This is a genomic window from Acinetobacter kookii, assembly GCF_900096895.1.
GTDB classification, from domain to species: Bacteria; Pseudomonadota; Gammaproteobacteria; order Pseudomonadales; family Moraxellaceae; genus Acinetobacter; species Acinetobacter kookii.
In genome coordinates, this window is record NZ_FMYO01000005.1 from 1 (window position 1) to 115,343 (window position 115,343).

Sequence of the window (115,343 nt, forward strand, 5' to 3'; positions counted from 1 at the left end):
TCAAAGTTAAGATGATGGTATGACAATTTTATATACTCCATAAACCCTTTAAATTAATTAGGTGGTTTATGTCGCACTTCAAGTTTTACTCTGCCTGGTTTATGTCGCACTTCAAGTTTTACTCTGCCATGTCATTTACGCTTTATATGCAACCTTATTTTACTTTTGATACTTTTTCATAAAATAGCCACGTACTATTTTAAATAAACAACAATATAATTTTTTCATTTTTTTTAAAAATAGAAATCCAACTTAACAATTAAAATGATCCACCAGATTTAAATATTAATGATTCACATACATACCCTCCCTCACTTCATTTAAATTCAGCATTTATTTATGCTTTTAGAATTAAACTCAGCATCTATACTTATCTTCCACCCCCAATTTTTTCTTTATTTATACCTTTAAAATTTGTAAAAGTCTCATCAATAGACTTCCTACATCCCCCTTTACTCTCCTATGAGATGAAATAAATAGGTTAGGAATAATTATGAAAGACGTTTATTCCAATTTTATACATTTTAAATACAAATTAAATTCATATACTAACAGCACATTAAAATATTTTATAGTTAATTTTTTATAATAATCTCATATATAACATTAAGTAATATTAGAATATTATATTGTTATTCACCCTATTTATAAAAAACAAATAAAGCCATTTAATTACAGTCCATTACCAGTATATTTTTTATTTATTATTTACATTAAAAAGAATAGAAACACATCATTTATTTATTAATAAATTATTTCTTTTAATTTATTAGAGTTGTTTATTACAACAGTCTTACCCAAAAATAAAGATAGGACGAAAAAAATGGCTAATCGAAGTAATGAGAATGAAACAGAACATTCAAATCGCGGATTTGCAAGTATGGATCCCGAGAGACAACGTGAAATAGCAAGTAAAGGTGGTCATGCCGCGCATGAAAGTGGGCATGCTCATGAATTCACCTCAGAGGAAGCCCGTGCAGCCGGTCAAGCTGCTCATAGAAGCGGACATGCTCATGAATTTACCTCGGAAGAAGCGCGTGAGGCAGGTGCGCGCAGCCATATGAATACACGCGGTCGCAGCCGTTATGATGACGACGATGACCGTGGTGGTCGCTCTGGTCGTAGCCGTTACGATGATGATGACCGTGGTGGCCGTGGTCGTAGCCGTTATGACGATGATGATGACCGTGGTGGCCGTGGTCGTAGCCGTTATGACGATGATGATGATCGCGGCGGTCGCTCAGGTCGTAGCCGTTATGATGATGACCGTGGTGGTCGAGGTCGTAGTCGCTATGACGATGATGATGACCGTGGTGGTCGAGGTCGTAGCCGTTATGACGATGATGATGATCGCGGCGGTCGCTCAGGTCGTAGCCGTTATGACGATGATGATGACCATGGTGGCCGAGGCCGAGGTCGTAGTCGTTATGATGACGATGATGATCGCGGCGGTCGCTCAGGCCGAAGCCGCTATGACGATGATGATCGCGGCGGTCGCTCAGGCCGAAGCCGCTATGACGATGATGATGATCGCGGCGGTCGCTCAGGCCGAGGTCGTAGCCGTTATGATGACGATGATGATCGCGGCGGTCGCTCAGGCCGAAGCCGTTATGACGATGATGATGATCGTGGCGGTCGCTCAGGCCGTGGTCGTAGCCGTTATGATGACGATGATGATCGCGGTGGCCGTTCAGGCAGTGGTCGTAGTAGAAATACTACGCAAAGACGCGATGAATATGGCCGATTTACATCTGGCTAATCGCGACCTGCTTCATTTAAGAAAACTTAACAACTCAAATAAATATAATTCTAATTCAATCACATCCTATCAAGCGTAGATTAATCTACGCTTTTTTATGCAAACAATAAAAATACAAGAAGAACCCTAAAAAATTTCTTCCCCTTAAATCACAAGAATTAAAAGACAAGAAAAATGGTATCGCTTTTGAACCATGCAAAACAAAAAACCAATCCTTTTAAAATTAAAAAGATTGGTTTAAAGCTATTGAGATGATGGAGTTAAGCTAAGGACGTAAACGGTTCCAGGCATCACGTGAGGCATGTTTAGCCTCTTCCCAGGTTAGACGGGACTGCGCTTTTGATCCTTCCCACTTGGCACGAAGATCCGGCTCTACGTCTTCAAACCGCTTGCTTGAATCATACGCAGATACATCTTCATAACCTACCCGATAGGCGTGATGATAATCCCGATCATAGTCCAAATCAGGATAAGTATTTTGGCTGGACTTATAATAAGGTTGATTAACACTGTTTTCACGCCAATACGCATCTTCAACAGTGGGATCAATCGCCTCGCCTACTGCATGGCCGGCCACACCGCCAACAATTGCACCCACTGTTCCTCCGACAATAGCTCCGATTGGACCACCTGCACTACCGATTGCGGCACCTGCGGCAGCAGCACCCGCAGCACCTACACCTGTTCCTACTGGATGTGATTCATCTGTATCTGGATCATTATCTACATCCTTTCTTACATCATTTGGATCGGCCATTTTTTTCTCCTTATAACAATAGGGTATTGAGGAAAATAAGCTGGTTATAGCCATTTTCACCTAGAGTGTTTCTATTTAAAAAAACGTCCAGGTTCGGTTCTTTAATCACGATCATCATTGGTATTGAGGTATTGATCTAGACGTTTGAGCTTATCTTATGCACAGGACTCACCCATGTACTACCTTGCTCATTCTTTAAATTTCCCATATTTTCATCTTTATTTCTTTCATATATGGAATAAAGAATGACTGCAATGATGACCACGACAATGACAGCGATTATGATTTTCACATCTTTTGAGTTCATATTATTCTTCACTTTTGATTAATGTGGATGAATAGAAATAATGAGACTATAAATCTGGAAAAACTCTTCACAAAGAACACTTCCTGAGTATTAATCAATAATCAGAACAGAAAATCCAAGTCTTTTTTCTGTGGTCTTTGCGGATTTTTAACTTACTGATTCTATTGTTTATGCTGAATCTTTTGAGTATTTTCTTGTGTAGCCATTTTATTTATCTCCTATGGTCTGAATTACTGCACACCTACAGCTTTATTCACTCTACTCTTTATATTTCATTGACCAAGCTTATATCTGTTTCAATTCTCTTCAATGTAAATCCTTTTATTTTATGTGGTTGATCTATATTAGAAGAGTGTTACGTACTTAACATTTATTCTTTAAAGTTTGACAAAAATAAATACAGCAAAATATAAAAGGCATAATAACCAGGCGATGAAATTCTATCTGATGCTTTAGAGATTTTGCTAAAATATGAGGCATATTCTACCTACAGGAAATTCATGTTTAGCTTCTGAATTTTTAAGATTAAGAAAGAACTCTTTTTAAAAAATTAAATATATACATTCAAGAAGTATTTTAAATTCCAACTTAATGAAAACCATGCAAAGAAAAATTAAACATGTGTTCTTGTTATATTGAGGAGATAAATTGGAGCTTCTTTTCTTAAGCATCGTTACAATATTGAATTAACAGATTCAAAAATTTTTGCCTTTCACATTTACTCAAGCTTTATTTTGTGAATAGAATTATAAGTATAAATGGCAAAGCAAAATGTTATGTTCCAGAAATTTAGACTCTTGTTGTGGTTCAAACTTTCTTTAATGTTTGATATTTATAACTTTCGTTTTCGAAATTTGACTACGGGTGAGATCAATCTTGCACGTCAAATTTTCGGTAATTTAATCAATTACGATGACGTTAAAATATTTAATATCAAATATCTTCCCTGGCAACCCGTAAACATGTATATAGCACCGAATGGCAATATCTTTATGAACAACGAAAATTTTTGTGAAGACTTTTCCCAGCGATCCAAAGCAATGCAAGGTCTGTTCATACATGAGATGACTCACGTTTATCAATACCAGTCCAATATCAATGTTCTCTTGCAAGGTGCTCTATTACAGTCCGGATATTTTTTGAGTTTTAAAAAATATAATCCTTATCAATATGACTTTATTGAAAGCAAACCCTTTCATACCTATAACATTGAACAACAGGGCGAAATTGCAAGAGACATATTTTTTAAAAATATTCCTAACATTATTTTAAATAATCAGCACATAGTGCATTGATTTTTTCTGCTCATTTTTTAATCTTTTTTTTATTTATATATTTGATTACTCATTTTATCCTTCTTTGCATCTCTCATCGCACCCATCATCTTGTTTGATTTTCTAAAGATGTAATTTTTTCGTCCAGCCAGCTGATTGCTTTAAAAACGAGCGAGATCATGATCTCCAAAAGTATCAGGTTATAGCGCTATTTGATCCAACTAAAAGCTATTTACAAAATTGCTGGGTATTCATAATGACTTGAGATGAATGGACTGATTTTTAGCCATCTCTCTACAAGCTTTAATATGTATAATTTTGTGTATAACTCTTAACCACACCCACCTATCTAGCCTTAAACCGCCTGGCAGTTGTCCACCCGTAGTCAAGATATAAGTTTTACTTCAATTAATTGATTTAAAACATTTAAAAAGAATTTCACTCCAAAATCATTTCATTCAATCATGCTAATTCATTAACAACATGGCCATTTTTGCAGCCATGCTGTATTTTTTTGTCTAAATTCAGATTTTTTTTTGTTTTTTTCTCTACAAACGATGCAATTCGTATATAGTATCGAATTGCTAATTATTGATTAATACTTCTATTTTATTTGTCGTCACGTACACAGCATTGAACCCATAACCATAATAAATCTAGGTCTGTGTATACATCCCTATAGGTAATAGGATTAAGTTGGAATGAAAAGTTTTAAAATTGCCCTTGCACAATTCTCTCCGCATATTGGCAATATCGAAGCAAACACTCAAAAGATGCTTGAACAGATAAATGAAGCCAAAAAACAAAAAGCTGATTTAATTCTCTTCCCGGAGCTTTCCACTGTAGGCTACCCTGCTGAAGATTTATTACTCCGTCCTAGCTTGGCAAAACGCACGCAAAAAGCATTTGAGCAGCTCAGCCAAGTCAAAGATATTGTGATGGTCTTTGGTTTTGTCAATCAAACTGAAGATGGTCAGCGTTATAACGCTGCAGCCGTAATGAAAGATGGACAAGTACTGGGCGTTTACAATAAACAGAACTTGCCAAATTACAGTGTATTTGATGAAAAGCGTTATTTCAGCGAAGGCCATCAACACCTTGTTTTTGAATATTTAGGTCATAAATTTGGCGTGCTGATTTGTGAAGATATCTGGTCACTTAATACCGTTCATCAATTATCACAACTGAATGTTGAAACTGCTTTGGTGTTAAATGCTTCACCTTATGAAGTGGGCAAACCGCAACATCGCCTGACCACCATGAGCGAACTGGCGAAACAGTTGAATATTAATCTGGTGTATACCAACCAGATCGGTGGCCAAGATGACCTGATTTTTGATGGCACCAGTTTTGTGATCAATAAAGATGGCGGCATTGCTTTACAGGCAGCAAGCTTTAAAGAAGATCTTTATTACGCCGAATATGAAGCGGAACAAAAAGCCTATAAAGTCGGAACAGTGATTCCAGCTTTAGATACGCTGGCTGAAATCTATCAGGGTCTGGTTTTAGCGACTCGCGATTATGTTCAGCGCTCTGGTTTTCCTGGCGTAATTCTGGGCTTATCGGGTGGCATTGACTCGGCATTAACACTGGCAATCGCAGTTGATGCCATTGGTGCAGATAAAGTCCAGGCAGTGATGATGCCTTATACCTACACCGCGCAAATCAGTGTAGAAGATGCAGCCGCACAGGCCAAAACCATGGGTGTAACTTTCGGTATTGCTGAAATCAATCCAATCGTGAACAGCTTCATGCAAACCTTGTATCCATTCTTCGGCAACAGTCCTGCAGATGCAACTGAAGAAAACCTGCAAGCCCGTGCTCGCGGTACCTTACTGATGGGCTTGTCGAACAAGTTTGGTAATCTGGTTTTATCTACCGGCAACAAATCTGAACTTTCTGTAGGTTACTGCACCCTGTATGGCGATATGGTTGGCGGTTATGCCGTGCTGAAAGACGTGTATAAAACCATTGTGTTTGAACTGGCGAAATACCGTAACAGCATTTCAGAGACCCCGGTCATTCCAGAGCGTGTCATTACCCGCCCACCTTCTGCAGAACTGCGTCCAGACCAGAAAGACCAGGACTCTTTACCTGCCTATGAAGTGCTGGATGCGATTCTGTATGCTTATATTGAAGAAGATATGAGCCAAGATGACATTATCGCCAAAGGTTTTGAAAAAGAAGTGGTGGAAAAAGTCATTCGCCTGGTAGATCGCAATGAATATAAACGCCGTCAAGGCGCGATTGGCCCGCGTATCAGCTCACGTGCATTTACCCGTGAACGCCGTTATCCAATCATGAATGGATGGGCACCAGGTGTCTAAGCAGGACTTGGCCCAACAGTTTGCTCAAGCGCTTATGCTTGAGCAAACCCGCTTTATTAAAAAACAATTATTAGCAGAACAACATAATCCCTATATTGAAAAATTTGTTCATCATATTTATACCTCTTCAGATCAGATTCTTTTAAAACAGATTATTCAACTTGAAGCGCTACAAGATGTCGTTCAAAAATATGCCTTTGAACTAAATTTAGGCGCCGAAATTTTAGAATTCATCGGGGTGGTTTCACAAAAAATTCATCATTTTGCTATTAACAGCCACACTCAAATTAATGAGCTACTGTCTGATGAATCATTTGAATTATGGATGTATAAAATCCTCGAACTGGATCAATTACGTCATTACATCCATGACAACTTGCAGCACAATCCGCAAGTCAAACATGTCAGTTTACAGCTAGCAAACCAGATTCTTGAAAGCAATACCCCATGGCTGGATCATCTGCGCAAGTTGAATACCCATCAACATGGTTTGGGTTCTAAAATTCTGGGTTTTATTCAAGACCAGCAGCAGCATATTGAACTGAAACTGGAACAGCAACTCGCTCAGGCACTGGTCAAACAACTTGGTCATATCATCTTGCTTCCTAATGAAGAGCTTGCCGATATTGCGCTGCATTTGTGGGAAGATGTAAAGCAAAGATCGCTTAAAGAAACCTACTCACAGTTCCAAGCAATCGACTTTGAAGACTTTTTTATTCTAGTTTACGAAACCTGGCGTCAGTTAAGGCAGTCTGAATACTTGCAACAGGTGGTTTTGGACGTGGTTGCCGGTTTCTATAATTATTTTGCCAACTACAACTTACAGGAACTGTTGCAATCTGTAGGACTGAATGAAGCAGATTTACATCAAGAAGCACGACGCTTCCTGCCCTACACCCTTCAGGTCTTGGAACAGCAAGGTTTATTGGATGGCATTATTCAGGAATTGATTTCACCCTTCTATTCAAGTGAAACTACCCATCAATTTATCGAGCAATACCTTCAAGAGAATTTGTAATTATTATGAAGGGTCGGTGTAGTCTATAAACGGATGATCAACAGACCTTTTTTTCTTTTGAGAATCAATCTGACTTTTTTGATTCACAAAAAAAGAGACCATGCTGAGAGCATGGTCTATAAAAATGGTGGCTATGACGGGACTTGAACCTGTGACCCCCGCATTATGAGTGCGGTGCTCTAACCAACTGAGCTACATAGCCGTAAACTGTGTGCGCATTATCTAAATTTCGACAACTAGCGTCAAGCCCTTTATTTTACGAGTGTTCAGAGTTTGAGCGTTTTATTTTTTTTCAGTTAATATTTAAACAAAACGGCTATTTATTCAGGCTCTTTTCTATTTTAAGCTTAAAATTAAGGTACTGAAATATTGAGATAAAATGCATCCATTCAAATTCCTCGTTATGGGCTTAATGACACTCCTGAGTAGCTCATGCCAGCTGATTTCACCCATATTCGTTGACTATAATGGGGTTCGCATGGATGTGGCACGATGGATCAACAATCAACAGCTTTTGAGCATGCAGCAAAAGCGTAGCCTTGCCCAGCTCAGCAAAGCACAACAAAAACTTTATCGAATTGAACAGATTCCGCAAGACCAGAAATTAGCCATTGCCACGCAAAACCAGATTGCCCTATATTGTGCCCGGTTACATCTTACTGAAAATAAAATCAGTCAGTTGCAAAACATTATTTTTGGGGAAAATGAAAAAGTCGCTATTTTGCAAAAATATGCTGAAGAATTTCCTAAAGTAAAACTCGATGCTAGTGCAATTCAATGTGAATAATCTATTTTAAAGACAAATTTTACCCATAAAAAAAAGACCACGCTTTTATAAACGTGGTCTATGAAAATGGTGGCTATGACGGGACTTGAACCTGTGACCCCCGCATTATGAGTGCGGTGCTCTAACCAACTGAGCTACATAGCCAAAACTGTGCGCGTATTATCTATTTCAGGCAGCTTGATGTCAAGAAATATCACGCAATAATTGTAAAAAATTTAATGAAGTGAGCCGATAAGCCGGGTTCTGTCGTGAACGATCATTCCTCTAGGCGTACAATCACTCGTACGCTCAAGCGACCTACCCGAATCCAGCACGGGCCGTGCCTGAAGGATTCCTATTTGGTCTTGCTTCTGGTGGGGTTTACCTTGCCGTGAACTGTTACCAGACACGCGGTGCGCTCTTACCGCACCCTTTCACCCTTACCATCTCTCTTGGTCTCCCCGAAAGGAGATTGCAAAGATGGCGGTCTACTCTCTGCTGCACTTGCCGTCGGCTTTCACCGCCCAGGCGTTACCTGGCACCCTGCCCTACGAAGCCCGGACTTTCCTCCCCTGCTTCAATCACGGAGATCTCCACAGCAGCGATCGTCTGGCTCACTTCGGGGCGTATGCTAACAAATTTCAGCACTAATTACTGGTGCTTTTTTGTGCAATCAGCTTTTTATATTTTTCCATCAGTTCATCTTCCGATTCCACATGCTTGGGATCATGCGGAATACAGTCGACTGGACAGAACAATTGACACTGCGGTTCATCAAAGTGCCCCACACATTCGGTACATAAGTCCGGGTGAATTTCATAAATGACTTCACCCATGTATATCGCCTCATTCGGGCACACCGGCTCACACACATCACAATTGATGCATTCATCGGTAATATATAAAGACACGCTACCAACCTTGCTGTTGTTTCCGCTTAAAGGCCTCCACCACAGCTTGAGGGACAAACTGTGCCACATCACCATTTAAGCGGGCAATTTCACGTACCAAAGTAGATGAAATAAAAGAATATTGCTCTGAAGGGGTTAAAAATACCGCTTCAAAACCTGAATCCAGGCGGCGGTTCATGTTGGCCAGTTGAAATTCGTACTCAAAATCCGATACGGCACGTAATCCACGCAGCACAGCTGTTGCTTTCTGTTCACGGAAAAAATTGACTAACAGACCATCAAAACCCACAAATTCTACATTAGGCAAATGACTGAGCGATTTCTTCGCCAACTCCACTCGCTCTTCCAAACTAAAGACTGGATTTTTATGATGACCGATGGCAATCGCCACTACAACTTCATCAAACATTTTCGCTGCACGTGACACCAAATCGATATGTCCATTGGTAATTGGATCGAAAGTGCCTGGATAAATGACGCGAGATTTAGTCATCCATTTTTACTCTAGTTTTTAGTAGAGCCCTATTTTAACAAAAACTTCTTTTTTTAGTGAACAATCTCCTTAATTTTGAAAAAACTTCACCTGAGCGCGAGTTTGAGGCAAAATAGAGTCAATATTGGAATATGCGTATTATGTCGAAATCAATCGTAGTTAAAAAAAATACTGGTGGCACCATTGCGCAGAACAAGCGTGCTCGCCATGATTATTTTATTGAAGAGAAATTCGAAGCCGGTCTGTCCTTACAAGGTTGGGAAGTCAAGTCCTTGCGTGCGGGGCGGATGACCATTACCGAAAGTTATATTCTTTTTAAAAACAATGAAGCGTTTTTGTTTGGTGCGCAAATCCAACCCCTGTTATCGGCTTCGACACACGTGGTGCCTGAAGCCACCCGCACACGTAAATTGTTGCTTTCGCGTCGTGAAATTGAAAAGCTGCTAGGTGCGGTGAATCAGAAAGGTTATGCCTGCGTACCCTTGGCCTGTTACTGGAAAGGTCCATTGGCCAAACTGGAAATTGCTTTGGTGAAAGGTAAACAGTTGCACGACAAACGCGCCACAGAAAAAGACCGTGACTGGCAACGCGACAAGGCCCGGATTTTCCACAAGTAATTTTGCACAAAAAAAACCTCCAGCCGGAGGTTTTTTATTAAACAAATACTTCAAGGCATTATTTGAATTTATTTAACAACAGTGCAATATATTCCCCAAACCAGATAGCTGTGTCCAAGTCACCTTGTGGTGGTGTGACCTCTACCGGGGCATTATCCGACTGGGTCATAAGACCTAAAAAGCCCGACATCCGGTTCAGGTCCTGCGAACCACGTCCAGTCGGCATCAGCGGCAAACCTGCCCATAGCATGCCATGCTGCATGGCAAACAGGTTAATCTGCTGCAATACCGCCAATTTGTCACCACTCAATCCGCCACCATTGGTAAATCCTGCTGCAATCTTGCCTTGCCAGGTCCGTGCCAGCCAGCGTTTGGAAGACTGCTCCATAAATAACTTCAAGGCAGAGGTAATGCTGCCCATATATGTCGGACAACCCAACATGATGGCATCAGCCCGATCCAGAACCTCCCAATCCACCTGCTCGATGTTCATGCAATGTACCTGAATACCGGTTTGCTTGGCCCCTTGAGCAATAAAAGAAGCAACCTTTGCGGTATGGCCATAGGGGCTGTGATAAACGATGGCAAGAGATTTAGAAGATAAAGACATATCAATAAAAACAATAGATTTTAATCAAGTTTAACAGTTTCAGGCCATAAACACGAATGTCGCCATACGCCCGGTTTTGGCTGCACGGCGATATGAAAAATATTCATCTGTCTGTGTATAGGAGCATTGATCGCCGCCTAGCACAACTTCAACCCCATGTTGCTTTAAGATAAATCGTGCAATGGCATATAAGTCAGCAAAAAACTTGCCTGCTTTTTCACCCGCCTTAAAAGCGCTGTCCAGTTCAGGATATTTGGAACAGAAAGCTGTTTTAACTTCTTCGCCAATTTCAAAACAAGGCTGGCTAATGGCTGCGCCCAACCATGCCCAGGTCGGCTGGGTCTGCATGGCTGCAATGGTATTTTCCACAATACCATGCGCCAGACCGCGCCAGCCGGCATGCAAATTCGCTATCTCCGTTCCATCGGCATTACCCAGTACCACCGGCAAACAATCCGCAGTCATCATCATTAAGGCATGTGCTTTACGCTGAGTCACCACTCCATCCCCTTCCAGGGCCTGAAAAGGAATTTCTTCATTGATGGTATGGCAGATGGTGCTATGCGTTTGCGTCATCCAGGTGACTTTATCTACCCCGAATTCGGCAAACTGTTGCAGCAAGGCCATACGGTGCTGCTGTACACGTTTTGCATCATCACCCACATGCAAGGCCAGATTAAATCCTGCCAATTCAGCTTGTGCAGAAGGCTGAGTTTTTTCATGATGCACTCGCGTCTGCCCAACCCACACACCTGATGGAAGCCCTTTAACAAATCGCATGTCAATTTCCTTGTGCTTTTCCTTATGATTCATACCCAGCCATAAAACCGCTTAGTAGGCTTTATTTTCACTGCGCAATACCTCAATCAACTGCGCAAAATCCTCTGCCCATGGTGCTTCAAACATCATTTCTTCACCGCTACGTGGGTGAATCAGCCCAAGTTTTGCTGCATGCAAGGCCTGACGTTTAAAGCCGCGTAAAGTGTCGGCCAGTAATTCTGAAGCACCTGCCGGTACACGGACACGATTCATATAAACCTGATCACCAACCAGACCAAAGCCCAGATAACTAAAATGTACACGAATCTGATGGGTACGGCCGGTTTCCAGACGTGCCTGCACACGGGTGAAATGCTGAAAGCGTTCTTTCACGTTGTAATGGGTCACTGCATCGCGACCGCCTGGCAATACAGCCATTTTCACGCGATCGACCGGATGGCGCTTGATTGGCTCATCAATCGTGCCACCGGCAATAATGTTGCCGTACACCACCAGATCATAAAGACGGTATACCGATTTCTTTGCCAATTGCTTGCTTAAAGAAAACTGGGCTTCCAGATTTTTCGCCACCACCAGCAAACCGCTGGTGTCTTTATCAATACGATGTACCAGACCGGCACGGGCCAGTTCGGCAGATTTTGGATAATGATACAGCAAGGCATTCACCAGTGTACCGGTCGTATTTCCCGCACCTGGATGGACCACCATACCCACCGGCTTGTTAATGACAATAATATCGTCATCTTCATACACCACATTGAGGGGAATATTTTCCGGCAAACTTTTGGTTTGTACTTCCAGCTCGACATCCAGTGTGAGCAGCTCATTGCCTTCACATTTATACTTGGGTTTGACAGTGTTACCATTTACCAACAAATGGCCATCTTTCAGCCACTGCTTCAATTTTTCACGGGAAAATTCATTCCAGATGAGTGCCGCTACCTGATCGATACGTTGCCCCAAATAACTTTCATCCAATTGAAATTTCAACGATAAACGTGTTGCAGTAGAGTCTGAAGTATGGTTATCTGCATCCTCAGAATCTTCAAGTAAATTGAAATCAGTTTCAGGGAAATTAGAATTAGAAGATTGTGCTTGACTCATTTGCTCATTCAGACAAAAGTGGTTTAATAGCGCAATTGTAGCTCATTGCCAGTATTAACAGAGGAATTTTTATGTCGTTACCACGTTATAAAATGACAATGCTTGCTTTATCTTTAGGCGTTGCGTCGGCAATAGTGGGCTGTAGCAGTAATCCAAAGAAAGAAGTTGTGGACACAGGACCGCAGTCTAGCGAGCAAGTGTATATCCAAAAAGCAGAAAAAGCGCTTGAGCGCGGACAATATACCGATGCGGCCAAACATCTTGAAGCTATAGATACCTACTATCCAACAGGTGACTATGCACAGCAGGCACAACTGGAATTGTTATACGTTAAGTTTCAACAAAAAGATTATGAAGGCGCTGTTGCCCTGGCTGAGCGTTTTATCCGCTTAAATCCGCAACATCCCAATGTGGATTATGCCTACTATGTTCGTGGTGTAGCGAACATGGAACAAAACTATGACGGTCTGCTCCGCTATACCTCGTTAAAACAGTCGCACCGTGATGTCAGTTATTTAAAAGTGGCTTATCAGAACTTTGTCGATTTCATCCGCCGCTTCCCATCGAGCACTTATGCTGTCGATGCGGCACAGCGCATGAAATTCATCGGCACGGAACTGGCTGAAAGCGAAATGAACGCGGCACGTTTTAACATTAAGCGTAAAGCATGGCTGGCTGCCATCGAGCGCTCACAATGGGTGGTGGAACACTATCCACAAACCCCGCAGATTCCTGAAGCTTTAGCCACCATGGCTTATGGCTATGACAAATTGGGAGATCAGCAAACTTCACAGCAGTACATTGAAGTGTTAAAGCTGAATTATCCGCATCTGGTCAAAGCAGACGGTAGCGTGAATATGCGTGCCGCGCATAATGAAGGTAGCTGGGTTAACCGCGCTACTTTAGGTATTTTTGGCCGTGAAGCAAAAACCTCTACCGAGGCAGAGCAACAGCAAATTTCAGAACAGTCTGAAAAGCGCAGTCTCACCAACCGTTTAAGTTTTGGTTTGCTGGATCGCCCTAAAACTGAAAGCAGCATTCCTGCTGCACCAGAGCAACAGCCTCAAGCAGAAACGCCGACACCAGCACCCGGCGCAGAATAAGCCCGGCTTATTGTTCGCATTTTCATGAAGGGCAAGTTATGATACTTGCCCTTTTGCGATTTCAATGCATCATATTGATCATTTTGCGCAAAAGGTATACAAATTACTTTTAACCGAATCACGCAATTTTTACTTGCGTATATTCTGACGGCTTATTGGTCACTCATTTAAATAGATTACAACCCGATTGCATACCTATGGCTATTCCTCAACACACGATTGATCAAATCCTGGATCGTACCGATATTGTCGATCTGATTGGTCAGCGCGTGAAACTCAAGAAAACCGGTCGCACCTATTCAGGTTGCTGCCCTTTTCATCAGGAAAAATCGCCATCTTTCCATGTCTATCGCGACAAGCAATATTTTCACTGTTTTGGCTGTCAGGCCAACGGCAACGCCATCCGCTTTTTAATGGACATTGACGGTCGCAACTTTATCGACGTGATGAAAGACCTATCGAGCCGTACCGGGATTGAACTGCCGAAAGACAATAACGACAGCAATAGAATTAAATATAAACGTGAAGCAGTAAAACCTGCGCCCACAGCACAGCTGAAAGAACAACCGAAAAGCACCACCGATCAAGCACAGAATGCAGCACTTGACGCACATTTTGATCCTTTTGCAGAATTTCAGGCCCAGGAAAACGACTACTATGGCGACCCTTTTGCATCCTTTGAACAGATGCCAATGGAAGAAACCCCACAAGACGGCAACCTGTTTGATCTGCTGGAAAATATTGCCCAGTATTACCAACGCCAGTTACCGCAAAGTGCCAGTGCACAGCAATATTTTAAACAACGTGGCTTAAGTGCAGAGACCATTGACTATTGGCGCTTAGGCTATGCACCTGAAGATTGGCAACACCTGGAAAAAGCTTTTCCACAGGATATTGAAGGTTTAAAACTGCTGGGTCTAATCCGCACCAGTGACAATGGCCGTGATTTTGACCTGCTGCGTGACCGGGTCATTTTCCCGATCCGTGATGCCAAAGGCCGTGTGGTCGGTTTTGGTGGCCGAGCCTTAAATGACGAAATCAAACCGAAATACATCAACTCGCCTGACTCTGAAGTGTTTCATAAAAACCAGTTGCTCTATGGTTTATATGAAGGCCGCAAACAGAAAGCCCAAGACTGGCTGATGGTTGAAGGCTATATGGATGTGATAGCCTTGCAGCAATATGGTATCTCCGGTGCTGTAGCAACTCTGGGAACGGCGAGTAACACCGAACACCTGAATATTTTATTCAAACAAAACAACCGTATTACCATTGCTTTCGATGGTGATGCTGCCGGACAAAAAGCTGCCCGCCGTACACTCGAGATTGCCCTGCCGCTGCTGAATGATGGCCGCGAACTCAAGTTTTTTGTGCTGCCCAATGATCACGACCCGGATTCTCTGATTCGCCGTGAAGGCATTGAAAACTTCCATCGCCTGTTACAGCAAGCGCCATTACTCTCCGATTTTGTTTTTGCTCATCTCACCCAGAATCATGATGTGACCAAGCCTGAAGGCAAAAGTCAGGTCATGGGCGAATTACGCCAACTGACCGAACTGTTGCCAAAACAGGGGTCCTACCGTTATTTATTACAGCAATTTTTCCGGGAAAAATTGGGCTTTAGCCGCAAATGGCAACCGCAAGTCAATAATGACGCATCCTTAAGCTTCAGTACCAAGATTGATGCCGAAGAATATGTCATTGCGATTTTGATGAACCACCCCTATCTGTATATTCATTTTGAACCGCTACGGGCCTTAATTGCGCAGGATCAACTGCTGTTTAAAATTTTAAATATTTTCAATATCATTTTTGATGATTTACCTGATGATACCGAGCTGTCGCAGTATTATGTGTTAGGGGCTTGTGCAGCTTATCACCATGATCTGCAAAATATTTTGCTACATGCCAATGTCAGTGATTACACTTCTTCACCTGAACAAGCCGATAAACTGGCGGAAGATTTTTCCATTAAACTGCAATACCAGTGCCTGCAACAAAAACTTAAATCGAAGAAATTTGCTAGCATTGCCGAAATGCGCAATCTGAAACAGAAAATTTATGAGATTGATAAAAAACGCTCGCTCACCCTGCTGGAAGACTAAGCGAGCGGCAGTCATTTACAGCTTAAAATTCGTGTTTGGTATTACGCCGTTTGGCAAATACTTCTTCTAACTGTTCACGCATCGATTCAAAACATCCCGGATCTTCCGCCTTGGCTGCCTGTCGCAACAAGATAGAAGTCGGATGCAGTAATTTTTGTGTCAGCCGGTGCGAAAATTCCTGCAAAACCTGCTCCGGATTGTCACCCTTGGCTATACGGGACATTGCCAAAGTCAGTTCTTCTTGCCTGAGTACTTCACCCTGTGCACGATAAGCCTGAATGGTACTGCCAGCATTTTTAATTTTTTGCTGCGTGAGCAAATCCGTAGCCAACTGGTTGACCATCACCTCGGCTTCAACCGCCGCTTGGCGGCGTTGGGCAAGATTGTCATCAATCACGCTCTGTAAATCATCGACGCCATAAAGATACACGCCATCCAGGGATTCTACTTTGGGATCAATATCGCGCGGAACGGCCAAATCCACCAACAGCATTTGCTGATAACGACGCTTTTTCAACGCTGTTTTAACATCTTGATAGGAAATAACCTGATGCAAACTTCCGGTACAGCTTGAAATGACATCTGCCCGGTGCAAATTTACCGCCAGTTCGGAAAACTCGATAATTTCCACATCAACACGATGGGCAATTTCCTGTGCCAGATTTTCTGCACGCGCACGGGTCCGGTTACAAATCAGGATTTTTCCCACACCCATTTCCGCTAAATGCTTCGCTACCAGACTGTTCATTTCCCCTGCAGCGACCACCATCACGGTCAGTTTTTCAGGTTTGCTAAAAACCTGCAGGGCCAGCTGGGCAACGGCATAGCCCATCGAAACCGCATGACTCCCCACTGCGGTTTCCGAGCGCACACGTTTGGCTGCATAAAAGGCATATTCAAAAATCCGGTTTAAATCCGGCGAAACGGTATGTGCATCTTTAGCCAGAGACAATGCAGATTTTACCTGTCCCAAAATTTGCGGTTCACCCAGCATCAGTGAATCCAGACCGCTGGCCACCCGCATTAAATGGGTCACTGCCTGCGCATTTTCATAACGATATACATGATTAAACAATTGTTTAACATCTAGGCCATTTGCTTCGGCGAGCCAATTCATTACCATGTCTGCATTTTCAGACATGGCATAAACTTCGGTGCGGTTACATGTAGAGACCACTACCATATCATTCAGGTCATGGTTTTGGCTTTGCTGGGCAAGCAAGTGCATTAATTTTTCAGGATTAAATGCAATCTGCTCACGCAGTTCTACAGAGGCGGTTTGATGGTTGACACCCAATGCAAAGAAAGACATATCAGATCATCATTTCGCTAAATTTATGCTATTGTGCGGTATTGGTGTCATAAAAAGCATTACTTGGATCAAGAAAAATTGCGTCAAACAAATAGCCGGATAAACGGCACGACAATTAAGCAATATTCTACCACATTCTTACTTGTGGGTAGCATGGCTTCCAGTGCTCATATTAGAGCATCTGGAGAAATTTATCATGCCAATTCAAACTATAATGCCATAAAACAAAGCATGATTGCTGAATTTGCACTGACCTATCATGACATTCCCACAGCATTACACAACTACACCGTGCTTGCAATTAAAAGCAATTCCACCACGGTTAAACAACGCGCCTTAAATGTTGCAATTGAACAGGATGACCTGAAAGCGGCCCTGGATATTGCCACCCATTGGGTGGTACAGGAACCAAGCGACGTACCGGCTTTATTTTATCTTTCACATATTGCCTTAAAAGCCCATGAATATGAACTGGCCGCAGAAACGCTGGACAAGATTTTAAAGATTGACCCTAATGCAGACCTGGAAAAAATTCTGGTCGGCATTGCGCCGGAAGATCCTGAAGATCGCGATTATTTAATTGATGCCTTGCGTAAAAGCAAAGAGCGGGACAATCCTTCGGTACTGGTGCTCATTGCAGGTTTAGAAGCACAAAACGGACAGCTGGAACAAGCGCTGACCACCATCAGTCGTGCATTAAAAAAGCGTGCCAATGTGACCGGCTTTATTTTAATGAAGGCCAATTTGCTCAGTGCCCTGGGAAATGATGAAGAAACCCTAAAATGGTATAACAAAGCCAGCCGCAAACATAAAAACAATATAGAGGTTCGCTTAGCTGAAATTAAATATTTGATTAAGCTAGATAAATCAGAAGAGGCACTCAATAAACTCGAAAATTTGCTAAAAAAATGGCCCCATGAAGAAGAAGCACTGTTTATTGCCGGTTTGACCAGTATTGACTTGCAACAATACGAAAAAGCTGAAAAGTATTTAGTCGAGTTACGTTATTCTACTCAATATCAAAATGAAGCCTATTACTATCTGGCAGTCAATGCTGAAAGAAAGCAACATTTTGAAACGGCAAAAGCCTACTATCGTCTGGTAGATGGCAGCCTGTACACAGTTTCACGCCGCAGCATGATTAATATTTTTTCTGCCCAGAACCAGCCTACCGATGCACTGCGCTTCCTGACCCAAGAACGGGTTAATTACCCGCAATATGCCAGTTTTCTCTATCAGGCTCAGGCCGATATTTTAAAACGCATGGACAATAAAAAAGCAGCGATACGCCTGCTCGATGAAGCCATTAAAAACATTCCGGATGATCCGGAACTGATTTACTCTGAAGTGTTATTGCTCGATGCTTTTCAAGACCGGGAAAAACTTGATAAATTATTGAAAAAATTACTCGAAATAGAGCCCAATAGCCCGACTTACCTGAATGCCTATGCCTATACGCTGGCACTGCAAAACCGGCGTTTAGATGAAGCCCGCCAGTATGTCGAACACGCCCTGGAATTTGCTCCCGAACAAGCCTCTATTTTAGATACTTTAGGCTATATCACCTTTTTACAAAACGACTTTAAAACCTCGGCTCAAGTGTTAGAGCAAGCCTATAAATTAAGTCAAAACGTGAAAATTGGAGTGCGTTATGCAAAATCTTTATACATGCAAGGTGAGCTGACAAAATTTAGTAAAGTGTTACAACAATTACAAAAAAATCATCCGAATGATCCGCAATTAGAGCAATTGAAATCGTTACTGTTACCGCAACCCATGAAAAAGAGTTAACTATCTGTATGCACATTTTTTCTAAATTCAGTTTAAGCCTGATTGCAGCAAGCACGCTAATCCTGAGCGGTTGCCAACAATACACCCAACCTCAAACACCGAATGTTGCCCAGATTCCTGAAGCGGCAAAAAACTTCAATCTGCAAGGTAAAATTGGGGTAAGAACACCGGGACAGTCTGGCAGTGCATTTTTCACCTGGGTACAACAGCAGGATGAATTTGACATCGAGTTAAGCGGAATTTTGGGCGTGGGTAAAACCCAGATTTCAGGCCAACCCGGTAATGTTACCCTCAACAGTGCTAAAACAGGTTTGATTCAAGCCGACACACCTGAAGAATTATTGCAGCGTGCCACTGGCTGGCAAGCCCCTATTACCCACCTAGTCGATTGGGTACAGGCCAAACCAGCAACCACACAGGCAAAAATCAGTAAAGATGAGCAAAACCGTCCCATTCAGTTTCTGGAAGATGGCTGGACCGTTGATCTGAGTTATAACGAGCAGGCGCAGCTGCCAAACAAGCTGATTCTCAAACAACTCCTTGAGTCCGGTCAGGAAAACCGTATTACAATGCTCATTCAAAACCGTTAAGCCTATTCAAAAGTTCAAAATTCTATGATTCGTGTTCCTTCTCCTGCCAAGCTTAATCTTTTTTTGCATATCACTGGTCGTCGCGAGGACGGCTATCATGAATTGCAAAGTATTTTTCAGCTGATTGACCTGTATGACTGGCTGGAATTTAGCCAAACAGCAAGTCCTGAAATTAGCATTGATGGATTAAGCAGCGTCGATTTAGAGCACAACCTGATTTTCAAGGCCACACAGATTTTAAAGCCGTATGCAAAAGCATTTTCGGGCTTAAACATCCGCATTGAAAAAAACATTCCCATGGGTGCAGGACTTGGCGGTGGCTCCTCAAATGCGGCCACCACCCTGATTGTGGTCAATCAGTTATGGCAATGTGGCTTAAACATTGAGCAGCTGGCCGAACTGGGGCTAAAACTCGGTGCCGATGTGCCCATTTTTGTTCATGGCCGGAATGCCTGGGCAGAAGGCATTGGTGAACACTTAACATTCATAGACTTAGATCAAAAACAATACATTGTGTTAAAACCTGATTGTTTTATCAGCACTCAACTGCTTTTTTCACAAAAAACGTTGACAAGAGACACGAAGCCTACTAAATTTTGCGCCTATCAGTTAAAGCCATTTAACTTTGGAAATAACTTTGAGCCTTTGGCAAGAAGCCTATATCCTGAAGTTGATGAAGCGATGCAGTATTTAGACCAGTTCGGTATTGCAAAACTTACAGGTACAGGTGCTTGTGTTTTCACTGAAGTAACTGCCGATATGAATATTGATGAGATTTTAGCTCATTCACCATGTAAAGCTTACTTGGTCAATAGTTTAAATGAATCACCATTACGTCATTTCAAGGTTATATGATAGGGGCGTCGCCAAGTGGTAAGGCACCGGGTTTTGATCTCGGCATCCGTTGGTTCGAATCCAGCCGCCCCTGCCATCATATTCATCTGTAGATTACTGTATTAGGGGCGTCGCCAAGTGGTAAGGCACCGGGTTTTGATCTCGGCATCCGTTGGTTCGAATCCAGCCGCCCCTACCATTTAAACTTATGGTTTAAATCACAATATAGCAATCAAATTTAGGGGCGTCGCCAAGTGGTAAGGCACCGGGTTTTGATCTCGGCATCCGTTGGTTCGAATCCAGCCGCCCCTGCCATTTTTCTCAAAAAAGACAGTACAGTATTTGCATGTTCATTTGTTAATTCACCTTGACACAGAACAGCAAAAATATTAAAGTTCTGCCGCATTAGGGGCGTCGCCAAGTGGTAAGGCACCGGGTTTTGATCTCGGCATCCGTTGGTTCGAATCCAGCCGCCCCTGCCATCTATTTTCAAACATTCCAACCGCCAAGGGTGCTTCATGCCCAATCTTGTCGTTTTTAGTGGAACTGCACATCCACAATTCGCCCAAAAAGTCGTAAGCCATCTGCACATCCCTTTAGGTGCAGCATCTGTAGGTCAATTTTCTGACGGTGAAATCGCTGTCGAAATTACTGAAAATGTCCGTGGTAAAGACGTATTCCTGGTACAACCTACTTGCGCCCCAACGAATGACAACCTGATGGAAGTCCTCGTTATGGCTGACGCTTTGCGCCGTGCAAGTGCAGGTCGTATCACTGCTGTCATCCCTTACTTCGGATATGCTCGTCAAGACCGTCGTCCTCGTTCAAGCCGCGTACCAATCACTGCAAAAGTTGTCGCAGACATGCTGACAACTGTGGGTATTGACCGCGTAGTAATGATCGACCTTCATGCTGACCAGATTCAAGGTTTCTTCGATATCCCTGTAGACAACATCTACGGTACTCCTGCATTACTTGCTGACCTTCGTCAACAGCAACACCATAACCTCATGGTTGTTTCTCCAGACGTTGGCGGTGTAGTTCGTGCCCGTGCTGTAGCAAAACAAATGGGTGATATCGATCTTGCAATCATCGATAAACGTCGTCAAAAAGCCAATGAATCACAAGTGATGCATTTGATTGGCGATGTTAAAGATCGTGACTGCGTTATCGTGGATGACATGGTGGATACAGCAGGTACCTTATGTAAAGCTGCTGATGCACTTAAACAGTTTGGTGCGCGCCGTGTAGTTGCTTATGCAACTCACCCGGTACTTTCTGGTAAAGCAATTGAGAACCTGAAGAATTCTGTAATCGACGAACTCGTTGTCACAGATACCATTCCTCTGTCTCAAGAAGCCCAAGAACTTGGTAAGATTCGCCAGGTTTCAGTCGCCAGCATGGTTGCTGAAACAATTCGTCGTATTAACAACGAAGAATCTATTAGCGCAATGTTTGATTCTTATCTATAATATAGCGCTAAATTTTCAAAACCCTGCTTCAAGCAGGGTTTTCTATCGCTGAGCTGGTCGAAAACTCAGCTTAATTAAACTTAAATAGGAATGTCTATCATGGCAAACTTCGTATTAAACGCAGCAGCACGTGAAGAAGCAGTACAAGGGAAAGGTTCGAGCCGCCGCCTTCGTCTTCAAAACAAAGTACCAGCAATCATCTACGGTGGTGCTGCTGAACCTGTAGCAGTTACTTTAGAGCTTCGTGAACTTGTTAAAGCGCTTGAAAGCAACGCTTTCTTTGAAGAAGTTGTTGAAATTAAAGTTGGCGACAAAGTTGAAAGCGTTAAAATCCAAGCTTTACAACGTCACCCAGCTAAAAACACTCCAATGCACGCTGACTTCAAACGCGCATAAGTGTTAACGGTGTAAATTAGTGTCAAAACTTTCGCTAATTGTTGGTTTGGGCAATCCTGGTAAGGAATACGCCCAAACCCGCCATAATGCAGGCTTCTGGTTCGTTGAACGCCTTGCAGAACAATATGGCATCTCTCTCAAAGCCGATCCTAAATTCTACGGAATCAGTGGTCGAGGTAATATCGAAGGTCAGGACGTTCGTCTGCTGTTACCCACAACCTTTATGAATGCCTCTGGCAAAAGTGTTGTACCCTTCGCCAAATTCTATCAAGTTGCTCCTGAATCAATGCTGATTGCACATGATGAACTGGATATGGACCCTGGTATCATTCGCCTGAAAACAGGTGGTGGTCACGGTGGACATAACGGTTTGCGTGATATCGTTCCGCATATAGGCCCTAATTTCCATCGCTTGCGTATCGGTATTGGGCACCCGGGTTCCAAAGAACGCGTATCGGGTCATGTCCTGAGCAAAGCTCCGAGCAGCGAACAAGGTTTAATGGATGACGCTATTGCACATGCTTTATCCCGCATTAAATTGCTGGTGAACGGTGACATACAGCCAGCCATGAATCAAATTAATGCCTACAAACCGAACTGATCATTCTACAAATAATTGAATTTTCCTTCTTGCCATGTTGCTTTTTTCGGAGCAAAATGCGCTTTCTGCGGATTACTGATCCAGTAAGAAGTGATTTGATTTAACTAAGATAAAATCTTAGGTCAACTAAGGAGACGCTAGCCATGCTTTCTCGTTTATTAAAAGCTAAAATTCACCGTTGTGTCGTGACACAAGCAGAATTACATTATGAAGGTTCTTGTGCAATTGACGGCGTGTTAATGGATTTAGCCGGTATCCGTGAATATGAAGAAATTCATATGTGGAACGTGACTAATGGTAAGCGTTTTACCACTTATGCCATCCGTGGTGAAGAAAATTCAGGCATCATTTCAGTCAATGGCGGCGCTGCCCTGCAAGCGGATGTGGGCGATTTAATGATTATCGCCACATTTGGTGATTTCACCGAAGCTGAAGCCAATGCCCATAAACCTCGCCTGGTTTATGCAAATCCGGACAATACAGTGAACCACACAGCCAACTGTATTCCTGTTCAAGTGGCTTAAGATTGAAAGACATGAAAAGCTCGCAATATGCGGGCTTTTTTATTGTCTGTTAATTTCATTTTATTATTCACATAATTACTATCCATATGACTGATTGATCTATAGAAATTTGCGCCCTGCCTGCAAAACAGGTCTATACTTATGGCACATCGCTTCAGGGCGGGGTGCAATTCCCCACCGGTGGTAATTTAAAACTATATTTCTATAGGATTTAATCAGCCCACGAGCCTGTAAGCCGAACAGGGTTTACTCGCAGATTTGGTGAAAAACCAAAGCCGACGGTATAGTCCGGATGAAAGAAGACGACGTAACCGATATTTATACATAATATATCGCTGCGACCCCATTTCTGCATCAGTCCTGAAATGTTCAACCGTATGTTTATTTTACGAGAGCGTTTCAATGTCTAGTTTGATTCAACCCGAAATTTTCTTCTCAGCCCTTCCCCCAGCTGAACAACGTATTCAAAAAGCATTAGAAGATATCCGCCAAGGCAAACCGGTTTTGGTGATGGATGACTTTGAGCGTGAAAATGAAGCCGACCTGATTGTGGCGGCAGAAACCTTAACTGTGGAAACGATGGCTCGCATGATTCGTGATGGCTCCGGCATTGTCTGTCTTTGCCTGACCAATGAACTGGCCAATCATTTAGAACTCCCACCCATGGTGACTGACAACTCCAGCCAGTTTAAAACCGCCTTTACCGTGACCATTGAAGCCGCACAAGGGGTGACTACAGGAGTTTCGGCAAAAGATCGTACTACCACCATTAAAACCGCAATTCAGGATGGTGCCGTGGCCAGTGACCTCAACCGTCCGGGGCATGTGTTTCCCTTGCGTGCGCGCGAAGGCGGTGTTTTGACTCGACGCGGTCATACCGAAGGCACCATTGATCTGGCACGTTTGGCTGGCCTAAAACCCGCTGGTGTTTTGTGCGAACTGACTAATCCTGACGGTACGATGGCATCTGGCATTCAGGTTCTGTCTTATGCACAGACTCATCATTTAACCGTGATTACCATTGAAGAACTTGTACAATACCGTTTGCAGCACAATCTCTAAACCACGCCACATAGCTTGCTACAAAAAATAAAAGTCATCAGGCTGGATCATTTAGCCTGATGACTTTTTAAATCCAGACTATTTCAATGCACCCAAAAATGAAGAAATCTTCTTTATAAATTTTAAGAGGTAAAAATGAGCCTAGTCCTCTTCTTGCATACTTTGCAGCAAATGCATACTGATGCCATCCGCCCGTAAAAAGGCCAAATCATAACTGGCCGTGGCAAGGGCCAAGACACGTCGCTCAAATTCATCCCACAAAGGACGCACTTCTTTATAGTGAATACCCAAACCACTCTCATCAGTAAAATGACGATTTTTCTCACACAACTTTAACGCATGGTACAGCTTGCGTCCCTTGCTCGCGTCCGGACGCAAACGTACACGCTTGGACAAAACAAAACCTTCAACATGGGCGATATCCGCCATGGGCAACATCGGAATCAAAATCTGATCCAGTTGCGAATCCAATCGATGCCAAATGGCCGTATGCTGCTCTGCTGTATAGGTATTCCACTTAATCACTTCATGATTAAAACGACGGCACCCCCGACAGACCGAATCACCAAACACCGTAGAGCAACGCCCTGCACATGGAGTCAAAGAGGCCATTTGACGATCAGTATTCAAAATAAACTCCGAAATTCAACAACATTCAGGTCTGGCAAATTCAGACCATTTTTCTGATTTAAGATGCAATGAGCACAGGCATCATACATCCCCAAACAGCAAATTAAAAACCATATTTCATACTAGGTTTTATCGCTAATTGTGCCAATTCACGTTAGAATATGCGCCTGAAATTTTGTCTTACCTGAATACATTTGGAGTTTTCCATGAACGCTACTGTAGAACAGCTTGCACCTGTAGAACAGCAAGCGACCACTGACTGGGTTGTTGCGGCACTATATCAATTTAAAGAAGTTCAAGATCCGGCCGATCTGCAGCAACGTCTTCTTGATTTGGTAAAAACCATCAATCTTTGTGGAACTCTCATTGTTGCAGGAGAAGGCATTAACGGTACTGTAGCGGGTGACCGTGCAGCAATCGATACCATTCATCAATTCCTTTGGAATGAAGGTTTTAACGCAATGGAATATAAAGAGTCTCACAGTTCTGACAAGCCATTCCGTAAAATGAAAATCAAACTGAAACAAGAAATTGTAACTTTAGGCGTTGAAGTCAAACCGCGCGATTTAGTCGGGCACTATCTTGATCCGAAAGAATGGAATGAACTGATTGCACGTGACGATGTAATTTTGATTGATACGCGTAACGACTACGAATATAAAGCCGGAACCTTTAAAGGTGCGATTGACCCTAAAACTGAAACCTTCCGTGAATTCCCGGAATATGTCAAAAAAGAACTGGAGCAGCATAAAGACAAGAAAATTGCCATGTTCTGTACCGGCGGTATTCGCTGCGAAAAATCCACTTCATTGTTGCTTCAAGAAGGTTTTAATGAGGTCTATCACTTGAAAGGCGGTATTTTAAAATATCTGGAAGAAACGCCTGCCGAAGAAAGCATGTGGGAAGGTGAATGTTTCGTCTTTGATGGCCGTACTGCTGTGACTCATGGTGTAGAAGAAGGTCAGAACATTAAGTGTCATGCTTGTGGCTGGCCTTTACTTCCCGAAGAAGTGCAACTTCCAAGCTATGAACATGGCGTGTCTTGCAAATACTGCATCGACAAAACCAGCGAAAAACAAAAAGCCGGCTTCCGTATGCGTCAGTCACAAATTGCAGCAGCGAAACGCAAACGCCTATAATTGAATGTCCTAAATCAAAGCCCTCATAAGAGGGCTTTGATTATTTACCTAAAAACAACAATAAATAAAAAAAGATCACTAAGTTTTACCATTAATGTGTGTCAAGTCACAAATAATCTGTTAATCTGAAATAAAAATTACAACAAACTTATAAACCATTAATTTTCAACGTGAAATATTTAACATATAACCTAAAAAGTAACGTGAAAAAGGAGTTAAATTATGTCAAGAACAATCAGTCGCTCAGCCCATTATACTCGACGCTTTTACCTGGTACGCGAAAGAAATCTGCAAAAAGTAGAACACATTAAACAAACTTTAGAGCAAGAATCCCATCTTTTTATTGTAATGATGGGAGCAGTGATTGGCAGTATTTTCTCCCTGTTTATTGCCTATCATCTCACACCTAATTTGCTGGAATATGCCTTGCTCGGTGTGATTCCATTTGCACTCGCCTATAGTTTAAGAAAAGTTTATATCCACACCCTGATTCATAGCCAAGAATAATCCAAAGGGATTGCTTGGCTATGCTTTACCCTGCAACAAATTAAATTTAGGATGGTGTAAATATCACTAATATTTTTATCACTTTATGAATCTGACAGAGTGGATTATTTCCATTATGGAACAATTGGGCTATCTCGGTATTGCCCTGCTCATGTTTCTTGACAATGTATTTCCTCCCATTCCTTCTGAAATCATCATGCCTTCCGCTGGCTATTCTGCATCGCAAGGCCAGCTAACTTTGTTTGGCGTCATTATTGCCGGCTGTTTCGGTTCATTGCTTGCGGCTGCTTTACTGTATTGGATTGGCTATAAGTTTAACCATGACAGCATCTTTCGTTTTGTAGACCGCTATTGCAGATATCTATTTATCAAATCGAGCGATGTTAAAAAGTCACTGGACTGGTTTGAACACTATGGACATCGCATCGTATTCTTTGGCCGCATGATTCCTGCCGTACGTTCGCTCATTAGCATTCCTGCAGGCATGAGTCGAATGCCTTTTTGGAAATTTATGTTTTACAGTGGCTTAGGTACTATTATCTGGACCACTTTCCTTGCCTGTGTCGGTTTTTATTTTGGAGAAAACCAGCATTTAATGCAGCAAATTTTCAGTAAAGTCAGTTATGTGATTATGTCCATTGTAGTCATCATTATTGGCTGGGTTGTATACCGTAGACAGCAGCGTAAAAATCGTCCCTCCTGAATCAAAGTTATCCTCGGGAGGCTAAGGCAATGTCGCATTATCTTAAATATTTTGCAGTTGTTTATAGTATGGTCTTAATTCTTTTGGTCAGCCTCTTGATTTTTGGCTTAAAGCTGAATGCCATTACCCTGCTGCCTGGGCTGATCGCTTCAGCATTTCTAAGTGCCAGACATTTTGTCAAAAAAGAACAACGTTTACCCAATGCCAAGGAGAAAAATACAATGGTTTGGGGATCAACAGTGATCGCCATGACCATTGGTTTTATCGTGATGTTTATCTCAATTTTTATACATCCGCAAACTGAGGAAATTCTAATCACGATGAATTATGCCGGTAGAGCCCGAAATTCATGGTTGGTCGCAGCTGCGATTGCCTTACATGGGCTGATCTTTCATATTGCTTACAATGGCTATGCCCGCTATACATTGAATAAATTCAAATAGTTTTTAATCATGATGCATACCCCATCTCCTATAAAAGAACACGCCTAAAAAAAGCACCTTATGGTGCTTTTTTTATTTAAGGAATTAATTTGATATGAATACATGAACTGTGATTATTACAGTGCAAGGCGTACCATTACACTGGCGTGTGATACACGAGCCGCGATTGTAGCGGCACATGAAGTAACATCACGCTGGCGTGTGGTACATTAAATACAATTCATTCAAATTATCTGGAATTTCTTCAGCAATTTCATCCATGAGCTGGCCATTGCGACGGAAAGATTCCATTTGTGGATCTTCTTCATCCACACCACTGAACACCATCATTGGCAAAGTTAAGTCGACCAATTGCTCTTCATGTTCAGGCGTGAACCAAGCATCTTCATTTAAGAACATCGCATCGACAAAGCCAACGCTCCAGTCACCTAAACTTGAATCCACATCTGCTTCTTCAATTTCAAAAGGAAACTCGATTCCTTCTTCATTGGCCAAGCTTTGACGAATTGATTCTAACCATGCTTTTACTTGTGCAATAATTTCTGCAGGTACCTTCTTTTGATTGTTGTCAAAAAGTTCGTCCAGCCATTTATCGAATTTCGGACCAACCGCAATTGCACATAAAAAGCCATGAGTAGCCGGGAAATCTAGACCATATTCATTTTGGTCGCCATCTAGATATTCGCTCAAAAGGTCTAAATCTAAAGCACTCATTTAAAATCCAGTTTGTAAAATAACTACGGCATAGCATAGCATTTTAGCCCGCTATACAGAATCCAATTTTAGTCTTCTTCGTCATCAAAATCGTCGTCATCATCCAGATCATAATCAAAATCTTTCAGCTCGCGCTCTAAACGACGTTGTGCGAGAAGGTCATCAATGAGGCGACGTTTTTCTAACGACTCTTTAGCACTAATTTTGCTTGATACTTCATCAAAACTAACATCATCATCACTGTAGCTATCATCTAGTTCAAAATCTGTAGAAGACACTAAAACTACCTCATGGTGAAAAAAGTGAATGGGTCTAGGCGCTATTTATCCTGCTTATATCCTCTTGTCAAGTATTTTTATTTTTTTCTCTCACAAACCTGGTTTAATCTTGTTTTTCCCCCTAAAAATTGTGTATTTATTAGTACCTAGAATTTTCAGCCTGGCCAGTTCAAAACTCAGTATATTTTGAGTGTTCCACCCTATGGACTTGAAAAAAAAAATTCCAGCCCAATATTGAAAACAATTGTTAAATCAAATTCATATTTTTAAATGAGACTTGAGCAATCAATATTCAAAACAATTTTAAGCAAATTGTGCTATCATGCACGGTTTTTCACTGCCACAGATTCAACGAAGAGTAAGCAAAGATGAGCGATATGACTTCCCCTACTTCGCAAGTAGCGGCTCTGATTAGCCGAGGCAAAGAGCAAGGTTACTTAACTTACGCTGAGGTTAACGATCATCTCCCGGACTCGATCACGGAAAGCGAACAGATTGAAGACATCATTCAGATGCTTCAGGACGTGGGTATTCCAGTTCATGAACGTGCGCCTGAATCTGATGATGCCATGTTCGATGGCTCAAATGCTGAAGCTGCCGATGAAGTTGCCGAAGAAGAAGCGGCAGCCGTACTTGCTTCTGTTGAAAACGAACCTGGTCGTACCACAGATCCCGTACGCATGTACATGCGTGAAATGGGCACGGTCGAACTATTAACGCGTGAAGGCGAAATTAGCATTGCTAAACGCATTGAAGAAGGTATTCGTGACGTTCTGCACTCGATTGCCTACTGGCCGAATGCCGTTGAAGTTGTATTAAAAGAATATAACGATGTCATTGAAGGTGAACGTCGTCTTGCTGATATTTTATCGGGCTATTTAGATCCGGAATCTGATGAAGAAATTCCAGAAGTTTTAGAAGATGAAACGGACATTGATGACGAGGAAGAATCAACCTCTAAATCGACCAAAGATGTAAAACTGGACGATGATGACGAAGAAGAATCTGAAAGTGAGGATGATTCTGAAGGTGAGTCAGGTCCTGATCCGGAAATTGCACGCGTACGTTTTGCTGAACTGGAAGAAGCCTGGAAAGCAACCAAAGCTGCAATTGAAAAGCACGGTCGCAACAGTAAACAGGCAGATGAAGCACTTCAGGCACTTGCTACCGTGTTTATGATGTTCAAGTTCACTCCACGTCTATTTGACATCATTTCTGAAATGATTCGTGGCACCCATGAACAGATTCGTACATCTGAGCGTGAAGTGATGCGTTATGCGGTACGCCGTGGCCGTATGGACCGTACTCAGTTCCGTACCTCTTTCCCGGGTCAGGAATCTAATCCAGCCTGGTTAGATGAACAAATTGCCAAAGCACCTGCAGAGCAGAAAGCTTACCTGGAAAAAGTACGTCCAGATGTACTGGCATTCCAGCAAAAGATTGCCGACATCGAAAAAGAATTAGGCTTGAATGTTAAGGAAATTAAAGACATTTCTAAACGTATGGCAGTGGGTGAAGCCAAAGCCCGTCGTGCGAAGAAAGAAATGGTGGAAGCTAACTTGCGTCTGGTTATTTCGATTGCGAAAAAATATACCAACCGTGGTTTGCAATTCCTTGACCTGATTCAGGAAGGTAACATCGGCTTGATGAAAGCCGTAGACAAGTTTGAATACCGTCGCGGTTATAAATTCTCGACCTATGCCACCTGGTGGATTCGTCAGGCAATTACCCGTTCAATTGCCGATCAGGCACGTACCATTCGTATTCCGGTACACATGATTGAAACCATCAACAAGATCAACCGTGTATCACGTCAATTGCTTCAAGAAATGGGCCGTGAACCAACGCCTGAAGAATTGGGCGAACGCCTGGAAATGGACGAAGTTAAAGTCCGCAAAGTGCTTAAAATTGCCAAAGAGCCGATTTCTATGGAAACGCCAATTGGTGATGATGAAGATTCACATCTTGGCGACTTCATTGAAGATGGCAACATCACCTCTCCGGTAGATGCAGCAACTTCAGAAGGCCTGAAAGAGGCGACTCGAGAAGTGCTGGAAAACTTGACTGAACGTGAAGCGAAAGTCTTGAAAATGCGTTTTGGTATTGATATGCCAACCGACCATACACTGGAAGAAGTCGGTAAACAGTTTGACGTTACCCGTGAACGTATCCGTCAGATTGAAGCTAAGGCATTACGCAAATTACGTCATCCTTCCCGTTCTGAACACTTGCGTTCATTCCTGGAAAATGACTAAGCCATAGTAATACCGATGGGGGTTGAAAAGTTGTCCATTAGCCCCATCTAGTATTCAGCAACACATAACGCCTGCACTACGCAGGCGTTTGATATATAAGTGGGACTACTATGACCATGTTAGACCGTACACCATCTCGCGAACTTCAAGAACATCTTTGGGTCTTTCCTATGGATTATCCAATCAAACTGATTGGTGAAGCCTGCGAAGAGTTACATATTGCTGTTGTAGACATTTTGGTAAAACATTTCCCAGACTTTGACGGTAATAGCATCAAGGTACAACCTTCACGTACCGGGAAATATCATTCTTTGACTGCTCGAATTGTTTTTGTCGAACTGGAACAGGTACATGCTTTATATGCTGACCTGGCAGCCTGCCCATTGATTAAAACTGCGCTTTAAGAATATAAAAAAGCACGCTTTATGCGTGTTTTTTTATTTATAGGACAATAAAAATATTATTAATACCACAAAAAAGTTTAAATCGTGCAGCGATCATCCCCATTTTGGCATGATTTCATTATAATTCTTTCATCCTCTTAAAAACTTTTAAGGACGCACTTCACGTGACTGATGCTGTTCTAAAACCCAAACTGATTATTCGCCAATTTAACCAGCTCACTCCCTATCTCGACCGCTTTCAGGATATGAAAAACCTGACTGAAAACCGTGATGAGAATACCCCAGATGAACTGTGGATTTTGCAGCATCATGATGTGCTGACCCAAGGCCAAGCCGGCAAGCCTGAACACATTCTTATGTCCAGCAATATACCGGTGGTACAAACGGATCGCGGTGGACAAGTGACCTGGCATGGTCCGGGTCAGCTGGTTGCCTATTTCATGTTTGATTTAAACCGTTTGGGTTGGAATGTACGCACGCTGGTGTCTTATGCTGAAAATTTAATGATCGCACTGCTGAAAAAATATGGCATTGAAGCCTATGCCAAACCGGATGCACCGGGCGTTTATGTCAATGAACGCAAAATTGGTTCGCTGGGTTTTAAAATCCGCAAAGGACGCAGCTATCATGGATTGGCCCTGAATATTGACTGTGACCTGTCTGGTTTCCATACCATTAACCCATGTGGTTATGCAGGTTTAGAGATGGTCCGTATTCAGGACCTGGTTCCAGATTACCCAAAATTCGAGAACTTATGCGTCGATATCATTGAAACTTTAAACAGCAGCGGTTACTTTAGTGAAGTTCAAATCATGCAACAATAACTTTGCTTTTGACATAAAAATAAATTAGAGTATTTACTCTAAACTAATAAAATATTTTTTAGATAAGGGATACGCGAGTGATTTCAACCAAATCCGTTAAGCCCGCTTTACAACTGACCTATGTCAAACTCATGATGGATGTGATTGGCAGAGGTTTAGTCATGGCGAGTCAAGTCGATGCCGAAGTCAAACAGGAAGTTGCAAAATTTCCTGTCGGTTTTGTGCTATCGATGAAAGTATTTCCGAATGGCCCAGCTTTTATTGCAAAAGTCACGGAAGACCATCAATTACAATTACTGCAATCTGTAGACAGCAAACCTGACCTCACCATTACTTTTAAGCATTTAAGCCACGCTTTTTTAGTGTTTTCTTTTCAGGAAAGTACTGCACAGGCTTTTGCCCACGACCGTATGATAGCCGATGGAGATATTTCATTTGCCATTCGTCTGGTACGCTGCTTAAACAAAATGGAAGTGCTCATTTTACCTAAACTCCTCGCCGAGCTTGCTGTAAAACAATACCCAACCGAATTGAGCCTAAAAGAAAAACTGACTGGAGCTGCAAATATTTATTTGAAAGTAGCTCAATCCTATTTTAAACGGAGTGCATAACATGGCTAAGCCTTATTACGAATTTTTCTGTCCAGTCAAAGTCATCGCAGGTCATGCCGCCTTAGAACATATTCCGTTTGAACTTGCTACTTTAGGTGCAAAACGCCCGCTCATCATTACCGATAAAGGCGTACGCAGCAACAATCTGCTCGCCCCTATTGAGGCTGCCTTTGAATCTACCGATGCGGTGATTGGCCATATTTTTGATGATGTTCCACCAGATTCAAGCGTACAAACCGTTCGAAATGCAGCAAAAGCTTATCGTGATCATAATTGTGATGCGATTATCGCCGTGGGTGGCGGTTCGGTCATTGATACCTCCAAGGCAACCAATATCCTGGTGACCGAAGGCGGCGATGACCTGCTTAAATATTCAGGTGCACATAACCTGCCCAAACCGTTAAAACCATTTTTCGTGATTCCAACCACATCGGGTACCGGTTCAGAAGTAACCATGGTGGCTGTGGTTTCCGATCTGGAAAAAAATGTCAAAATGCCATTTGCCTCTTATTACCTGATGCCGCATGCTGCCATTCTTGACCCGCGTATGACCCAGACCTTGCCACCGCATTTAACTGCCATGACGGCTATGGACGCGCTGACCCATGCGGTTGAAGCCTATACCTGTATGGCAGCCAATCCGATCAGCGATGCTTATGCAACGGCTGCGATCAAAAAAGTCAGCAACAGCCTGTTCAATGTTCTGGACAACCCGACAGATGAGTTTGGTCGCCTGGAACTGGCTCAAGCTTCAACCATGGCCGGGATTGCTTTCTCTAATTCTATGGTAGGCCTAGTTCACTCACTTGGACATGCCCTAGGTGCGGTTGCCCACCTGCCCCATGGCCTATGCATGAACCTGTTCCTGCCTTATGTGCTGGAGTACAACAAGGAAGTCAATGGTGACAAAATTGCCGAATTGCTACTCCCTTTAGCTGGACCAGACATTTATGCGCAAACCCCTGCACATTTACGTGCCGATAAAGCGATTGCTACGATTCTGACCATGCGTGATCGCTTGTATGCACTGACTAAATTGCCACGTACTTTACGTGAAACCGGCAAGGTTTCAGAAGCGCAATTGAATGAAGTCGCAGACAAAGCATTAAATGACGGTTCTATTATTTACAATCCGAAAGAAGCCACCCTGAGTGATTTAAAAGCGATTTTAGAAAAAGCTTGGTAAATATTGAAAAATAAGTGAATATAGCCAAAAATAAGCCTGATGTTTTTTTGAGCATCAGGCTTTTACTTTATGGAAAATTAAAGCGAATCTTTTATAGCAAATGGCATATTTACTGCATTAAAAACTCATAAAGATATTGGCAAAAGGTACCAAACTGGAGTAGATTGGCGCACTTTTGTTTTATTCATTTAGGGGGGATCGTTCGTCTCAAACGATCCTTGTAAACATGACTGATCCTTGATCAACGATAAGAGGATAACGCCGTTGACAAATATCTCTGGGACTCAATCGGCAGCTAAACTGCAAAAAACGCTTGGACTGTGGCACATCATTATTATTGGTTTAGCTTATATTCAGCCAATGACATTATTTGATACCTTCGGTCTGGTTTCCGAAGAAAGCCATTATCACGTGCCAACTTCGTACATTATTGCCCTCATTGCAATTCTGTTTACATCTATTAGTTATGGACACATGATCCGTCGTTATCCCTCATCAGGGTCGGCATATACCTATGCTCAAAAATCGATTCACCCTAATGTCGGTTTTATGGTGGGCTGGTCATCATGGCTCGATTATCTACTGTCACCGATGGTCAACATCATTTTGGCCGTCATTTATCTGGAAGCGCTTTTCCCTGGGGTGAACCATTGGGTTTGGGTTGTTGTACTGACCGCATTTATGACCGGGGTAAACTTGCGGGGTGCCAGATTCGTTGCCAACTTCAACGGCCTGATTGTATTGGTTCAGCTGGCAGTCATCGGGTACTTCACCTGGATGGTTTATTCTCTACTTGCAGGTGGGGTCAATGCCGATGGGACATTGGCGAATGCCAAATACCAGTTGTGGAGCCTGGATCCGTTCTGGAATGAAATGACAGCTTTAGGCCCTTTAATTACCGGTGCAACATTGCTTTGTTTCTCTTTTACCGGTTTTGACTCACTCAGCTCGCTGGCAGAAGAAACTAAAGATACTGAAAAGACCTTACCTAAAGCGATTTTCCTGACTGCACTTATTGCAGGTGTCATCTTTATTATTAGCACCTACTTCATGCAAATCTACTTCCCGAACGATCCGAAGACATATTTTGAAGATGTTGCTGCAACCCAGCCGGACATTCTTCAAGCCGTTGGTGGAGTAGCATTCAAAACTGTGGTGCTTTACTTCGCAATCGTTACGGTGATGGCATCCGGTATTTCTGCACATGCGGGCGTTTCACGCTTAATGTATGTGATGGGCCGTGATGGCGTGATCAACAAAAAGATTTTTGGTCATATCAGTCCGAAAAGCTACACACCGGTTTACAACATTCTGATTGTCGGTGGCGTGGCTTTAACTGCTGGTTTCATGGATCTGGACATCGTGATTTCAATGATCAGTTTCGGTGCCCTCACTGCCTTTACCTTTGTGAATCTGTCTGTAATTTCACGTTATGCATTACGTGATGGCCGTACTAAAAATATCAAAGACATTATTAGCTTTGTAGTCATTCCTTTACTCGGCTTCTTAAGTATTTTTGCCATGTGGCTAGAGATTGAAGATACCGCATTAAAATTTGGTTTATGGTGGGCAATGTTCGGTATTTTGTACCTGGGTTATAAAACCAAAGGTTTCAAACACCCTGCTCCACAGCACAACGAGTTTGATGATACGCATTAATGCTTTGATCTCATGCATAAAAAAAGACGCTCAATGCGTCTTTTTTTATACTCTGAAATTAGACGAGTTCTTTAAAACCTTGCTGACGCCATGCTTCATACAGAATAACCGCTGTAGCATTAGACAGGTTCAAACTGCGAGAGTTTGCTACCATGGGTAAACGAATCCAGTGTTTTTCCGGGAACATCATGCGCACATTTTCAGGCAGACCACGTGTTTCAGGGCCCATCAGCAAAGCCACCGGACGGTTTAAGTCTGAAGTATGTGGAGTTTCAGAACCTTTGGTGGTTAAAGGATAAATGGCATTGTTATCAATTCCCTGTTCTTTTAAATATGCCAGGCATTCTGCAAAGTTTTCCCACACTTTCATGTGTGCCCATTCATGATAGTCCAGGCCTGCACGTCGCAGCTTTTTATCGTCGAGCTCAAAACCCAGCGGTTTAACCAAATGAAGTTGCGCACCGGTATTGGCACATAAACGGATGATATTCCCGGTGTTAGCAGGAATTTCTGGCTCGTACAAAACAACGTGGATCACTTTTTACTCACTCTAATTTTATTTAGGCAATGTTTGGACTTTACTGATCAAGCCAGGAACTCGATAGAGGATTTCTTAGCCAAGCACCGCGTTCCGTTTGCAATTGAACAACAGCAATAAAATCACTGCTTATCCTCTTTACTCAGGCACAGCCTTCATCTTGCGCTCGGGCAACACGAAGTGTTGCTTATCCTCGCTCATGCCCACTGCAATTGTTCACGCAATTTTACCACTTCACCAATAATGGTGAGCGTTGGCGCTTGAATGTGATGCTCCGTCACTTTCGATGCGATATCGGCTAAGGTTCCCACCACCACTTTCTGGTCAGGTGTAGTCCCCTTGGAAATCAGGGCAACCGGCATGTCTGGACGCTGGCCATGGGCAATCAGCTGGGCACAGATTTTTTCCAGCCCCACCAAGCCCATATACAATACCAGGGTCTGGTTTTCATACACCAGCTCATTCCATGGCAACTCTGGCGAGCCTTCCTTTAAATGCCCGGTCAGGAAGCGCACACTTTGTGCATAGTCACGATGGGTTAAAGGAATACCGGCATACGCAGAACAGCCCGAAGCTGCGGTAATTCCGGGTACCACCTGAAAAGCAACACCTGCAGCAAACAGTTCCTGAATCTCTTCGCCACCACGGCCAAAAATAAACGGATCACCGCCTTTTAAACGGCAAACACGCTTACCTTGAGCAGCATATTCCACCAAAAGTGCATTAATTCCTTCTTGCGGCACACTATGATTGGAACGGGCTTTACCCACATAGACCTTTTCCGCATCACGGCGGCACAAGTCCATAATCGCAGGCGACACTAGACGGTCGTAAATAACAACATCTGCCTGTTGCATCAAACGCAATGCTTTTAAGGTCAACAGTTCAGGATCGCCTGGCCCCGCACCCACCAGATAGACTTCACCTTTCGGCGCTTTCCATTCCATTAAGGCTTGCTCAATCAAACGGTCGGCTTCAGCAAGATTGTCATTAAACACCTGTTCTTTGAGTGGACTGGCATATAAGTCTTCCCAAAAAATACGGCGTTCATCCGGATTTTCAATTTTGGCTTTGACCGCAGCTCGCCATTTACCTGAAAAATCGGCAAGTTTTCCCATGCCATGCGGAATGCTCGCTTCCAGCTGGGTACGGATTTGACGGGATAAAACTGGTGATTTGCCATTGGTGGCAATTGAAACCACTAAAGGAGAACGGTCGATAATGGCAGGCACCATAAAACGGCAATGCGGTAGATCATCGACACTATTCACCAGAATTTTTTCAGCTTCGCAAGCTTCAAAAACCTGAACATTGGTGGCTTTATCATTGGTTGCCGCAATCACCAGACGGTAATCACGCAACGGAATATCTGGACTAAAAGGCGCTTGGACATATTGCCCCTGGCTGGCACGAACAATCTCAACTAAATCATTTTCGATTTCAGGCGCAATCACATCAATGACTGCTCCTGCTTTTGCCAAAAGTACGGCCTTACGGTAAGCAATGCGCCCACCACCGACAATCAGACAAGGTTGCTGCTGCAACTTTAAAGAGATTGGAAAGATATCCACGAATGACCTCAATATTTTAAATCTGACTGTCTTAAGCAATTTTCATGCACAAAATTGTGCTATTCATAAATTTATTGATCAATCCGAAGATCAATCAATAAATTCCGCACCGCCCATATAAGGACGAAGCACTTCAGGAACCTCAATCGAACCGTCTGCACGTTGATAGTTTTCCATCACCGCAAGCAAGGTACGGCCAACAGCCAAACCTGAACCGTTCAGGGTATGCACAAATTCGGTTTTCTTCTGGTCAACACGGTAACGTGCTTTCATACGGCGGGCCTGGAAATCGCCCATGTTTGAACATGAAGAAATTTCACGATAGGTATTTTGGCTCGGTACCCAGACTTCAAGGTCATAGGTCTTGGTTGAACCAAAGCCCATATCACCACCACACAGGATGATTTTACGGTATGGCAGACCAAGTGCCTGTAAAATGCCTTCAGCATGCCCGGTCAGTTCTTCCAAGGCCTGCATCGAATCTTCAGGTTTTACAATTTGCACCATCTCGACTTTGTCGAACTGGTGTTGACGAATCAGGCCACGGGTATCACGGCCATAGGAACCTGCTTCGCTGCGGAAACATGGCGTATGTGCAGCATATTTCAATGGCAAACGTTCAGGATCAATAATTTCGTCACGCACGAAATTGGTCACTGGCACTTCAGCGGTCGGAATCAGGTAATATTCTTTTTCACCTTGCAATTTGAATAAATCTTCTTCAAATTTAGGCAATTGACCTGTACCGCGCAATGAATCTGCATTCACCAGATAAGGCACATAAGCTTCGGTATAACCATTTTTCAGGGTATGGGTGTCCAGCATGAACTGGGTCAGCGCACGCTGTAAACGCGCCAATGGGCCTTTCAGAACACTGAAACGTGTACCGGTCAATTTGGTTGCAGTTTCAAACTCCAAACCGCCCATCCATTCACCCAGGTCAGTATGATCCTTGATTTCAAAATCGAATTGACGCGGAGTGCCCCATTTTAAAATTTCAACGTTGTCGTCTTCATCTTTACCCTCAGGTACAGATTCATGCGGCATGTTTGGAATGCTTAAAGACTTGGTTTCAATTTCAGTTTGCAATTCTGCAAGTGCAACTTCAGCGGCTTTAATTTCGTCACCAATGGCTGCCATACGCGCCATGATTTCAGATGCATCGCCACCAGATTTTTTAATTTGGCCAACTTGTTTTGCACCCGAATTACGCTCTGCTTGCAAAGCTTCAGTTTTCGATTGAAGCTCTTTACGGCGAGCTTCAAGGGAAGCCCACTCTTCGACATTAAGCTGTACACCACGTTTTGCCAAGGCTAAATTTACAGCCTCAATATTATTTCTGATTAATTTCGGGTCGATCATAGCCAATCTTTTGCAAAGAAAAAAACTAGCTATAGTGTAAGCGCTAAACACTAAAAAAGACAGTGATCGAGCGGACAGCTGTGGCTTATTACAGCAAATTTACCCGAATTAAGCTGAAATTAGGACGATGGATACTTGGGCAAACCTGGCAGATATTCCGCTTTAATCAGTTTGCCCAGTGCCGAATAAGGCAAGGTCAGCTCGGTCATGCCTTCTACATAGGAGGCCAGCTCATACAAGGGATAAACAAAGACAATGCCATTGGCACCATAGTAAAAATTATCACTTAATTTCAGTTTTTCCCTGTCGATACTGTGCTGCTCCAGCCAGATGCTGTTTGAATCATACAAAGTATTCAACAATTGCTGCTCTGTGCCTTTGACCATAATATCTTGCAGCGCCAGACGCTTTTTGTTTTTCAAATCGAAATTGACAAATTCCTGATGATACATGCCATGCGCAGCACCAGATGAATAGGTATAGGTCTGAATGGCAAAGGTTGCCCGATCATACTGCTGACTGACAAAACGGATATAGGTCGAGCTTTGACTTAGATTGGGATTCGCGCCTTCGGCAGTATTGATCTTTTGATTAGGCGCTGTAGAAAATGCAATCGGATCGGCTTTTTTCACCCGATCAAGAAAATAGTCATCTACCCATTTCAGATTGGTTTTTACCGTTTGAATCTCATACTGGGTACAACCTTCCGCATCACATGCTTCCGGTTTGCTCAGTTTCACAGGAACAACCTTGGCTTGAATTAATGGAATTGTCTGAACGTTTTCCTGTTTTGCAGTACTTGCCTGTTCCGTTTTCGGGGCTGGTCGCTCCTGACAACCCGTGATGACGAGTGCTGCCAAAGAAACAGGAAGTGCCCATAGCCATTGTTTATTCGTGCGTGTTTCCATTTTTTTTACAACCTGAGACCCTTAGAATGCTCCTGCACTATACAAAGCCAAGTGACTGAATAAAATTTAAAATATGTATCTTTAAGCATGTTTAGCTGAATAATGAAGCATTCGTATAAAAATGCCTGCTTTAAGACAGGTCCACCCAATTGCCATGAAAGCCCAGGGGCACATGTACGCCCAGAATAATTTCGGCTTGAGGCTGAACATTGAGTCCTTGCGCTTTCAGAATCACCACTTTGGAAGATTGTTTATGGATATGATGCACATAAGATAATAGATAGCCCTCACCTTCAGCCGCTTCAACTGATTCAGGAATAAACACCACTTCTCCCGTTACCCATTGCTCTCCAAAATCATAGCTGGTTTTTTCCAGAGTATGCATATCATGACAAAGCAAATGATTGGCTTGGGTCATGACCAATGGATCAAAACTGACACTATAAATATAACGCTGCTTTTCACCAGTATAGCGCTCATCGATTCTTGGAAACTCCTGCGCCCGTTCATCAATTACCTTACGATCTACCGTTTTGTGCTGCAGGTCAATCTGCCATCTTTCCAGTCGTGTATTTTGCTGTTCAAAGGGGCCCTGATAGGATTTTTTAAACATGCTTTGATGTACCATGACATCTAGCACAATCTGCTGTTGCCCATTTCGGTAAGCATTTGCGGCATGGAAAATAAAACAAGGTTGTATAGGAATCCACTGCACTTCATCAGCATGCCCATACTTAGGCAAAATACCAATTCGCGCCTTATGCTTTTCATTCCATTCATAAGGCAAAGGATTCCCCTTCATGTGTTGCTTGAAAGAGAACGTGACTGGTAAATCAAAAATTAAGACATCCTGTTTGGTAATGGCACAATCATGAATCATGGGACCATGCTGCACAGGAATTTTAGCCCAATGCACTAAATGCCCCTGCTCATCAATCACTTCATAATAGGCATGTTTCATATCCAGCGCATCATAGCAAACTGCATGCAAATGCCCGGTATGCTTGTCTTTATGTGGATGAGCAGTAAAAGGCAGGTCTGCATCGGTATTAAAAAGGCGGTGTTCTTTTGTGTTCAGCTCCAAATCTAGACGTGCCGGCAACGCACCTGCCTCAACACTCGCCCAGATTTGACTGGCATGATAAAAAGCGTTGGTATTGACCACATCCCCTGGACCTCGGCGAAAACCGGCTTTAACAGGCTGGTGCTTTTGCTTTTGAATGGAATCCGTTTCAATATACCGGCTCTTAAACCACACCGCTTGACCCTGTTCAATTTTTAAAGCATGCAGCATTCCGTCACCGCTAAACCAGTGATAGGCTGCTTGATGTTCAACATGAACCGGATTTGGCCCTATTCTTAACAATAGTCCAGTCAACTGCTGTGGAATTTTACCAATCACCTGAAGTTCATGCGTTTCGACCTCATCCACAGGACCAAATATTCCATGCAGATAAGGATTTTTCGCCTTGTTTTGAGCCGTCTTTTTCGATCTTCGTTGTAGCCAGCTAAGCCCCAACCCCATAGCTTTTTGACGATAACCATTAAATCTGGATTTTAGTTTGCTGAAACGCGGATAATCTACCGATGACGCAGCTTTACTGATATTTTCCACTTTTTTAATTCTCCTGAGCCTTTATCTTTTTAATTTTTCTTTATTTTAGGCACGGTTGATCTTGCGTATGTTTATACTCAACCCTGGTTACTGAATTGTTATCTTTAAGCATTATGGATTGTAATGTCTAGGGCCGGGTTTGAACATCATTTTGCATGGCCGTACTTTTTCAACCAAGCATCCCTGACTTTTGGCAGAACCTCCAATAAAAAAGCAGCCACGCAGGGCTGCTCTTAATTGATAAAACCTTAATTAAATATTATAAATCAATTTTTTATTGATCAATAATATCGGTACCTTTTGGTGGTGTAAAATTAAAAGTTGAAGAAGCAATCGATGGATTCACTTTCACATTATTGAAGCGCACATAGGTGGTTTGCCCCAATGAGTCCTGCAGAATCATCAAACTTGGTGCTTTATTTGCGCCAAAACTGATGGTCAGGCTTTGGAATGCACTGTCTTTCACTTTAGGGTACAAGGTGTAATAAGTCTTGCCTTTATCTGGTTGAGTCACCCGATAAGACTTCATAATCTGACTGGTATTGCCCGACAATAACAATGCCGGTGTATTCGCTACCTGTTCATCCAGACTTTGACGGACGGCTTGCTGTAAATCGGGATCATAAATCCATACGGTTTTACCGGAGGTTACAATGGTCTGTTTGGCTGGACTGGTGGTTTCCCAGAAGAACTTGCCAGGACGCGCCACTTTCATCACCCCTTTAAAGGTCTGGTTCATGTGTTGTCCGGTCAAGCCTTTTTTCTGCGGGGCTTTACCCGAAGTTGCTTTGGTGGTTTGTTCAAAATTAGCGGATAAGGTCCGGATATTGCTTAACTGTTTGACCAGATTGTTCGTTGCTTGCTGCTCCGATGCTGCTACAGGTGCAGCAAAAACAGTTGTACTCATTACCGGTGCAAGTGTTGCAGCACCCAAGGTCATCGCACACAGGGTTTTACGAAGCATTTTCATATCATCACCTTTTTTATTTGCGGTATCGCAATTTGTTCAATGCGTCCATCTTAAACCAATTTTTATTTCTAATAATTGAGAAAATAAGAATTTTTGTATTGTTATTAATAGCCAATGTAGCCATTTCTACATCATGATGGAGAACCGGGATTGTTTTTAATGGATTCACAACCATAAAAAAACCCACATTAAATGTGGGTTTTTCGTACCATTAAAACTTATGCAGTTTCAACAGATACGTAGCGACGGCCAAATTGACCTTTCACTTCGAATTTGATCACGCCGTCAGCGGTAGCAAATAAAGTATGGTCACGGCCCATACCTACGTTTGCACCAGCGTGGAATTCTGTACCACGTTGACGAACGATAATGTTACCCGCAGTCACAGCTTGACCACCGTACATTTTAACGCCTAGCATTTTAGGGTTTGAGTCACGACCGTTACGTGTCGATCCACCAGCCTTTTTAGTAGCCATGTTTCATAATCCTCGTAATTAGCCTGAAATAGCAGTAATTTTCAACTCGGTAAACCATTGACGGTGACCTTGTTGTTTACGGTAATGTTTACGACGACGCATTTTAACAATACGGATTTTGTCGTGACGACCGTGGCTAACTACTTCAGCAGTTACTGTCGCACCAGCAACAACTGGAGCACCAATTTGAATGCTTTCGCCGTTTACAAGCATTAATACGTCATCAAACGTAATCGTTGTACCAGTTTCAGCTTTCAATAATTCTACTTTAAGGGTTTCACCCTCAACCACACGGTGTTGTTTACCACCGCTTTGGATTACTGCGTACATAATGTACTCCAAATATGCCCGTGTCGTCGTGCCGATAAAGGAATATATCGATCTTAAAACGAACGCCACTGGGGGGATATATAAGGGCAAACATATTAAGTGATAATAAATCAAACAACAAGCCATTTCAGCGTTTTTTTGCACTTTGTCCGCGGTTTATTTTATAAACAATCAAGGCGCATTAAAAAAAATGCTCCCTAGCGATGTAGAGCTGACATTTTGTAAATGTAATAGATTTTTAAAATCAATTCGCTAATATAAAATACCCAACGCCAGTTCCATCACACATCTGGCTGGATAATAATAATTCGACTAAATTTAAAACCATTTGCCTAATCAGGATTTAAACAACTATATTAAGATCTTCGCTTTATCTGAGTTATAGTTGTTACACTATAATAAGCAATTCAATTTTTAGAGGTTTCTCTTCACATGGCCATCGACTTTAAGCAAGACATTCTCGCTCCTGTTGCTTCAGACTTTGCTGCGATGGACACATTTATCAATGAAGGGATTACTTCAAAAGTTGCCTTGGTCATGGCGGTCAGTAAACACGTGGTTGAAGCGGGCGGTAAACGCATGCGCCCGATTATGTGCCTATTGGCAGCAAAAGCCTGTGGCGCGACCGATATCGAACGTCAGCGTAAACTGGCAGCCATTATTGAAATGCTGCATACCGCAACCCTGGTGCATGATGATGTAGTGGATGAATCAGGCTTGCGCCGTGGTCGCCCTACAGCCAATGCCACATGGAATAACCAGACTGCGGTTTTGGTCGGCGATTTCCTGATTTCCCGTGCTTTCGATTTGCTGGTCGACCTGAACGATATGACCCTGCTGAAAGACTTTTCTACCGGTACCTGTGAAATTGCCGAAGGTGAAGTATTGCAACTGCAAGCCCAGCATCAGCCAGAAACCACTGAAAAGACTTATCTCGACATTATTCACGGTAAAACCTCGCGCCTGTTTGAGCTGGCCACTGAAGGCGCTGCCATTTTATCGGGCACACCCCAATACCGTGAACCCTTGCGCGTCTTTGCAGGTCACTTTGGCAATGCCTTCCAGATTATTGATGATATTTTAGACTATACTTCCGATGCGGAAACATTAGGTAAAAATATTGGTGATGATTTAATGGAAGGCAAACCGACTTTGCCCTTAATCTCTGCCTTGCAAAAAACCACCGATGAAGAACATGAAATTGTTCGTCGTAGTATTGCCACTGGCGGTCTTAACCAGCTGGAACGGGTGATCGAGATTGTACAAAGCTGTGGTGCGCTGGATTATTGCCGCCAACGTGCCACTGAAGAAACCCAGTTTGCACTCAAAGCATTAGATGCACTTCCGGAGAGTGAATATCGCCAGGCATTGATTAATTTGGCCCAGCTTGCCCTTAACCGGATTCAATAACGGGATTTGAAAAATATAGTTTTACCCCTCGCCTATGCATATAAATTTTAATGATCTATTTTTAAAAATGCAGGAGCAGCTTGAATCCAGTCAGGCTGTTCTTGATGACTCACTGCTGATCGAGCTGGTGAGCCGTATTCGACCAGATGATTCCAGCAATCTCGACGAAATCAACAGCAAATTTCACGCTTTCATACAAGCGCTGCTGCTTACGCCCCATGCAGTCGTTACATTTCAGAATTTTATCCTGAAACTCATTAACCAGTACAAGCAAACCAGTTTATATGCCGATACCGGCATTTTGTCTCTGGATGGTTTCTGGAATCAGCTCGCTCAGCGACTGGGTGCGCATTTTCTTCCCCTGATTAATGATCAAAGCCAGCTGCAAGATTTAGTACGGCGTGTTTTTTATCAGCGCAGTGACAAATACTGGCTGGATAGTATTGCCGATCAAGACTGGCAAAAACTCTTTTCCTTGATTAATCAGGGTCACAGCAATCAGCAAGACAAGCTTAAAATTAAAAGCGAGCTGATTAAGGCCATTACCGTTTTGTCTTACCGGATTAGTGGCATTGGGCTGTATCCGGAATTTATTAACGCCCATCCGGAACTCACCGAATATGAATCGCCTTTCCTGGTACAAAACCGGGAAATCAATGAATTTATCCAGCATTACAAGGCACTGCATCAAAACACCGACCCGATGGCCTTAATTGCTGCTCCCGACGCTTCTCAAGCTTTGGTGATGATTGAGCAATGTCGGGATGTGGTGTTAAAAATTCGTCGTGCCACCAAAAGAATTGGCGTAAGTTTAAGCCTGACCTATCTGCTGTCATTACTGGAACAATGTCTGGACCGTATTGAACTGTTGCTTAATCTGATTATGGATGAAGACCAGCTGCGCTATGAATCTTTAGGCTTATTGCTGGTCGATATCACCCATGCCATTTATAGCGAGCGCAGTGTGCGGTCACTTTTAGCCGCCAATAGCGAACTGATTGCGTTACAGGTCACCGAGAATGCCAGCAAAACCGGTGAACACTATGTCAGTACCGACAAGCAGGGTTTCTGGTCGATGTATAAATCGGCTGCGGGTGCCGGTGTCATTATTGCCACCATGGCTACCTTAAAAATATTGGCTGCGCGACTGGCTATGGCACCCATCATGCAGGCCCTGGTGTTTAGCATGAATTATTCGTTCGGTTTTATGCTGATTCATGTCTTGCATTTTACCGTTGCCACCAAACAGCCCGCCATGACTGCCGCGGCGCTTGCGGCAACGGTACAACAGACCAAAGGCTCTAAAACTGCACAGATTGCTGAACTTGCCGCACTGATCATTAATATTATCCGCACCCAGTTCATTGCCATTCTGGGCAATATTTCCATTGCCATTCCAACCGCAGCGTTAATTACGCTGCTCTGGCAGTACGGCATGGATGAGCCGCTTTTAACCCATGCCAAAGCCAGCAACACTTTACATTCCCTCAATCCATTTACCTCACTGGCCATTCCGCATGCAGCGATTGCCGGGGTGTGCCTATTCTTTTCCGGACTGATTGCCGGTTATTTTGACAACATGGCGGTGTACCGCAAGGTGGGTCCGCGTTTACAGGTCCATGCGAACTTAAAACGGTTATTGGGACAAGAACGGCTGAATAAATTTGCCGCCTATATAGAACGAAATTTAGGGGCTTTGGCCGGGAACTTCCTGTTCGGGATCATGCTCGGCAGTATGGGCACCATCGGTTTTATTTTAGGATTGCCTCTGGATATTCGCCACATTGCCTTTGCTTCAGCCAACTTTATTCAGGGTCTGATCTGTATTAATGGCAGTCCTGAAATTGGCCTGATTATTGTTTCATTTTTAGGGGTATTGTTAATTGGTTTGACCAACCTGTTTGTGAGTTTTAGCCTGACCATTATTGTGGCCCTGCGGGCCCGCCGGGTTCGCTTTGAACAATGGAAGCCGTTGGCCAAACTGGTACTCACCCACTTCCTGACCCGACCAAGCGACTTTTTCTGGCCACCCAAAACCCCATTAGAAGTAGATGAATTTTCAACACCGCAAAAATCGGCAATGAAGTAATTTACTGTTTTTGTTTTACTTCACGTTAAAAAATCGGTAAAAAGAAAAGCATAATTTACACATACTTGAAATAAAGTGTACTGATGAGTACACTTTAACCATTCATTAGTCACGCTTCAATCGGCTAAGATAACCAAGGTTCCATACATGCCTTATCTGTTGCTTGGTGTAGGATTTTTTTTATTTATTTTCAGCATATTAATGCTGGTTACACCATCCTTGCATCACTTTGACTGGGTGATGGTTGAATGGCTGAGCCAGCATCGTAGCGTGCCTCTAAATAGAATATTCATCATGCTTTCGACTATAGGCGGTATGCCATTTGTGTTATTTTTAACCACAATCTGGTGTTTACATCAGGCATGGTATAAAAAATTTACAAATGTTGTTTTCATTGGGATAGGACTATTCGGAAGTACTGCCACGGTTTGGCTGCTTAAATATGTAATTTCAAGACCTCGCCCACCTGAAATGTATCATCTGGTCGAAAGCTATGGTGCTGCATTTCCCAGTGCACATAGCATTTATGCCGCAACTTTGGGTTGTCTTGCAATTTATCTCAGTCAAAAACATCCACAGCACATACTGGTTTGCATCTGTGCTTTGATGTGGCTGTCTGTTATGGGAATTTCCAGAGTCTATCTGGGCGTGCATTTCCCCTCTGATGTCTTGGCGGGTTGGAGCGTAAGTTTTATTTGGATCACACTACTTTATCTGCTGTATGCCAAATTGAGTAGAGAGAAAATAAATTAGTTTTTAGAGAAGAATCTAATCGAGGTGGAATAATGATGTCTGCAAAGCTATGGGCACCCGCCCTTACCGCTTGCGCATTAGCAACAAGTATTGCACTTGTTGGTTGTAGCAAAGATCCTAAGGATGCGCAGCAAGCTGCAGCAGCCCAAAAAATGCCACCGGCTGAAGTCGGTGTCATTGTTGCTCAACCACAAAGCGTTGAGCAATCGGTAGAACTTTCTGGCCGCATGACGGCATTTGAAATTTCTGAAGTCCGTCCACAAACCAGTGGCGTCATTCTTAAACGTCTGTTTACTGAAGGCAGTTATGTGCGTCAAGGACAAGCGCTGTATGAAATTGACTCGCGAACCAACCGTGAAACTGTTGCCAGTGCACGTGCTGCGCTCAACCGTCAGCAGGCCAACTTAAGCCTATTACGCGTGAAAGAAGGACGTTACCGTCAACTTGTCGGCACCAATGCCATTTCAAAACAAGAATATGATGATATTGCTGCACAAGTAAAACTGGCTGAAGCGGATGTCGCGGCAACCCAGGCTGAACTTAAAAATGCAGAAATCAACCTCGGTTACTCTACTGTTCGTTCACCTATTTCAGGCCAGACCAACCGTTCAAGCGTCACTGTAGGTGCCCTGGTTACAGCAAGCCAGGCAGAACCTTTGGTGACGGTACAACGACTGGATCCAATCTATGTGGACATTAACCAGTCGAGTGCCGAGCTGCTGCGTTTACGCCAACAGTTGAGTCAAGGCGATTTGGGCAGCAGCAACAATACGAAAGTGAAGCTTAAGCTTGAAGATGGTAGCTATTACCCGGTTGAAGGTCGTCTTGCATTCTCCGATGCCAGCGTAAATCCGGAAACCGGTACCGTGACTTTGCGTGCCGTGTTCCAGAACCCGAACCATTTATTGCTTCCTGGCATGTATGCAACTGCCCAAATCGTGCAAGGTGTGATTCCGAATGCCATGCTGATTCCTCAGGCAGCGATTACCCGTACCCCAACAGGTCAGGCGATTGCCATGATCGTGAATGCCAAAGGTGTGGTTGAAACACGTCCGGTAGAAACGGCTGGCGTGCAAGGCAAAGACTGGATTGTGACCAAAGGTTTGCAAACGGGTGAAAAAGTGATTGTGGATGGTATTGCCAAGGTGAAAGAAGGTGCAACCGTAGTTGCCAAACCTTACCAGCCTCAAGCTGCTATGCCTCAGGGTGCAGGTCAACCTGCAGCAGATGCAAATAAAGCAGGCCAACCTGCCGCTCAAGCACAACCTAAAACTGAACAAAAATCTACTTCAAATGTATAAGGGGTAGACTGAATGGCTCACTTTTTTATTCATCGCCCGATTTTTGCCTGGGTGATTGCATTGGTGATTATGCTGGCGGGTATTTTGACCCTCAGCAAAATGCCGATTGCACAATATCCGACCATTGCACCGCCAACGGTAACCATTGCTGCAACCTATCCGGGTGCATCTGCAGAAACTGTAGAAAATACAGTGACACAGATTATTGAACAGCAAATGAATGGTTTGGACGGCTTACGCTATATTTCATCAAATAGTGCCGGTAACGGTCAGGCTTCCATCGCCTTGAACTTTGAACAAGGGGTCGATCCCGATATCGCTCAGGTTCAGGTGCAAAACAAATTACAGTCCGCAACAGCTCTTTTGCCTGAAGATGTACAGCGTCAGGGTCTCAAGGTGACCAAATCGGGTGCCAGCTTCCTGCAAGTTTTGGCATTCTATTCACCGAATGGTTCAATGACTGACGCCGACATTAAGGACTACGTCAACTCCAATATTTCTGAACCGCTGAGCCGTGTGGCTGGTGTGGGTGAAGTACAGGTGTTTGGTGGATCTTATGCCATGCGTATCTGGCTGGACCCTGCGAAACTCAGCAGTTATCAGCTGACCCCAAGTGATGTGGTGGCTGCCCTGCGTACTCAAAATGCTCAGGTTGCCGTAGGTCAATTGGGTGGCGCGCCTGCTGTTCAAGGCCAGGTCCTGAATGCCACTGTAAATGCGCAAAGCCTGTTACAGACACCTGAACAGTTCCGTGCCATTTTCCTGAAAAATGCCGGTTCGGGTGCAAAAGTCACCATTGGCGACGTGGCCAAAGTTGAATTGGGTTCTGACAACTATCAGTTCACCTCTAAATTCAATGGCAAACCTGCTGGCGGTGTCGCAATTAAACTGGCGACCGGTGCAAACGCGCTCGACACGGCAACAGCTGTTGAAGAACGCCTGCAACAACTGCGCAAAAACTATCCAGCTGATCTGAAAGACCAGTTGGCGTTTGATACGACACCATTCATCAAACTCTCAATTGAAAGTGTGGTTCACACCTTGATTGAAGCGGTCGTGCTGGTATTCCTGGTGATGTTCCTGTTCTTGCAGAACTGGCGTGCCACCCTGATTCCAACCATGGCTGTGCCTGTGGTGGTGTTGGGTACTTTTGCCATCATCAACCTGTTTGGCTTCTCGATTAACACGCTCACCATGTTTGCCATGGTACTGGCCATTGGTCTGCTGGTGGATGATGCGATTGTCGTGGTCGAGAACGTGGAACGTGTCATGCAGGAAGAACACCTCGATCCGGTTAGCGCAACTGAAAAGTCGATGCAACAGATTTCGGGTGCCCTGGTCGGTATTACCACCGTATTGACTGCAGTATTCGTACCCATGGCATTCTTTAGCGGGACGACCGGGGTCATTTATCGCCAGTTCTCGATCACGCTTGTCACCGCGATGATTTTATCCCTGGCGATTGCCCTGACCTTTACCCCTGCCCTTTGTGCAACCTTGCTCAAACAGCATGATAAAGACAAACCGGAAAGCAATGGTGTGTTCGCGCGCTTCTTCCGCTGGTTTAACCATAGCTTTGACCGCATGTCAGGCGGTTACCAGAAATGGGTTGGCAAACTGCTGATTCATAAAGTGATTGCCGGCGTTATTTATGCTGTGGTGATTGCGGGTCTATTGTTCATGTTCAAGAACCTGCCTAGCTCATTCCTGCCGAATGAAGACCAGGGTGTGGTGATGACACTGGTTCAATTGCCACCGAACGCCACACTGGACCGTACCGAGAAAGTTATTGATCAAATGACTGGCTTCTTTATGGAAGGTGAAAAAGCCAATGTCGATTCTGTATTCAGCGTTGCGGGCTTCTCTTTCACAGGTGTCGGTCAGAATGCCGGTCTAGCCTTCATTAAGTTAAAAGACTGGAGCGAACGGACCTCCCCTGAATCTCAAATCGGCGCCATCATCCAGCGTGGTATGGCCCTGAACGTGATTGCCAAAGATGCATCTTACGTGATGCCGTTGCAGCTTCCTGCAATGCCGGAACTGGGTGTTTCTGCGGGCTTTAACTTGCAGTTGAAAGATGCTGCCGGTAATGGTCACGAAAAACTGATTACTGCCCGTAACATGATTCTGGGTATGGCGGCGCAAGACAAGCGTCTGGCCGGTGTACGTCCAAATGGCCAGGAAGATACGCCGCAATACAAGGTTTATGTCGATAACGAAAAAGCCAGCGCCATGGGCGTCAGCATTTCTGAAATCAACAGCACCATGAGTATTGCCTGGGGCGGTTCATACATTAATGACTTTATTGACCGCGGTCGCGTGAAAAAAGTCTATGTTCAGGCCGTACCTGATGCGCGTATGATGCCGGAAGACTTGAACAAATGGTATGTACGTAACAATCTGGGACAAATGGTGCCGTTCTCTGCCTTTGCCACAGGTGAATGGACCTATGGTTCGCCACGTCTTGAACGTTATAACGGTATTTCATCGGTCAACATTCAGGGTACCCCTGCACCGGGCGTCAGCTCTGGTGATGCAATGCTCGCCATGGAAGAAATCATTGCCAAACTGCCACAAATGGGCATGAGCGGTTTTGACTATGAATGGACAGGTTTATCTTTAGAAGAACGTGAAGCAGGTTCGCAAACTGCGGGTCTATACGGACTTTCGATGTTAATCGTGTTCCTGTGTCTGGCTGCCTTGTATGAAAGCTGGTCTATTCCATTCTCGGTACTGCTGGTGATTCCTTTAGGTATTGTGGGTGCAATTGGCTTAACGTTCCTCGGCATGATCGTACTGAAAGATCCAAACTTGTCGAATAACATTTACTTCCAGGTTGCAATTATTGCGGTCATTGGTTTGGCCGCGAAGAATGCGATCCTGATTGTCGAATTCGCCAAGGAGCTGCAGGAAGATAAAGGCGAACCTTTACTTGAAGCCACACTTCACGCAGCGAAAATGCGTTTACGTCCAATCATTATGACCACCCTTGCCTTCGGTTTTGGTGTACTTCCGCTTGCCATTGCTTCAGGCGCAGGCGCAGGTAGCCAACACTCGGTCGGTTATGGTGTACTGGGTGGTGTAATCAGTTCAACCTTACTGGGTATCTTCTTTATTCCTGTGTTCTATGTCTGGATTCGAAGTATCTTTAAATACAAACCTAAAAACCGAAATAATCAGGAGCAAGCATCGTGATGCAAAAGGTATGGTCTATTACAGGTCGTAGCATTGCGGTATCTGCACTTGCGCTTGCTTTGACTGCATGTCAAAGTATGCGTGGCCCAGAGCCCGTAGCTCAAGCAAATATTCCAGAACAGGGTTATTTAACCGCAAGTTCCGGACCTTCAATTGCTGAACAAGGTTATAAAGACTTTTTTGCCGATCCACGCTTGCTTCAAGTGCTGGATCTGGCATTGGCCAATAACCGTGATTTGCGTACTTCAACCTTGAACATTCAGCGTGCGCAGCAACAGTACCAGATTACCCAGAACAACCAGCTTCCAACCATTGGTGCCAGCGGCAGTGTACTTCGTCAAGACACGCTCAACAGCAATGCCATGACCAGCTACAATGTCGGTCTGGGTGTGACGGCCTATGAGCTGGACTTTTGGGGCCGTGTACGCAGCCTAAAAGATAATGCTCTGGATACGTATTTAGCGACTGCAAGTGCGCGTGATGCGACTCAAATTGCATTAATTGGCCAGGTTGCTCAAGCCTGGTTGAATTATTCGTTTGCCAATGCAAATTTAAAACTTGCCGAGCAAACGCTGAAAGCCCAGCTTGAGTCTTATAACCTCAACAAGAAACGTTTCGATGTCGGTATCGACAGTGAAGTTCCTGTTCGTCAGGCACAGATTTCTGTCGAAACGGCCCGTAACGATGTTGCCAATTACAAGACCCAGATTGCCCAGGCTCAGAACCTGCTGAACCTGCTTGTCGGTCAACCGGTTCCTGTGAATCTGCTGCCTGCGCAACGTATCACACGTATTACCAGCAGCAGTGCTTTAACTGCGGGCTTACCAAGTGACCTGTTAAATAACCGTCCCGACATTCGTGCTGCGGAATATAAACTGTCTGCGGCGGGTGCCAATATTGGGGCAGCTAAAGCACGCCTGTTCCCGACCATCAGTTTGACCGGCAACGCAGGCTATGCATCGACCAGCTTGAGCGACCTATTTAAATCGGGTGGATTTGTCTGGTCGATTGGTCCGAGTATCGACCTGCCAATCTTCGATTGGGGTACACGTAAAGCCAACATCAAGATTTCAGAAACAGACCAGCAAATTGCCTTGTCTGATTATGAAAAATCCATTCAGTCCGCTTTCCGCGAAGTGAATGATGCCCTAGCCGTACGTCAAAATATTGGTGACCGTCTGGCAGCACAGCGCCGTCTGGTGGATGCAACCAATACCACTTACCGACTGTCGAATGCCCGCTTCCGTGCCGGTATTGACAGTTACCTGACGGTACTGGATGCACAACGTGCCTCATATGCAGCCGAACAGGGTTTATTGTTGCTTGAACAGGCCAACATGAACAATCAGGTTGAACTGTATAAAACCCTCGGTGGTGGCCTGAAAGCCAATACTGGTGATGCGGTTCAACAGGCACCTTCTAGTGCTGAACGCAAAGCGGCAAACAGCGCTCAATAAATCTGGATTCATAAAAAAGCCTGCGCCATGCAGGCTTTTTATTGCTTTTTTAAACATGATTTCCTATCTTCAATAAATCCTATTTCATTCGAATATCAAAACATGCTGCTGAGTAATTTAGAAACTGTTCCGGGTCATACCATTAGCCGACAAATTGATGTGGTCTATGGCAGCACTGTGCGCAGTAAACATGTGGGTCGTGACCTGCTTGCAGGCTTAAAAAACATTGTCGGTGGTGAACTGACCGCTTATACCGAGCTGCTGGAAGAGTCGCGTCAGGAAGCCATGAACCGCATGATTGAGAAAGCAAAAGCTATGGGTGCCAATGCCGTGGTTGGCATCCGTTTTTCAACCTCGAATATTGCCCAAGGTGCATCTGAGCTATTTGTATATGGCACCGCAGTTGTGGTGGAGCCAAACCTTCCCAAACTTCCCGACCCATTTCAGGCGCAGGTTTAAGCGATGGATGGCTTGATTCTCCAGATCGTTGTTTTTGCCATTTTATTTGCAATAGGTTTTGGTTTCGGCAGATACAATGAACGCAAGCACCTGGATTCACTGGCGGAAAATGAACAGCGCCTGGCTTATATCACCCTGGATAATAGCCGCTTTAAAACGTCTTCCCAGCCAGGACAAATGATCAGTAGCAATGTGGTCATCTCGCATGATTACTTTAAATATGTCATTGCCAATATCCAGAACTTTTTGGGTGGCCGCTTAACCAGTTATGAAAGCATAGTTGAACGTGCCCGCCGTGAAGCGATTGTCCGCTTAAAGCTGGAAGCGGAAAAAATGGGCGCAACCCGGATTATGGGCTTACGTCTCAGTACTACAGAGCTGGGCATGCAAGGCGGGATGGTAGAAGTGTTTGCATATGGGACTGCAGTTCAGGGTTAAGTAAATTAAATAAGGTTTGAATTTCCTTAAATCCCCTTTTTGCAAAGGGGGACTTTAAAGCTTCCTTTAAAAAGGAGGGAGCTTTAATTATTTCACTTTAGCCTTACGGATCATTTTATACAGCGTGCTTGGCGATAAGCGCGACATCCAGACACCCAGTTTTTCTTTGGTTCCCCCGACCACAATGTATTCTTCACCGTTCAGCAGCGCACTCACCACTGTTTTGGCAAACACTTCTGGCTCTAAACCATTTTCAATCGCTTCATCCTGATGTCCTTGCGGTTTACCGGCACCATCTAAGGCATTGAAAGACACGTTGGTTTTGACAAAGCCCGGGAAAATCACCGAAACATCAACCCCGTCCTGTGCCACTTCGGCCCGCAAACTGTTGGCCCACATATGAATGGCCGCTTTTGCTGCTGAATATGAAGCACGGTACTGAGTGCCCAGCAAGCCTGCCACGCTGGAAACAAAGGCAATACGACCGGACTTTTGTTTTAGAAATGTCGGCAAAACCGTTTTGGTCAGAAACACCTGCGAGAAATAATCCACTTCCATAATGGCACGTTCGGTTTGCATGGTGGTGTCGGCAATTAAGGCACGCTGGCTTAAACCGGCATTGTTGATTAGCCAGTCAATCCGCCCTTTCTGGTTTAGCACCTGTTCATAGGCATGGCGAACCTGATTTTCATTGCTAATATCGGCACTGACACAAATATGCCGGTCAGGATTGGTCAAGCTTAAACGGACTTTTTCCAGTTCATCTACACGGCGTGCGGTCAGTACCACCTGCGCCCCCTGTAAAGCACACTCTTGAGCAAGTGCCTTGCCTAAACCTGAAGATGCACCGGTAATCCATACCACTTTATTGCTTAAACTGCCCTGCTGCGCCATGTTGTCGTTCCTGTTTTGAATTAGGTTTCAGAATGGTTTGATCTGTCATTTTTAGGCTCCTGGTTCAAAAACATCAGAAAATGATCAAGGTAACGATGCGTCTCTTGTGCATCGTAATAAGCACCCAGTTTTTCCAGACGTTTATAGCCCATTTGCGTGGTCAAACTAATTACACCGTTTAAGGTTTTATCAACCACCAAATTGAATTTCAACATTTTTTTAGGTTCACGTACCAAATAGGTCACACCTTGATCGACCATTTCGGTAAATGCTTTCAAGGCAGGCGAAACATATTGGCTATTGCCACTCTTGACCTGTTCCACACAACCTAACAGTTCCACCACCAGCACATGGTCAACCCGATAGGAAATATAGTGCTGATCATTTTTTTCATGTGCCATTTCAATCAAATAATTGACCATTGGAATGAGGCGGTCATTGCCAAAAAATGACACGGACCATGGCATATACTTACGTACCGTATCTAAAATCTGCTGCACCACCTTGTCTGACTCCCTGTCACCCGAGGTAGATAAACGCGAAATTTCACCAAAAACCTGATCAACAATTTCACAGGAAATATCTGCCAGCACTTCACCCAGCGGTTTCGCCAGGCTTTCGGTTTTACCTTCATTCAGCTGCTGGTGAATCTGGCGGAATCTGTGGTGAGTGTCTGCTTTTAATTTTAAAGAAATCAAGTAACTCATAATCATTATCTCCTTTTAGAATTGTTCTGCGATCATCTGCGCTGTTTTTATCATACTCTCATCATAGAACCGAATTGTGTATGTGCCAAATGCTTATTTTTTGCATTTTCTTTAGCTGCCTCATCTGTGTTTTTTTTTGCTACAATAGATGCAATTTTTTATTCACTTTTGATCTGTTCGAACTATGACTGATTCAGCGCAAAATATTGCTACAACCTACGATCCGACCGAGATCGAGAAAAAATGGTACCAAACGTGGGAAGAGCGTGGTTACTTTAAGCCGTCTGAAAAAGGCGAGTCTTTCTGTATCATGATTCCGCCGCCAAACGTCACTGGTAGCTTGCACATGGGTCATGGTTTTAACAATGCCATCATGGATGCCTTGACGCGTTACAACCGTATGTCTGGCAAAAATACGCTTTGGCAACCGGGTACGGACCACGCCGGTATTGCAACGCAAATGGTGGTAGAGCGTCAGCTGGGTGCAGAAGGTATTAGCCGTCATGACCTGGGTCGTGAAAAGTTCATCGAAAAAGTCTGGGAATGGAAAGAACAGTCTGGCGGTAACATTACCCGTCAAATCCGTCGTTTGGGTTCTTCTGTAGACTGGTCACGTGAACGCTTCACCATGGATGAAGGTCTATCTAACGCAGTAAAAGAAGTGTTCGTGAAACTGCATGAAGAAGGCCTCATCTACCGTGGCAAACGCCTGGTGAACTGGGACCCTAAACTGCAAACTGCCCTTTCTGACCTGGAAGTTGAGTCTGATAAAGAAGAACAAGGTTCACTCTGGCATTTCAAATATTTCTTTGAAGATAAATCACTTCGCACGCACGATGGTAAAGATTACATCGTGGTTGCAACGACTCGTCCTGAAACATTGCTCGGTGATACAGCAGTTGCCGTTGCGCTGGATGATGAACGCTACGCAGATTTAGTCGGTAAGAACATCATCCTGCCAATTACAGGTCGTGCGGTTCCTATCGTTAAAGATGAATACGTTGATAAAGAATTCGGTACAGGCTGTGTAAAAATTACCCCTGCACACGACTTCAATGACTATGAAGTAGGTAAACGCTGTGAACTTCCAATCATCAACATCTTCAACAAAAATGCTGAAGTGTTGGCTGAGTTTGAATACATCGCAAAAGCCGGCGAGCAAATTTCTAAAACCATTCCTGCCCCTGCAGACTATATTGGTTTAGAGCGTTTTGAAGCACGTAAAAAGTTAGTAGCTCAAGCGGAAGCTGAAGGTTGGTTAGACCAAATTCAACCATATACCTTGAAACCACCTCGTGGTGACCGTTCAGGTGTAATCGTTGAGCCATTATTGACTGACCAATGGTATGTGAAGATTGCACCACTTGCTGGGCCTGCCATTGAAGCGGTTCAAGACGGTCGTATTAAGTTTGTACCTGAGCAGTACAGCAACATGTACATGGCGTGGATGAACAACATTCAAGACTGGTGTATCTCTCGTCAATTGTGGTGGGGTCACCGTATCCCTGCTTGGTACGATGCTGAAGGCAATGTTTTCGTTGGTCGCGACGAAGCGGAAGTTCGTGCGAAAAACAACATTCCTGCCGATGTTCAGTTAAGCCAAGACGAAGACGTATTAGATACATGGTTCTCTTCAGGTCTTTGGACATTCTCAACCTTAGGTTGGACAGGTGATGAAGCGAAAGATAAAGAAAACTATTTCTTAAATACCTTCCACCCGACTGATGTATTGGTGACTGGCTTTGACATCATCTTCTTCTGGGTTGCACGTATGATTATGCTTACGATGCACTTCATGAAAAATGAAGATGGCACACCACAAGTACCGTTTAAAACTGTGTATGTACATGGTTTGGTACGTGATGGCGAAGGTCAGAAGATGTCTAAATCTAAAGGTAACGTGCTTGACCCATTAGATTTGATTGACGGTGTGGATCTGGAAACCCTGGTACAAAAACGTACAACAGGTTTGATGAACCCGAAACAGGCAGCGAAGATTGAAAAATCTACCCGTAAGGAATTCCCTGAAGGCATTCAGTCTTACGGTACAGACGCTGTTCGCTTCACCTTCTGTGCGCTTGCCAACACCGGTCGTGACATTAAGTTCGACATGAAACGTGTAGAAGGTTACCGTAACTTTGCCAACAAAATCTGGAACGCAACCCGTTTCGTGATGATGAACTGCGAAGAGCAAGTGATTGGTCAGGAAGTTCGTCAAGACCTTTGGGAATTGCCTGAACAATGGATCGTGAGCCGTCTACAAAAAGCGGAACAAGCGGTGCAAACAGCATTCGCGACTTACCGTTTAGACTTGGCTGCACAAGCGATTTACGAGTTCATTTGGAATGAATACTGTGACTGGTATGTAGAGCTGACTAAGCCTGTTCTGAATGATGAAAACGTATCGGTTGAGCGTAAAGCAGAAGTGCGTCGTGTTCTTCTTGCGGTAATGGAAGCATCTTTACGTTTAGCGCATCCGTTAATGCCATATTTGACAGAAGAAATCTGGCAAACGCTTGCGCCCAAGTTAAACATTTCGGGCGAAACAATTATGTTGGCTCAGTACCCTGTTGCTGACCAAGCGCTTATCAATGAACAGGCTGAAGCGGATATGCAATGGCTGCAAGGTTTGATTGGTGCAGTACGTAACATTCGTGGTGAGATGGGCTTAGGTAATGCACGTTTGTTACCTGTTCTTCTGCAAAATACCACTGATGCTGAAAAAGCGCAGATTGCTCGTATTGAACCATTGTTTAAAGCATTGGCAAAAGTTGAAAGCATTACCTTCTTGGCTGATGGCGAACAACCACCATTGTCTTCTTCATCTGTAGTCGGTCACGTGTCTGTATTCGTTCCAATGAAGGGCCTCATTGACCCTAAAGCGGAATTAGGTCGTCTACAAAAAGACTTAGACAAGGTTCAAAAGCAACATGACCAAATTGCAACTAAACTTGCAAATGAAGGTTTTGTGGCGAAAGCACCTGCTGCGGTAGTTGAAGGCGAGAAAGTTAAACTTGCTGAATTTGCTGACCAGTTAGCGAAGATTAAAGCGAATATGGAGCAAATTGCGGCGCTTTAATTACATAAAACATCTAGTCTATGGACTATAACGTCATTTCAGTTTAGATTGACGTTATAGTCTTCTTACATATAAAGGTTATATGGAAACTTTAGTTGTAAAAAACTTCTTAGTTATTAAAGAAGCATTTTTAGATATTAAAAAAATTAATGTTATTATCGGTTCACAAGGAACTGGTAAGAGTGTACTTGCAAAAACAGTGTATTTTTTTAAAAGTTGTGAGTCATCACTGAGAAAAAATATTTCAAAAATTGAAACTTTTGAGCAATTTAGTGAATCTTTTATAGAGCGTTTTACTTCTCTTTTTCCTAGTTATGCATGGGAACATCAAGATTTCTCTATTACCTATCACAGTGATAATTTATTGATAAGAATAAGTAATGATGCAGGGAAATTACTCGTAAGCTTTGACCCTAAAATCGTTACCGCATATAAAAAATGCTTAGATAAAATGAGTATTTTATTAGAAGAAATGGATGAAAATAAGTCTTCTAAAGAAATGAAATATTCATTACCTGTTGAATTCTTATATAAAGAACAGATACGTAATTGGTTAAAAAATTCAGACCTAAAAATTTTCATTGAAGATGCAAATTTTATTCCTGCATCTAGATCTTTCTTTTCCCAATTTCAAGAAAACTTATTTACTATCTTAAGTAGTAGAAATAATTTAGACCCTTTATTAGTTGATTTCGGAAGATTATATGAAGTTTATCTTTCATTCTTCCTAAGAAATAAAAATGATCTTGCAGAGATCTTACCTACTCAATTTATTAAAGATATTTTAGGTGGTGAAATCTCAAAAATAGATGATAAAATTTTTTTAGTTAACAATAATAGTAAAACAGAAGTTATTCATACTTCTTCAGGGCAACAAGAAGCTCTACCGATGTTAATAACTCTTGCTGTACTTTCCTACATCCAAGATGAAAGCTATATTTTTATAGAAGAGCCAGAGGCACATCTTTTTCCTATTTCACAAGCAAAAATTATTAAACTTTTAACAAATATGTATAATAATAGTTTCAACTTCTTTATTACTACCCATAGTCCATACATTTTAAGTGAGCTTAATAACTACTTATATGCAAAAGACTTAATGAAGAGAGGATTACTTTCTCAAGAAGAATACGATCATATTCTTCCTTCTACGTCAGCAATTGATATAAATGATATATGTGCTTATAAAATAGAGGATGGTTTTTTATATTCAATAATCAATGAAGAATATTCAATGATCGATTCAGAGGAATTAGATAAAGCATCTAGCCATGCTTCTAATATTTATAATCAATTATTAGAATTTGAGCCTCAAGATTAATTTTATGACTAATTACGAATCTTGCTCATGTAAAAAGATTTTTTCTCAAAAAGAAAATAAATCTTCATTTCGCTTACATAATAGTAACTACTATATTTGTGAAGTTAAAATTGATGGCGGTTTGATCAATGTAGGCAATAAATGTGATTGGCTTTATAAAGTTTATGAAAACGATTGTAAAAGTCGGTTAAATAACCCTATGGTGAATTGTCCTACAAATATCACTTGTACAAATCAACAGCTTATACTCAAAGAAACTATTTTTATTGAATTAAAGGGGGAAGACTTAGAAAAAGCTGTTTTACAAATAGAAGCTACTCATGATTATCTTAAGAACAATCATCCTGACTACTTATGTAAGACAAAAAAAGCTTATGCTGTCACAACTCGTTGTCCTAGCAAATCCTCTGAACTTGATATTATAAAACGAAAGCTTAAAAAAAGTTCTGGGATAACTCTTGATAGATTAAAACCTAATTCAGATATCCATCTTTAAGAGTACATTTACCTCTTCTATTATTAGAAGAGGTAAATCATAAAACTTGATGCTCCAACAACATCTCCAACCCACTCTCTTTCCTCATAAAACCAAGTCGTTGCTTTTCTGCTTTAAGCTGTTGCTTCACCGCCGACATATCTGCATCAATCTGCTTATACAACTGCTCAATATTCAGTTGCCCTTTCGACTTTTGCACCGCAATTTTGGCTTTACTCGACCAAACAAGTGAGTCGATCAACTCCTGAATCTGCTTTTGCAAAGCTTGGCTTTGTGCTTCTAAGGCCTGTTGGTAAAACTTTACTTGTTCTGTGCTTAAACCTTTATTTGAACCAGTTTTACTTTGCTCTACGTCTAGCTGTAGTTTGAGCAAAAAGAATAAATCCTCCTGTTCATAGGCTTTATTGACGCGTTGCAGCAGTTCAGTCTTTTCCGCTTTTTTGGATTCATCAGGCTCACGGTCAGGGTGAATAATGGATGCAATTTTCAAATATACGGTTTTGAGTGATTGATTCACTAACTTTTCAGCTTGTGCTTGTTTGTCTTGCTGACGTTTTAACTTTGCTTGCTCACGTGCTTGTTGGTATTGATCGCTGTTCCAATCTTCAAAAGCATCATCGGCTTCAATCGTTTCAGCTTCATTCAAACTGTCTTTGGCTTTCTTTTTCGATTTTTTCTGAGCGTGCTCGATGACCTGCTCATAATAAGCATGCATCTTTTCCACTTCATCAAGCTGCTTTTGACTGAGCAAATGTGAGCCTTGCAGTAAACGTGCTAAGTTCTGAATTTTATCTTCGACTACCGTGCGATCCGATTTACTTAAACTATAAAAACTTAGGCCATTCCATAAGGTCTGCATCTGCTCATACAGCGTACTGTATAAATCTCGATATGCAGGCATGAGCGCCTTTTGACTATACGCACGAATGTCATCTTTGGCATGTTGCCATGCAAGCAATAACTGTTTCTGCTGTTCAATCTCATCAATTAAACGATTCAGCTTCTGATGCTGTGGTGAGACTTCAAGTACCGTTTGTGGCGTGGTTTTCAGCGCAAAAGACATAGGGAAGATAGAAGAAAAAGAAAAATTATACCTGATTTATGTGAATGTATTTTTTGGCTCATTTCGGTAAAACTGAAACATAGCAAAATACTCAGCAAGTAAGCCTTAGCATTACATAGCTTCAGATCAGGTAATTTTTTGAATTAACTAAGTCACTAAAATAATTGCAGTTCTTTACCGAAATATAAAGATACCTCCTGCTCTACTCGTGCATAGTATAAAAGAATGATGAATAAAGCCGAGAAAGGAAGCACACATGGATTGGGCCAGTATTTTCATACACGACACCAACTGGGAATTTGCCGCTGAAATTGTGGTGCGCTGTGTGTGTATGTTTATCATGATTATTCTGTTTTTACGTCTGACGGGGAAACGCGGAGTCCGGCAGCTTTCGGTGTTTGAACTGGCCATTATTTTGTCTCTCGGCTCGATTGCCGGCGACCCGATGTTTACCGAAGACTTGCCCTTAATTCAGGCACTGCTAATCATGAGCGTCATCATCATGATGTACCGTCTGACCACCTGGCTGATGATGAAATACCAGCCCTTTGAAGATTTACTGGAAGGCAAGTCGCTGTACATTGTAGAAGATGGTGTATTGGTACTGGAGAAAATCAAGCGCGGGAAAATGTCACACGACGAGTTCTTTGCCGAAATGCGCCAGCAAGGCATTGAACATCTGGGTCAGGTGCGTGCCGGGCTGCTCGAAAGCGATGGTAAATTTAGTATCCTGCTTTTTCGCCCTGAAGACATCCGTTATGGCTTGCCGCTGTTTCCCAAGCAATATCAGAAAGTTAATCAGATAGAACCCAACACACCTTATGCCTGCATGTACTGTGGCTATGTCGATCATCCTGACCAGCCCGAGCAGTCCTGTCCGCGCTGTGGCTGTGGCCGCTGGGCCAAGGCTATCAAGGAACAGATGCTCAGATAATCAGAAACGCCCTCTAGTTCTTTTTATCTTTTATTCAAATTTAGCGAGTAGAACTTTAGTCGAAGCCGTAAAACTCATATTCCAGCTGGCATGTTTCCTGCTGCAGTTAAGGCTCCGCGTTAAGAGGCTTTGACCAAAAAAACATTTATTTCATAGTCATTTATTGGTAACAAAACGGTAAAAAAATTTGCTTGAGCAATCCTTCAAAACTCGCTTAAGATGAAAACTGATGTACTTATAGACAGAAAAGAAAACATCTTTTGCATAAAAAAATAAGTGGCTTTCTATGGGCAACTTGGCACTTGATGATAAGGATATAAAAAGGAGTTTTATACATGACATATAAACGTAATATCACCTCTTTACTTTGCGCAAGCACACTCATACTCGGTCTGAGTGCGTGTAGTGACAATAAAGCTCCATCCTCTGAAAAGCCTGCCGGTGGAGATGCCTCTGCTTCAGGTACGCTGGATAAAATTAAAAAGTCTGGCACCATTGTGCTGGGCTATCGCGACTCTTCCATTCCATTCTCCTATATTGCCGATAATCCGAATCAGCCGGTGGGCTATGCACACGATTTACAGTTAAAAGTTGTAGAAGCGGTGAAGAAAAAGCTGAACATGCCGGATTTAAAAATTCGCTATAACCTGGTGACCAGCCAAAACCGGATTCCGCTGGTATCAAACGGTACGGTAGATCTGGAATGTGGCTCAACCACCAATAACAAGGAACGTCAGCAACAGGTTGATTTCTCGGTGGGCTTCTTTGAAGTCGGCTCCCGTTTGCTGACGGCAAAAGATTCCGGAGTGAAAGATTTTACCGACCTGAAAGGTAAAAAACTGGTCACCACAGCGGGGACGACATCGGAACGCTATATCCGTCAGCATCAGCAGGAATTGGGCATTGGCGAAATCATTTCGGCCAAAGACCATGCAGAATCATTCCTGATGCTGCAAAATGGCCGTGCGGCGGCATTTATGATGGATGACATCTTGCTTGCCGGTGAAAAATCCAAGGCGGCTGATCCGAATAAATGGGAAATTGTCGGAACTGCACCCATCCATGAAATTTACGGCTGTATGCTGCGTAAAGGTGATACCGGCTTTAAACAGGTCGTGGATGACGCCATTAAAGCCACCTATAGCTCTGGTGAAATCAACAAGATGTATGAAAAATGGTTCCAGCAGCCGATTCCACCGAAAAATATTAATCTGAACTTCCAGATGTCCGATCAGTTGAAGGCTTTAATCAGCAATCCGCATGATCGTGACCAATAAGCATTAGAACAACAACTTTATCCATCAGGCAGAAAAAGGACTTTTTTGCCTGATGCTACTCAGGAGTTACTATGAATTATAGTTGGAACTGGGGAGTTTTATTACAGTCTACCGGTGTAGGTGACACGACCTACCTGAACTGGATTGTGACCGGGCTGGGCTGGCTGCTGGTGATTGCCATTGTGGCCTGGAGCATTGCCATGGTTCTGGGCAGCATCCTAGGTATCATGCGCACATTGCCCAGTAAAACCGCACGGGGTATAGGTACCGCTTATGTCACCCTGTTTCGTAATGTTCCCCTGCTCATTCAATTGTTTATCTGGTTTTATGTGGTTCCCAACTTTTTACCCACGCCGATTAAATTATGGTGGATGAATGATCTGGGTGCCAATACCACGGCCCTGATTTCAGCCAGTGTCGGTTTGGGGCTATTTACCGCAGCACGGGTCTGTGAACAGGTGCGTACCGGAATTGAAGCCTTGCCGGTCGGTCAGGTGAATGCCGGTTATGCCATGGGCTTTACAACTGCTCAGCTTTACCGTTATGTCATTCTGCCGCAATCCTTCCGCATGATTTTACCGCCACTGAGTTCCGAGCTGACCAACTGTGTCAAAAATACTTCGGTTGCCTCCCTGGTCGGTGTGGCAGAAATTATTTCCCAGATGAAAACCATCAGTGAATATACCCAGAACACCATCGAAATTTATACCTATGTGACCATCATCTTCATTGTGATTAACTTCTGTTTAATTCAGGCAATGAATATGCTGGAAAAACGCTTACGTGTTCCCGGTCTGATTGCAGGAGATAAATAATGGAATGGCTCACTGCATTTTTAAATGACTTACAATTGTCTGCTCCTGCCTTGTGGCATGGTTTGAGCATTACCTTGAAAGTGGTGTTCAGTGCCACCATCGGCGGTATTTTGATTGGTACCCTGCTGGCTTTAATGCGCCTGTCCTCATTTAAAGTCCTGAATTTATTTGCGCAAGGCTATGTCAATCTGTTTCGCTCTATCCCTTTGCTCTTGGTACTGATGTGGTTCTATTTTGCGGTGCCGTTTATCTATACCGCAGTCACGGGGAATTACCTGACCATTGATACCGCCTTGGTGTCGAGTATCGTGGCCTTTATGCTGTTTGAAGCGGCTTACTTTTCGGAAATTGTCCGGGCCGGAATTCAGTCCATTCCTAAAGGTCAGACCGCAGCCGCCTATGCCCTTGGCATGAGTTACGGCCAGTCCATGCGGCTGATCATTCTGCCGCAGGCCTTCCGTAAAATGACACCGCTGCTGTTACAACAGACCATTATTCTGTTTCAGGATTCCACCATGGTTTATGCCATTGGTTTGCTGGACTTTTTCCGGACCAACTATGTCCGTGGCGACCTGATGTCGCTATTGACCCAATATATTTTATTTGCAGGTTTGGTGTACTTCACTGTGAGTATGATCGCGACCTATGCCGTTAAAAAATTACAAAGGAAGTTAACTGTATGACTGATGGTAAAGTGATGATTGACCTGCAGAATGTCAGTAAATGGTACAAAGATTTTCAGGTATTGACCGACTGTACCACCCAGATTCACCAAGGTGAAGTGGTAGTGGTGTGCGGGCCTTCAGGTTCAGGTAAATCGACCCTGATTAAAACCGTGAATGGACTGGAACCGTTTCAGCAAGGCAATATCATTGTGGACGGGATTTCCATCAAGGACCCCAAAACCGACCTGACCAAACTGCGCAGCCGTGTGGGTATGGTGTTCCAGCATTTTGAGCTGTTCCCGCATTTGAGCATTACCGAAAACCTGACCATTGCCCAAGTCAAAGTATTGGGGCGTTCTGAAGCCGAAGCCACGAAAAAAGGGCTGGCTTATTTAGACCGTGTTGGCCTCAGCGCACATGCTTCTAAATTTCCTGCGCAGCTTTCCGGCGGTCAGCAACAGCGCGTTGCGATTGCCCGTGCCTTGAGCATGGACCCGATTGCGATGCTGTTTGATGAGCCCACTTCAGCACTCGACCCTGAAATGATTAATGAAGTGCTGGATGTAATGGTCGAACTGGCCAAAGAAGGCATGACCATGATGTGCGTGACCCACGAAATGGGTTTCGCCCGCCAGGTGGCTAACCGGGTGATCTTTATGGATCAGGGGAAAATTGTTGAGGATTGCACCAAGGATGAATTCTTTAACACCCAACGCGGTGATCGCGCTCAGCAGTTCCTGAATAAAATCTTGCACTAAAATAGTGTGCAATTTAACCAAGCCCTACGCCTGCGGCTTGGTTTTTTTATGATCAACTCCTAAAACTGAACCAAATCAGCCCAGCTTTAAATATTTTTTCATTTCTTGTTCATAATAAGCGATGCGCGCACTTAAATTTTTATCGGGCTAAACTTGCCACTATTCAGTGCTATAAAAACTCCTTAAAAATAACTTCTTTAAAATTTTTAAATTTTATTCAATTATCATATGTTTATTTATAATTTAAATTAAATAATGTTGCACCATAGCAGTGCAGACTCCTTACCTTTCAGCAAGTGATTGCTTTATATCGAGTCTTGTGTTTTTTTTCTCCGCCTTAATCAAAATTTCCCCATTTCGACCATCTTCACGAAAACAATCACATGGTTATACTGATCTTCTTTTTGTGATTTTAAGCACTAAAATGGAGCCATAAAATGCAAAATATAGATTTACTCTTTCTCCTTCTTGGTGCGGTTTTAGTTTTAGCCATGCATGCAGGTTTTGCATTCCTGGAACTGGGCACTGTACGACATAAAAATCAGGTCAATGCCCTGAGTAAAATTTTGACAGATTTTTCCATCTCTGCCATCGCCTACTTTTTTGTCGGCTACTATATTGCTTATGGGGAACATTTTTTCCACATCGGGGCAACCTTGGCCGCAGATCATGGCTATAACCTGATGCGCTGCTTCTTTCTGCTAACCTTTGCTGCTGCCATTCCTGCCATTATTTCCGGCGGTATTGCTGAACGGGCCAAAATGCGTTCCCAAGCCATTGCCACTTTATTACTGGTTGCCTTGGTCTACCCATTTTTTGAAGGCATCGCCTGGAATGGCAACTTGGGATTACAAGGCTGGCTAACAAAAACCTTTGGGGCAGCTTTCCATGATTTTGCCGGTTCTGTAGTGGTGCACGCCATGGGCGGCTGGATTGCACTGGTGGCTGTGATTTTACTGGGTGCGCGTTATGGCCGTTATAAAAAAGATGGTCGCGTCAGCGCACACCCGCCATCTTCCATTCCGTTTCTGGCACTTGGCTCATGGATTTTAATTGTCGGCTGGTTCGGTTTTAACGTGATGAGTGCACAACGTCTGGATGCCATTTCTGGGCTGGTTGCGATTAACTCACTGATGGCGATGGTCGGTGGTACCATTGCAGCCAACTTCATGGGCAAGAATGACCCGGGCTTCCTGCACAATGGTCCTTTGGCCGGTCTGGTTGCCATCTGTGCAGGTTCGGATGTGGTTCACCCAGTCGGTGCACTGATTATTGGCGGCATTGCCGGAATCATTTTTGTCAAACTGTTCACGTACACCCAAAACAAACTGAAAGTGGATGATGTGCTTGGTGTGTGGCCATTACACGGCGTATGCGGCACCTTTGGCGGCCTGGCAGTCGGAATTTTCGGACAGCAATGGCTCGGCGGTTTAGGCGGTGTATCCATGATCTCGCAAATCCTCGGGACCTTAATCGCAATCTCTGTTGCACTTGCAGGCGGTCTTGCGGTTTACGGTTCGCTGAAAGCCATCATGGGCATCCGTTTATCACAGGAAGACGAATTCCGTGGTGCCGATTTATCCATTCATAAAATTTCTGCCAATTCAGAAGAAACCATTTTTTAAAGCTGATGGTTTAAACCGAATCTTTAAAATGAATCATGATTTTAATAGCGACTTTAAAAAGTCGCTTTTTTTCTTTTTCTATATGGTGGCTTTAGCCTGACCCAATAAATGCGTACAAGTAATTATAAAAACTGCTTAATTTCCGCCAGACTTTGAATGCGATTTATGGGCTGATCTTGAACGTCATGAAAACCCTGTAGCCATAAGGCATTCATTCCGGCACGGGTTGCGCCTTGCACATCATTCACCGGGTGATCGCCCACAAAAAGGCAATGTTCTGGTGCAACGGCCAACTTCTGGCTGGTATAGAGAAAAATTTCCGGATTCGGTTTACTGATGCCGACCCGTTCCGAACTGACAATCTCATCAAAATAATGACTAAAACCCAAACCCTGTAAAATGGTTAAACGGGTAGCATGACCACCATTGGAAACAACCGCCAGCTGATAACCTTGCTGTTTTAATTCAGTTAAGAGCTGACTGGCCCCCTGCATGGCCACTGCGGATAATCCAAATTGCTGAAACCAGAACTGGGTCAGCTCATCCAGATCGGGCAAGCTTTTCCAGGTTAATTCCTGCTGCAAGGCATAAGCCACAGACGCGGCAATACTGGGATGGGTGAGCAATTCTTTTTTCGGGTAACCGCCATTATCAATGCGACGGATAATCGCCTGAATTTGGCCAATTGCATCATGCTGTAACTGGTGCTGATAGGTCTGTGCCAGATATTGGCTATACGCCAGAATACTTTGATCACGATGGGTTAAGGTATTATCCAGGTCGAATAAAACAGCACAAATAGTCATTTGAATACCTATACAAATCTTGCCGCTAATGTAGCATTGAAGCTTTATATCATTATGCTCTTTCCTGAATATGCTTATCAGCATTTAATCCAACATCATACTTAACACGATACCTTTGCAGCGATTTTCCCCACCGATTCAAGCGCGCTTAAGTCTGGATTAAGTTTTTATTGCTGTAATCGCAGCACTAAAATCAATTGATCTTTACTATGCACGATCAGCAACGCTTCATGCTCTATCAGGGCTGTTTTCTCATCATCAGTTTCTGCCTGCTTTTGGTTTTCTTTCCGATCGGGGGCGCGCTGGATCTTGCGCTGATTCATCCCTGGGTCAGTGAATCTGGGAAATTCCTGTTACGTGACAATTGGTATTTAGCTGAACTGAACCATCGTTATGTCAAAAATCTGATTATTGCAGTATATGTCGGCTTTTTAATGATCTGGCTGGCATCGTTCAAGTTTGAGAAAGTCAAAGCTTTACGCTGGACCTATGGTTATTTCTTTGGGCTGGTCATCCTGTCCACCTCGATTATTGGCCTGTTAAAATCGCAGTCTGCCCATGCCTGCCCCTGGAATATCACCATTCCGACCCATCAAGGGTTTTTCTGGGATTTTTCTGCCACCAAAGGTCACTGTTTCCCGGGCGGACATGCATCTACCGGCTTTGCACTGATGGCGGGTTTTTTTGTATTCAGGCTTTCCGATAAAAAGCGTGCCTATTTTTTTCTGGTCTCGGGGCTTATTTTAGGTTTTGCCATGGGCTGGGCGCAAATGATGCGCGGGGCACATTTTCTCAGCCACAACCTATGGACAGCATGGATTATCTGGCTCGTTAACGTGAGTTTTTATCTACTCAATTATCAAAGATTTGCACTAGGCCAAAGCATGGATAAAGCGGCCGAGAAAACTTAACTGCTCACACCTATCTGCTAAAACCCATCATCTGCGAAAAGTGATCTGCTAGAGCACTGCTGTCCCATAATTTAAATTTTATTTCTGCACCAAATCAACATGATGATATTTTATACTTAAATGTTTGATATTTATTTATATTTAATTATTTCACAGCCTTATCTTTTCTTTAAAAGTTTAAGTAACTTTGTGTAGGCTGAACCCTACTTTTGACAGACCAAAAGTAGGCAAAAGTCTTTTATTCCCCATACACGACATCCTGTCGTGATGGGGAATGTGTGGCATCCTTGCCACACTCACAAATCTAACACCTACAATTCAACTATGGGACAGCAGTGTCTGCTAGAGTGGCAATTGCACATTAACCTGCAAGCCACCCAGGCTTGCACTCCTGGAAAATGAAAGTTTGCCGCCGAGCCGTTCTGTGGCTTTATCCACAATAGACAGCCCCAGACCACTGCCTATTTCCAGATGATGATGGACACGATAAAAACGCTTAAGAATTTGCTCATACAGTTCGGGAGAAATTCCGGGTCCACTGTCTTCGACCTGAATCATGGCAAAACCCGCCTGCTCAAATACCGACACATTAATCACCCCCTGATTGGGCGTGTATTTAATCGCGTTATCAATCAGGTTATAAATAATGGAATGTACCGCAGATTCCTGGCAATGCAGCAGGACGTCTTCCTGACGTTCCATACCCAAGTCAATTTCTTTTTGCATGGCCAGATGAACGAGCTGTTCTACGCAATTTACTGCGACCTGATTCAGTAAAAACTGCTGTTTGGTTTCGACCTCCAGAATTGAAGCATCCTGTTTTGCCAGACTCAGCAGCTGGCTGACCAAATGCTGAATCCGGATTAATCCTTTGCTGAGATTCTGTAGTTCCTGAGCATCTGGAAACTGTTTTAACAGAATTTGCATCTGTAAATTCAATGCAGTGATAGGCGTGCGCAGCTCATGTGCTGCATCAGCAATAAACTGCCGCTGTTCCTGCTGTGCAGAGGAAATCCGTTCAAACAGATGATTCATTTCCATAATGGTCGGCACAATTTCAAGGGGATAAGTATTCGACTCAATGGGACTTAACTCTTCCGAACCACGTTGTGCCAATTCTGCTTTAAAGTCATCCAGAGGCTGCAGGCTGCGGCTAATAATCCAGCTCAGTCCCCAGATGATAAAGGGCATGAACAGTAAATAAGGAATAAACATACTGCCGGCAAGTTCCAGGGCCAAATGCTGCCGTGTCGATTGCTGCTGGCTCACCTGAATCTGGTAATGCTCTAAAGGCAAAATGTAAGTATGCCAAACCCCTTGTGCCGTTTTATGGGTATAAAATCCTGCTTTTTTCACAGGATGCACCAACAAATTCAGGGCATGGGTTTTATGTTCTGCATTTGCATAAGACCAGACATCGACAAACAGGTCTTCTTCATGATAATGCTTAGCCTGATCAAACTGGCTTTGCACCGGTTCAGGATCATGCTGCGCGACGCGTTCTGCCAGATTCTGCATCTGCGCATCTAAGACTTCGTTAATTTCTTGCAGTGCAATGCGGTAAGCAGAAAAAATCAGCAAGCAGCCCAGGGCAATACTAAAAACCGAAACATAAATAATCAGGCGTTTTTTTAATGAATACTGTGACTGCACCAGTGGCTGACCTTCTAGCTGATTTTATGGTTGTCTGATTTATAATTGTCCCAGTCGGTAACCTAAGCCGCGAATGGTGCAAATGAAATCTTTACCGAGTTTGGCACGTAAATGATGCACATACACTTCAATGGTATTGCTGCTGACTTCGCTATCCAGATCATACAATTTATCTTCTAAATTGGCTTTAGAAAATATCTTGTTCGGATGACTGACCAAGGGAATCAGAATTGCCCATTCACGATTGGACAGGTCAATATATTGCCCCTTGAACTTGGCAATGTGCTGTTCGACATCCAGCGTGAGTTCGCCATAACTTAAAATTTGCGGGTTGTCCTGCAGCGCAGACTCTGCCCCGCTACGACGTAACAAAGCATGGATACGGGCCAACAGTTCATCAAACTCATAGGGCTTGATCAGATAGTCATCTGCCCCGCTATTCAATCCATCCACCCGGTTTTGCAGTTGATCCCGTGCTGAAATAATCAGTACAGGTAAAGCGGGCCACTGCTGGCGAATCTGTTTCAGCACCTGCATGCCATCCATCATCGGCAGGCCCAGATCGAGCAGGACGATATCAAACTTTTCCTGTATGAGCTTTTTTAAACCGTCAATTCCGTTGTTGACCCATTCCACATCAAATTGCTGATATTTCAGCAAAGTCATGCTGGATTCAGCAATCATGAAATCATCTTCAATGATCAATATTTTAGCCATGCTTTAAACTCATACCTTCTTTGTTGACTGACAGTGCTGCAACATATTTTTTTGTTCATCAATGGTTTGGGTTTTCACATCCAGTAAACTTAACAGACTCGGGAACAAATTATCCTGACTTAATTCTTTGCTTTTTTGCTGGGCTAAGCAAGTGATTTGCGCAGAATTTTGTGCAGTCCATTCAGGAGAAAACCACATCAGCATGGGAACATGGGTTTGTTGGGTCGGCGCAATCGCATAAGGCGAGCCATGTAAATACAAGCCATGTTCTCCTGTCGATTCACCATGATCGGACAGATACCAGAATCCGGTTTGATAAGCACTATTGCCTTTTAACACCTGAATGAGCGAACTCAAAACATGGTCGGTATATACAATCGAATTATCATAACTATTCAACAATTCTGTACGGCTGCAACCTTGAATTGCATTGCTATCGCAACTCGGCTTAAAAGGCTGGAAGGGTGCTTTGGAACGCTGATAATAAGCAGGTCCGTGACTGCCCATCTGATGCAGGACAATTAAACGTGGGGTCTTGTCGGTTTCAGGAATTGCAGCCAGATAGCTTTTTAAACTGTCCACCAGAATTTCATCATAACAGTCCCCATCTTTCGCACACCATTTATCTTTGAGCTGTTGCGGAATCTGATACTGTTCAACCCGGTCACAGGCACCTTTACAACCCGAGTTATTATCCATCCAGGTCACTTTATAGCCGGCACGCTGTGCGATATCGAGCAGTCCTTCACGGTGACTGGCCAACTGTTCGTCATAATCTTCACGCGGCATGCCAGAGAACATGCAGGGTACCGACACGGCGGTTGCAGTACCGCATGAACTCACCTGACTGAAATTAATAATGTCCAGTTTAGAGAGTTCAGGATTGGTATTTTTGACATAGCCATTCAATGAAAAACTTTCTGCACGGGCTGTTTCACCCACCACCAACACCATGAGCTTCGGTTTAGCCTGCTCATTGACGGGCTGAAGCAAATGAGCATCTTCCCCATACTGAATTAAAGGCAAATTCTTTTTGGGTGCCGATTTGTGGTAATACGATAGGGTCGATGCGATGGCATTTTGTGGAGAAATCATGCCTTTCAAATCACGATGTTCCCGAAAAATTGCTGCATAATCAACATAAAAAACAAATAATAAACCACCGACCAGCAGCAACGAAGCAACGCCATTCAATAGCTTTTTAATGATTTTGCGAGGCAAAGATTCAGCTTTAATCCGAACCAGACTGATAAAAAGGAGAGGAAACACAACAAAAGCAGCTGTCCACAATACAAACTGTAGAGATAGTAAATCGCCGACCTCACGGGCATCGGTTTGCATCATGTTTTGAATTTGCTCGGGGGAAATGACCACGCCAAGACTATTGACAAAATATGCCGTAAAACCGCCCACCACCAAAAAGATGGAGGCAAAGATTTTGGCATTCCATTTCCACTGGATCAGCTGAAAAATCAGGTTATAGGCAGCCACAATCACCAGTACCGTTGCCATTAAAAACAGATAGGCTTTCGGACCCTGGTAGGGAGTCAAACTCTGGATTTTCTGAAAAAATGCAAAATTTAAAATCGCGCCCAGCCAGATCGCCAGCAACACATTAAACTGGCTTAATGAAATCGGCTTTATCTTATCGCGTATGGGACTGATGATATTTGACATGACTTTGGGCTAATCTTTTTACTGATGCCTTAATCTAAAATACCAAACTTAAAATTCACTTAATATAAAAAAAGTAATAAAAAAGGCGATGTTAAACATCGCCTTTTAGAATACAACAACTGACAGATTAGAATTTATATTCCAATCCTGTACCCACTACAGGTTGTTTGGTTTCAAGATCACCTTGTTCAAGAGTCAAGTAACCTGCATAACCATAAGCTTTCACCTGTTTGTTAAATGCATAGTCGGCACCGACAAAAATCTGTTGCGCATCAAAATCTGATTTTGCTGATTTAAAGCTGGTTGTATTTTGGCTATATTGCGCTTTTACTGTCCAAGCCTTAGCTGTCGGCAGATTATATTCTGCACCCAACAACCAGCCTTGTGAATCATCAATATCTGCTGCGGCTAGCTCATTGCCGGCTGCATCTTCTACTTCAGAAGTTTGATAAAGTGCTTTTAATGCCAAACCACCATCAATATTTACACGGCCAATCGCACGAAGTGTATTCGCTGCAGCAAAAATAGAAGTTCTATCACCCAATTCACTTTGCTTTGTATTTAAAAAACCTACACCAGCAAAATTACTTGGAATTGCTTTGTCATACGCAATACCCGCCACAACCACCGGGCTGTCATATACTACAGATGCAGACCATGCGTCGCCTAAACCACGCCCGGCAGTTTTAGAAGCACCGTTACCCTTCGCAATGCCTGAAGCTTCGCCAGAAGCCAATAATGCATTTACTTTAATGGCACCTGTAGGCAAGGCAATTGCCGGAGATTCATAAATAACCGCATTCGATATACGGGCTTCACCAGTCATAATCCCTGTAACATCAGCCTTGTTTGCAACGTAGTTATTGAATGTATCAACTGGGCTTGAAAGCTGTTTAAGCGGAGTATCATGTGCACCCACTTTTAAAGTACCGAGCTGAGCATCTTTTAAACCGACAAAACGGTTACGCGTAGTCCAGTCTGTACTATCACCATCTGCGCTGAGACCCCATTCAATTGCATAAACTGCGTTTAGACGATCGTTCAGTTTTTCTTCACCCTTTAAACCAATGAAAGAGCTATTAGAACTGACTTCTACTACATCTTTATCCGAAGTATTGGCATTGTCTTCTGGCAAGTAATCAATACTTGCATCAATTTCCCCATAAAGAGTTGGTGCTGCAAAAGTTGGTGCAGCCAGTAGGCTTAATGCAATCGCTGCTGCTAATTTGGTTTTCATTTCAATAGTCCATTGGTTTATTTTGTAACAAATCATACACAAAGGATTTATGTTACAAAATCATTAATTTTATATTTATATATAATTTTTAATAATTTAGCCTTATCAAATAGTCAAATTATTGATTTGTTAAGTTTTTATTACATTGTTTAAAATATTTTATCCATCGGAAAATTGTCCACAAACATAAAATCGCAATCAAAGTAATAATGATGAGATAATTTCCATAGCCTAAACGATCGGCAAAAATCCCGCTTAGGCTATACAGCCCCCCGCTCACGGTGGCCATCAACGCCACCTGAAAAGTGAAATCTGTTCCTGCCAAATGTTTGCGGCTGTATTGCATGACCAGAGTCAGCATCACCACCAACAGCATGGCGGAAATCATGTCCTCAGCGGCATTAATCAGATAGATCAGCCAGGTTTCAATAGGACCTTGTGCCTCATATTGAAGGGCTAGCCAGGCATAGGCAGCCAGACTGAAAATTTTCAAAATAGAAAACCCGACTAAGGCATGTTCACGGGAAACATACTTCAGGCTGAACCCTGCCAGCCCTGCACCGATGAGCGCAGCCACAGCGCCCAGCATGGTCACATAAATGCCAATCTGGGAAAATGTCAGTCCTAAATCGACCATTAAGGGTTTCAGCAAAGGCCCGGCTAAACCATCGGCAATCTTAAATGTGATAAGGACTGTGAACCATGCAGCAAGACTTTGCTCTTGATAAAAATAAGTCAGATAATCTTTTATTTTTTGCCAGCGAAATGTTTCTGCTTGGGTACTGGACGGCGTATGCTTTAATCGTTGCGGTTCTTTCAGCCATAAAATGGGTAAAGTATTCAGCAGCACCAGTCCCGCCAAGATTAAAAATGTGCTTTGCCAGTCCAGCCAGTCCAGTGCCCATAAAATGGCCCCTCCACCGACAATAAAGCCCAGTCGGGAGCCAATGACCTGAAAGGTATTGCCCCAATGTTGCTGCTGACTGTTCAGCAGATTGACCGCCAGGCCATCGGTGGCAATATCCTGGGTGGCACCAACCAGATTCATGCTCAGTAAGGCAATAAAAAAGACCAGTAAATACTCAGGCTGGTTTAAAGCCTGAATCGGCAGGAAAGACAAGCCAGCCAGTACCAGCACACTCAACAACTGGGTCGGAATAATCCAGCTACGGTAATGGCCAAAACGGTCAACCCAGGGCGCCCAGAAAATTTTAATCGACCAGGGCAACATCAATAAGCCAAAACCGCCAATATGTGCCAGCGATACCCCTTGGGCACGTAAAATCACCGGTAAAGCATGGGTCATAAAACCGACGGGTAAACCTTGGGCCCAATATAAAGAGAACAACAATAGATAGATGTTACGTGTACTCGGCATAGTGTGCCCTTAGGGTCAAAAACTGGATTGACTATTTTGATCAGGCAAGCTGAATGATGCTTTACATTTTGCCAATGAATCTTATTTTACAAAAGCTTAACATATTTAAAAGTCTATAGATTTGCCGGGAAATTCCATACAGCACCATGACTCAACACTTTCCGACCTTGCCCGATCAAGTGCCTGCCCGTAGTGGTCACTTAAGCCGAAATATTTTCAAAAAATTATTTCTGGCTCAAGGCTGGAGTTTTGAAGGTGAATTTCCCAACCTGCCGAAAGCGGTCGCCATTATCTCTCCGCATACCTCGAATATTGATGCCTGGCATGGTTTTGCCGCACTGCTTGGGCTGGGCATCAAGATCACGGTTTTTGGCAAACACACCCTATTCAACACCCCGCTGAAACCCTTACTGGAATGGATTGGCGTGATTCCGGTCAATCGCAGTATCCAGCAAGGCACGACTCAGCAAATTATCGACTTCATCAATACGCAACAGCAGATCTGGGTCGGTATGGCACCGGAAGGAACGCGCAAACAGGCCGAATCGTTTAGAAGTGGTTTTTACCGCATTGCCGTGGGTGCCCATATCCCGATTGTGATGTTTTCACTGGATTATAAAAACAAGGCGATACACTGCCTGGGCGTGTTTCAGCCCACAGGAAATTATGAACAGGATGTAGAACAAATTCTGGATCACTATACCGGAAAATTTTCTCCCAAAAATCCGGGCTGGTTAGCCAAGCCTTTACAAAATCGTTTAAAAAACAACTAGCCAAACATAAAATTATTTGCTGTGATGTGTGCAACATTGTCTATTTGATGTTCAATTTCAACCATGAAACTTGCACACTATTCCTGTATTGGCTTACTTGGGCTGAGCCTGATTGGCTGTGATAAAACCACCAAAACACCACCACAAACCACAACCATCAAGGCCCGTGAACCTGTGGTTGCCATTGCGCTCGGGGGTGGCGGTGCCAAAGGATTTGCCCATATCGGGGTGCTGAAAGTTTTAGAATCGCATGGCATTAAACCTAAAATCGTGACCGGGACCAGTGCAGGCAGTTTTGTCGGCAGCATTTATGCCAGTGGTAAAACACCCTATCAACTACAGCAAATTGCACTGACGTTAAAAGAATCGGATATCCGTGATTTAACCTTCAACAGCCAAGGTGTGGTGCAGGGTCAAAAATTGCAGAATTACGTGAACAAGCACATTGCAAATAAACCGATTGAACAATTTCCGATTCGCTTTGCCGCTGTTGCAACCCGTCTGGACACCGGCACTAAAGCTGAATTTATTAAAGGCAATGCCGGTCAGGCCGTGCGTGCTTCCTGCAGTATTCCGAATGTGTTTGTTCCTGCCACCATTGGCGGGAAACAGTATGTTGATGGGGGGCTGGTCAGTCCGATTCCGGTGAAAACCGCAAAGGCCATGGGGGCCGATATTGTCATTGCCGTGGATATTTCGGCACGTCCGGCCGGCAATAAACCGATGAACATGTGGGGTCTGCTGGACCAGACCATTAATATTATGGGTCAGCAAAGTATTAATGAAGAACTGAATCAGGCCAGTGTGATCATTCAGCCTAAAGTGGGACATTTAGGCACGCTGGATTTAAAAGCCAGTCATGAATCCATTCTGGAAGGCGAAAAAGCGGCCCAGCTGAAAATTATCTCGATTGATAAGGCGATTAGCGATTTTAAAAAGTCACCCGCAGCGTTTAGACCTGCGCCAAAATCCAGAATTTAAAATTTATGCTTTTTTAATATTCAAAGACTTATTCATCTGCTAAATTGATATAGACAGTTAGTCGTCTATATCAATTTTTACAATACACGAGTAGATGTATGGAATTTGTTCTAGAACCTTGGCACTGGTTTGTATTGGGTATTTTACTCATGCTCTCCGAATTGGCCCTGCCCGCTTTTGCTGCCTTATGGTTTGGTATCGGTGCCATTATGGTCGGGGTTTTATACTGGATGTTTCCGATGATGGGTTTCACTACCCAGATTGTCACCTGGATTATCCTGTCTGTGCTATGCACCTTGTTGTGGTTCAAGTTTATCAAACCGCTTTCCATTGATAAAACCAAAGCCGGATTATCCCGTGAAGCCACGATCGGTCAGGTCGGCATGGTGATTCAAATCCATTTGCAACATGACCTGATTACGGTACGTTTTCCAATGCCTGTGTTGGGTTCAGATGAATGGAATTGCCGTACTTTAGCGCCGGTACACGTTGGAGACCGGGTTCGTGTGGTCGAAATTTCGGGTAATGATCTGGTGGTTAAACCCCATAATCCCAATAACGAAAATATATAAACTGAGGAAATAACATGTCTGGTGGAACAATTATTGTTTTGGCGCTGCTGGTTTTTGCCGGGGTGACCATTTTTAAAGGGGTGCGCATTGTCCCGCAGGGTTATAAGTGGATTGTGCAACGTCTGGGTAAATACCATACCACTCTGGCTCCCGGCCTGAGCTTTGTGATTCCCTATATTGATGAAGTGGCATATAAAGTGACCACCAAAGATATCGTGCTGGATATTCCTTCGCAGGAAGTGATTACCCGTGACAATGCGGTACTGCTGATGAATGCAGTGGCCTACATTAATATCACCACCCCGGAAAAAGCGGTTTACGGTATTGAAAACTATACCTGGGCCATTCAGAACCTGGTGCAAACCTCACTGCGTTCTATTGTCGGTGAAATGGATCTGGATGATGCGCTGTCTTCACGTGACCATATTAAAGCCAAACTGAAAGCCGCCATTTCCGATGATATTTCGGATTGGGGCATTACCCTGAAAACCGTGGAAATTCAGGATATTCAGCCATCATCGACCATGCAGGCGGCAATGGAAGCCCAAGCGGCTGCCGAGCGTCAGCGCCGTGCAACCGTGACCAAGGCAGATGGTGAAAAACAGGCGGCTATTTTAGAAGCCGATGGCCGCCTGGAAGCTTCACGCCGTGATGCAGAAGCGCAAGTTGTCCTGGCTGAAGCCTCACAAAAAGCCATTGAGATGGTGACTTCAGCGGTTGGCGATAAAGAAATTCCGGTCGCTTATTTGCTCGGTGAACAGTATGTCAAAGCCATGCAGGACATGTCGAAGTCCAATAATGCCAAAACTGTGGTGTTGCCTGCCGACATCCTGCATACCATCCGTGGAGTGATGGGACGCAATCAGTAACCTATTCTTTTGACTTGAAAAATAGACAGCAAAGGCTGTCTATTTTTATTTCCGCCACGAAAAAATCTGCAAATTTTTTTAATCTATGGTTAAATTTCGCGTTATTTTTTTTTGAAATTATTTGTGCTTGTTCTTTAAAAGCCTGTGTTTCGATCTACTGTCCACCGTGTAAATGGATACCGTATGAGCTCCCTGAATCCGACCTTAATCACCTTTCTTTTTTATATTGTCGCCATGGTCGCGATTGGCCTTCTGGCTTATCGCGCGACAGCCAATTTCTCTGATTACATTTTGGGAGGTCGTCGTTTAGGTAGTTTCGTGACGGCGCTCTCTGCCGGTGCTTCAGACATGAGTGGCTGGCTGCTGATGGGCCTTCCGGGCGCAATTTATCTTTCAGGTTTATCTGAAATGTGGATTGCCATTGGTCTGATTATTGGTGCATGGCTTAACTGGCTGCTGGTTGCCGGACGTTTACGTGTACACACCGAAGTACAGCACAATGCCCTGACCTTGCCGGACTATTTTTCCAACCGTTTTAACGACCAGAAGAAAATCCTGCGTGTGGCATCAGCTTTCATCATTTTGATTTTCTTTGCTATTTACTGTGCTTCAGGCATGGTGGCCGGTGCACGCCTGTTTGAAAACATGTTTGGCCTATCCTATAGCACGGCGCTTTGGATCAGTGCGATTGCCACCATCAGTTATGTTTTTATCGGTGGCTTCCTCGCGGTCAGCTGGACCGATACCATTCAGGCGACATTGATGATTTTTGCCTTGTTACTGACCCCTATTGTGACCATTTTGAGTTTCTCGGACCTGTCTCAAATGACCTTGGCACTTGAGGCAGCACGTCCACAAGCCATGAATGTCATGGGGGATTTGAGCTTTGTGGCGATTATGTCCCTGCTTGCCTGGGGCTTGGGTTATTTTGGTCAACCGCATATTCTGGTGCGTTTTATGGCTGCAGATTCGGTGAAATCCATTCCCAATGCACGCCGTATTGGTATGGCCTGGATGACTTTATGCCTGGGTGGTGCAGTGGCGGCAGGTTTCTTCGGGATTGCCTACTTCCAGCAGCATCCGGAACTTGCCGGTGCAGTAACGGCCAATCCTGAAACCGTATTTATGGAGCTGACTAAAATCCTGTTCAATCCTTGGGTAGCAGGCATTGTACTTGCAGCCATTTTGGCCGCAGTGATGAGTACCCTGAGCTGCCAGTTACTGGTCTGCTCAAGTACGCTAACCGAAGATTTTTACAAATCCTTCCTGCGTAAAAACGCATCGCAAACCGAACTGGTCTGGATTGGCCGTCTCATGGTGTTACTGATTGCCCTGCTTGCTATCTGGATGGCTGGAAACCCTGAATCCAAGGTGCTTGGTTTAGTCGCTTATGCCTGGGCGGGCTTTGGTGCGGCTTTTGGTCCACTGATTATTCTGTCCTTGTTCTGGCGTCGTATGACTTTAAATGGCGCACTTGCCGGTATGCTGGTCGGAGCAGTGGTGGTCATTCTGTGGAAAAACCTGTTGGGCGATACCGGTGTTTATGAAATTATTCCGGGCTTCATTGCTTCAATCATTGCCATTGTCGTGGTCAGCCTGCTGGGTAAAGCCCCTTCTGCTGAAGTGACCACCCGTTTCGATGAAGGTGACCGCCTGTATAAAGCATCTAAATAATTTTTACAGTCTAAGCGCGTAAAAAAAAGAGGACTTTAAGTCCTCTTTTTTTGATTCAATTTTGATGAATTTACATTATTTTTAACTTTTACGCGCCAATAAAAATTCTGAAATCTGGTTCAGTTCAGCTGCATCTTCAGCAAACATCTCCAAAGCATTAAAGGCTTGATCATGCAGCTCCTTGGCATAGGCCTGAGCTTTTTCCAGCCCCATGAGTGCAGGATAAGTCGATTTATCCACTTGCTCATCCTTGCCCGCAGTTTTCCCCAGTACTGCCGTATCGGAAATAATATCCAGAATGTCATCCTGCACCTGAAAGGCCAGTCCAATCGCTTGCGCATATTCACGCAGTTTAGGAATGGCAGGATCTGTACCTTCAAATACGGTCACGGCTGCTATCATCACTGCCGCGGAAATCAGGGCACCAGTTTTATTACGGTGAATATTTTCCAGAGCATCCTGATCCACACGCTTGCCTTCAGCCTGCAAATCCAGCACCTGACCACAGACCATTTTCGAGCTGGCAGTCGCCAGAATTTGCATCTGTTTTAAAACAATGGCCGGAGCAACTGCTGGGCCCTGGTCAAACAGACGGCTACCCAAGATTTCAAAGGCCATCGACTGCAAGATATCCCCTGCCAGTAATGCCGTATCTTCCCCAAAAGCGACATGACAGGTCGGTTGACCACGACGCAAGGAATCATTATCCATACAGGGTAAATCATCGTGGGCCAGTGAATAACAGTGAATCATTTCAATGGCGACTGCAGCACGGCGTACGGCAGCAAAATTTGCATTCGGTTTTAAAGCAGCGGTGGCATAACAAAGTGCAGGACGTACCCGTTTTCCGCCCAGCATGACCGCATGATACACAGCCCCTTTAAGCGGCTCCGGTATGGAAAATGCGTCTAATGCCGTTAATAAATCTTGTTGAATACGTTGCTGTGCTTGAGTTAATGCATTTGCTTGCACGTCAGTTAAAGATGACACATTCGCCTCGAATACTTTGCTTTGGGAATAGATCGGGAAAATTAAAAATGCTCCGATCTAATATACAACGCTCTTGTCACCTTCGACAGAGAACTTGTGATTCCTCATCTACATGAGAATTGAACCGTCATCATCGTTTAAGCTTGAACCAGGCTAACTTATTGATCAATGACAAGCAGCATGATACTGCTTTCTCGCAAGATTCTCTATCTTGTTTGCTATTTCAAGCTATCTTCCGGAATTCGAACCCAACCTTCCATCAGTACCCGTGCACTGCGGCTCATGACCGCTTTTTTGACTACCCATTGTCCATTTTCATGAACAGCTTGTGCACCGACTCTTAAAGTACCAGATGGATGCCCGAAGCGTACCGCTTCACGTACTCCGCCACCTGCTGCCAGATTGACCAGCGTTCCAGGAATCGCAGCAGCCGTACCGATCGCCACCGCAGCCGTGCCCATCATGGCATGATGCAGTTTGCCCATCGACAAGGCGCGAACCAGCAAATCGACATCAGTGGTTTGAATGTCTTTACCGCTTGAAGATGTGTAGGCTTTAGGTTTCGATACAAAGGCAATTTTCGGGGTATGTTGGCGCTTTTCCGCTTCGGAAATGTCCTGAATCAGTCCCATCTGTTTGGCGCCATAAGCGCGGATGGTTTCAAAACGTGCCAGAGCTTGGGCATCGCCATTAATGGCATCCTGTAATTCAGTGCCCTCATAGCCAATATCTTCAGCATTCAAGAAGATGGTCGGAATACCGGCATTAATAAAGGTCGCCTGGAAAGTTCCGATTTCCGGCACTTCCAGGGTATCCACGACATTCCCCGTCGGGAACATGGCTCCGCCCTCTTCACCATCATCAGCCGGGTCCAGAAATTCAATTGCAACTTCAGCTGCCGGGAAAGTCACCCCATCCAGTTCAAAATCACCGGTTTCCTGTACCTGTCCGTTGGTGATCGGCACATGGGCAATAATGGTTTTTTGAATATTGGCTTGCCAGATACGAACGGTACAAATGCCATTTTCAGGAATACGTTCTGCATTTACCAAGCCGTTGGAAATGGCAAATGAGCCGACTGCAGCCGTCAAGTTACCGCAGTTGCCGCTCCAGTCCACAAAAGGCTGATCAATCGAAACCTGTCCAAATAAATAATCGACATCATGATCTGGCTGGGTACTTTTAGCCAAAATCACGGTTTTACTGGTACTTGAAGTTGCTCCACCCATGCCATCAATCTGCTTGCCGTATGGATCAGGACTTCCAATTACTCGCAGCAATAACTGATCACGCACTTTTCCAGCCTGCTGTGCAGCTTGTGGCAAGTCATCCAGTTTAAAAAACACACCTTTACTGGTACCGCCACGCATATAGGTTGCTGGAATCTTGATTTGTGGAGCAAAACTCATTTCTCTTTTATCCTTTCATTTATCATTGTTGTACATCTTCAGCAAAATGCTAAAAAGTATCATAGCGATTTTTTGATGAAATAGATGCTTTCTTGACTTAAGTATAAAAAACGGATATCAAACTTTTTTTTATCATTAACATCATTTTATTTTATGTAATTAAAAATAAAATTAATTCCTTGATTCGAAATTAAAATATATAAAATATGTTTTTTGTGATTATTTTTTAACAACCTCCCTCCTGGCCCTGTACTAGGCTTATACATTTCAATCTATTACAATCTATTACAATCCTTTCCTTACACATTGTCGGGCTGAATACTTTGAACAACGAGTCTTCCAAACTTCAGCGTGGCTTAAAGAACCGTCATATCCAACTGATCGCCATGGGCGGTGCAATTGGGACAGGCTTATTCTTAGGTTCCGCACAGGTCATCCAATCTGCTGGCCCTTCCATTATTCTGGGTTATGCCATTGGTGGTTTAATCGCCTTTTTAATCATGCGCCAACTGGGTGAAATGATTGTACATGAGCCTGTAGCAGGATCATTTAGCCATTTTGCCTTTAAATATTGGGGCAAATTCCCGGGCTTCCTGGCGGGTTGGAATTACTGGATCTTATATATTCTAGTAGCCATGACAGAGCTGACTGCAGTCGCCAAATATATCAATTACTGGTGGCCGCATATTCCTGCATGGGCTTCGGTACTGTTCTTTTTCATTGTCATTACTCTGGTCAATCTCGGCAATGTGAAGTTTTATGGCGAATCCGAATTCTGGCTTTCCATTGTTAAAGTGACTGCCGTGATTTCCATGATTGTTTTCGGTTTGTATTTATTGCTGACCGCAGATGCAGGTTCGACCTCTTCATTTAGCAATCTCTGGGCACATGGCGGTTTCTTCCCGAATGGTTTTGAAGGCCTGTTCTATATGCTGGCTTTCCTCATGTTCGCCTTTGGCGGTATTGAACTGATTGGTATGGCGGCTGCGGAAGCCAAAGACCCGGAAAAAACCATTCCTAAAGCCATTAACCAGGTCGTTTTTCGTATCCTGATTTTCTATGTGGGTTCACTTACGATTCTTTTATCCTTAGTGCCTTGGAACCAGCTAGACCTCGGTGGTCTGGATAAAAGCCCATTTGTGATGATTTTCAGTCAACTCGGTATTGGCTGGGCAGCGCACTTACTGAACTTCATTATCTTGACTGCGGCACTGTCTGTTTATAACAGCGGTATGTATGCCAATAGCCGTATGCTGTATGGTCTGGCACAGCAAGGCAATGCACCAAGAGCGTTCCTGAAAGTGAATAAACAAGGTGTACCTATTCCTGCTGTTTTATTCTCGGCCCTGCTTATTTTCGGTTGTGTGCTTTTAAACTACTTTGTTCCAGAAGACGCTTTAGGTCACTTGATGTACGTGGTCGTGGGTGCATTGGTTCTTAACTGGGCCATGATCAGTCTGACGCATTTGAAATTCAAACAGGCTGTCAAAAACGCTGCGATTCAAACCAAGTTCCCGGCACTCTGGGCTCCTGTCAGCAATTATGTGGTACTGATCTTTATTGCAACAGTCCTTTATATTATGTGGACCCAAGGTTTTAAAGAATCTGTACTGATGATTCCAGTCTGGATTGTGCTGATGTTTGGCCTATTCAAAAGCCTAAATGCGAAGAAATCTTAAGCACAAAATTCATTTAACTCATTTTAAAAAGTTATTGTTTCGACAATAACTTTTTTTTTACCGGTATTTGCGCTAAATTAGCTGCGCATTGCGCCCTTAGCTTAACTGGATAGAGCAGTTGCCTCCTAAGCGACCGACGTGGGTTCGAGTCCCGCAGGGCGCACCATTTTATGGTTTATTTTGATCTACAACACTTCAAGATAATTTTAAAAATATATAAAATTCAGTGTTTTATTAAAAATTAAAATCTAAGTAAGTCTATAAAACTCTAACTTAATGCATATTTTTTTGCGGTAGATTTTACGGTAAGATGTATTACCGCAAAAAATCTTACCGTAAAAATGCCAAAAATCGTTATACCACTTACAGATACCAAAATTAAAACTATCAAAGCAGACTCTACGAAAGTACAAAAGCTTGCCGATGGCAATGGCTTATTTTTGATTATTTCAAAGACTGGTGATAAAAGCTGGAGATTTGATTATTCACGTCCCTATACCAAAAAGAGAAATTCTCTAAGCTTTGGTTCATACCCTACAGTCTCTTTAGCCGATGCAAGAACTAAACGTGAAGGAGCTCGCACTCTTCTCTCTCAAAATATCGACCCGCATGTTGAAAAGGTTAGAATTGAGAATGAGATATTAAATGCGAATAATAATAATTTTTATAATATTGCAAATGAATGGATAGAAAAACAAGACTTTGCCGAATCAACAATTAAAGGACAACAACGCTTATTAGAAGTAATTAATCAATATATTGGAAAAATTCCAGTACATGAAATTAAAGCCATGGATATACTAAAAGTTTGTCGAATTTATGAAAAAGAAGAAAAATTAGAAACAGCTAAAAAGGTCAAAGTGAAATGCGGTCAAATCCTTCGATATGCGGTTTCTATTGGGCTTTGTGAACGTGATGTTACTCAAGATTTAAAAGGAGCTATTTCGCCTCCCAAAGTAACACACATGGCAGCTTTGGTAGAGCCTAAAGATTTTGCCTTGCTCCTAAAAGACATTGATCATTATGAGGGTTCAGCAGTCACTCGATATGCCCTACGTATTGCGCCTTTAGTTTTTGTTCGCCCAGGCGAATTAAGACATGCAAAATGGCAAGATATCGACCTTACAAAGGGTTTGTGGAGTTACACTCCTCCGAAAACGAAATCAAAGACTGGAGTTCAGCATATTGTCCCTCTTTCAACTCAAGTTATTCACTTGCTTGCTGAACTTGCTCTCATAACAAAAGCTAAAAGTGAGTTTGTATTTCCAGCAACAACTTCTAACTTAAAGCCGATGTCAGAAAATACGATTAATCAAGCTTTACGTCGCTTAGGCTATACCAGTGAACAAGCATGCGGACATGGTTTCCGTGCTTCTGCACGTACAATATTAGAAGAGGTTTTAGAGTTTCCGATTGAACTGATTGAGCAACAACTTGCCCATCAAGTAAGAGATATGCATGGCCGAGCATATAACCGTACCAAGCATTTAGAAAAGAGAAAAGTGATGATGCAAAAATGGGCTGATTATTGTGAGCAAATTAAAAAGGATTTTTTATAATAAACATCCGGTGAACTACCTGGTTGATTTCAGGATTGCTTTCAGTTATGTAGCGAATTGACATTGTTGAAGTAGCTGAGGTTAAATTTAATTGTGAAGGTTCGATGGGGCTTTTTGAGCATTGGTGTACTATTTTTAAATCAATAAACAGGTGTCCAACTTTATTAAACCACTACATTCAAAATTTAATTCCTTAAAAACTAAGAAATTTTTTATTAAATCGGTTAAGTTCTTTATAAGAAAAATAAAATCCTGTAGGAAATCCTGAACGAAATAGAAGAGTAAAAGCTCCTTTTAAGCTAATTTTTTGAAATTCTTGCCCTACTTTAGTTTTACACAGAAAACCTCGTCGAGTTTGATACTCCGCATCTTTAGAAAAATAATTTGATACGATTTCCAGAAACTTATCTATCGAATTAGGCAAATTGTCTAAATTTTCATTGCCTATTCTATTAATAATATTTAAATAGACCAGTGTAGGGGTTAAGTTTGCAGGAATTCTATAAAGGTCTCGATGCAAATGTTCAAACGTCATAGGCATATTCCAACTTGCGATAAATATTTCTTTACCTTTCAATGGTTTTATATAAAATTCATAACATACTTTCTTATATTTATCATTTAAGTAAATCAAGCAAGAGAGATTGTTTTCAGTATGCTTAAGAAACATGACATACGTGTTATCTAAAAATGAATACCCAATTACAGAAAAGCCAATATTTATTAATTCTGCTTCCAACTTTTGGGATTCTTTATTTATTAAAAATGGAGTCTGATCTCTTCCAATAGACTTTAATGTTATCTTACTAGGATAATTTCCTTTATAAAATTTAAAAAGTAATATTAAGTTTAAACCAATAATACATATAGCAATAAAATTTAAAAAAAATCCAACCACAAAACCACCTTTATAATTAAATTTACCAACTTGGCATATTTATGAACATTTTTGATAAAACTTCTTTAAATAGCTCTTCAATACCTCTTATTCCACCAAGAATTTCATAGCTATTTCCTATTAAGTCCACCATATACATTTCTGCAAAGGATTTAAATTTATAAAAATTTACATCCTCAAAAAACCACGTTTCATACTCTCCGTCTTGTGTTTTTTCAAATGGAAGAGTAATGCGATTTAAACCTGCATATAAATTAATTATTTTTTTCTCAAAAACCTTATGTTCAGGTAATGTCCCTCTACTAAAATATCCAAGTTCTGAATTACAAAATTTACTACCAATAACATCCAATATATTACTATCCTCATTAACATATTTAAATAAATCAAAATAATTAAAGTATGAGTAATAATTTTTCTTTAATTCTTCAACCTTAATATTATCACTCTTATAACTTTCATTATTTATTTCTACAAGCTCCTTATAAGAAGAATATCCTTTTTTATCTTTAAACAAGAAATCTATATTATCAATATTATAAAATCCTCTATATGTTAAAAAATTATATTTTAAAAAGTCAGAAATTTCTAAACCTCCAGCCAATATAAAATCTTTATATGACTTTGATAATGAAATCTCTAACTTTTTTTCTAGCTTTTCAATTTCTTTAATCTTTTTATTTATATCCAAGTTCTGCAATATTTGTTGATATTTATTTAATAATAAATTATCAGTACGTCCCTCCTTGACTTCATATAGATCATATTTTTCTAAAAATACATTAAAAAAATCTTTCCATATTTCAGTGGTCCCTGAATAATTAGAATGAATATTACTTAATGGTGTATTTGGAAACTTCATTTTATTACTCTCCATCTGGATCAATGCCTTTCGACATCCCTACCTTACCTTTACGTGTCCAATAAAAACTTAATGGAACCATTGAATGAGCCAATACAATATAAGAATCTTGATTAGCAACTGTTTTATCTGCTTTTAACATACCACCTAATAATCGCCCACCACTTCGATTATCAGTAGGATCTATCAATCTTAACGAAACACTATTTGTTTTCCCGCCTTGATGACTTGATGCAAATGGATATTCATCACAATCCGCATCTTTACCATATGTCTTACGAGCTTGCGTATTACAGATAGAAGTCTTATTTAGCCAATCCCTGCGATTACCAGGCTTTATATAAGTTAATACGTTTGGTAACGGTATACCTGTACTTCCTCCCTCTGTAATTGCATCATGCACATGAGTTGTGAGTTCTCCGTGGTTCAAACCATAAATCAAGATAGGAAACTTAGGTTTACAGCTATCATTCGTTTCACAGTATTTTTTTGCTGCCACAACCAAGCCAATCACACTAACACTTGCTTGAGCCGTAGTTTGTCCTGCACTTAAAGTTGCTATTAATGGTCGAATCAGAGCCTGACCTGTCATACCAATACGAACACCAGTTGACATTGTCGATAATGTTGCCATGCCAGACATACCGGCACTCATTCCACCCAATCCAAAATACCCACTCGGATCGGTATACATCACTGGATTGGCATTGGCATATAGATACTTATGCAAGGTAATCGGGTTATTACTTTGTCCCATATAGCTATCCATCTGGGTAAAGCGCCCAATGTTCGGATTGTAGTATCTCGCTCTTAAATAATAGTTGCCTGTACTGTCTTTCTGTTCACCTGCATATTGGTATTTGTTGTTACTACCACCCTGATGTTCTGTGTTTGCACCAAAAGCATCATAGTTGTAAGTATCCGTCATCTGCCCATTTTCATTGGTGAGCGCTCTGGTACTACCCAGCGCATCATACAGATAATATTGGCTACCAATTATTCCCTGATGATAACTAATCAGGTCATCACCATAAGTATAAGTTGCAACGGGTTGCTGGTTTTGCAATTCCATCAACACAGACACATACGGCATGTTTTGATCATTAAGATAGTGAGTTTTGAGTCCATTGTCATCTTGGTCTGTACGTATACCATTAAGGTCATAGTTGTACTGGATTTGTTGCCCTGACTGTTGGATTTGAGTCAGCTCATTTTCTGCATTGTACTGGTAGGCCGTTGTTTGCCCCTGTTTGGTTTCACTCAACAAGTTGCCTTGTGGGTCATAGCTATATTCAGTAAAGTTACCTGTTTTATTTTCAATCGTTAGTCGATCATTGCTATCGTATTGATACGTGGTTTTAGTGCTGTTCACTGTTTGTTCGATACGATTACCCACAGCATCATATTGGTATTGACTACTTTGTGAGTTTTGTCCATTTTGGATGTTTTCTTCCAGTAGTCGCCCTGCCGCATCATAACTCCATGTGGTACTGCGTCCTGTATGTTCAATCATACTAAGACGTTGCCCTGCTGCATCCAGAATATAAGCATAGCTAACGATCACTTGTCCTGCTTTGGCATGGACAATCGCAGTCAGGCGGTTACGCTCATCATAGGCGTAACCTGTAACGATACCATTGGCTTTGACTTCGTTTAAACGATTACCCACGGCATTATAGTTGTAACTAGTTGTTCCTAAATGGTCAGTGCTACTAATCAAACGGTTCAATAAATCGTATTGATAAGTTGTGATCTTTTCATATTGTCCATTTTTGGCTTTAACCAGTAGCTTATTACCTGATAGATCGTAACTATAGCTTAGGGTTTCGCCTGTACTTCGGTTTTCCTGTAACAGGTTGCCGATCGCATCATACTGGTAAGTCGTTGTCGTCGTATCATCCGCTTTGCTTTGTTGGGTTTGGAGTAATTGCCCCTCTACATCATAAACATAGCTTTCGGTTTCGCCATCAGCAAAACTTTTTTGTTTGAGGCGTTGGTTGCTATCATAGCTGTAATGTGTAACCTGTCCATTAAAGTCGGTACTTTGACTCAGTAAACCATTGCTGTCATAGCTTTGACTACTACTTTGTCCAAGTGGCAATATGCGTTTAGTTTCTCGCCCTAAAGCATCGTATTGCCAACGGGTCACCCGTCCAAGTGCATCAGTCTGACTGAGCTTATGACCTGCATTATCATAACTATATCGGGTAGTTTGTCTCATTGGGTCAATCACCTGAATTAAACGCCCACCTAAATCATATTGGTACTGTGTTCTGCGATTGAGTTCATCAGTAACCGCTATTTTTTGTCCTAAGACGTTGTATTCAGTTTGAATGCTATTACCATTGGCATAAGTAGTTTTAATGCGCTGGTTTAAAGCATTGTATTCATGGTGAGTGATTTGCCCCAAAGCATCAGTTTCCTTGCTGACTCGCCCAAGTGCGTCATAGCTTAAAGTGTAGACATTACCCAAGCTATCTGTCGTTTTAACTTTACGATTTAAGGCATCGTATTCATAATGTGTACTTTGACCCAATGCATTGGTTTCACTAAGGATATTACCAACTGCATCATATTGAGTAGTTAGGACTGCGCCATTCGGTAAACGGGTTTTGGTTTTTCGTCCCCCTAGGTCATACTCATATTGTGTCACCCGTCCTAAACGGTCTGTTTCCTGTAAGACCTGCTCTTCAGCATCGTAAACTGTTTTACTACTTGTACCATCCGCATAAGTGGTCTGAATCAGCTTTTGATTGGCATCATATTGGTAAGTCATGGCTTGCCCAAAGCGATTGGTTTCGCTTAACATCTCATCTGCCGCACCATAGGTTTTTGTGCTGACACCACCATCCGCATCGATTTGCTTAACCAGTCTGCCTTTAGTGTCGTATTCAAAACGGGTTTGCAGTTGGCGCTCTATTCCCGAACCATCAGTATAGATTATGATTTCACTGAGTTTACGTTTGTTGGCATCATAAGTGTAACGGGTTTTCCTACCTGTTGGATCAGTGGTTTCTGTTAAGTTATCATCTGTATACACATAACTGGTGGTATGTCCCGCAACATCAGTTAGTCCTGTCAAACCACTACTGCCATAACTCATACTGGTGGTATGTCCTGCCGCATTCTTAAGTTCGGTCAGTTGTCCTGAACTGTCATAACTGTTATCGGTGACAATTCGTCCTGCATGGTCTGTCTCGGTGAGCAGCTTGCCATTGCTGTTATAGCTATAACTGGTCATTTGCCCTAAATGATTGGTCTCTGTAAGTTTATTGTGTTTGTCGTCATAGGTCCATGTGGTGATACGCCCTAAAGCATCAGTTTCACTCAACTGGTCATAACGATCATTAAAAGTACGTACTGTGATGTTACCTAAAGCATCAACTTCTTTAATGATATTGCCATAGTCATCGTAGGTATAAGTAGTCACCCGCCCTAAACGATCTTTGACTTGTTCCGTATTCTGCTCAAGCTGATGGATCAGTTCAACACGCTGTCCTTTTGCATCTAGCATGGCAATCAAGCGCCCATCGGCATCGTACTCATAGCCTGCAATTAAATTATCGTCTTTGTCAGTGATCTTGAGTAAACGATGTTGCCCATTATAGAAATAAAGGTTCTCTACGCCATTTGGTGCAATCGCTTTGACTAAGTCTCCTGCTGCATCGTATTCATATTTCCATGTACTATTATCTGGCAGTGCTGTGGTTATGATTTTTCCAGAACTATCTCGTACAAAGCGAATTGCAGTACCTGTACTGTGAAAAATACCATTGCGATTTATCGTCAGGGTATGTCCTGTTGGCTCAACGATTTTGGTAATACCCTGTGTTTTATTAAAGTAATAACTCACCTGATCTTGGGTAGTAATACTAAATTCACTTGGGATATACCATAGATAATCCACATTTCCATTGTCATCAATCTCTTGCACAGAGGATGATGACCAACGTCCGTTAATTACTGAAACTGTCGTTTCACCTGTGATATTAAAACGACTTTGAGTATCCCCTACCGCTTTAAAGGTCACTGGGAATGAATTGCCTTGAATGATCTCACCCGTATTACGGTCTCGTAGTCCTGATGTACAACCCAATTCGACTTGGAATGTTTCAACATCGCCATTAGGCAAGGTCACCGTTACGGTTGGTAATGGTCTACTATTGCGTTGGCGTAAACAAATTGTTCCCAGTTGTGTTCCAGAAGTTTGTAGCAATATAGTTTTCATATAGGTTTCCCAACCTGTATGAATCGGACGACTTTGGCGCATTTGCATTTGCTGGATGCCTAAGCTCCATGCATAACCAAAGTCACCCAGTCGATGTCCTAAACGGCTGTCATAACTACGTTGCAAACTAATATCCAAACCTGGCATTGGAATTACAGCATCTTCTAAAGTAAATGCCAGTTCACCCACTTTCATTTTGCCATCAACAATAATGTCACGAACCACTTCGGTGACATTACCCCCGATATCAACCACCCGGACAACAACACTGTATACTCCATTGATCAGTAAGGTTGGGTCAATCACAGCCAGTTCGCCATTGATATTACCCTGTCCCTCTTTTGTCCAAACGCTTCTGCCCTCACCCTCAACATCATATAAGCTGACTGTCCAGTAACTTGGGTTTTGGTCAGAGATTTGTCCCGTAATAGGAGTTGGTTGAGTAATACTGATGAGATTATCCAAACCATTCAATGTAACTTGTGGTGCTGTTGTATCAGAGGTATCAGTAACCCAAATATTAATGGTTTTGGTTTGGGTTTCAGTTCCATCTTTAGCAATAACGGTTACAGTATGCTGTCCCGTTTGAGAAAGGGTTAAGGTCGTTTGATAATTATTATCTAAAGCTATTTCCTCACCATCAACCAAGAGTTGAACAGTTGTATTGCTACTCGAACCACCGACTTGTGCTTTAATATTAAATGCTTCATTTAACTTGATTTGATCAGGCACAATGATTTCAACTGAAAGTGGTTGAGGAGGAGTTACCGTCAGTGTATAGCTTTGCGATACAATCCAGCGACCATCACTGACTTTCACTATAAGGTTATATTGTCCCTCGACTGCCTGTTCCCATGTCAATAATCCTGTTTCAGCATTGATCTTCATTCCCACAGGTGCATGGTCAAGGCTATAACTCAATTGATCCTGATTGGCATCATCCGCAATTAACTGGTACTTATATGACTTACCAGCAGTGGTGCTATAGCTTGGTTTTGAATTAATCACCGGTGCAACATTTCGTGATTGTACTGTTAATTTAATGGTTTGAGCAGTTGAACCATTTTCGGTATCTGTTGCAATGACTTGGAACTCAATATTCCCCTCTTGCCCCTCTTGCGGTGTCCAAGATAAAACGTTGCCATTGATACTCATACCTTGAGGAGCAGACGTTACAAAACGATAAGTGATTGGATCTTGGTCTGGATCTGTCGCCTGTAGGGTATATTGATATAATGTCCCCACTTCTGCCTGTACAGGTGGTACAGATTGCCATTCAGGCAAACGGTTTGGTGTATCGACTACCTGAATATGGACTCTTCCACTACTCACTAAAGTTCCATCACTCACTGTAAACTGGAACTCATCTGCTCCCACATAACCAATCGATGGGGTATAAACAAAGTTTGGAGCTGTTCCTGTGATCGTACCGTGGCTTGGTTGTGAACTTATTTGATAAGTTAATGCTTGACTATCAATATCCTCCGCAGTCAATACAATCGAACCTGTTTTATTTTTACGAACTTCAATATTTTGGTTGTTAGCTACAGGTGCATCATCTACTGGATGTACAATAATCGTTACTACCGCTTTATGTATGAATTTTCCATCGCTTACAAAATATTCGAAGCTATCCGTACCACTAAAATTAGCGTTAGGTGTATAAACATACTCTTGTGCTTGACCTGTCACAATGCCTGAAACAGGAGATTTAGTAATACTATAACTTAGTGTATCACCATCCACATCTGTCCCTAATAGTTTAATAGTAAGAGGTTGATCCTCATTTACAGATAGATTTAAAACCTGAGCGACTGGACTATCATTCACTGGAGCAACGTTAAAGGTAATGGTTACAACACTCGTTTCCTGTCCATCACTGACTGTATATTGAATAGAATCTGTTCCATAGAAATCTGAATTTGGTTTATATGTCCAACGTCTACCTGATCCTTGTAAGGTACCAGATGCTGGTTGTTGCATGATCTTAAATAAAAGTTGATCAGTACTCGTTTCCTTATCTGTTCCCAGTAAATCAAAACCTACACTTGTATCCTCATTTAAGCTATAGGTACTATCTTCTACCACTGGCGCATCATTTACAGGCGTTACACGGATAATGATTTTGCCTGTAACATATTGCCCTGTCGCAGGGTCATATGCTTTATAATAAATTGTTTCTGTACCATTAAAATCTAAAGCAGGTTTATAAATAAAATTCGGTGAACTCCCCTCAATACCACCAATCAATTTAGAAGTATAACTCTTCAAGAAATAACCTGTCATATCGCTATAATTATAAGGATTCGCACCTACTGGGAAATGCTGAATTTTGACAGAACCTGTATCAAACTGAATACGTGATACACTATTGCTATAATAGTTAGATGCCCAAACAGCACCATTCTTATCGATTGCCACACCTGTTGGGCCCGAACCAACAACATAATTCGCAATAAATTTAAGCTCAAAACTGCCATCTGCCTTGATTTGTTTTTTATAGTGCCCAACAACATTTGAACCTAGACAACCCGCAATATAAATATCACCACTGGTATTTAAAACCATACCCTGTGCATAGCATGAACCAGATCGATTTTGCTGATAAAAAATCTTGGTATGAGATGGATTTTTAGGGTCATACGCCACAATTGCAGGTGAGCTATAAGAGTTTGCCCAAACAATACCCTCTTTATCTAATGCAATCCCATAAAGATCTTGGTTTAAATCAACTAGCTCAGATTGTTCCAAAGCAGCATCCACACGAATAATCACACCACGACCTGAATAACGTGAAATCGCCCAAGTACGTCCATACTGATCAACAAAACCACCATAAAAAGAACCAGTCGTATTTAACCCTTTGATGACTTCGCCTGTTTGACCATTGATCTTAAATACAGAACGGACATTTGTGCCACCCACGATAACATTATTATCTTTGTCAACTGCAACCATTCGGATATCTGTTGGTGTCGCAATATTTTGTTTTTGAACTTGTACATGCAATAAAATACATTCATCTAAAGCATTGGTTACGCCTTGGTTATCACCAAAATAACCGCCCCATCCCTTAATATCCCCAGGTCCAGTAGATGTATCAATTACCCCATTCTTATTACGATCAATACATTGCTCCTTTTCCTTTAAGCCAATTTTAGTAATGGTATTATTTGCACGATTGCCCACCCAAGCATTACCATCTAAATCAACTGCAATACGAGATGGATTTCCAGCAGTAGTAGGACCAGTACGGTAACGTGCGACCTCTACACCACTGTCTACATTAATTTTTGATATTGTTCCCTCACCTGAATTAGAAATCCAAACAAAATCATCAACTTGATTACGTGGATCGTCAAACTCATATCTTACAGGTTCTCCATCAACATCAAACTCAGACAATGGAAGTTTAACTTCTTCATCCTCATTAGTAGTCAATTCAATATCTGGTGCAACAGGTAAATCATTGACTGGTAATACATTAATTTTGACCACCGCAGTACTACTAAGCTGCCCATCATTTACCGTGTATATAAATTCATCTTTACCAAAATAGTTTGGGTGTGGGATATATTGAAGATCTTGCCCAAAACCAATCAAGATACCGTGTTGAGGTCTGTTTGTTATTGTATAAACCAAAACATCATTGTCTGGATCATTGCCTTTAAGTCGAATATCAATTGGGGTATCTTCTGATGTCTCAGCATCAAGTGCCTGTGCCATTGGTGCATCATTCACAGGCACCACAGTGATCTGAATCAAACCACTATCTGATAATTCACCATCAGAAACTGAAAATCTAAAACTATCTTCACCAAAATAATCTGGATTAGGAATATATTGATATTGACTATTGACTTGCACTACCTTTCCATGTGAAGGCTGACTTTCTATAGCATAATTTAAATTAAGACTATCAATATCTGTTCCCGTTAAAACTAAATTGAGCGGATGATCTTCCTCAATTATTAATTTTTGATTTTGAGCAATAGGTGCATCATTCACTGGTTTTACTGTAATTATTACTTTTGCTATCGTACTTTCAGAACCATCATTTACCGTATAAAGAAACTCATCTTGGCCTACAAAATTTGGGTCTGGAATATAGATTAAGTTTTGATCACTTCCTTCTAATTTTCCATGTTTTGGTGGTGTACTCACTGTATAGGACAATGGATTATTTTCTACATCGCTCCCTTTAAGTTGAACCGATACAGCCTGATCTTCATTGGTCACAACATCAATATCTGTTGCATCTGGTGGGGTATTAAAACAGTGTTTAAAGCCTTTAAAAACTACTTTAATCCAAGGTATTTTTTTATTGTTCTGATAAGTAAATCCAACATCTATAATATCAATAATGGCATAACCACCAATTTGATAAACTAATCGGTCTTCACAAGATCCTAAACCAATTTTGCAGGTTGCATCTTTCATCCAGCCTACAATTTTATCCCACCCCCAAGTCTGTTGTTCTTGTAAAGTAGATTGAGCTTTCCATAATGGAACCAAAATTTCTTTTTTATGATGAAAAAGTTTAAATTTTAGAGCAACGTCAATATTTTCAACGTCGCTTAGTGAAGCTGAATACATCCAGTCATTTACATTTGGTATTTTATCTTTTTGGTCAAATGGATTGTGGTAGCTTTGAGATGGATTATTTTGTGCTAATTCACTTAATACAGGTAACAGTCCTTTTTCACCCTGCCAATTGATCCATGAAAAACCAGTCTGATTAATACTCGGAACATGCTGAGTTAAGGTAAAAACCTGATTTATAGATGTATCATTAAATTGATCAATCGGAAGCGCAATCGATTTAAATACACATTCTTTTTTATGTTGATTTACTTGACATGAATGAGGATTATTATGGTGGTCATGTTTGGGTAACAAATATAAGCTGGCATTTGCAAGTGATTGCAGCATTAGCCCCATAAAAAATAAAAAAAAGGCAGCACTAAACTGCAATACCTTATTAGATTGCATCCCAACCCCCTAAAACACCCAATATTAATTAAAACTTAAAAATAATTGTTAAATTAAGTTTAATCGATTGATTATAAAATTTATTTATATATTTAATTATTAATTATCTCATTAATAGAGTCAATGACGCACTAAATTAATTTAATCAATTTCATAGCCCCACTAGGTAAGAAAATAAGTTTTTTATCTGTAATTAAATCTACTATAAGATCAGCCACAATCGGTGTTGTAGCGGATCATCTTGATTTTTTTGTTCATCAAACTAGAGCCTGTTGAGAATTAGCCAAATAAAGATGCAAAGCTTATAGTTGCATAAATGGATAGATACATACTTACAAATACCCAATGGGAAAAATGCACCCCGTTGCCTAGGGAAAAGTCACATAAGGGCAATAAATAGCAACCACGTATAAAAAAAGGGAGCCAAAGCTCCCACCTTTTATCGACTCGCTAACTTAGATTCAATCCACTGACTGATTTCCCAAGCTGACCACCCAACACGACCAACTGTTAAATTTATTTGTTTGGGAAATGTCGGATCGTATTGTTTATGCTTTTCATTCGCAATGTTATAAATCGTTGCACGACTTAACCCTGTAATTCGCATGATCTCTTTCAAGTTAATAATTTGATTCATTTGAAAAGTCTGACCTGTGAACGCATTCATGATTTTTACTCCTGATCATTGATGCGAGCGGTAATTCGCTCAAATAATAGGTCAGTCCAATAAAATTTTACTGAGTCCAATCTCGTCCACTCCCATCTAATTAACAGCTCGTACATGCTGCTGTAAGTCTTTCTGAATATCCTGTACAAAGTCTTCCTTTTGATGGAATTTAGGCTTAGCTTTGGTTTTCAAATCAGGCTGTGAATGTTCAACATCAGGAATTTCTTTCACATAAAACTCCTCCACTAAGTCCACCCCCTCCTCGCTATTCACCTCAAACCGGGCATTACCATAACCCTGCCGTGCTATTTGATCTAAAGCAGATTGGTTAAAGCCACCCTGCCTACTTTGTTGGTCAATTTCCTTGGCTATTTGAATTCCATCATGCAAACTGGTCCCCTCTCTGAGTGTTAAATCCACGTAATACACAGGTGTACGATAGCTTTGTGTCGTGGACTTACCCCTCAAGGTCAGTTGCAGTGGTAAACATGAAAGTAAACCATTGGATGCCGCATGGTAATAACTTAGTCGCGCCGCCAAAGTCCGAATACTGTTAAACCCCGTGGTTCTAAAGATAAAGGAGCCAAGTTCATCCGACTCATCTAAATTCACATGCAAACGTCCGTAAGGTTTACAGTTACCTCCCTGTGCCATTGGACATAAATCAGGTGATGGACATGGATGTTGCTCAACCCCTTGATTGGTTAAACGTTGGCAGGTTTCTCCATTACCCACACACATTGGTCGTCCGGTCTGTCGTTCAAACAAAGTGTATTCCGCACGTAGGTTTAAGTCAGGATCATTGAAAATCATTCGAACTGGAATGGTTCTAAGTTTTTGATTTGGTGCCTGCGCCCGAAGTTGTTCATCTAATGGATGTTTCACCCATCCTTCTTTGCTTTGAATCTGGGAAGTAATGGTGAACTGGTCATCCTTTTCAGGTAGGCGTTTGCCATTCTTTTCGACAATCTTGCCAATACTGATCCGCCCTAAAATAGGTGGTGTGATTGCTAAACCTTTAATCATGGTCATTTCCTCATTGATTGTGTAAATTGAATAGATATAAAAAAAGCCCATGCTGTTGGCATGGGCTTAGTGGTAGTAAAGGCTGGTAAATCGCGTTTTATTCATCCGGCATGGGGATAAATCTGAAAGCGTCGTGTCCCCTGTTTACTTTGCGGGTAGTGGATTAAGAATTCAGGATGTTGTTTCAGCAAAGCTTTACTGTCCAAGCTGATCGAGTCTTTAGACTTTTTCCAGGTGACTGAACCTGCTTTAAAAAGGGCTCGTTCCGCCTCCTGCATCTTGGCCTGTAACTGGTGCTTCAGCAGATCAAATTGTTCCTGATGCTTCTCAATCTGGTTGCGTGCTTGGATCAGCTGTTCGAACTGCTGGTTGGCCTGCTCATCCCCAGATAAATCCGCAGTGCTCAGCGGCACATGTTTGGGATACAGCTGCTGTAATGCCTTGGCTGCCGATTCACTGGCATCCGCATCAGGTGGTGTACCCTTTTCCACACACTCCCAGAAGTAACGTTCGGCATTGATGATATGCTGAATGACCGATTCACTACGGGTTACTTTAAAGATACGGGTTTCATGTCCACAAATCAGTACGCAGATATGTGCGGCCTGTTTGCCTGTTACAGCCAGTTGATGCTGTACCTGACACAGTACATATAACGGCACACCATCACGCCACAGCCTTGCCCCATATTCCCCGGCAGTTTTACACTCCAGAATTTGTACTTCTGCACTCCCCACTACTGAGTAATCCAAGTTGGCTAACATAAAATGTTTGTCTGGATCAGGGTGTTGTAGCACTGCATTGACACGACGGACTTTGCTATTGGTATGCATGCTGTAGTATTCAGCCACTAAAGGTTCAAGCTGTTTACCCCAATATAAAGGCGCATGACCTTCACTTTCATCTTCAATGGATTGTTTAATCCGTCCCGTCTTGATCATCCACAGTTCAAGCATCGACATATAGGGATTCAGGCCACACGCTGCGGCACAGTCACTACTACCAATACCCTGTCTGCGTACTTCCAGCCATTCTGCCTGGCTGAGCTTTCGGGTATCAACAAAACGTTTGGCGGTAAACAGCTTCGGTATACGGGTGTGCTGCGTTTTGGTTTGAGAAACGGATATTGCTGAGTTCATGTTTATTTTCCTATTCTGTTAAATTTCGGGCATAAAAAAGCCACATCAGAAAATGTGGCTATGTGTGATGTGTTGGTTGATGGATTTAGCTTAGGCAATCAACCTTAGAGCCTGTTCTAGTCCACGCTGCTTTAAGCCGGCACCTGCACCGAACCACGCTGAATCCAGCCGATGATCCTGACTCATGGCACGACGCTCGTGATCTGCAAATTCGGTAATGCTGCACAACAAGCCATAGGCGGTGTCTTTGGCCGAACTGAGTTCTGCCCCACGGCCATGCCCGTTAAACATGGTCATGACTTTGGACATAGCACGTCCATTGGGTTCAGTCTTATTCTCTGTCTTTGCAGACGGGTTACTTTGTGCCTGTGTCGCCACATTACGATAGAACTGAATAATGCTGTCATCCTGTTCTGCAATACTCAGACTGGTATTGTTAAACACGGCATCGAAATAGGCGGCGGCTTCCTGCTGGGTCACTTTGCGCTGCGTCAGCTGTTTCATTTCATACATGTGCTCATCCCACGCACGGACGGAAATGCCCAGCTGCTGCTTAACCTTGTCCGCATCAAAGCGGGTACTGTGTGGGACTTTGACCACACCAGCATTGCTGTTCTGCCCTTTTAGCGCAATTGCCAAGGTGTTGTTACAAACGACTCGGATGGAAGTGAATTGCGCCGTGGTCGCCAAGGTGCCATCACAAGCGGTTGCCAATAGAATGTAGCCATTGCTGACATCTTTGCCTTTTAAGGCAGAGGTCTGTCCTGTTCGTGCCAATGCCCAGAATTTTTTCCCGCCTTTCAGTACGCCTGCGGTTTCCAGTTCAAAACCGGATTGTTCAGTTAAGTCACGGTAGAATTCTAAAATCTGTTTCGGCTGGACTTCCTGATAGCGTTGACTGACCACAGATAAAGGTGCATGCGTATCGGAACGGTACAGCACTCGCTGATCTTCATACGGCATGATGATGCTTTGCCCGCGTTCATTCTGCGCCATGTAACTGACATTGGAGGATTCAATCCGCCAGTCCATTCCCGCCTGCTGCGCCCAGACTTCAATCGGTTGGTTTTGCGTGAGCTGATTACCAAGACCATGCCAAGGTGTTTCGCCTACATACGCCATTTGTTCAAGTTGATGTGCCATGTGATGGTTTCCTTATAAACAAAAAAGGCTGCCAGACTCCATTCCCTAATCGGAATGAAATCCAGCAGCCTTAAGTAAGATTGTCTTGTTTGAGAATTTGACGATTAAATCCTGCGTGTGACTGGATTCAATCGTGACCTTCTGTGTATTGATTCATCTTAATGTTATATAAGTGAAATTTCTTTCAATCAGCTCAAAAGCTCAAGCTATAGCATGTGTATAAATACAGCCTTGACTTTATGGTGCTGACATCACAATTTCCCGTCCATCCTTGAGTACTGCAACCACTTCCCTGACATTACGAGGATCACAATTCAAGAAGAAGCGCATCGATTTACCGTACAGAATAGGATTGGCGCCATCACGGTAATCTGCTCTGCAATTGCCTCTGTTCACAATCACTTTATCCAGGGTAATGCTGTCTGAGAGTGAGATTAAATGCAGATAGGCTGTTTCAACCACATTGTTGGGCGCAAAGACCTGATTCTTCACTTCAATACGGTATTCCATAGATGCATCACCCTGATCGGATGTTTCCTGAGATTCCTTCTCGGCTTCCTGCCGATTCAGTGTTTCCCATTCATCCCAGCCTTTGGCAATAAACTCCCGTATTTCCTGCACAGGTGTAACTTCCAGATTACTGAGATAGTAGCCTGCGGTAGCTGCAGTTTCTTCACTTGGCGATTTTTCTAAAGACTCTAAATCTTGTATTTCTTTCTCAGTCAGTTTGTCGGCTTGAGCCTTTGGCTTCACTTCTTCGGTTTTAACGCTCGCATTCTGTGCTGCTGCCGGGCTTTTATCACAGCCTGCCGTCAACATGGCAATGGCTGCCAGCATCATGATCTTTTTCATTTTATCCCCATCGCCTGTATGCTCAGGCATTCAAATCAAGGTGCTGGTCGTTCCATGCACTGTTGGTAATATTTGTCTTTAAACATCTGCTTGGTTTTTTCGAAGGTCGCCGTACCACCTCGCTCATATTCAAAGGCATCATGAATCATCGGTCTGAGTTGTTCTCGAAGCTCATCGTTATCACCTGCAAGCATATAGGAGGCTTCGGCAAATCCCCCATAGGTCAGTCGGGCCTGCATTACGGTTTCGGCAACATCCGCCTCTTCCTGACAGGCTTTTTCCTGTTCTGAAGTACACCCGGCAAGCAAAGCAACGGCAATCACAAGAAGTAATTTATTGTTTAACATGGTTTGTTCCTACCCTCTGCATTTGCCCACGGTATAACCTGTGGCGAAGTCCAGACGTCGTTGATCTTCCTCACTGGTGACTGGTACGGTAAAGAATGGCTTACCGTATTGTTCACGAATGCTGTCATAGCGACAGGTACAGGACTCTTCGCTTTCTACTGCGGTTTTAATGGCTGGGTTTGGATACATGCACTGTTCGATATAGGCTTGACGGTCTTTGGCATCCGTAGAAGAACAGGCGGATAAAATAGGTAAAAGCAGTACAGCAAGCAGGCTGAATGTTTGAATTTTCATAAAGCTCCCCTTTAATATTGTTCTGTATTGAAATCAAAATTTAAGACACAGCGACGCATGCTTCCCTTTGCAGGAAGATGTGCGGATACGAATAAAATGAGACGAATAAATCCCATCAACTGCTTGGTGAAAAGTCAGCTGTTTGAAATTAAATTCAGTACAGTAAGGGGATGATTTGAATGACCATGATGGACTCCTATATGCATAAGAAGTTCTACCGAATCACTGTCAATTGATTATGGTGGCAGAACGAAAAGGGGTTGACAGACTGGGCATATAGAACCAGCACGCGCGAACGCGTCCCCCTCCCGTTCTACCGCAAAGGGGGACGAGAAGGTTTCGCACAAGACTTATACTCAGGAAGAATATAAATACCTGATACGCTATACGCTTGGTCTGTCAAAACCAACTGACAATGTAGGTCAGCATGCTAAGAATAATGGTGAGAGCAAGTTAAGTCAATTCAGATCACTGAACTTAAATTATTAATAAAAATTAATTTATTGAAGCATCTGGAATTTACTTCTTCTGGCAATAAATTTGGCTGGAATACACCATTCCCATAGTACTGAAGTTCATTTTTGTATTTTTATTCTAAGAGTGAAACATCTAAAAATAAAAAGCCCCATCTATTTTGATGAGGCATACATAAGGAATTTTTATAACTTGTATTATGTTAATTTTAGGAAACCTTAATTTTTTTAATATTATTCATATATGCTAGAATAAATCACTATCATAATTCATATCTTTTATATAAACATATAAATTCTGGATAATCTAATTTCTCTGGATAATCTTTCCTAATAAAATCTTCATTGATACTATAATCGGAGAAATGAGATACTATCTCTGTTCCAATCTCTGAACCTGTTTCATACCAGTAGTCAGAAATTTCCCCATCAAAAACCATCTTAAAGTATATGATTTTATTTTCTATTTTGACATATACTGCCCTTAATTCGCTAGTTACACATCCAATTAAAGAATTTTGGACTGCTAAACGAAGTATTAATAAATCATCATTCATATACAACTCCTATTAAATAAATATTTATGGTCTTGACGGTACAATGTGAATTCCTTTATTACTATAATGCACAATTCCTTTACTCGTTGGTAGTTGAGCTCCTGTTTTTGGATCTATATAAGTTCCAATAACTTTCCCAAAATCAATTCTTTCCTTTGACCCTGGTAACCCGACTTGTACTTTATTTACTGGTTGGCCTGTACCTAATTTTTTAGTCAAACTATTTGGATCAACACTCAAAATACTTTTTGTTTTATCATTAGACACAGAAACTTTATATTCGTTTGTTCCAAGTATATGTTTATTTTGTTTACTTTGTTCAACTTTAAATTTAGCAAAATCAATTGATTTTTGAGCATCTTTTGCATTATCAAAAGTCGCTATTGCTTTTCCAGTTGCTTTATCTCTAATCTCATACTTTCCGCCAAGATTTCTATATAAAATGAAATCTTTTACGATATTTAAAGCTAAAGCCATGTATAAAGCTTGTTCTTTTTGAGCATGTGCTTCGAGTAAAATTTCCTCTCTTGTTTTTGGTTGTTTTAACTCCTCAAATTCCAAAGGGTTAGCCATAAATGCTGTATTATTATTCTCCACCGCATTCTGCCCAATCACACCTGCCAACTGAGCATTGTAGCTAGAATCTCCTGCTGCTCCGCCAATCACAGCGCCAATGCCTGCAGTTAAATCTCTGATTTGCGCTTTTTCAGCTTCTGACAGTAAATTCGCTTGGAACTCGCCATTTACAAAGTACTTAGGATCATCTTTATATTTTTCTGCGAGTTGGTTGGTTAAGTAGTTAGCTGCTGCTTCACTCGCAACTGCTGCACTTCCGCCTGCCGTTGGGTCACCACCATTAATATAAGCAAGTGTTGCACCTAAAATCGCATGTGCTGCTAACTGCGCTGCCGTGTTCTTGTCTTCGCCATGGCCAAACCTATTTCAACATTTACAAGCTACTTGGAAACGAAATTGCAATTTTCGCAGACTTAGAATAAAAGCCCTCATCGGGCTTAGTATGTGGCGAACCCTGCATTGTATAATAAGTTAAGTCTTCGTATTTCATTCCAGCATTCTTTAATTCTAAAGTTATAGGTTGGCTCATATAAACTACTGCCTCCATTTCACTCCAACTATGAGTAATCTCAAGTACTGAATTTCCTTGATTTAACGCCAGATTGATTAAATCATTTATACTTTCACATCTAGTGATACTCATAATACTTATTTCTCCAACTTCAATTTATCTACCAGTTTTAGATTCTTGTCATAGGGTTTTATAAAAAATTGATCCCCTCCTCCATTGCCTAAATCAGGATTCGCTTTTACCTTACCAAATGGAACCGTCATATCTTTCAATACTTCATATTTTCCCATCTCAGTCCGATATCCAAATATTTTATGTGGTGTAACTTGTAAGCTTTGGAAAAGTGACGTAGCACTACCCTTAGCAGACTTAAGCGTCTCTTCAGTTGTATAGTATGCAGATTGTCCTGGAATTCCACCATAGACATAATCACCTTTTTTCAATGTATTAGTGGACCAATTGTCGGCTTTATATCCCCATTTAACCTGATCTGATTTAGCAATATGAATATTGAAATTAGAAGACTCTCTCGCAGCTTGACTAGCCTTAATATTCTCTAATACTTTTTCGGCTTGTTTAACATCACTAAATTTAGCAACAACTTTACCAGTTACTTTGCTAACAATACTTACACCTTTACCCATAGGGATTAATTCATATGGCTCTGTCGGTATAATGATCATTGCTAATTCTTTCGAATTATTTAATATCCGTTGCCCAGTCCATGTACTGCATTGACCAACAGATATACCATTTTGTGCACATAAGTTGTTATATTGATCATCTTGCTTCTTGGCAAATTTATGTGCTCCCGCCTGATTATTCTCCACCGCATTTTGCCCAATCACACCTGCCAACTGAGCGTTATACGTTGAATCGCCTACTGCTCCACCAATGACTGCACCAATACCTGCAGTTAAATCTCGGATTTGCGCTTTTTCAGCTTCTGACAGCAAGTTCGCTTGAAACTCCCCATTTACAAAGTACTTAGGATCATCTTTATACTTTTCTGCAAGCTGATTGGTTAAGTAATTCGTTGCTGTTTCACTGGCAACCGCCGCACTTCCTCCTGCCATAGGGTCACCGCCATTAATATAAGCCAGCGTTGCGCCCAAGATCGCATGAAACACTAATTGTGCTGCGGTATTCTTGTCCTCTCCATGGCCCCACTTCTCGCCAATGATTTGAGCAGCATATGGCGCAAGAGTATTGGCGGCAATTTAAACATCTGTTTTCCCGCCCAATGCACCAGTAGCCATAGCATTTAAAGCATTGTAAAATTTACTTTAGTCCTGCTGATTTATTAAAAAATCTAACAGGTCTTCAACCTCATTCTGAGGAAGTTCAAATTCGTCCCCCATGTCCATTGCAACTAGAATCATCAATTTGTCTGAAGAAGCAACAGATAACTGTAGAGCATAATTATTATAAATTTCCATAGCTGTACTAGATACTTCTATTGGATCGTAACTCTGAAGAACATAATCTTTCAATTTAGATAGTTCTCTATTTAAATCTTTATTCAATTTATTTAGCTCCCGCCTGTATTTCTTTTCCAGTTGGTGGATAATGCTGTCCAATAACTGGCTGTCCATTTATTGATTTTGGATGTACTCTAATTACATTACCACCATGGTCATAACTTTCCATCCATTGTCTAACAGCTCCTGTCTTCGGATCATACTCTGTAACAAATGAAGCTCCTCTCGTTTGACCCGCCGTCCTTGCTGCAACTTCTGTATTGTAATATCGGATTCTTCCATCAGGTAATGTTTTTGTTACTTTCGCCATCTTTTGAGCTTTCTCTAATCCAGAAAGCTTTCTATTTAAAGCATCTTGAGCATTTATATTTACAGCATTAGGAATTTCAACTTTAGCTCCAGCCTTTTCCACTGCTTTCTCAGCGGCTTTAATATCCTTATATACCGCAATTAATTTATTTGTACCTTTCAGAACAATACCAACTCCTTTTCCAACTGGAATAAACTCATACGGCTCGGTTGGTAAAAGTACTAAAGCTGTTCCTTTTAAAATTTCAAACCCATCTTTTCTAATTTGTATTCCACATGCAGGCTCACCTAAACCATATACTGCACATGTATCCTTATACATCTTTTCAGAATAGGCTTTCGCATTTTGAATGTCTTTTACTGAGTCGACATTATTCTCCACAGCATTCTGCCCAATCACACCCGCCAACTGAGCGTTATAACTCGTGTCTCCTGCAGCTCCACCTATCACTGCACCAATCCCTGCTGTTAAATCTCGGATTTGCGCTTTTTCAGCTTCTGACAGTAAATTCGCTTGGAACTCCCCATTTACAAAGTACTTAGGATCATCTTTATATTTTTCTGCGAGTTGGTTGGTTAAGTAGTTTGCTGCAGCTTCACTGGCAACCGCAGCACTTCCGCCTGCAGTCGGGTCTCCACCATTTATATAAGCAAGTGTTGCACCTAATATTGCATGAGACACTAACTGCGCAGCCGTGTTTTTATCTTCACCATGTCCATACTTGCTGCCAATCACTTGCGCTGCATATGGTGCAAGCGTATTAGTCACCACTTGCAGGTCAGTTTGTCCACCCAATGCTGCAGTAATGGCTGTAGTCACTGCATTCAGTGCTCGACTGCTATTGCCTCCCATGCCCCATGACTGTGCTTGGTCTGATGCATCTTTGTATGCAGGTAATGTACTTTTTAGAAGATTTTGTTTAGTTACATAGTCATCTGTACTGTTATATTCAGCCCACTTTTCTCCACCTTCTGCTTTTAGCTTTTCAATTGCTTGAGCTTCTGCTGCTTGTTTTTGCGCTTCTGCTTCGGCTTGTTTGTTTTGGCTATAAGTGCGTGTTGCTGCAACAATGGTACTTGTGGCATCCGATACAGTCTTTTGTTTGTCTAAGATGGCTTGCAAGTCAGGAACATCAGCCACTTGTTGGTTCGCTGTATTGATATCGCTATGGATACCCAGTTCTTTGACTGTGGTATCTTTACCACCAATATTAATCTTGCCTTCACTGATCGTGGCATAGGTCGTACTGTTGTCACTGTCTTTGTCTTGTTGTGGTAGTGTCGGACTAAAGCTTGTACTGTCTCTCCAATTCACATTGTTGGTGTATTGTGCACCTGTACTGTCTTTGCCTTTCTCCTCACCAAATCGTGTACCGCCAGACAGTGCAACGGTCGTTGCATTGTGGCTGCTTTCATTTTCGATGTTGCTAAATTTTAGACTGTTTGCAGTGAGATCATTATTTTCTTTTGAAGCGGTAGAGGCAATTGCGCCGCCTTGCAAATCAACATGGTCTGCTTTGACATGGTAGCCGCCATCCCCTGCAAATAAGCCACTTTGTTGCTTAACACTCTTAGAATTACCTTTCGCGCTTGAGTTATTAAAATTACCCGATGCATCCCATGCTGTGCCTGCCGAGACTTGCACACGTGCACCTACCCCCATTTGTTCGTTGTTTTGGTCTAAAGTGTCTTGTTGGCTAATGATGTTTAAGTTTCCACCGACATCTGCATCTATGCGGTTGGCCGTAGCTTGTGCACCTTTCAGCGTAGTATCGCCTTGACTCTTGATGCTGATTTTATCTGCATTGAGTGTCGTGTTGTTATGTGTGATGCTTTCTAAGTGATTGCTGCCTTTGCCATAACCTGCCTCTGCATAAACATATACGCCTGTTTGCGCGCCTACCGATACACCCACACCTACTTGTGCACCTGCATTACTGTTCTTGCCATCTGCATATTCTTTGCTTTGTCCAGATTCAAGTAAGATGTCTTTGGCTGCATCCAGACTAATTTTATCTTTGGCATTTACTTGCGTATTTTTAAGGTGAATGTCTCCCTCTGTACTGGTCAGGTTAATGTTGCCGCCTGCATTAAGTACATTGCCTTGTGATGTTGAATAACTGTTGTCTTGGTTGTTCTTGCTGGTGCTAAAGCCTACGCCTGCTTCAGCTTTAAACAATGCCGCTTTTGAGGTCACAGCATCCGAATTTTGTGCAAGTGCAGCAATGTCTTTTTGTACATTATTAATAGTATTAGCGGTTTGGTAGGCTTGAGCGCCTGCTGCAAGGCCTTGCAGGGCCTTCGTGCGGTCATCAGCTTTACTCTTTCCGGCATTATCGACTGCATTGATTAAATCAATGAGTGGCGATGTAATTCGGCTAAATACACCTACTTTGAGGTCTTTGCTCGATTGGCTGTCACTGCCGGTATTTTGGTCATCGACGATGCTGATATTTTTTGCAGTAATGTTGATATCTTTGCCTGCAACCACATCAGCTACTTTTTGATTGTAGTTATTACCTGCTGTAATGTTGACATTGCCATCTAAGCTGCCCAGTTGACTGCGCTCTTGCGTCACACTGACGCTGCTGCTGTTATTCTGATTGGCCATGTAGCCGTCAAAGCGTTCTGTATCAGAAATCTGTGCGCTGCCCCAGCCTTTGCCCTTTTGGCTTTCGCTTTGATTTTGGGTGCTTTGCGCAGACTGAATATTGATGTCCCTGCCTGCAGACAGGCTGAGATCATTTTGTGAAACCACTTTGCTGCCAATGATATTAATATCACCCGCCTCAGTCTGCAGAACCGTTTTTCCGCCGACAGAAAGTTCTGTCCCTACACTTTGACTCAAACTGCCATTGCCGACCCCTTTGTCGTTATAAACACCGATTGGGGCAAGGTGATCCCGAGTATCGATACTGAAGCCGCTGCGTTTGGTATCTACACTTTGGCTTTCTGTATTGGAAACCGCCAACAGATCAATATTATTCTTGGCATGCAGCAAAGCATTGCCTTCTGCAGAGATTTTCGCACCTTGACTGCGGATATCACCGTCTCTGGCAATAATATTTAAATTGCCGCCTGCAGTCACTTCAGTGCCTACAGACTGAGTGGATGTTGATTGAGAGCTATTGTTAATCTTTTGATGACTGGCCGTGATCACAACCGGTGTCGTTGCCGCCATAGTCGCTTTGCGTGCAGTTTCTGCGCTGGACATGATCTTGCCTACTGCGCTGTCAGAGAAGTCATTATTCTCCTTGCTCTTCTTCACAGAAGAGGCAGCAGCAGCTTCAGCGCTGTAAGTGATGCCGACAGAGATGCCGGACTGCTTGCTATCAAACTGGCTTTGCTGTTTCTGACTGATATTCAAGGCATTTAAATGAACATTCGCGCCTTGCAGATTCATGTCTTTAGCTGCTGACAGCTGTGCCGCTTCTGCAGTCAAATCTTTACCAGCCACAACATTCACATTGCCAGCCAGACTCGATACCACACTTTGCGTCAAATCAGTAGATTGAGCGGCATCTTTACTGTGCACATTGGATTTTCCATAGCCGACACTTGCCACGCCATCGGAAACACTGGCTGTAAATCCAGATTTTTTAACCGTGCTTTCCGACACTTCTGAAGACTGATTTTCAGCAGCCTTAATTGAAATATTCTCTTTCGCCTGTATCTGCGTTAAATCATCAGAAATGACATTGCTGCCGCGGATGCTGACATTATTGCCATCCAGAATGACCTTGTTGCCATCAATACTGCTGGCAAGCGCTTCATTGCGCTGTGTTTTAAAATACGAATCTGAGTTTTTTTTGCTGAAAGCGCTTCCGCCGGTTTCAATATTCCGCGCTTCAACTTTCTGTTCTGTCCGCCCTTCTGAGATCGTCAAATTGTCTTGCGCTGAAAGCGCCGCAGTTCCTGTAACACTGGATATGTTAGAACCTGTGATCTGAATATTCTGACCCATCAGGTAAATATCGCCTTGTCCTGCAATTTGGCTGCCGACATCTGTTCGGTAGCTGCTATGGTTGAAGTTTTGCGCATCTGACTGAATATGCGTAGTACGGCCCACATTGACTGTCCCGACATCCACATCCCCAGCCGTCTGAATAACAGTAGAGCCATTGCTGTTGGCGATTTCAGCAGCCTTCATGTGGGTATTGCCGCCCACACGGATACTGATTGTGGTGCTTAAATTCTCTGTATCGGTATTTTGCGTATTCAGCGAACCGTTGACATACAGTCCGGCAACACGGTCTATGCCGGTTTGACTGAAATAGCTTTGGCCAATCTGATGTTCTGAACTCAACGTCGTGGTATTTAAATTAAAATTCCGTCCAACATCCAACTGGATGACCTGATCTGCAATAATTTGACCGCCTGCAATATTGAGATCCTTTGCTGTCGTGACCGCTGCTTGATTGGCTTGAATCCGCCCGTTCAGCAAATCGACATTTTCCGCATTCAATACAACAGCATTGCGTCCAGCAATCACTGCGGAATTCAGCACATCGCCTTGTATTTTGATATTGACTGTTTCAGCAGAGATTAATGTACCGTCACCTTTTAAATCGCCTACGCGCGCTTTGACATACACTTGTGGCACCAAGGCTTTTTGCTTGCTGCCATTCGGCAAGGTCACTTCTTTTTCTTCCAGCCATACAATATCACTGGTCAGCTGTGCAATCTGCGCTGCGGTCAAGCCAATGCCTGGACGCAGGCCGTATGCTTTTGCAAAAGACAGCCCATTGTTCATTAAGGCTTTGTATTGCTCTTCATCTGATCCATAGCCTTCAAGGAATCTAAAACCGGTTAATTGTGCAACCTGATCCTGCACCATGCGCTGTTCATAGTAGCCATCGCCCAAGCGCTTCTGCTGCATGCTTGGATCCAGACCCAGCGCGCTCAACATATAGTCCGAGGACAGCCAGTTTTTATAATTGGCAAAAGCTGGATCGGTTTCAATGAGATAATGGGCGCTGCTGTCTTTATTGACCTTGTATAAAGCGCTGTTGGGTACTTTGAACTGACTGTTGTCCACTGCCCGAATTTCAGTATCGGTGCCAGTGGCAGCAGCTAAATCCACCTGATCTTTTACACTTCCAGCAGTACCATCCGCCTGATCAATTTTGATATCCAGCGCATCAGCCTGCACTGGATCAATCGAAGCATTCGAGCCCGTTAGATTCATAAACGGCTTGGCAATGCTGACCGGCAAGGGTTCGCTGCCTAAGCTTTCCTGCATCCACGCATGATAATCAACCTCATGATCATGGTCTCCGCCATCCAAATAATGCAGTTCCTGTGTGCCGGTATAAAGCACTTTGGTCAGGCCATCTACACCGATATTTTGCATGATTGCGCTTTGATCCGCACTGATGCCATTCACGTTCAGCTGCTGGCCTGCCAGAATCTGGCTCTTGTCGTTGACAATACTGTCAGCATTGTCAAAATTCAGATTGCCGCCGGCTTGTATCAGCCCCGGTGCAGATTCGGTTACCTGGGTCTCATAGTGTTCGATGTCATAGCGGTAAACTGTCCAGTCTTCACTACCATTACCACCAAAATACACACCGTCAAAAGTTTTCCAACCGCCGCCGTACTCCTTCACCAACCCTTTTTCAACATTGACCAAAACCAAATCGGTATCAAAATTGGCATTGCTGTTATTGACTTGCCGTGCAGAGAAATACAAATCTCCCAGCGCTTCAATCCGCGCACCCGCATTATTTACGGTTTGTGCCGTGCCCGCAGCTTGATGATTCTGGTCTAACACACCGCCCAAATAAAAATCACCCGCACTTAAAATCAGAGCCTGGCTGTCATAATCGGCTGGATTAGCCAGGTTATTTAAGGTATTTACCCCAATATCCAGGCGTTCCCGCGCTGCAATCACAGGCGCTTTACCTGCTGCATCCGGACGGTTATTCAGCGTATCAGCTTGCAGCGCCAGCGCAGTGCCATAAATGCGCCCTGTGCCTTCATTATCAATCTGCGCAGCTTTCAGAACTGTGACATCGCCATTGATCAAGCCCGCATTGTAAATGCTGTTCACCGCGTTCAGCGCTGTTTGCTGTGCCTGCAATGATGCATCAGCCGTTAAATTTCGGATGATATTGGCCTGAATATTCAGCCCATTCCCGGCAGTGATTGCTCCCGAGTTATCCAGATCCTGCTGCAGCGCCACATTTAGCTGCCCATTGGCCTGCAGCACCGCATCTTTGCCATGCTGATAAGTATCAGTCAGAGCAATATCCGCATCACCCAGACTGATCACTTGCCCATCACCGCTCAGCTGTTTTGCGTCAATCTTTAATTTCCCGCCAGCGAGCAGCTGTCCTTGCCGGTTTTGGATCATCAGCTGCTGCGAATCAGATTTCAGCTGCAATTGATTTACCGCACTAACCAAGCCTTGCCCATTCTGCACCTGCTGCGCCACATTTAAGAGAGCGTTACTGTTGGCGCGTATTGCGCCTTGGCGGTTATCCAGAGACTGAACAGCAATCTGAAGATTCTCTGCATGAATTCCTTGTCCTTCTGCCACAGCTGTTTGGCTGTTCAGCAGCTGCTCAGCATTGATCTGCAAGTCTTTGCCGGCAATGATTTGACTGCCTACAGCTGAAACCGCGCTGTTGTCTACAACCGCAGCGCGCAGAATGATATTGCCCTGTGCTGTAATTTGCCCTTCCTGGTTATTCACTTCACCCGCAACATCAGCAGTCACATCCGCTGCACTGCTGATCTGGCCTTTTTGATTCTGCAGCTGCTGGGCAGAGATTTCCACTGCGCCATTGGCACCAATAAAGCCTTGCTGGCTGTTCAGCTGCTTCACGTTCTGAATGCTCAAGGCTTGCTGCGCAATCAAGCCGCCGGATGCGCCTGACTGCTGATTGCTTAAATTTTGATTTTGAACATTAATTTTTAAATTTTGTCCTGCTTGAATTAAGCCGGCATCATTATTCAAGCCATAGCTGTCAATCTGAATGTCAGCACCTGCACTGATCTGTCCGGATTGATTCGATAAAGCTGCCGCATTGCTGGTCAAACTCAGCGCATGCTGAGCAATCAATTGCCCTTGCTGATTCTGAATGCTGTCTGCCTGAATCTTCAAATCTCCAGCCGACTGAATCTGCCCTTTTGCATTATCCAATGTTTTAAGCTGAATATTAAGGCCATCCGCAATCAGCTGACCTTGCTGATTGACCAGGCTTTGAGCCTCAATGCTGCTGCTTTTCGCTGCCTGAATGATGCCAGCAGTATTATTGATCTGACCCTGCACCTGCAGCTGCAGACTGCTTTGTTCAGAGTACAGTGTCCCTTCTGTATTGTTTAGCTGGCCGGCTTGCAGATCAAGAGCCTGCTGTGCAGCAATCAGTCCTTCTTGGTTATCCAGCAGATCTGACGTTTGAATGCTGACCGTATCCAGCGCCTGTACCTGACCTTGCTGATTATTGAATGTCTGGCTTTGCAGAATCAAGCTGTGCTGAGCAAAAAGCGAACCTTTTTCATTATTGATACTGTCGGTATGAATATTGGCCTGCTCTACAGCCAGCTGCCCGGATTGATTGACAAATGCGCCGCCGCTGACATTCAGCAGCCCCAGCTGCAGCTGCCCGCCAGTATTGTCCAAACCATTCTGCGTGCTTAAATCAATGCCGCCATTGGCCTCAATACTGCCGCCATCATTATTTAAGCTTTGTGCTATGCGGATATAGCCCGTTGCATAGGTTTTAA

95 protein-coding genes, 7 tRNA genes, 1 other RNA gene, 3 pseudogenes and 1 riboswitch (1 of these 107 running past the window's edge) are annotated in these 115,343 nt (G+C 42.9%); of the genes and pseudogenes, 56 read left to right on the forward strand and 50 right to left on the reverse strand.

Features of this window, described 5'->3' with window-relative positions; all coding sequences use genetic code 11:
- Positions 1-823 precede the first annotated feature (823 nt).
- The gene (locus tag BLP85_RS08635; RefSeq protein ID WP_092819714.1) at positions 824-1,759 is read left to right on the forward strand and encodes a KGG domain-containing protein; all 936 of its coding nucleotides are present in this window, start codon (positions 824-826) and stop codon (positions 1,757-1,759) included.
- Between the two features lie 265 nt (positions 1,760-2,024).
- On the opposite strand, the gene BLP85_RS08640 is transcribed toward BLP85_RS08635, so the two are convergent.
- Entirely contained in the window at positions 2,025-2,516 is a 492-nt protein-coding gene (locus tag BLP85_RS08640; RefSeq protein ID WP_092819715.1) for a hypothetical protein, read from the reverse strand.
- Positions 2,517-3,581: 1,065 nt separating this feature from the next.
- On the opposite strand from BLP85_RS08640, the gene BLP85_RS08645 reads away from it, so the two are divergent.
- The 3 genes from BLP85_RS08645 (at position 3,582) to BLP85_RS08655 (ending at position 7,442) form a co-directional block, all read left to right on the forward strand.
- Positions 3,582-4,118, forward strand: coding sequence for a hypothetical protein (locus BLP85_RS08645; RefSeq protein ID WP_409449183.1), 537 nt, complete (start codon positions 3,582-3,584; stop codon positions 4,116-4,118).
- A gap of 680 nt (positions 4,119-4,798) precedes the next feature.
- Positions 4,799-6,424 carry an NAD+ synthase gene (locus BLP85_RS08650; RefSeq protein ID WP_092819716.1) on the forward strand — a complete coding sequence of 542 codons (1,626 nt, stop codon included), beginning with the start codon at positions 4,799-4,801 and terminating at the stop codon, positions 6,422-6,424.
- Positions 6,417-7,442 carry a hypothetical protein gene (locus BLP85_RS08655; RefSeq protein WP_228143277.1) on the forward strand — a complete coding sequence of 342 codons (1,026 nt, stop codon included), beginning with the start codon at positions 6,417-6,419 and terminating at the stop codon, positions 7,440-7,442. Before BLP85_RS08650 ends, BLP85_RS08655 begins: the two co-directional genes overlap by 8 nt.
- A gap of 125 nt (positions 7,443-7,567) precedes the next feature.
- Here BLP85_RS08655 and BLP85_RS08660 read toward each other — a convergent pair.
- Positions 7,568-7,644, reverse strand: a tRNA-Met gene (locus tag BLP85_RS08660).
- A gap of 177 nt (positions 7,645-7,821) precedes the next feature.
- Between BLP85_RS08660 and BLP85_RS08665 the strand changes: the two genes are divergently transcribed.
- Positions 7,822-8,229, forward strand: a complete 408-nt coding sequence (locus BLP85_RS08665; protein ID WP_171259687.1) for a hypothetical protein — start codon at positions 7,822-7,824, stop codon at positions 8,227-8,229.
- A gap of 67 nt (positions 8,230-8,296) precedes the next feature.
- Here BLP85_RS08665 and BLP85_RS08670 read toward each other — a convergent pair.
- The 4 genes from BLP85_RS08670 to coaD form a co-directional block, all read right to left on the reverse strand.
- A tRNA-Met gene (locus tag BLP85_RS08670) sits at positions 8,297-8,373 on the reverse strand.
- 72 nt (positions 8,374-8,445) lie between these two features.
- Positions 8,446-8,829: RNase P RNA component class A (rnpB, locus tag BLP85_RS08675), an RNA gene on the reverse strand.
- Positions 8,830-8,855: 26 nt separating this feature from the next.
- Positions 8,856-9,119, reverse strand: coding sequence for a YfhL family 4Fe-4S dicluster ferredoxin (locus tag BLP85_RS08680; RefSeq protein ID WP_092819718.1), 264 nt, complete (start codon positions 9,117-9,119; stop codon positions 8,856-8,858).
- A 1-nt stretch (position 9,120) separates the two neighbouring features.
- A complete protein-coding gene (gene coaD / locus BLP85_RS08685) occupies positions 9,121-9,612 on the reverse strand; it encodes a pantetheine-phosphate adenylyltransferase (protein ID WP_092819719.1) in 492 nt (163 codons plus the stop codon).
- Positions 9,613-9,752: 140 nt separating this feature from the next.
- On the opposite strand from coaD, the gene smpB reads away from it, so the two are divergent.
- Positions 9,753-10,229, forward strand: coding sequence for an SsrA-binding protein SmpB (smpB, locus tag BLP85_RS08690; RefSeq protein WP_092819720.1), 477 nt, complete (start codon positions 9,753-9,755; stop codon positions 10,227-10,229).
- A 58-nt stretch (positions 10,230-10,287) separates the two neighbouring features.
- Here the strand turns inward: smpB and BLP85_RS08695 are convergent, their stop codons facing one another.
- From BLP85_RS08695 to rluD, 3 genes are read right to left on the reverse strand one after another with little or no spacing between them, the layout of a single operon-like run.
- A complete protein-coding gene (locus BLP85_RS08695) occupies positions 10,288-10,839 on the reverse strand; it encodes a flavodoxin family protein (protein WP_092819721.1) in 552 nt (183 codons plus the stop codon).
- 39 nt (positions 10,840-10,878) lie between these two features.
- Positions 10,879-11,619 (reverse strand): peptidoglycan editing factor PgeF, encoded by a 741-nt coding sequence (gene pgeF / locus BLP85_RS08700; protein WP_092819722.1) that lies wholly within the window; start codon positions 11,617-11,619, stop codon positions 10,879-10,881.
- Positions 11,620-11,670: 51 nt separating this feature from the next.
- Positions 11,671-12,723 (reverse strand): 23S rRNA pseudouridine(1911/1915/1917) synthase RluD, encoded by a 1,053-nt coding sequence (gene rluD / locus BLP85_RS08705; protein ID WP_092819723.1) that lies wholly within the window; start codon positions 12,721-12,723, stop codon positions 11,671-11,673.
- 71 nt (positions 12,724-12,794) lie between these two features.
- On the opposite strand from rluD, the gene BLP85_RS08710 reads away from it, so the two are divergent.
- Both BLP85_RS08710 and BLP85_RS08715 read left to right on the forward strand, forming a co-directional pair.
- Positions 12,795-13,826, forward strand: a complete 1,032-nt coding sequence (locus BLP85_RS08710) for an outer membrane protein assembly factor BamD (RefSeq protein ID WP_092819724.1) — start codon at positions 12,795-12,797, stop codon at positions 13,824-13,826.
- Positions 13,827-14,023: 197 nt separating this feature from the next.
- Complete coding sequence (locus tag BLP85_RS08715) at positions 14,024-15,931, forward strand: DNA primase (protein WP_092819725.1); 1,908 nt, start codon at positions 14,024-14,026, stop codon at positions 15,929-15,931.
- A gap of 22 nt (positions 15,932-15,953) precedes the next feature.
- On the opposite strand, the gene hemA is transcribed toward BLP85_RS08715, so the two are convergent.
- A complete protein-coding gene (gene hemA, locus BLP85_RS08720; protein WP_092819726.1) occupies positions 15,954-17,243 on the reverse strand; it encodes a glutamyl-tRNA reductase in 1,290 nt (429 codons plus the stop codon).
- A gap of 78 nt (positions 17,244-17,321) precedes the next feature.
- On the opposite strand from hemA, the gene BLP85_RS08725 reads away from it, so the two are divergent.
- The 12 genes from BLP85_RS08725 to ribB all read left to right on the forward strand — a co-directional run bounded on the left by BLP85_RS08725 (position 17,322) and on the right by ribB (position 24,513).
- Complete coding sequence (locus BLP85_RS08725) at positions 17,322-19,034, forward strand: tetratricopeptide repeat protein (protein ID WP_092819856.1); 1,713 nt, start codon at positions 17,322-17,324, stop codon at positions 19,032-19,034.
- 8 nt (positions 19,035-19,042) lie between these two features.
- Positions 19,043-19,624: a lipoprotein insertase outer membrane protein LolB gene (gene lolB / locus BLP85_RS08730; protein WP_092819727.1), complete on the forward strand. Its 582-nt coding sequence runs from the start codon at positions 19,043-19,045 to the stop codon at positions 19,622-19,624.
- A 24-nt stretch (positions 19,625-19,648) separates the two neighbouring features.
- Positions 19,649-20,479: a 4-(cytidine 5'-diphospho)-2-C-methyl-D-erythritol kinase gene (gene ispE, locus BLP85_RS08735; protein ID WP_092819728.1), complete on the forward strand. Its 831-nt coding sequence runs from the start codon at positions 19,649-19,651 to the stop codon at positions 20,477-20,479.
- A 1-nt stretch (position 20,480) separates the two neighbouring features.
- Positions 20,481-20,555, forward strand: a tRNA-Gln gene (locus BLP85_RS08740).
- A gap of 27 nt (positions 20,556-20,582) precedes the next feature.
- A tRNA-Gln gene (locus BLP85_RS08745) sits at positions 20,583-20,657 on the forward strand.
- Between the two features lie 41 nt (positions 20,658-20,698).
- Positions 20,699-20,773: transfer RNA gene (locus tag BLP85_RS08750), tRNA-Gln, on the forward strand.
- A gap of 92 nt (positions 20,774-20,865) precedes the next feature.
- A tRNA-Gln gene (locus tag BLP85_RS08755) sits at positions 20,866-20,940 on the forward strand.
- 36 nt (positions 20,941-20,976) lie between these two features.
- Positions 20,977-21,930: a ribose-phosphate pyrophosphokinase gene (locus tag BLP85_RS08760; RefSeq protein ID WP_086196840.1), complete on the forward strand. Its 954-nt coding sequence runs from the start codon at positions 20,977-20,979 to the stop codon at positions 21,928-21,930.
- A gap of 99 nt (positions 21,931-22,029) precedes the next feature.
- Entirely contained in the window at positions 22,030-22,326 is a 297-nt protein-coding gene (gene rplY, locus BLP85_RS08765) for a 50S ribosomal protein L25 (RefSeq protein ID WP_092819729.1), read from the forward strand.
- Between the two features lie 19 nt (positions 22,327-22,345).
- Entirely contained in the window at positions 22,346-22,927 is a 582-nt protein-coding gene (pth, locus tag BLP85_RS08770) for an aminoacyl-tRNA hydrolase (protein ID WP_092819730.1), read from the forward strand.
- 143 nt (positions 22,928-23,070) lie between these two features.
- Positions 23,071-23,451, forward strand: coding sequence for an aspartate 1-decarboxylase (panD, locus tag BLP85_RS08775; RefSeq protein ID WP_086196843.1), 381 nt, complete (start codon positions 23,071-23,073; stop codon positions 23,449-23,451).
- A gap of 147 nt (positions 23,452-23,598) precedes the next feature.
- Positions 23,599-23,759: riboswitch (FMN riboswitch) on the forward strand.
- A 94-nt stretch (positions 23,760-23,853) separates the two neighbouring features.
- Positions 23,854-24,513 (forward strand): 3,4-dihydroxy-2-butanone-4-phosphate synthase, encoded by a 660-nt coding sequence (gene ribB, locus BLP85_RS08780; RefSeq protein ID WP_092819731.1) that lies wholly within the window; start codon positions 23,854-23,856, stop codon positions 24,511-24,513.
- 141 nt (positions 24,514-24,654) lie between these two features.
- Here ribB and BLP85_RS08785 read toward each other — a convergent pair whose 3' ends face one another.
- Positions 24,655-25,125 carry a DUF1289 domain-containing protein gene (locus tag BLP85_RS08785; RefSeq protein WP_409449184.1) on the reverse strand — a complete coding sequence of 157 codons (471 nt, stop codon included), beginning with the start codon at positions 25,123-25,125 and terminating at the stop codon, positions 24,655-24,657.
- A 224-nt stretch (positions 25,126-25,349) separates the two neighbouring features.
- On the opposite strand from BLP85_RS08785, the gene trhO reads away from it, so the two are divergent.
- From trhO to BLP85_RS08805, 4 genes are all read left to right on the forward strand, one after another.
- Positions 25,350-26,282, forward strand: coding sequence for an oxygen-dependent tRNA uridine(34) hydroxylase TrhO (gene trhO, locus BLP85_RS08790; protein WP_092819733.1), 933 nt, complete (start codon positions 25,350-25,352; stop codon positions 26,280-26,282).
- Positions 26,283-26,504: 222 nt separating this feature from the next.
- Positions 26,505-26,789 carry an FUSC family protein gene (locus BLP85_RS08795; protein WP_092819734.1) on the forward strand — a complete coding sequence of 95 codons (285 nt, stop codon included), beginning with the start codon at positions 26,505-26,507 and terminating at the stop codon, positions 26,787-26,789.
- Positions 26,790-26,874: 85 nt separating this feature from the next.
- Positions 26,875-27,492: a DedA family protein gene (locus BLP85_RS08800; protein ID WP_092819735.1), complete on the forward strand. Its 618-nt coding sequence runs from the start codon at positions 26,875-26,877 to the stop codon at positions 27,490-27,492.
- A gap of 29 nt (positions 27,493-27,521) precedes the next feature.
- Positions 27,522-27,935: an ABZJ_00895 family protein gene (locus tag BLP85_RS08805; protein WP_092819736.1), complete on the forward strand. Its 414-nt coding sequence runs from the start codon at positions 27,522-27,524 to the stop codon at positions 27,933-27,935.
- A 189-nt stretch (positions 27,936-28,124) separates the two neighbouring features.
- On the opposite strand, the gene BLP85_RS08810 is transcribed toward BLP85_RS08805, so the two are convergent.
- The gene (locus tag BLP85_RS08810) at positions 28,125-28,649 is read right to left on the reverse strand and encodes a YecA/YgfB family protein (RefSeq protein WP_092819737.1); all 525 of its coding nucleotides are present in this window, start codon (positions 28,647-28,649) and stop codon (positions 28,125-28,127) included.
- Between the two features lie 68 nt (positions 28,650-28,717).
- Complete coding sequence (locus BLP85_RS08815; protein WP_086176283.1) at positions 28,718-28,927, reverse strand: PA3496 family putative envelope integrity protein; 210 nt, start codon at positions 28,925-28,927, stop codon at positions 28,718-28,720.
- A 368-nt stretch (positions 28,928-29,295) separates the two neighbouring features.
- Between BLP85_RS08815 and rpoD the strand changes: the two genes are divergently transcribed.
- The 6 genes from rpoD (at position 29,296) to BLP85_RS08845 (ending at position 35,866) form a co-directional block, all read left to right on the forward strand.
- Positions 29,296-31,182 carry an RNA polymerase sigma factor RpoD gene (rpoD, locus tag BLP85_RS08820; RefSeq protein WP_092819738.1) on the forward strand — a complete coding sequence of 629 codons (1,887 nt, stop codon included), beginning with the start codon at positions 29,296-29,298 and terminating at the stop codon, positions 31,180-31,182.
- A gap of 116 nt (positions 31,183-31,298) precedes the next feature.
- The gene (locus tag BLP85_RS08825; RefSeq protein ID WP_092819857.1) at positions 31,299-31,586 is read left to right on the forward strand and encodes a YbeD family protein; all 288 of its coding nucleotides are present in this window, start codon (positions 31,299-31,301) and stop codon (positions 31,584-31,586) included.
- A 164-nt stretch (positions 31,587-31,750) separates the two neighbouring features.
- A complete protein-coding gene (gene lipB / locus BLP85_RS08830; RefSeq protein WP_092819739.1) occupies positions 31,751-32,410 on the forward strand; it encodes a lipoyl(octanoyl) transferase LipB in 660 nt (219 codons plus the stop codon).
- A 77-nt stretch (positions 32,411-32,487) separates the two neighbouring features.
- Entirely contained in the window at positions 32,488-33,021 is a 534-nt protein-coding gene (locus tag BLP85_RS08835) for a hypothetical protein (RefSeq protein ID WP_092819740.1), read from the forward strand.
- 1 nt (position 33,022) lies between these two features.
- A complete protein-coding gene (locus BLP85_RS08840) occupies positions 33,023-34,207 on the forward strand; it encodes an iron-containing alcohol dehydrogenase (RefSeq protein WP_092819741.1) in 1,185 nt (394 codons plus the stop codon).
- Between the two features lie 264 nt (positions 34,208-34,471).
- Entirely contained in the window at positions 34,472-35,866 is a 1,395-nt protein-coding gene (locus BLP85_RS08845) for an APC family permease (RefSeq protein ID WP_092819742.1), read from the forward strand.
- A 58-nt stretch (positions 35,867-35,924) separates the two neighbouring features.
- Here BLP85_RS08845 and BLP85_RS08850 read toward each other — a convergent pair whose 3' ends face one another.
- The 8 genes from BLP85_RS08850 to rplU form a co-directional block, all read right to left on the reverse strand.
- On the reverse strand, positions 35,925-36,404 hold the full coding sequence (locus BLP85_RS08850; protein WP_092819743.1) for a tRNA (cytidine(34)-2'-O)-methyltransferase: 480 nt from the start codon (positions 36,402-36,404) through the stop codon (positions 35,925-35,927).
- 197 nt (positions 36,405-36,601) lie between these two features.
- The gene (gene cysG / locus BLP85_RS08855) at positions 36,602-37,975 is read right to left on the reverse strand and encodes a siroheme synthase CysG (protein WP_092819744.1); all 1,374 of its coding nucleotides are present in this window, start codon (positions 37,973-37,975) and stop codon (positions 36,602-36,604) included.
- A 90-nt stretch (positions 37,976-38,065) separates the two neighbouring features.
- Positions 38,066-39,337 carry a serine--tRNA ligase gene (serS, locus tag BLP85_RS08860; RefSeq protein WP_092819745.1) on the reverse strand — a complete coding sequence of 424 codons (1,272 nt, stop codon included), beginning with the start codon at positions 39,335-39,337 and terminating at the stop codon, positions 38,066-38,068.
- Positions 39,338-39,456: 119 nt separating this feature from the next.
- On the reverse strand, positions 39,457-40,245 hold the full coding sequence (locus BLP85_RS08865) for a DUF3298 domain-containing protein (RefSeq protein ID WP_092819746.1): 789 nt from the start codon (positions 40,243-40,245) through the stop codon (positions 39,457-39,459).
- 130 nt (positions 40,246-40,375) lie between these two features.
- The gene (locus BLP85_RS08870) at positions 40,376-41,860 is read right to left on the reverse strand and encodes a carotenoid oxygenase family protein (protein ID WP_228143279.1); all 1,485 of its coding nucleotides are present in this window, start codon (positions 41,858-41,860) and stop codon (positions 40,376-40,378) included.
- 274 nt (positions 41,861-42,134) lie between these two features.
- A complete protein-coding gene (gene lolA, locus BLP85_RS08875) occupies positions 42,135-42,830 on the reverse strand; it encodes an outer membrane lipoprotein chaperone LolA (RefSeq protein WP_092819747.1) in 696 nt (231 codons plus the stop codon).
- A gap of 218 nt (positions 42,831-43,048) precedes the next feature.
- Positions 43,049-43,306 carry a 50S ribosomal protein L27 gene (gene rpmA / locus BLP85_RS08880; protein WP_092819748.1) on the reverse strand — a complete coding sequence of 86 codons (258 nt, stop codon included), beginning with the start codon at positions 43,304-43,306 and terminating at the stop codon, positions 43,049-43,051.
- Positions 43,307-43,324: 18 nt separating this feature from the next.
- Positions 43,325-43,636, reverse strand: a complete 312-nt coding sequence (rplU, locus tag BLP85_RS08885; RefSeq protein ID WP_086196864.1) for a 50S ribosomal protein L21 — start codon at positions 43,634-43,636, stop codon at positions 43,325-43,327.
- Positions 43,637-44,068: 432 nt separating this feature from the next.
- On the opposite strand from rplU, the gene sdsA reads away from it, so the two are divergent.
- The 8 genes from sdsA to BLP85_RS08925 all read left to right on the forward strand — a co-directional run bounded on the left by sdsA (position 44,069) and on the right by BLP85_RS08925 (position 54,738).
- Complete coding sequence (gene sdsA / locus BLP85_RS08890; RefSeq protein WP_092819749.1) at positions 44,069-45,046, forward strand: All-trans-nonaprenyl-diphosphate synthase; 978 nt, start codon at positions 44,069-44,071, stop codon at positions 45,044-45,046.
- Between the two features lie 34 nt (positions 45,047-45,080).
- Positions 45,081-47,135: a site-specific recombinase gene (locus BLP85_RS08895; protein ID WP_092819750.1), complete on the forward strand. Its 2,055-nt coding sequence runs from the start codon at positions 45,081-45,083 to the stop codon at positions 47,133-47,135.
- A gap of 147 nt (positions 47,136-47,282) precedes the next feature.
- Entirely contained in the window at positions 47,283-47,888 is a 606-nt protein-coding gene (locus tag BLP85_RS08900; RefSeq protein WP_092819751.1) for a phosphatase PAP2 family protein, read from the forward strand.
- A 32-nt stretch (positions 47,889-47,920) separates the two neighbouring features.
- Positions 47,921-49,189 (forward strand): efflux RND transporter periplasmic adaptor subunit, encoded by a 1,269-nt coding sequence (locus BLP85_RS08905; protein ID WP_092819752.1) that lies wholly within the window; start codon positions 47,921-47,923, stop codon positions 49,187-49,189.
- 12 nt (positions 49,190-49,201) lie between these two features.
- Complete coding sequence (locus BLP85_RS08910) at positions 49,202-52,384, forward strand: efflux RND transporter permease subunit (RefSeq protein ID WP_092819753.1); 3,183 nt, start codon at positions 49,202-49,204, stop codon at positions 52,382-52,384.
- On the forward strand, positions 52,384-53,841 hold the full coding sequence (gene adeK / locus BLP85_RS08915; RefSeq protein ID WP_092819754.1) for a multidrug efflux RND transporter AdeIJK outer membrane channel subunit AdeK: 1,458 nt from the start codon (positions 52,384-52,386) through the stop codon (positions 53,839-53,841). The genes BLP85_RS08910 and adeK overlap by 1 nt, the downstream gene beginning before the upstream one ends.
- Before the next feature lie 102 nt (positions 53,842-53,943).
- Entirely contained in the window at positions 53,944-54,300 is a 357-nt protein-coding gene (locus tag BLP85_RS08920; protein WP_092819859.1) for a YbjQ family protein, read from the forward strand.
- A gap of 3 nt (positions 54,301-54,303) precedes the next feature.
- Positions 54,304-54,738 carry a YbjQ family protein gene (locus BLP85_RS08925; protein WP_092819755.1) on the forward strand — a complete coding sequence of 145 codons (435 nt, stop codon included), beginning with the start codon at positions 54,304-54,306 and terminating at the stop codon, positions 54,736-54,738.
- Positions 54,739-54,825: 87 nt separating this feature from the next.
- Here BLP85_RS08925 and BLP85_RS08930 read toward each other — a convergent pair whose 3' ends face one another.
- A complete protein-coding gene (locus tag BLP85_RS08930; RefSeq protein ID WP_092819756.1) occupies positions 54,826-55,632 on the reverse strand; it encodes an SDR family oxidoreductase in 807 nt (268 codons plus the stop codon).
- Between the two features lie 20 nt (positions 55,633-55,652).
- Complete coding sequence (locus BLP85_RS08935; protein ID WP_092819757.1) at positions 55,653-56,339, reverse strand: hypothetical protein; 687 nt, start codon at positions 56,337-56,339, stop codon at positions 55,653-55,655.
- Positions 56,340-56,523: 184 nt separating this feature from the next.
- Between BLP85_RS08935 and BLP85_RS08940 the strand changes: the two genes are divergently transcribed.
- The 3 genes from BLP85_RS08940 (at position 56,524) to BLP85_RS08950 (ending at position 61,235) form a co-directional block, all read left to right on the forward strand.
- Positions 56,524-59,418, forward strand: coding sequence for a valine--tRNA ligase (locus BLP85_RS08940; protein ID WP_092819758.1), 2,895 nt, complete (start codon positions 56,524-56,526; stop codon positions 59,416-59,418).
- An 82-nt stretch (positions 59,419-59,500) separates the two neighbouring features.
- The gene (locus BLP85_RS08945; protein ID WP_092819759.1) at positions 59,501-60,739 is read left to right on the forward strand and encodes an AAA family ATPase; all 1,239 of its coding nucleotides are present in this window, start codon (positions 59,501-59,503) and stop codon (positions 60,737-60,739) included.
- Positions 60,740-60,743: 4 nt separating this feature from the next.
- Entirely contained in the window at positions 60,744-61,235 is a 492-nt protein-coding gene (locus BLP85_RS08950; RefSeq protein WP_092819760.1) for a hypothetical protein, read from the forward strand.
- A 37-nt stretch (positions 61,236-61,272) separates the two neighbouring features.
- Here the strand turns inward: BLP85_RS08950 and BLP85_RS08955 are convergent, their stop codons facing one another.
- Positions 61,273-62,298, reverse strand: coding sequence for a J domain-containing protein (locus BLP85_RS08955; protein WP_092819761.1), 1,026 nt, complete (start codon positions 62,296-62,298; stop codon positions 61,273-61,275).
- Positions 62,299-62,554: 256 nt separating this feature from the next.
- Between BLP85_RS08955 and BLP85_RS08960 the strand changes: the two genes are divergently transcribed.
- From BLP85_RS08960 to BLP85_RS08985, 6 genes are all read left to right on the forward strand, one after another.
- The gene (locus tag BLP85_RS08960; protein WP_092819762.1) at positions 62,555-63,232 is read left to right on the forward strand and encodes a YetF domain-containing protein; all 678 of its coding nucleotides are present in this window, start codon (positions 62,555-62,557) and stop codon (positions 63,230-63,232) included.
- Positions 63,233-63,567: 335 nt separating this feature from the next.
- Positions 63,568-64,509, forward strand: a complete 942-nt coding sequence (locus tag BLP85_RS08965; RefSeq protein ID WP_092819763.1) for a transporter substrate-binding domain-containing protein — start codon at positions 63,568-63,570, stop codon at positions 64,507-64,509.
- A gap of 71 nt (positions 64,510-64,580) precedes the next feature.
- Complete coding sequence (locus BLP85_RS08970; RefSeq protein ID WP_092819764.1) at positions 64,581-65,324, forward strand: amino acid ABC transporter permease; 744 nt, start codon at positions 64,581-64,583, stop codon at positions 65,322-65,324.
- Positions 65,324-66,007, forward strand: a complete 684-nt coding sequence (locus BLP85_RS08975) for an ABC transporter permease subunit (protein WP_092819765.1) — start codon at positions 65,324-65,326, stop codon at positions 66,005-66,007. Before BLP85_RS08970 ends, BLP85_RS08975 begins: the two co-directional genes overlap by 1 nt.
- Before the next feature lie 14 nt (positions 66,008-66,021).
- Positions 66,022-66,747 (forward strand): amino acid ABC transporter ATP-binding protein, encoded by a 726-nt coding sequence (locus BLP85_RS08980; RefSeq protein WP_171259691.1) that lies wholly within the window; start codon positions 66,022-66,024, stop codon positions 66,745-66,747.
- Positions 66,748-67,184: 437 nt separating this feature from the next.
- Positions 67,185-68,372, forward strand: a complete 1,188-nt coding sequence (locus tag BLP85_RS08985) for an ammonium transporter (RefSeq protein ID WP_092819767.1) — start codon at positions 67,185-67,187, stop codon at positions 68,370-68,372.
- 122 nt (positions 68,373-68,494) lie between these two features.
- On the opposite strand, the gene BLP85_RS08990 is transcribed toward BLP85_RS08985, so the two are convergent.
- Positions 68,495-69,178: an HAD family hydrolase gene (locus BLP85_RS08990; RefSeq protein WP_092819768.1), complete on the reverse strand. Its 684-nt coding sequence runs from the start codon at positions 69,176-69,178 to the stop codon at positions 68,495-68,497.
- A gap of 209 nt (positions 69,179-69,387) precedes the next feature.
- On the opposite strand from BLP85_RS08990, the gene BLP85_RS08995 reads away from it, so the two are divergent.
- Positions 69,388-70,089 (forward strand): phosphatase PAP2 family protein, encoded by a 702-nt coding sequence (locus BLP85_RS08995; protein ID WP_092819769.1) that lies wholly within the window; start codon positions 69,388-69,390, stop codon positions 70,087-70,089.
- Between the two features lie 342 nt (positions 70,090-70,431).
- On the opposite strand, the gene BLP85_RS09000 is transcribed toward BLP85_RS08995, so the two are convergent.
- From BLP85_RS09000 to BLP85_RS09020, 5 genes are all read right to left on the reverse strand, one after another.
- Positions 70,432-71,742, reverse strand: coding sequence for an ATP-binding protein (locus BLP85_RS09000; RefSeq protein ID WP_092819770.1), 1,311 nt, complete (start codon positions 71,740-71,742; stop codon positions 70,432-70,434).
- A gap of 39 nt (positions 71,743-71,781) precedes the next feature.
- Positions 71,782-72,459, reverse strand: coding sequence for a response regulator transcription factor (locus BLP85_RS09005; RefSeq protein ID WP_092819771.1), 678 nt, complete (start codon positions 72,457-72,459; stop codon positions 71,782-71,784).
- A gap of 9 nt (positions 72,460-72,468) precedes the next feature.
- Complete coding sequence (locus BLP85_RS09010; RefSeq protein ID WP_092819772.1) at positions 72,469-74,136, reverse strand: phosphoethanolamine transferase; 1,668 nt, start codon at positions 74,134-74,136, stop codon at positions 72,469-72,471.
- Between the two features lie 127 nt (positions 74,137-74,263).
- Complete coding sequence (locus tag BLP85_RS09015) at positions 74,264-75,373, reverse strand: porin (RefSeq protein WP_092819773.1); 1,110 nt, start codon at positions 75,371-75,373, stop codon at positions 74,264-74,266.
- A 118-nt stretch (positions 75,374-75,491) separates the two neighbouring features.
- Entirely contained in the window at positions 75,492-76,751 is a 1,260-nt protein-coding gene (locus BLP85_RS09020; protein ID WP_092819774.1) for an MFS transporter, read from the reverse strand.
- 146 nt (positions 76,752-76,897) lie between these two features.
- Here BLP85_RS09020 and BLP85_RS09025 point away from each other — a divergent pair, with 146 nt between their 5' ends.
- From BLP85_RS09025 to putP, 5 genes are all read left to right on the forward strand, one after another.
- Positions 76,898-77,524 (forward strand): 1-acyl-sn-glycerol-3-phosphate acyltransferase, encoded by a 627-nt coding sequence (locus tag BLP85_RS09025; RefSeq protein WP_092819775.1) that lies wholly within the window; start codon positions 76,898-76,900, stop codon positions 77,522-77,524.
- A 63-nt stretch (positions 77,525-77,587) separates the two neighbouring features.
- Complete coding sequence (locus BLP85_RS09030) at positions 77,588-78,505, forward strand: patatin-like phospholipase family protein (RefSeq protein ID WP_092819776.1); 918 nt, start codon at positions 77,588-77,590, stop codon at positions 78,503-78,505.
- A 98-nt stretch (positions 78,506-78,603) separates the two neighbouring features.
- On the forward strand, positions 78,604-79,077 hold the full coding sequence (locus BLP85_RS09035) for an NfeD family protein (RefSeq protein ID WP_092819777.1): 474 nt from the start codon (positions 78,604-78,606) through the stop codon (positions 79,075-79,077).
- Positions 79,078-79,091: 14 nt separating this feature from the next.
- Positions 79,092-79,946, forward strand: a complete 855-nt coding sequence (locus tag BLP85_RS09040; protein ID WP_092819778.1) for an SPFH domain-containing protein — start codon at positions 79,092-79,094, stop codon at positions 79,944-79,946.
- Between the two features lie 183 nt (positions 79,947-80,129).
- A complete protein-coding gene (gene putP, locus BLP85_RS09045) occupies positions 80,130-81,620 on the forward strand; it encodes a sodium/proline symporter PutP (RefSeq protein WP_092819779.1) in 1,491 nt (496 codons plus the stop codon).
- An 81-nt stretch (positions 81,621-81,701) separates the two neighbouring features.
- On the opposite strand, the gene BLP85_RS09050 is transcribed toward putP, so the two are convergent.
- Positions 81,702-82,610, reverse strand: coding sequence for a polyprenyl synthetase family protein (locus BLP85_RS09050; RefSeq protein WP_092819780.1), 909 nt, complete (start codon positions 82,608-82,610; stop codon positions 81,702-81,704).
- A 218-nt stretch (positions 82,611-82,828) separates the two neighbouring features.
- Positions 82,829-84,019 carry a 2-methylaconitate cis-trans isomerase PrpF gene (prpF, locus tag BLP85_RS09055; protein ID WP_092819781.1) on the reverse strand — a complete coding sequence of 397 codons (1,191 nt, stop codon included), beginning with the start codon at positions 84,017-84,019 and terminating at the stop codon, positions 82,829-82,831.
- A gap of 323 nt (positions 84,020-84,342) precedes the next feature.
- Between prpF and BLP85_RS09060 the strand changes: the two genes are divergently transcribed.
- The 3 genes from BLP85_RS09060 (at position 84,343) to BLP85_RS09070 (ending at position 87,257) form a co-directional block, all read left to right on the forward strand.
- Positions 84,343-85,698, forward strand: a complete 1,356-nt coding sequence (locus BLP85_RS09060; protein WP_092819782.1) for an amino acid permease — start codon at positions 84,343-84,345, stop codon at positions 85,696-85,698.
- Between the two features lie 90 nt (positions 85,699-85,788).
- Positions 85,789-85,864: transfer RNA gene (locus BLP85_RS09065), tRNA-Arg, on the forward strand.
- A gap of 175 nt (positions 85,865-86,039) precedes the next feature.
- Positions 86,040-87,257: a tyrosine-type recombinase/integrase gene (locus BLP85_RS09070; RefSeq protein ID WP_092819783.1), complete on the forward strand. Its 1,218-nt coding sequence runs from the start codon at positions 86,040-86,042 to the stop codon at positions 87,255-87,257.
- Positions 87,258-87,450: 193 nt separating this feature from the next.
- Here the strand turns inward: BLP85_RS09070 and BLP85_RS09075 are convergent, their stop codons facing one another.
- The 18 genes and pseudogenes from BLP85_RS09075 to BLP85_RS15200 form a co-directional block, all read right to left on the reverse strand.
- The gene (locus tag BLP85_RS09075; RefSeq protein ID WP_092819784.1) at positions 87,451-88,155 is read right to left on the reverse strand and encodes a hypothetical protein; all 705 of its coding nucleotides are present in this window, start codon (positions 88,153-88,155) and stop codon (positions 87,451-87,453) included.
- 22 nt (positions 88,156-88,177) lie between these two features.
- Positions 88,178-89,017 (reverse strand): hypothetical protein, encoded by an 840-nt coding sequence (locus BLP85_RS09080; protein ID WP_143002185.1) that lies wholly within the window; start codon positions 89,015-89,017, stop codon positions 88,178-88,180.
- A 4-nt stretch (positions 89,018-89,021) separates the two neighbouring features.
- Entirely contained in the window at positions 89,022-98,237 is a 9,216-nt protein-coding gene (locus BLP85_RS09085; RefSeq protein WP_092819786.1) for a tandem-95 repeat protein, read from the reverse strand.
- Between the two features lie 439 nt (positions 98,238-98,676).
- Entirely contained in the window at positions 98,677-98,904 is a 228-nt protein-coding gene (locus tag BLP85_RS09090) for a helix-turn-helix transcriptional regulator (RefSeq protein ID WP_092819787.1), read from the reverse strand.
- Positions 98,905-99,000: 96 nt separating this feature from the next.
- Positions 99,001-99,930 carry a recombination directionality factor gene (locus BLP85_RS09095; protein ID WP_092819788.1) on the reverse strand — a complete coding sequence of 310 codons (930 nt, stop codon included), beginning with the start codon at positions 99,928-99,930 and terminating at the stop codon, positions 99,001-99,003.
- Between the two features lie 101 nt (positions 99,931-100,031).
- On the reverse strand, positions 100,032-101,069 hold the full coding sequence (locus BLP85_RS09100) for a YqaJ viral recombinase family nuclease (RefSeq protein ID WP_092819789.1): 1,038 nt from the start codon (positions 101,067-101,069) through the stop codon (positions 100,032-100,034).
- 90 nt (positions 101,070-101,159) lie between these two features.
- Entirely contained in the window at positions 101,160-102,212 is a 1,053-nt protein-coding gene (locus tag BLP85_RS09105; protein ID WP_092819790.1) for a DUF932 domain-containing protein, read from the reverse strand.
- Between the two features lie 237 nt (positions 102,213-102,449).
- Entirely contained in the window at positions 102,450-103,064 is a 615-nt protein-coding gene (locus tag BLP85_RS09110; RefSeq protein WP_092819860.1) for a hypothetical protein, read from the reverse strand.
- 35 nt (positions 103,065-103,099) lie between these two features.
- Positions 103,100-103,411, reverse strand: coding sequence for a hypothetical protein (locus tag BLP85_RS09115; protein WP_092819791.1), 312 nt, complete (start codon positions 103,409-103,411; stop codon positions 103,100-103,102).
- Positions 103,412-103,420: 9 nt separating this feature from the next.
- Positions 103,421-103,705: a hypothetical protein gene (locus tag BLP85_RS09120; RefSeq protein WP_092819792.1), complete on the reverse strand. Its 285-nt coding sequence runs from the start codon at positions 103,703-103,705 to the stop codon at positions 103,421-103,423.
- Between the two features lie 736 nt (positions 103,706-104,441).
- On the reverse strand, positions 104,442-104,735 hold the full coding sequence (locus tag BLP85_RS09125) for a hypothetical protein (protein WP_092819793.1): 294 nt from the start codon (positions 104,733-104,735) through the stop codon (positions 104,442-104,444).
- A gap of 24 nt (positions 104,736-104,759) precedes the next feature.
- Positions 104,760-105,620, reverse strand: coding sequence for a polymorphic toxin type 50 domain-containing protein (locus BLP85_RS15055; protein ID WP_322853118.1), 861 nt, complete (start codon positions 105,618-105,620; stop codon positions 104,760-104,762).
- Positions 105,621-105,684: 64 nt separating this feature from the next.
- Positions 105,685-105,954, reverse strand: a complete 270-nt coding sequence (locus BLP85_RS09135; protein WP_092819794.1) for a hypothetical protein — start codon at positions 105,952-105,954, stop codon at positions 105,685-105,687.
- A 5-nt stretch (positions 105,955-105,959) separates the two neighbouring features.
- Positions 105,960-106,952, reverse strand: a complete 993-nt coding sequence (locus BLP85_RS09140; RefSeq protein ID WP_228143280.1) for a VENN motif pre-toxin domain-containing protein — start codon at positions 106,950-106,952, stop codon at positions 105,960-105,962.
- A gap of 156 nt (positions 106,953-107,108) precedes the next feature.
- Positions 107,109-107,348 (reverse strand): hypothetical protein, encoded by a 240-nt coding sequence (locus tag BLP85_RS09145; protein ID WP_092819795.1) that lies wholly within the window; start codon positions 107,346-107,348, stop codon positions 107,109-107,111.
- A 622-nt stretch (positions 107,349-107,970) separates the two neighbouring features.
- Positions 107,971-112,599: pseudogene (locus BLP85_RS15190) on the reverse strand (hemagglutinin repeat-containing protein); the annotation flags it as partial.
- Between the two features lie 1,434 nt (positions 112,600-114,033).
- A pseudogene (locus BLP85_RS15195) lies at positions 114,034-114,720 on the reverse strand (hypothetical protein); the annotation flags it as partial.
- Positions 114,697-115,343 (reverse strand): annotated as a pseudogene (locus tag BLP85_RS15200) (two-partner secretion domain-containing protein) (its annotated part continues 1,501 nt past the right edge of the window); the annotation flags it as partial. The pseudogenes BLP85_RS15195 and BLP85_RS15200, both read right to left, overlap by 24 nt.

Coding starts and splice junctions, on each gene's coding strand:
- BLP85_RS08970 (WP_092819764.1), top strand. CDS start 64,581: ATGAATTATAGTTGGAACTGGGGAGTTTTATTACAGTCTACCGGTGTA.
- BLP85_RS09080 (WP_143002185.1), bottom strand. CDS start 89,017: ATGAAGTTTCCAAATACACCATTAAGTAATATTCATTCTAATTATTCA.
- BLP85_RS08805 (WP_092819736.1), top strand. CDS start 27,522: ATGTCGCATTATCTTAAATATTTTGCAGTTGTTTATAGTATGGTCTTA.
- BLP85_RS08940 (WP_092819758.1), top strand. CDS start 56,524: ATGACTGATTCAGCGCAAAATATTGCTACAACCTACGATCCGACCGAG.
- BLP85_RS08645 (WP_409449183.1), top strand. CDS start 3,582: ATGGCAAAGCAAAATGTTATGTTCCAGAAATTTAGACTCTTGTTGTGG.
- BLP85_RS08635 (WP_092819714.1), top strand. CDS start 824: ATGGCTAATCGAAGTAATGAGAATGAAACAGAACATTCAAATCGCGGA.
- BLP85_RS08905 (WP_092819752.1), top strand. CDS start 47,921: ATGATGTCTGCAAAGCTATGGGCACCCGCCCTTACCGCTTGCGCATTA.
- BLP85_RS08900 (WP_092819751.1), top strand. CDS start 47,283: ATGCCTTATCTGTTGCTTGGTGTAGGATTTTTTTTATTTATTTTCAGC.
- BLP85_RS08980 (WP_171259691.1), top strand. CDS start 66,022: ATGATTGACCTGCAGAATGTCAGTAAATGGTACAAAGATTTTCAGGTA.
- BLP85_RS09040 (WP_092819778.1), top strand. CDS start 79,092: ATGTCTGGTGGAACAATTATTGTTTTGGCGCTGCTGGTTTTTGCCGGG.
- BLP85_RS09090 (WP_092819787.1), bottom strand. CDS start 98,904: ATGAATGCGTTCACAGGTCAGACTTTTCAAATGAATCAAATTATTAAC.
- BLP85_RS08935 (WP_092819757.1), bottom strand. CDS start 56,339: ATGAGTTACTTGATTTCTTTAAAATTAAAAGCAGACACTCACCACAGA.
- serS (WP_092819745.1), bottom strand. CDS start 39,337: ATGATCGACCCGAAATTAATCAGAAATAATATTGAGGCTGTAAATTTA.
- BLP85_RS08665 (WP_171259687.1), top strand. CDS start 7,822: ATGCATCCATTCAAATTCCTCGTTATGGGCTTAATGACACTCCTGAGT.
- rplY (WP_092819729.1), top strand. CDS start 22,030: ATGGCAAACTTCGTATTAAACGCAGCAGCACGTGAAGAAGCAGTACAA.
- prpF (WP_092819781.1), bottom strand. CDS start 84,019: ATGAGTTTTGCTCCACAAATCAAGATTCCAGCAACCTATATGCGTGGC.
- BLP85_RS09105 (WP_092819790.1), bottom strand. CDS start 102,212: ATGGCACATCAACTTGAACAAATGGCGTATGTAGGCGAAACACCTTGG.
- hemA (WP_092819726.1), bottom strand. CDS start 17,243: ATGTCTTTCTTTGCATTGGGTGTCAACCATCAAACCGCCTCTGTAGAA.
- BLP85_RS08985 (WP_092819767.1), top strand. CDS start 67,185: ATGCAAAATATAGATTTACTCTTTCTCCTTCTTGGTGCGGTTTTAGTT.
- BLP85_RS09110 (WP_092819860.1), bottom strand. CDS start 103,064: ATGAAAAAGATCATGATGCTGGCAGCCATTGCCATGTTGACGGCAGGC.
- trhO (WP_092819733.1), top strand. CDS start 25,350: ATGAACGCTACTGTAGAACAGCTTGCACCTGTAGAACAGCAAGCGACC.
- BLP85_RS09135 (WP_092819794.1), bottom strand. CDS start 105,954: ATGAGTATCACTAGATGTGAAAGTATAAATGATTTAATCAATCTGGCG.
- panD (WP_086196843.1), top strand. CDS start 23,071: ATGCTTTCTCGTTTATTAAAAGCTAAAATTCACCGTTGTGTCGTGACA.
- coaD (WP_092819719.1), bottom strand. CDS start 9,612: ATGACTAAATCTCGCGTCATTTATCCAGGCACTTTCGATCCAATTACC.
- BLP85_RS09035 (WP_092819777.1), top strand. CDS start 78,604: ATGGAATTTGTTCTAGAACCTTGGCACTGGTTTGTATTGGGTATTTTA.
- BLP85_RS09100 (WP_092819789.1), bottom strand. CDS start 101,069: ATGAACTCAGCAATATCCGTTTCTCAAACCAAAACGCAGCACACCCGT.
- BLP85_RS08955 (WP_092819761.1), bottom strand. CDS start 62,298: ATGTCTTTTGCGCTGAAAACCACGCCACAAACGGTACTTGAAGTCTCA.
- BLP85_RS09005 (WP_092819771.1), bottom strand. CDS start 72,459: ATGGCTAAAATATTGATCATTGAAGATGATTTCATGATTGCTGAATCC.
- BLP85_RS09085 (WP_092819786.1), bottom strand. CDS start 98,237: ATGCAATCTAATAAGGTATTGCAGTTTAGTGCTGCCTTTTTTTTATTT.
- BLP85_RS08760 (WP_086196840.1), top strand. CDS start 20,977: ATGCCCAATCTTGTCGTTTTTAGTGGAACTGCACATCCACAATTCGCC.
- lolA (WP_092819747.1), bottom strand. CDS start 42,830: ATGAAAATGCTTCGTAAAACCCTGTGTGCGATGACCTTGGGTGCTGCA.
- ispE (WP_092819728.1), top strand. CDS start 19,649: ATGATTCGTGTTCCTTCTCCTGCCAAGCTTAATCTTTTTTTGCATATC.
- BLP85_RS08650 (WP_092819716.1), top strand. CDS start 4,799: ATGAAAAGTTTTAAAATTGCCCTTGCACAATTCTCTCCGCATATTGGC.
- smpB (WP_092819720.1), top strand. CDS start 9,753: ATGTCGAAATCAATCGTAGTTAAAAAAAATACTGGTGGCACCATTGCG.
- adeK (WP_092819754.1), top strand. CDS start 52,384: ATGCAAAAGGTATGGTCTATTACAGGTCGTAGCATTGCGGTATCTGCA.
- BLP85_RS08640 (WP_092819715.1), bottom strand. CDS start 2,516: ATGGCCGATCCAAATGATGTAAGAAAGGATGTAGATAATGATCCAGAT.
- BLP85_RS08810 (WP_092819737.1), bottom strand. CDS start 28,649: ATGAGTGCTTTAGATTTAGACCTTTTGAGCGAATATCTAGATGGCGAC.
- BLP85_RS08975 (WP_092819765.1), top strand. CDS start 65,324: ATGGAATGGCTCACTGCATTTTTAAATGACTTACAATTGTCTGCTCCT.
- BLP85_RS09020 (WP_092819774.1), bottom strand. CDS start 76,751: ATGCCGAGTACACGTAACATCTATCTATTGTTGTTCTCTTTATATTGG.
- BLP85_RS09070 (WP_092819783.1), top strand. CDS start 86,040: ATGCCAAAAATCGTTATACCACTTACAGATACCAAAATTAAAACTATC.
- BLP85_RS09095 (WP_092819788.1), bottom strand. CDS start 99,930: ATGATTAAAGGTTTAGCAATCACACCACCTATTTTAGGGCGGATCAGT.
- BLP85_RS08715 (WP_092819725.1), top strand. CDS start 14,024: ATGGCTATTCCTCAACACACGATTGATCAAATCCTGGATCGTACCGAT.
- BLP85_RS08950 (WP_092819760.1), top strand. CDS start 60,744: ATGACTAATTACGAATCTTGCTCATGTAAAAAGATTTTTTCTCAAAAA.
- rpoD (WP_092819738.1), top strand. CDS start 29,296: ATGAGCGATATGACTTCCCCTACTTCGCAAGTAGCGGCTCTGATTAGC.
- pgeF (WP_092819722.1), bottom strand. CDS start 11,619: ATGCGATTTGTTAAAGGGCTTCCATCAGGTGTGTGGGTTGGGCAGACG.
- putP (WP_092819779.1), top strand. CDS start 80,130: ATGAGCTCCCTGAATCCGACCTTAATCACCTTTCTTTTTTATATTGTC.
- BLP85_RS08785 (WP_409449184.1), bottom strand. CDS start 25,125: ATGGCCTCTTTGACTCCATGTGCAGGGCGTTGCTCTACGGTGTTTGGT.
- BLP85_RS09010 (WP_092819772.1), bottom strand. CDS start 74,136: ATGTCAAATATCATCAGTCCCATACGCGATAAGATAAAGCCGATTTCA.
- rluD (WP_092819723.1), bottom strand. CDS start 12,723: ATGAGTCAAGCACAATCTTCTAATTCTAATTTCCCTGAAACTGATTTC.
- BLP85_RS09030 (WP_092819776.1), top strand. CDS start 77,588: ATGAAACTTGCACACTATTCCTGTATTGGCTTACTTGGGCTGAGCCTG.
- BLP85_RS08965 (WP_092819763.1), top strand. CDS start 63,568: ATGACATATAAACGTAATATCACCTCTTTACTTTGCGCAAGCACACTC.
- rpmA (WP_092819748.1), bottom strand. CDS start 43,306: ATGGCTACTAAAAAGGCTGGTGGATCGACACGTAACGGTCGTGACTCA.
- BLP85_RS09125 (WP_092819793.1), bottom strand. CDS start 104,735: ATGAATGATGATTTATTAATACTTCGTTTAGCAGTCCAAAATTCTTTA.
- rplU (WP_086196864.1), bottom strand. CDS start 43,636: ATGTACGCAGTAATCCAAAGCGGTGGTAAACAACACCGTGTGGTTGAG.
- BLP85_RS08930 (WP_092819756.1), bottom strand. CDS start 55,632: ATGGCGCAGCAGGGCAGTTTAAGCAATAAAGTGGTATGGATTACCGGT.
- BLP85_RS08925 (WP_092819755.1), top strand. CDS start 54,304: ATGGATGGCTTGATTCTCCAGATCGTTGTTTTTGCCATTTTATTTGCA.
- BLP85_RS09115 (WP_092819791.1), bottom strand. CDS start 103,411: ATGTTAAACAATAAATTACTTCTTGTGATTGCCGTTGCTTTGCTTGCC.
- sdsA (WP_092819749.1), top strand. CDS start 44,069: ATGGCCATCGACTTTAAGCAAGACATTCTCGCTCCTGTTGCTTCAGAC.
- BLP85_RS08945 (WP_092819759.1), top strand. CDS start 59,501: ATGGAAACTTTAGTTGTAAAAAACTTCTTAGTTATTAAAGAAGCATTT.
- BLP85_RS08960 (WP_092819762.1), top strand. CDS start 62,555: ATGGATTGGGCCAGTATTTTCATACACGACACCAACTGGGAATTTGCC.
- BLP85_RS08695 (WP_092819721.1), bottom strand. CDS start 10,839: ATGTCTTTATCTTCTAAATCTCTTGCCATCGTTTATCACAGCCCCTAT.
- BLP85_RS08710 (WP_092819724.1), top strand. CDS start 12,795: ATGTCGTTACCACGTTATAAAATGACAATGCTTGCTTTATCTTTAGGC.
- BLP85_RS08840 (WP_092819741.1), top strand. CDS start 33,023: ATGGCTAAGCCTTATTACGAATTTTTCTGTCCAGTCAAAGTCATCGCA.
- BLP85_RS08910 (WP_092819753.1), top strand. CDS start 49,202: ATGGCTCACTTTTTTATTCATCGCCCGATTTTTGCCTGGGTGATTGCA.
- BLP85_RS09025 (WP_092819775.1), top strand. CDS start 76,898: ATGACTCAACACTTTCCGACCTTGCCCGATCAAGTGCCTGCCCGTAGT.
- lolB (WP_092819727.1), top strand. CDS start 19,043: ATGCACATTTTTTCTAAATTCAGTTTAAGCCTGATTGCAGCAAGCACG.
- BLP85_RS09120 (WP_092819792.1), bottom strand. CDS start 103,705: ATGAAAATTCAAACATTCAGCCTGCTTGCTGTACTGCTTTTACCTATT.
- BLP85_RS08865 (WP_092819746.1), bottom strand. CDS start 40,245: ATGGAAACACGCACGAATAAACAATGGCTATGGGCACTTCCTGTTTCT.
- BLP85_RS08920 (WP_092819859.1), top strand. CDS start 53,944: ATGCTGCTGAGTAATTTAGAAACTGTTCCGGGTCATACCATTAGCCGA.
- BLP85_RS08990 (WP_092819768.1), bottom strand. CDS start 69,178: ATGACTATTTGTGCTGTTTTATTCGACCTGGATAATACCTTAACCCAT.
- ribB (WP_092819731.1), top strand. CDS start 23,854: ATGTCTAGTTTGATTCAACCCGAAATTTTCTTCTCAGCCCTTCCCCCA.
- BLP85_RS08995 (WP_092819769.1), top strand. CDS start 69,388: ATGCACGATCAGCAACGCTTCATGCTCTATCAGGGCTGTTTTCTCATC.
- BLP85_RS08795 (WP_092819734.1), top strand. CDS start 26,505: ATGTCAAGAACAATCAGTCGCTCAGCCCATTATACTCGACGCTTTTAC.
- BLP85_RS08800 (WP_092819735.1), top strand. CDS start 26,875: ATGAATCTGACAGAGTGGATTATTTCCATTATGGAACAATTGGGCTAT.
- BLP85_RS08895 (WP_092819750.1), top strand. CDS start 45,081: ATGCATATAAATTTTAATGATCTATTTTTAAAAATGCAGGAGCAGCTT.
- BLP85_RS09015 (WP_092819773.1), bottom strand. CDS start 75,373: ATGAAAACCAAATTAGCAGCAGCGATTGCATTAAGCCTACTGGCTGCA.
- BLP85_RS08825 (WP_092819857.1), top strand. CDS start 31,299: ATGTTAGACCGTACACCATCTCGCGAACTTCAAGAACATCTTTGGGTC.